At 48.0% G+C, this 115,343-nt stretch carries 126 protein-coding genes, 7 pseudogenes, 1 riboswitch and 1 other annotated feature (1 of these 135 cut by a window edge); of the genes and pseudogenes, 17 read left to right on the forward strand and 116 right to left on the reverse strand.

Features of this window, described 5'->3' with window-relative positions:
- The 14 genes from ACWGOO_RS09250 to ACWGOO_RS09315 all read right to left on the reverse strand — a co-directional run.
- Positions 1-477: the 5' portion of a redox-sensing transcriptional repressor Rex gene (locus ACWGOO_RS09250; protein WP_452482705.1), read on the reverse strand. The gene continues 177 nt to the left of window position 1, outside the view; 477 of the gene's 654 nt are visible here — the first part of the coding sequence; the start codon lies at positions 475-477; its stop codon lies beyond the left edge, outside the window.
- Positions 478-522: 45 nt separating this feature from the next.
- Positions 523-3,390 carry an ATP-dependent DNA helicase DinG gene (gene dinG, locus ACWGOO_RS09255; RefSeq protein ID WP_452482707.1) on the reverse strand — a complete coding sequence of 956 codons (2,868 nt, stop codon included), beginning with the start codon at positions 3,388-3,390 and terminating at the stop codon, positions 523-525.
- Between the two features lie 156 nt (positions 3,391-3,546).
- The gene (locus tag ACWGOO_RS09260; RefSeq protein ID WP_452482709.1) at positions 3,547-4,194 is read right to left on the reverse strand and encodes a tetratricopeptide repeat protein; all 648 of its coding nucleotides are present in this window, start codon (positions 4,192-4,194) and stop codon (positions 3,547-3,549) included.
- A gap of 82 nt (positions 4,195-4,276) precedes the next feature.
- On the reverse strand, positions 4,277-4,660 hold the full coding sequence (gene panD / locus ACWGOO_RS09265; RefSeq protein ID WP_007430795.1) for an aspartate 1-decarboxylase: 384 nt from the start codon (positions 4,658-4,660) through the stop codon (positions 4,277-4,279).
- Positions 4,653-5,591 (reverse strand): pantoate--beta-alanine ligase, encoded by a 939-nt coding sequence (gene panC, locus ACWGOO_RS09270; RefSeq protein WP_452482711.1) that lies wholly within the window; start codon positions 5,589-5,591, stop codon positions 4,653-4,655. Before panC ends, panD begins: the two co-directional genes overlap by 8 nt.
- 35 nt (positions 5,592-5,626) lie before the next feature.
- On the reverse strand, positions 5,627-6,508 hold the full coding sequence (gene panB, locus ACWGOO_RS09275) for a 3-methyl-2-oxobutanoate hydroxymethyltransferase (RefSeq protein ID WP_452482713.1): 882 nt from the start codon (positions 6,506-6,508) through the stop codon (positions 5,627-5,629).
- Between the two features lie 342 nt (positions 6,509-6,850).
- Positions 6,851-7,825: a biotin--[acetyl-CoA-carboxylase] ligase gene (locus ACWGOO_RS09280; RefSeq protein WP_452482715.1), complete on the reverse strand. Its 975-nt coding sequence runs from the start codon at positions 7,823-7,825 to the stop codon at positions 6,851-6,853.
- A complete protein-coding gene (locus ACWGOO_RS09285; RefSeq protein ID WP_452482717.1) occupies positions 7,818-9,140 on the reverse strand; it encodes a CCA tRNA nucleotidyltransferase in 1,323 nt (440 codons plus the stop codon). Before ACWGOO_RS09285 ends, ACWGOO_RS09280 begins: the two co-directional genes overlap by 8 nt.
- Before the next feature lie 86 nt (positions 9,141-9,226).
- Positions 9,227-10,390, reverse strand: a complete 1,164-nt coding sequence (gene bshA, locus ACWGOO_RS09290) for an N-acetyl-alpha-D-glucosaminyl L-malate synthase BshA (protein WP_452482719.1) — start codon at positions 10,388-10,390, stop codon at positions 9,227-9,229.
- A gap of 132 nt (positions 10,391-10,522) precedes the next feature.
- Positions 10,523-11,215 carry a bacillithiol biosynthesis deacetylase BshB1 gene (gene bshB1, locus ACWGOO_RS09295; protein ID WP_452482721.1) on the reverse strand — a complete coding sequence of 231 codons (693 nt, stop codon included), beginning with the start codon at positions 11,213-11,215 and terminating at the stop codon, positions 10,523-10,525.
- Positions 11,212-11,661 carry a methylglyoxal synthase gene (gene mgsA, locus ACWGOO_RS09300; protein ID WP_452482723.1) on the reverse strand — a complete coding sequence of 150 codons (450 nt, stop codon included), beginning with the start codon at positions 11,659-11,661 and terminating at the stop codon, positions 11,212-11,214. The genes bshB1 and mgsA overlap by 4 nt, the downstream gene beginning before the upstream one ends.
- A 57-nt stretch (positions 11,662-11,718) precedes the next feature.
- A complete protein-coding gene (gene dapB / locus ACWGOO_RS09305; protein WP_452482725.1) occupies positions 11,719-12,522 on the reverse strand; it encodes a 4-hydroxy-tetrahydrodipicolinate reductase in 804 nt (267 codons plus the stop codon).
- Positions 12,523-12,552: 30 nt separating this feature from the next.
- Positions 12,553-13,071 carry a tetratricopeptide repeat protein gene (locus ACWGOO_RS09310; protein ID WP_452482727.1) on the reverse strand — a complete coding sequence of 173 codons (519 nt, stop codon included), beginning with the start codon at positions 13,069-13,071 and terminating at the stop codon, positions 12,553-12,555.
- A gap of 50 nt (positions 13,072-13,121) precedes the next feature.
- The gene (locus ACWGOO_RS09315) at positions 13,122-13,451 is read right to left on the reverse strand and encodes a nucleotide pyrophosphohydrolase (protein WP_354452799.1); all 330 of its coding nucleotides are present in this window, start codon (positions 13,449-13,451) and stop codon (positions 13,122-13,124) included.
- A gap of 212 nt (positions 13,452-13,663) precedes the next feature.
- On the opposite strand from ACWGOO_RS09315, the gene ACWGOO_RS09320 reads away from it, so the two are divergent.
- Positions 13,664-14,533, forward strand: a complete 870-nt coding sequence (locus tag ACWGOO_RS09320) for a YitT family protein (RefSeq protein WP_452482729.1) — start codon at positions 13,664-13,666, stop codon at positions 14,531-14,533.
- Positions 14,534-14,609: 76 nt separating this feature from the next.
- Here the strand turns inward: ACWGOO_RS09320 and ACWGOO_RS09325 are convergent, their stop codons facing one another.
- The 31 genes and pseudogenes from ACWGOO_RS09325 to mtrB all read right to left on the reverse strand — a co-directional run bounded on the left by ACWGOO_RS09325 (position 14,610) and on the right by mtrB (position 41,223).
- Complete coding sequence (locus ACWGOO_RS09325; protein WP_452482731.1) at positions 14,610-15,455, reverse strand: sporulation protein YpjB; 846 nt, start codon at positions 15,453-15,455, stop codon at positions 14,610-14,612.
- Between the two features lie 56 nt (positions 15,456-15,511).
- Positions 15,512-16,171 carry a DUF1405 domain-containing protein gene (locus ACWGOO_RS09330; RefSeq protein WP_452482732.1) on the reverse strand — a complete coding sequence of 220 codons (660 nt, stop codon included), beginning with the start codon at positions 16,169-16,171 and terminating at the stop codon, positions 15,512-15,514.
- A gap of 171 nt (positions 16,172-16,342) precedes the next feature.
- On the reverse strand, positions 16,343-16,522 hold the full coding sequence (locus ACWGOO_RS09335) for an IDEAL domain-containing protein (protein WP_014282074.1): 180 nt from the start codon (positions 16,520-16,522) through the stop codon (positions 16,343-16,345).
- A gap of 22 nt (positions 16,523-16,544) precedes the next feature.
- Positions 16,545-17,051 (reverse strand): gamma carbonic anhydrase family protein, encoded by a 507-nt coding sequence (locus ACWGOO_RS09340; protein WP_452482734.1) that lies wholly within the window; start codon positions 17,049-17,051, stop codon positions 16,545-16,547.
- Between the two features lie 52 nt (positions 17,052-17,103).
- Complete coding sequence (locus ACWGOO_RS09345) at positions 17,104-18,213, reverse strand: hypothetical protein (RefSeq protein ID WP_452482736.1); 1,110 nt, start codon at positions 18,211-18,213, stop codon at positions 17,104-17,106.
- 177 nt (positions 18,214-18,390) lie between these two features.
- Entirely contained in the window at positions 18,391-18,978 is a 588-nt protein-coding gene (locus ACWGOO_RS09350; RefSeq protein ID WP_452482738.1) for a histidine phosphatase family protein, read from the reverse strand.
- 70 nt (positions 18,979-19,048) lie between these two features.
- Entirely contained in the window at positions 19,049-19,675 is a 627-nt protein-coding gene (locus ACWGOO_RS09355; RefSeq protein WP_452482740.1) for an anti-sigma factor, read from the reverse strand.
- Positions 19,672-20,268 (reverse strand): RNA polymerase sigma factor, encoded by a 597-nt coding sequence (locus tag ACWGOO_RS09360; protein ID WP_452482742.1) that lies wholly within the window; start codon positions 20,266-20,268, stop codon positions 19,672-19,674. The genes ACWGOO_RS09355 and ACWGOO_RS09360 overlap by 4 nt, the downstream gene beginning before the upstream one ends.
- Positions 20,269-21,151: 883 nt before the next feature.
- Complete coding sequence (locus ACWGOO_RS09365; protein WP_044785201.1) at positions 21,152-21,577, reverse strand: hypothetical protein; 426 nt, start codon at positions 21,575-21,577, stop codon at positions 21,152-21,154.
- Positions 21,578-21,720: 143 nt separating this feature from the next.
- Positions 21,721-21,873 (reverse strand): annotated as a pseudogene (locus ACWGOO_RS09370) (spore germination protein); the annotation flags it as partial.
- Positions 21,874-22,294: 421 nt separating this feature from the next.
- Positions 22,295-23,383, reverse strand: coding sequence for a prephenate dehydrogenase (locus ACWGOO_RS09375; protein WP_452482744.1), 1,089 nt, complete (start codon positions 23,381-23,383; stop codon positions 22,295-22,297).
- Positions 23,384-23,409: 26 nt separating this feature from the next.
- On the reverse strand, positions 23,410-24,513 hold the full coding sequence (hisC, locus tag ACWGOO_RS09380; RefSeq protein ID WP_452482746.1) for a histidinol-phosphate transaminase: 1,104 nt from the start codon (positions 24,511-24,513) through the stop codon (positions 23,410-23,412).
- A 59-nt stretch (positions 24,514-24,572) separates the two neighbouring features.
- A complete protein-coding gene (gene trpA, locus ACWGOO_RS09385; RefSeq protein ID WP_452482748.1) occupies positions 24,573-25,379 on the reverse strand; it encodes a tryptophan synthase subunit alpha in 807 nt (268 codons plus the stop codon).
- Positions 25,376-26,572 (reverse strand): tryptophan synthase subunit beta, encoded by a 1,197-nt coding sequence (trpB, locus tag ACWGOO_RS09390; RefSeq protein WP_452482749.1) that lies wholly within the window; start codon positions 26,570-26,572, stop codon positions 25,376-25,378. The genes trpA and trpB overlap by 4 nt, the downstream gene beginning before the upstream one ends.
- Positions 26,569-27,255, reverse strand: coding sequence for a phosphoribosylanthranilate isomerase (locus ACWGOO_RS09395; protein WP_452482751.1), 687 nt, complete (start codon positions 27,253-27,255; stop codon positions 26,569-26,571). Before ACWGOO_RS09395 ends, trpB begins: the two co-directional genes overlap by 4 nt.
- Entirely contained in the window at positions 27,252-28,046 is a 795-nt protein-coding gene (gene trpC, locus ACWGOO_RS09400; protein WP_452482753.1) for an indole-3-glycerol phosphate synthase TrpC, read from the reverse strand. Before trpC ends, ACWGOO_RS09395 begins: the two co-directional genes overlap by 4 nt.
- Positions 28,036-29,082 carry an anthranilate phosphoribosyltransferase gene (gene trpD / locus ACWGOO_RS09405; protein WP_452482755.1) on the reverse strand — a complete coding sequence of 349 codons (1,047 nt, stop codon included), beginning with the start codon at positions 29,080-29,082 and terminating at the stop codon, positions 28,036-28,038. The genes trpC and trpD overlap by 11 nt, the downstream gene beginning before the upstream one ends.
- 34 nt (positions 29,083-29,116) lie before the next feature.
- A complete protein-coding gene (trpE, locus tag ACWGOO_RS09410; protein WP_452482757.1) occupies positions 29,117-30,667 on the reverse strand; it encodes an anthranilate synthase component I in 1,551 nt (516 codons plus the stop codon).
- Between the two features lie 379 nt (positions 30,668-31,046).
- A complete protein-coding gene (gene aroH, locus ACWGOO_RS09415; protein WP_452482759.1) occupies positions 31,047-31,421 on the reverse strand; it encodes a chorismate mutase in 375 nt (124 codons plus the stop codon).
- Between the two features lie 2 nt (positions 31,422-31,423).
- On the reverse strand, positions 31,424-32,518 hold the full coding sequence (gene aroB / locus ACWGOO_RS09420; RefSeq protein WP_452482761.1) for a 3-dehydroquinate synthase: 1,095 nt from the start codon (positions 32,516-32,518) through the stop codon (positions 31,424-31,426).
- 1 nt (position 32,519) lies between these two features.
- A complete protein-coding gene (aroC, locus tag ACWGOO_RS09425; RefSeq protein WP_452482763.1) occupies positions 32,520-33,689 on the reverse strand; it encodes a chorismate synthase in 1,170 nt (389 codons plus the stop codon).
- Positions 33,690-33,915: 226 nt separating this feature from the next.
- Positions 33,916-34,716, reverse strand: a complete 801-nt coding sequence (locus tag ACWGOO_RS09430; RefSeq protein ID WP_452482765.1) for a CheR family methyltransferase — start codon at positions 34,714-34,716, stop codon at positions 33,916-33,918.
- A 29-nt stretch (positions 34,717-34,745) separates the two neighbouring features.
- The gene (gene ndk / locus ACWGOO_RS09435) at positions 34,746-35,189 is read right to left on the reverse strand and encodes a nucleoside-diphosphate kinase (RefSeq protein ID WP_452482767.1); all 444 of its coding nucleotides are present in this window, start codon (positions 35,187-35,189) and stop codon (positions 34,746-34,748) included.
- A gap of 109 nt (positions 35,190-35,298) precedes the next feature.
- The gene (locus ACWGOO_RS09440) at positions 35,299-36,273 is read right to left on the reverse strand and encodes a polyprenyl synthetase family protein (RefSeq protein ID WP_452482769.1); all 975 of its coding nucleotides are present in this window, start codon (positions 36,271-36,273) and stop codon (positions 35,299-35,301) included.
- On the reverse strand, positions 36,270-37,136 hold the full coding sequence (locus ACWGOO_RS09445) for a menaquinone biosynthetic enzyme MqnA/MqnD family protein (RefSeq protein WP_452482771.1): 867 nt from the start codon (positions 37,134-37,136) through the stop codon (positions 36,270-36,272). Before ACWGOO_RS09445 ends, ACWGOO_RS09440 begins: the two co-directional genes overlap by 4 nt.
- Positions 37,093-37,755 carry a UbiX family flavin prenyltransferase gene (locus ACWGOO_RS09450; protein WP_452482773.1) on the reverse strand — a complete coding sequence of 221 codons (663 nt, stop codon included), beginning with the start codon at positions 37,753-37,755 and terminating at the stop codon, positions 37,093-37,095. The genes ACWGOO_RS09445 and ACWGOO_RS09450 overlap by 44 nt, the downstream gene beginning before the upstream one ends.
- A complete protein-coding gene (locus ACWGOO_RS09455; RefSeq protein ID WP_452482775.1) occupies positions 37,752-38,627 on the reverse strand; it encodes a UbiA-like polyprenyltransferase in 876 nt (291 codons plus the stop codon). The genes ACWGOO_RS09450 and ACWGOO_RS09455 overlap by 4 nt, the downstream gene beginning before the upstream one ends.
- On the reverse strand, positions 38,620-39,348 hold the full coding sequence (locus ACWGOO_RS09460; RefSeq protein ID WP_452482777.1) for a demethylmenaquinone methyltransferase: 729 nt from the start codon (positions 39,346-39,348) through the stop codon (positions 38,620-38,622). The genes ACWGOO_RS09455 and ACWGOO_RS09460 overlap by 8 nt, the downstream gene beginning before the upstream one ends.
- 9 nt (positions 39,349-39,357) lie before the next feature.
- Positions 39,358-40,227, reverse strand: coding sequence for a heptaprenyl diphosphate synthase component 1 (locus ACWGOO_RS09465; protein WP_452482779.1), 870 nt, complete (start codon positions 40,225-40,227; stop codon positions 39,358-39,360).
- Between the two features lie 116 nt (positions 40,228-40,343).
- Entirely contained in the window at positions 40,344-40,895 is a 552-nt protein-coding gene (locus ACWGOO_RS09470) for a hypothetical protein (RefSeq protein ID WP_452482781.1), read from the reverse strand.
- A gap of 97 nt (positions 40,896-40,992) precedes the next feature.
- Positions 40,993-41,223, reverse strand: a complete 231-nt coding sequence (gene mtrB, locus ACWGOO_RS09475) for a trp RNA-binding attenuation protein MtrB (protein WP_354452766.1) — start codon at positions 41,221-41,223, stop codon at positions 40,993-40,995.
- 154 nt (positions 41,224-41,377) lie between these two features.
- Here mtrB and ACWGOO_RS09480 point away from each other — a divergent pair, with 154 nt between their 5' ends.
- Positions 41,378-41,551 carry a hypothetical protein gene (locus ACWGOO_RS09480; protein WP_452482784.1) on the forward strand — a complete coding sequence of 58 codons (174 nt, stop codon included), beginning with the start codon at positions 41,378-41,380 and terminating at the stop codon, positions 41,549-41,551.
- Between the two features lie 71 nt (positions 41,552-41,622).
- Here the strand turns inward: ACWGOO_RS09480 and ACWGOO_RS09485 are convergent, their stop codons facing one another.
- From ACWGOO_RS09485 to ACWGOO_RS09580, 20 genes and pseudogenes are all read right to left on the reverse strand, one after another.
- On the reverse strand, positions 41,623-41,895 hold the full coding sequence (locus ACWGOO_RS09485) for an HU family DNA-binding protein (protein ID WP_137063469.1): 273 nt from the start codon (positions 41,893-41,895) through the stop codon (positions 41,623-41,625).
- Positions 41,896-42,150: 255 nt separating this feature from the next.
- A pseudogene (locus ACWGOO_RS09490) lies at positions 42,151-42,357 on the reverse strand (ABC transporter permease); the annotation flags it as partial.
- Between the two features lie 41 nt (positions 42,358-42,398).
- A pseudogene (locus ACWGOO_RS09495) lies at positions 42,399-42,994 on the reverse strand (ATP-binding cassette domain-containing protein); the annotation flags it as partial.
- Between the two features lie 57 nt (positions 42,995-43,051).
- Positions 43,052-43,687: pseudogene (locus ACWGOO_RS09500) on the reverse strand (hypothetical protein).
- A gap of 208 nt (positions 43,688-43,895) precedes the next feature.
- Entirely contained in the window at positions 43,896-45,374 is a 1,479-nt protein-coding gene (gene spoIVA, locus ACWGOO_RS09505) for a stage IV sporulation protein A (protein ID WP_137063472.1), read from the reverse strand.
- A 13-nt stretch (positions 45,375-45,387) separates the two neighbouring features.
- Positions 45,388-45,549: a hypothetical protein gene (locus ACWGOO_RS09510; RefSeq protein ID WP_452482786.1), complete on the reverse strand. Its 162-nt coding sequence runs from the start codon at positions 45,547-45,549 to the stop codon at positions 45,388-45,390.
- A 310-nt stretch (positions 45,550-45,859) separates the two neighbouring features.
- Entirely contained in the window at positions 45,860-46,210 is a 351-nt protein-coding gene (locus ACWGOO_RS09515; protein ID WP_452482788.1) for a 2Fe-2S iron-sulfur cluster-binding protein, read from the reverse strand.
- Between the two features lie 52 nt (positions 46,211-46,262).
- Entirely contained in the window at positions 46,263-46,889 is a 627-nt protein-coding gene (locus ACWGOO_RS09520; protein ID WP_452483001.1) for a hypothetical protein, read from the reverse strand.
- A gap of 186 nt (positions 46,890-47,075) precedes the next feature.
- Positions 47,076-47,351, reverse strand: a complete 276-nt coding sequence (locus ACWGOO_RS09525; RefSeq protein WP_452482790.1) for a stage VI sporulation protein F — start codon at positions 47,349-47,351, stop codon at positions 47,076-47,078.
- A 169-nt stretch (positions 47,352-47,520) separates the two neighbouring features.
- Positions 47,521-48,561, reverse strand: a complete 1,041-nt coding sequence (locus ACWGOO_RS09530; RefSeq protein WP_452482792.1) for an NAD(P)H-dependent glycerol-3-phosphate dehydrogenase — start codon at positions 48,559-48,561, stop codon at positions 47,521-47,523.
- Complete coding sequence (plsY, locus tag ACWGOO_RS09535; RefSeq protein ID WP_452482794.1) at positions 48,554-49,162, reverse strand: glycerol-3-phosphate 1-O-acyltransferase PlsY; 609 nt, start codon at positions 49,160-49,162, stop codon at positions 48,554-48,556. Before plsY ends, ACWGOO_RS09530 begins: the two co-directional genes overlap by 8 nt.
- A gap of 11 nt (positions 49,163-49,173) precedes the next feature.
- On the reverse strand, positions 49,174-50,496 hold the full coding sequence (gene der, locus ACWGOO_RS09540) for a ribosome biogenesis GTPase Der (protein ID WP_025682256.1): 1,323 nt from the start codon (positions 50,494-50,496) through the stop codon (positions 49,174-49,176).
- Positions 50,497-50,640: 144 nt separating this feature from the next.
- Positions 50,641-51,867 (reverse strand): 30S ribosomal protein S1, encoded by a 1,227-nt coding sequence (rpsA, locus tag ACWGOO_RS09545; RefSeq protein WP_452482797.1) that lies wholly within the window; start codon positions 51,865-51,867, stop codon positions 50,641-50,643.
- A gap of 119 nt (positions 51,868-51,986) precedes the next feature.
- Positions 51,987-52,580, reverse strand: a complete 594-nt coding sequence (locus ACWGOO_RS09550) for a lysophospholipid acyltransferase family protein (RefSeq protein ID WP_452482799.1) — start codon at positions 52,578-52,580, stop codon at positions 51,987-51,989.
- Entirely contained in the window at positions 52,577-53,284 is a 708-nt protein-coding gene (cmk, locus tag ACWGOO_RS09555) for a (d)CMP kinase (RefSeq protein WP_452482800.1), read from the reverse strand. Before cmk ends, ACWGOO_RS09550 begins: the two co-directional genes overlap by 4 nt.
- Positions 53,285-53,416: 132 nt before the next feature.
- Positions 53,417-54,073 carry a flagellar brake protein gene (locus ACWGOO_RS09560; protein WP_452482801.1) on the reverse strand — a complete coding sequence of 219 codons (657 nt, stop codon included), beginning with the start codon at positions 54,071-54,073 and terminating at the stop codon, positions 53,417-53,419.
- 176 nt (positions 54,074-54,249) lie between these two features.
- On the reverse strand, positions 54,250-55,632 hold the full coding sequence (ypeB, locus tag ACWGOO_RS09565) for a germination protein YpeB (protein ID WP_452482803.1): 1,383 nt from the start codon (positions 55,630-55,632) through the stop codon (positions 54,250-54,252).
- Positions 55,633-55,897: 265 nt separating this feature from the next.
- The gene (gene prsW, locus ACWGOO_RS09570; RefSeq protein WP_452482805.1) at positions 55,898-56,593 is read right to left on the reverse strand and encodes a glutamic-type intramembrane protease PrsW; all 696 of its coding nucleotides are present in this window, start codon (positions 56,591-56,593) and stop codon (positions 55,898-55,900) included.
- Between the two features lie 87 nt (positions 56,594-56,680).
- Complete coding sequence (locus ACWGOO_RS09575) at positions 56,681-57,295, reverse strand: genetic competence negative regulator (protein ID WP_452482806.1); 615 nt, start codon at positions 57,293-57,295, stop codon at positions 56,681-56,683.
- A gap of 196 nt (positions 57,296-57,491) precedes the next feature.
- The gene (locus ACWGOO_RS09580) at positions 57,492-57,869 is read right to left on the reverse strand and encodes a hypothetical protein (protein ID WP_452482808.1); all 378 of its coding nucleotides are present in this window, start codon (positions 57,867-57,869) and stop codon (positions 57,492-57,494) included.
- Positions 57,870-57,997: 128 nt separating this feature from the next.
- Here ACWGOO_RS09580 and ACWGOO_RS09585 point away from each other — a divergent pair, with 128 nt between their 5' ends.
- Positions 57,998-58,219 carry a hypothetical protein gene (locus ACWGOO_RS09585; RefSeq protein WP_452482810.1) on the forward strand — a complete coding sequence of 74 codons (222 nt, stop codon included), beginning with the start codon at positions 57,998-58,000 and terminating at the stop codon, positions 58,217-58,219.
- A 9-nt stretch (positions 58,220-58,228) separates the two neighbouring features.
- Positions 58,229-58,618, forward strand: a pseudogene (locus tag ACWGOO_RS09590) (polysaccharide deacetylase family protein); the annotation flags it as partial.
- A 153-nt stretch (positions 58,619-58,771) separates the two neighbouring features.
- Here ACWGOO_RS09590 and ACWGOO_RS09595 read toward each other — a convergent pair.
- Positions 58,772-59,107 carry a hypothetical protein gene (locus ACWGOO_RS09595; RefSeq protein ID WP_452482812.1) on the reverse strand — a complete coding sequence of 112 codons (336 nt, stop codon included), beginning with the start codon at positions 59,105-59,107 and terminating at the stop codon, positions 58,772-58,774.
- Positions 59,104-59,691: a CPBP family glutamic-type intramembrane protease gene (locus ACWGOO_RS09600; protein WP_452482814.1), complete on the reverse strand. Its 588-nt coding sequence runs from the start codon at positions 59,689-59,691 to the stop codon at positions 59,104-59,106. Before ACWGOO_RS09600 ends, ACWGOO_RS09595 begins: the two co-directional genes overlap by 4 nt.
- 185 nt (positions 59,692-59,876) lie before the next feature.
- Positions 59,877-60,127: a binding site (T-box leader), on the forward strand.
- 258 nt (positions 60,128-60,385) lie between these two features.
- Here ACWGOO_RS09600 and serA point away from each other — a divergent pair.
- Positions 60,386-61,978, forward strand: coding sequence for a phosphoglycerate dehydrogenase (gene serA, locus ACWGOO_RS09605; protein WP_452482816.1), 1,593 nt, complete (start codon positions 60,386-60,388; stop codon positions 61,976-61,978).
- Positions 61,979-62,203: 225 nt separating this feature from the next.
- Here the strand turns inward: serA and ACWGOO_RS09610 are convergent, their stop codons facing one another.
- The 6 genes from ACWGOO_RS09610 to ACWGOO_RS09635 all read right to left on the reverse strand — a co-directional run bounded on the left by ACWGOO_RS09610 (position 62,204) and on the right by ACWGOO_RS09635 (position 67,905).
- Positions 62,204-63,646, reverse strand: a complete 1,443-nt coding sequence (locus tag ACWGOO_RS09610; RefSeq protein WP_452482818.1) for an ATP-binding protein — start codon at positions 63,644-63,646, stop codon at positions 62,204-62,206.
- A 1-nt stretch (position 63,647) separates the two neighbouring features.
- On the reverse strand, positions 63,648-64,364 hold the full coding sequence (locus ACWGOO_RS09615) for a response regulator transcription factor (RefSeq protein WP_452482820.1): 717 nt from the start codon (positions 64,362-64,364) through the stop codon (positions 63,648-63,650).
- A gap of 110 nt (positions 64,365-64,474) precedes the next feature.
- Positions 64,475-65,233 (reverse strand): pseudouridine synthase, encoded by a 759-nt coding sequence (locus tag ACWGOO_RS09620; RefSeq protein WP_025685819.1) that lies wholly within the window; start codon positions 65,231-65,233, stop codon positions 64,475-64,477.
- 78 nt (positions 65,234-65,311) lie between these two features.
- Positions 65,312-65,842: a spore maturation protein gene (locus ACWGOO_RS09625; protein WP_452482823.1), complete on the reverse strand. Its 531-nt coding sequence runs from the start codon at positions 65,840-65,842 to the stop codon at positions 65,312-65,314.
- Between the two features lie 7 nt (positions 65,843-65,849).
- Positions 65,850-66,602 (reverse strand): nucleoside recognition domain-containing protein, encoded by a 753-nt coding sequence (locus ACWGOO_RS09630; protein WP_452482824.1) that lies wholly within the window; start codon positions 66,600-66,602, stop codon positions 65,850-65,852.
- A gap of 40 nt (positions 66,603-66,642) precedes the next feature.
- Positions 66,643-67,905, reverse strand: coding sequence for a D-alanyl-D-alanine carboxypeptidase family protein (locus ACWGOO_RS09635; protein WP_452482826.1), 1,263 nt, complete (start codon positions 67,903-67,905; stop codon positions 66,643-66,645).
- Between the two features lie 184 nt (positions 67,906-68,089).
- Between ACWGOO_RS09635 and ACWGOO_RS09640 the strand changes: the two genes are divergently transcribed.
- Entirely contained in the window at positions 68,090-68,830 is a 741-nt protein-coding gene (locus ACWGOO_RS09640; RefSeq protein WP_452482828.1) for a protein-glutamine gamma-glutamyltransferase, read from the forward strand.
- Between the two features lie 99 nt (positions 68,831-68,929).
- Here ACWGOO_RS09640 and ytfJ read toward each other — a convergent pair whose 3' ends face one another.
- The 20 genes from ytfJ to ACWGOO_RS09740 all read right to left on the reverse strand — a co-directional run bounded on the left by ytfJ (position 68,930) and on the right by ACWGOO_RS09740 (position 88,386).
- On the reverse strand, positions 68,930-69,421 hold the full coding sequence (ytfJ, locus tag ACWGOO_RS09645) for a GerW family sporulation protein (protein ID WP_452482830.1): 492 nt from the start codon (positions 69,419-69,421) through the stop codon (positions 68,930-68,932).
- An 87-nt stretch (positions 69,422-69,508) separates the two neighbouring features.
- Positions 69,509-70,210, reverse strand: coding sequence for a DUF2953 domain-containing protein (locus ACWGOO_RS09650; protein ID WP_452482832.1), 702 nt, complete (start codon positions 70,208-70,210; stop codon positions 69,509-69,511).
- 184 nt (positions 70,211-70,394) lie between these two features.
- A complete protein-coding gene (scpB, locus tag ACWGOO_RS09655; RefSeq protein WP_452482834.1) occupies positions 70,395-70,997 on the reverse strand; it encodes an SMC-Scp complex subunit ScpB in 603 nt (200 codons plus the stop codon).
- The gene (locus ACWGOO_RS09660; RefSeq protein WP_452482836.1) at positions 70,966-71,757 is read right to left on the reverse strand and encodes a segregation and condensation protein A; all 792 of its coding nucleotides are present in this window, start codon (positions 71,755-71,757) and stop codon (positions 70,966-70,968) included. The genes scpB and ACWGOO_RS09660 overlap by 32 nt, the downstream gene beginning before the upstream one ends.
- 173 nt (positions 71,758-71,930) lie before the next feature.
- A complete protein-coding gene (ribH, locus tag ACWGOO_RS09665; protein WP_023989205.1) occupies positions 71,931-72,395 on the reverse strand; it encodes a 6,7-dimethyl-8-ribityllumazine synthase in 465 nt (154 codons plus the stop codon).
- A gap of 47 nt (positions 72,396-72,442) precedes the next feature.
- Positions 72,443-73,135, reverse strand: a complete 693-nt coding sequence (gene ribB / locus ACWGOO_RS09670; RefSeq protein WP_452482838.1) for a 3,4-dihydroxy-2-butanone-4-phosphate synthase — start codon at positions 73,133-73,135, stop codon at positions 72,443-72,445.
- Between the two features lie 28 nt (positions 73,136-73,163).
- On the reverse strand, positions 73,164-73,829 hold the full coding sequence (gene ribE / locus ACWGOO_RS09675) for a riboflavin synthase (protein ID WP_452483003.1): 666 nt from the start codon (positions 73,827-73,829) through the stop codon (positions 73,164-73,166).
- Positions 73,830-74,162: 333 nt separating this feature from the next.
- Positions 74,163-74,336: riboswitch (FMN riboswitch) on the reverse strand.
- A 66-nt stretch (positions 74,337-74,402) separates the two neighbouring features.
- Positions 74,403-74,870, reverse strand: coding sequence for an IDEAL domain-containing protein (locus ACWGOO_RS09680; RefSeq protein WP_452482840.1), 468 nt, complete (start codon positions 74,868-74,870; stop codon positions 74,403-74,405).
- Between the two features lie 221 nt (positions 74,871-75,091).
- A complete protein-coding gene (locus ACWGOO_RS09685; RefSeq protein ID WP_452482842.1) occupies positions 75,092-77,380 on the reverse strand; it encodes a thiamine pyrophosphate-dependent enzyme in 2,289 nt (762 codons plus the stop codon).
- A complete protein-coding gene (locus ACWGOO_RS09690) occupies positions 77,380-78,393 on the reverse strand; it encodes a 2-oxoacid:acceptor oxidoreductase family protein (RefSeq protein ID WP_452482844.1) in 1,014 nt (337 codons plus the stop codon). Before ACWGOO_RS09690 ends, ACWGOO_RS09685 begins: the two co-directional genes overlap by 1 nt.
- A gap of 250 nt (positions 78,394-78,643) precedes the next feature.
- Complete coding sequence (locus tag ACWGOO_RS09695) at positions 78,644-79,078, reverse strand: peptidylprolyl isomerase (protein WP_452482846.1); 435 nt, start codon at positions 79,076-79,078, stop codon at positions 78,644-78,646.
- Positions 79,079-79,240: 162 nt separating this feature from the next.
- Positions 79,241-80,608 (reverse strand): diaminopimelate decarboxylase, encoded by a 1,368-nt coding sequence (gene lysA, locus ACWGOO_RS09700; protein WP_452482847.1) that lies wholly within the window; start codon positions 80,606-80,608, stop codon positions 79,241-79,243.
- Between the two features lie 109 nt (positions 80,609-80,717).
- Entirely contained in the window at positions 80,718-82,403 is a 1,686-nt protein-coding gene (locus tag ACWGOO_RS09705; protein WP_452482849.1) for a spore germination protein, read from the reverse strand.
- A 26-nt stretch (positions 82,404-82,429) separates the two neighbouring features.
- On the reverse strand, positions 82,430-82,852 hold the full coding sequence (locus ACWGOO_RS09710; RefSeq protein ID WP_452483005.1) for a stage V sporulation protein AB: 423 nt from the start codon (positions 82,850-82,852) through the stop codon (positions 82,430-82,432).
- Positions 82,852-83,505, reverse strand: coding sequence for a stage V sporulation protein AA (locus ACWGOO_RS09715; RefSeq protein WP_452482851.1), 654 nt, complete (start codon positions 83,503-83,505; stop codon positions 82,852-82,854). The genes ACWGOO_RS09710 and ACWGOO_RS09715 overlap by 1 nt, the downstream gene beginning before the upstream one ends.
- 147 nt (positions 83,506-83,652) lie before the next feature.
- On the reverse strand, positions 83,653-84,408 hold the full coding sequence (gene sigF, locus ACWGOO_RS09720) for an RNA polymerase sporulation sigma factor SigF (protein ID WP_452482853.1): 756 nt from the start codon (positions 84,406-84,408) through the stop codon (positions 83,653-83,655).
- A gap of 11 nt (positions 84,409-84,419) precedes the next feature.
- Positions 84,420-84,875, reverse strand: coding sequence for an anti-sigma F factor (spoIIAB, locus tag ACWGOO_RS09725; protein ID WP_452482855.1), 456 nt, complete (start codon positions 84,873-84,875; stop codon positions 84,420-84,422).
- Entirely contained in the window at positions 84,872-85,225 is a 354-nt protein-coding gene (gene spoIIAA, locus ACWGOO_RS09730) for an anti-sigma F factor antagonist (RefSeq protein WP_452482857.1), read from the reverse strand. The genes spoIIAB and spoIIAA overlap by 4 nt, the downstream gene beginning before the upstream one ends.
- 96 nt (positions 85,226-85,321) lie before the next feature.
- Positions 85,322-86,515 (reverse strand): D-alanyl-D-alanine carboxypeptidase family protein, encoded by a 1,194-nt coding sequence (locus ACWGOO_RS09735; protein WP_452482859.1) that lies wholly within the window; start codon positions 86,513-86,515, stop codon positions 85,322-85,324.
- A gap of 212 nt (positions 86,516-86,727) precedes the next feature.
- Entirely contained in the window at positions 86,728-88,386 is a 1,659-nt protein-coding gene (locus tag ACWGOO_RS09740; protein ID WP_452482861.1) for a glycosyl hydrolase family 28-related protein, read from the reverse strand.
- Between the two features lie 204 nt (positions 88,387-88,590).
- Between ACWGOO_RS09740 and ACWGOO_RS09745 the strand changes: the two genes are divergently transcribed.
- Genes ACWGOO_RS09745 through ACWGOO_RS09755 form a run of 3 tightly spaced genes read left to right on the forward strand, consistent with a single transcriptional unit; the run spans position 88,591 to position 89,800 of the window.
- On the forward strand, positions 88,591-88,929 hold the full coding sequence (locus tag ACWGOO_RS09745) for a hypothetical protein (RefSeq protein WP_452482863.1): 339 nt from the start codon (positions 88,591-88,593) through the stop codon (positions 88,927-88,929).
- Between the two features lie 5 nt (positions 88,930-88,934).
- On the forward strand, positions 88,935-89,486 hold the full coding sequence (locus ACWGOO_RS09750; RefSeq protein WP_452482865.1) for a hypothetical protein: 552 nt from the start codon (positions 88,935-88,937) through the stop codon (positions 89,484-89,486).
- 56 nt (positions 89,487-89,542) lie between these two features.
- Positions 89,543-89,800: a hypothetical protein gene (locus ACWGOO_RS09755; RefSeq protein WP_452482867.1), complete on the forward strand. Its 258-nt coding sequence runs from the start codon at positions 89,543-89,545 to the stop codon at positions 89,798-89,800.
- Between the two features lie 91 nt (positions 89,801-89,891).
- On the opposite strand, the gene ACWGOO_RS09760 is transcribed toward ACWGOO_RS09755, so the two are convergent.
- From ACWGOO_RS09760 to ACWGOO_RS09790, 7 genes are all read right to left on the reverse strand, one after another.
- Complete coding sequence (locus ACWGOO_RS09760) at positions 89,892-90,716, reverse strand: purine-nucleoside phosphorylase (RefSeq protein WP_452482869.1); 825 nt, start codon at positions 90,714-90,716, stop codon at positions 89,892-89,894.
- Positions 90,717-90,826: 110 nt separating this feature from the next.
- Positions 90,827-91,771, reverse strand: coding sequence for a site-specific tyrosine recombinase XerD (gene xerD, locus ACWGOO_RS09765; RefSeq protein ID WP_452482871.1), 945 nt, complete (start codon positions 91,769-91,771; stop codon positions 90,827-90,829).
- A 67-nt stretch (positions 91,772-91,838) separates the two neighbouring features.
- Positions 91,839-92,081, reverse strand: coding sequence for a YqzK family protein (locus tag ACWGOO_RS09770; protein WP_452482873.1), 243 nt, complete (start codon positions 92,079-92,081; stop codon positions 91,839-91,841).
- 183 nt (positions 92,082-92,264) lie between these two features.
- Complete coding sequence (gene fur, locus ACWGOO_RS09775; protein WP_452482875.1) at positions 92,265-92,762, reverse strand: ferric iron uptake transcriptional regulator; 498 nt, start codon at positions 92,760-92,762, stop codon at positions 92,265-92,267.
- A gap of 102 nt (positions 92,763-92,864) precedes the next feature.
- The gene (spoIIM, locus tag ACWGOO_RS09780; protein ID WP_452482877.1) at positions 92,865-93,518 is read right to left on the reverse strand and encodes a stage II sporulation protein M; all 654 of its coding nucleotides are present in this window, start codon (positions 93,516-93,518) and stop codon (positions 92,865-92,867) included.
- A 191-nt stretch (positions 93,519-93,709) separates the two neighbouring features.
- The gene (locus tag ACWGOO_RS09785) at positions 93,710-94,906 is read right to left on the reverse strand and encodes an endonuclease Q family protein (protein WP_452482879.1); all 1,197 of its coding nucleotides are present in this window, start codon (positions 94,904-94,906) and stop codon (positions 93,710-93,712) included.
- Positions 94,907-94,911: 5 nt separating this feature from the next.
- Complete coding sequence (locus ACWGOO_RS09790; protein WP_452482880.1) at positions 94,912-95,511, reverse strand: NUDIX domain-containing protein; 600 nt, start codon at positions 95,509-95,511, stop codon at positions 94,912-94,914.
- A 122-nt stretch (positions 95,512-95,633) separates the two neighbouring features.
- On the opposite strand from ACWGOO_RS09790, the gene mciZ reads away from it, so the two are divergent.
- The gene (mciZ, locus tag ACWGOO_RS09795) at positions 95,634-95,777 is read left to right on the forward strand and encodes a Z-ring formation inhibitor MciZ (protein ID WP_452482882.1); all 144 of its coding nucleotides are present in this window, start codon (positions 95,634-95,636) and stop codon (positions 95,775-95,777) included.
- Between the two features lie 57 nt (positions 95,778-95,834).
- On the opposite strand, the gene ACWGOO_RS09800 is transcribed toward mciZ, so the two are convergent.
- On the reverse strand, positions 95,835-96,968 hold the full coding sequence (locus tag ACWGOO_RS09800; RefSeq protein ID WP_452482884.1) for a tripeptidase T: 1,134 nt from the start codon (positions 96,966-96,968) through the stop codon (positions 95,835-95,837).
- Positions 96,969-97,053: 85 nt separating this feature from the next.
- On the opposite strand from ACWGOO_RS09800, the gene prli42 reads away from it, so the two are divergent.
- Positions 97,054-97,158, forward strand: coding sequence for a stressosome-associated protein Prli42 (gene prli42 / locus ACWGOO_RS09805; protein WP_014282171.1), 105 nt, complete (start codon positions 97,054-97,056; stop codon positions 97,156-97,158).
- Positions 97,159-97,279: 121 nt separating this feature from the next.
- Here the strand turns inward: prli42 and lipB are convergent, their stop codons facing one another.
- The 6 genes from lipB to ACWGOO_RS09835 form a co-directional block, all read right to left on the reverse strand.
- Positions 97,280-97,978, reverse strand: a complete 699-nt coding sequence (gene lipB, locus ACWGOO_RS09810; protein WP_452482886.1) for a lipoyl(octanoyl) transferase LipB — start codon at positions 97,976-97,978, stop codon at positions 97,280-97,282.
- Between the two features lie 45 nt (positions 97,979-98,023).
- Positions 98,024-99,415 (reverse strand): dihydrolipoamide acetyltransferase family protein, encoded by a 1,392-nt coding sequence (locus tag ACWGOO_RS09815; protein ID WP_452482888.1) that lies wholly within the window; start codon positions 99,413-99,415, stop codon positions 98,024-98,026.
- An 88-nt stretch (positions 99,416-99,503) separates the two neighbouring features.
- Positions 99,504-100,490, reverse strand: coding sequence for an alpha-ketoacid dehydrogenase subunit beta (locus ACWGOO_RS09820; RefSeq protein WP_452482890.1), 987 nt, complete (start codon positions 100,488-100,490; stop codon positions 99,504-99,506).
- Positions 100,491-100,492: 2 nt separating this feature from the next.
- The gene (locus tag ACWGOO_RS09825; protein WP_452482892.1) at positions 100,493-101,521 is read right to left on the reverse strand and encodes a thiamine pyrophosphate-dependent dehydrogenase E1 component subunit alpha; all 1,029 of its coding nucleotides are present in this window, start codon (positions 101,519-101,521) and stop codon (positions 100,493-100,495) included.
- A 140-nt stretch (positions 101,522-101,661) separates the two neighbouring features.
- Positions 101,662-103,083 carry a dihydrolipoyl dehydrogenase gene (gene lpdA, locus ACWGOO_RS09830; protein ID WP_452482894.1) on the reverse strand — a complete coding sequence of 474 codons (1,422 nt, stop codon included), beginning with the start codon at positions 103,081-103,083 and terminating at the stop codon, positions 101,662-101,664.
- Between the two features lie 125 nt (positions 103,084-103,208).
- On the reverse strand, positions 103,209-103,421 hold the full coding sequence (locus ACWGOO_RS09835) for a hypothetical protein (RefSeq protein ID WP_452482896.1): 213 nt from the start codon (positions 103,419-103,421) through the stop codon (positions 103,209-103,211).
- 229 nt (positions 103,422-103,650) lie between these two features.
- Here ACWGOO_RS09835 and ACWGOO_RS09840 point away from each other — a divergent pair, with 229 nt between their 5' ends.
- Together ACWGOO_RS09840 and ACWGOO_RS09845 are read left to right on the forward strand one after the other, a co-directional pair.
- The gene (locus ACWGOO_RS09840; RefSeq protein WP_452482897.1) at positions 103,651-104,247 is read left to right on the forward strand and encodes a thymidine kinase; all 597 of its coding nucleotides are present in this window, start codon (positions 103,651-103,653) and stop codon (positions 104,245-104,247) included.
- Between the two features lie 111 nt (positions 104,248-104,358).
- Positions 104,359-104,779, forward strand: a pseudogene (locus tag ACWGOO_RS09845) (sporulation protein).
- A gap of 100 nt (positions 104,780-104,879) precedes the next feature.
- Here the strand turns inward: ACWGOO_RS09845 and ACWGOO_RS09850 are convergent.
- Together ACWGOO_RS09850 and ACWGOO_RS09855 are read right to left on the reverse strand one after the other, a co-directional pair.
- On the reverse strand, positions 104,880-105,284 hold the full coding sequence (locus ACWGOO_RS09850; protein WP_452482899.1) for a hypothetical protein: 405 nt from the start codon (positions 105,282-105,284) through the stop codon (positions 104,880-104,882).
- On the reverse strand, positions 105,269-105,445 hold the full coding sequence (locus tag ACWGOO_RS09855; protein WP_452483007.1) for a S26 family signal peptidase: 177 nt from the start codon (positions 105,443-105,445) through the stop codon (positions 105,269-105,271). The genes ACWGOO_RS09850 and ACWGOO_RS09855 overlap by 16 nt, the downstream gene beginning before the upstream one ends.
- A gap of 403 nt (positions 105,446-105,848) precedes the next feature.
- On the opposite strand from ACWGOO_RS09855, the gene ACWGOO_RS09860 reads away from it, so the two are divergent.
- Positions 105,849-106,445 (forward strand): ISL3 family transposase, encoded by a 597-nt coding sequence (locus ACWGOO_RS09860; RefSeq protein WP_452482901.1) that lies wholly within the window; start codon positions 105,849-105,851, stop codon positions 106,443-106,445.
- A 933-nt stretch (positions 106,446-107,378) separates the two neighbouring features.
- Here the strand turns inward: ACWGOO_RS09860 and ACWGOO_RS09865 are convergent.
- Positions 107,379-107,504: a hypothetical protein gene (locus ACWGOO_RS09865; protein WP_452482903.1), complete on the reverse strand. Its 126-nt coding sequence runs from the start codon at positions 107,502-107,504 to the stop codon at positions 107,379-107,381.
- Positions 107,505-107,787: 283 nt separating this feature from the next.
- A complete protein-coding gene (locus ACWGOO_RS09870; RefSeq protein ID WP_452482905.1) occupies positions 107,788-109,488 on the reverse strand; it encodes a methyl-accepting chemotaxis protein in 1,701 nt (566 codons plus the stop codon).
- A 497-nt stretch (positions 109,489-109,985) separates the two neighbouring features.
- Between ACWGOO_RS09870 and ACWGOO_RS09875 the strand changes: the two are divergent.
- From ACWGOO_RS09875 to ACWGOO_RS09885, 3 genes and pseudogenes are all read left to right on the forward strand, one after another.
- Positions 109,986-110,576 (forward strand): annotated as a pseudogene (locus ACWGOO_RS09875) (SDR family oxidoreductase); the annotation flags it as partial.
- Between the two features lie 330 nt (positions 110,577-110,906).
- On the forward strand, positions 110,907-111,818 hold the full coding sequence (locus ACWGOO_RS09880; RefSeq protein WP_452482907.1) for a tyrosine-type recombinase/integrase: 912 nt from the start codon (positions 110,907-110,909) through the stop codon (positions 111,816-111,818).
- A gap of 237 nt (positions 111,819-112,055) precedes the next feature.
- A complete protein-coding gene (locus ACWGOO_RS09885; RefSeq protein ID WP_452482909.1) occupies positions 112,056-112,454 on the forward strand; it encodes a hypothetical protein in 399 nt (132 codons plus the stop codon).
- Between the two features lie 55 nt (positions 112,455-112,509).
- Here ACWGOO_RS09885 and ACWGOO_RS09890 read toward each other — a convergent pair whose 3' ends face one another.
- The 5 genes from ACWGOO_RS09890 to ACWGOO_RS09910 form a co-directional block, all read right to left on the reverse strand.
- Positions 112,510-112,704, reverse strand: coding sequence for a hypothetical protein (locus ACWGOO_RS09890; RefSeq protein WP_452482911.1), 195 nt, complete (start codon positions 112,702-112,704; stop codon positions 112,510-112,512).
- Positions 112,705-112,794: 90 nt separating this feature from the next.
- Positions 112,795-113,400, reverse strand: coding sequence for a hypothetical protein (locus tag ACWGOO_RS09895; RefSeq protein WP_452482913.1), 606 nt, complete (start codon positions 113,398-113,400; stop codon positions 112,795-112,797).
- A gap of 157 nt (positions 113,401-113,557) precedes the next feature.
- Complete coding sequence (locus ACWGOO_RS09900; RefSeq protein WP_452482915.1) at positions 113,558-113,746, reverse strand: hypothetical protein; 189 nt, start codon at positions 113,744-113,746, stop codon at positions 113,558-113,560.
- 1 nt (position 113,747) lies between these two features.
- Complete coding sequence (locus ACWGOO_RS09905; RefSeq protein WP_452482917.1) at positions 113,748-113,894, reverse strand: hypothetical protein; 147 nt, start codon at positions 113,892-113,894, stop codon at positions 113,748-113,750.
- 443 nt (positions 113,895-114,337) lie between these two features.
- Positions 114,338-115,192 carry a tyrosine-type recombinase/integrase gene (locus tag ACWGOO_RS09910; protein ID WP_452483009.1) on the reverse strand — a complete coding sequence of 285 codons (855 nt, stop codon included), beginning with the start codon at positions 115,190-115,192 and terminating at the stop codon, positions 114,338-114,340.
- Between the last annotated feature and the right edge of the window lie 151 nt (positions 115,193-115,343).

Below are 115,343 nucleotides of genomic sequence, written 5' to 3' on the forward strand. Positions count from 1 at the left end.
CTGTGCTTCAAAATCCGGTACGGTAATAATCCCGATCCGAATGTTTTGTTCCTTCACAGTCGCTTCCAGTTCATCCATCGGCTGTACGACCAGCGTATTGATCCTGGTTCCGACTTTATCTGGAACCGCATCAAATACCGCTACAATTTTCATATTGTCTTTTAAATAAGCATTATAATTCGAAAGGGCTTGCCCCAGATTACCTGCTCCGACCAATACCACGTTAATTTGCTGGTCGATTTTCAGGATATGGCGTATTTTCTCGATAAGATAAGTAACGTCATAGCCGATACCCTTACGGCCAAAATCTCCAAAATACGCGAGATCTTTACGGATTTGAGCCGGATTCAGATCCAGTCTCTGTCCCAGCTCCTGGGAAGAGACCGTAGCCACTTCCCGTTTGTACAGTGTATTCAGATAACGTAAATATACGGGTAACCTCCGTACGACAGCCTCTGAAATTTTATCTGATTTCATACTTGCTCCCCCTAATTGTAACAGACATGTTTAGATGTCCGTCCGTTATGCATCTGTCCCCGGGGCGGATTGAAGCCATTCGGCGATGCGGGGCACCATTTGCTCCGTCGGCATATGCTCCATTTTTGGTCCCGGTAACGAGTACAAAAAGTGCTTTCCGTAATAAGATTCGATCACACGCGTATCGTAAACGATAACGACTCCGTGGTCGCTCGCCGTACGTACCAAACGTCCAAATCCCTGTTTGAAGCGAATGACAGCCTGTGGAACAGACAGCTTCATAAAAGGATTTTTCTTCTGCTGCTGGAGCAGCTCACTTTTAGCCTCCAGCAGCGGGTGATTTGGCGGTTGGAACGGCAAGCGGACGATGGCCAGACACGTCAACGCCTTGCCCGGAATATCGACGCCTTCCCAGAAGCTGCTGGTTCCCAGCAACACAGAAGCTTTGGCTTCCTGAAAACGTCGGGTCAGCTTGCTGCGGCTCCCACTGTCCACGCCCTGCCCCAGCACGGTGATGTCACTGGAAGACAGCGCTTCCTTGAGCGGCTCATACACCTGCCGAAGCATACGGTAGGAGGTAAAGAGAACGAGCATCCTCCCCCGCGTCGCTTGAGCAGTCGCGCCTAGCGAGCTGACGAGCATATTTACAAAATGCTCGTCTCCCACACTGCCCTTCACGCTCGGAAAATCCCTTGGGATGACTAACAGCACCTGATCCCTGTAGTTGAAGGGTGACGGAAGCTGCGTAGTCATCAGCCGCCCTTGATCTACGGCCTCCTGCAAGCCGAGTTGATCGGTCATGTACTGAAACGACTTATCCACCGACAAGGTAGCAGACGTCAGAATAATGCTTCTTTTTTTATCAAAAAACATTTCTTTCAGCTGGCGGCTCACATCGACGGGCACCGCATAAAATTGCAGCGACTTGCTGCGGAATTGCCCGCTCGCTTCGAGCCAGTATACGGTCGTTTCATCATCCAGCCGCATGAAAAAGTGCAAGCTTTCCCTAATACCTGCCAAATCCTTGAGCAGTCCCGTAATATCCGTAATGAGGCTGTCAGCCGCATAATCGTCATGCTCTTCCTTCACGTCGAGCATCAGCTTGTCGCCCTTGCGCAAAATTTCGCTCATCGTTACATAAAGCTGATTTTCCAGCGCAGCCGCCTGATCCCACTTGGCAGGCTTGGCCGACGGCTTGAGACGGGAAGAAAACTGCCCTGTTTCGCCCGGTGTCGCATCACTTCGCTCCGGCAGCATGCCAAACAGCTTGTCGCTCAGCAAATCCCAAGTCTCCTTGACTTCCAGCACGAGCGGATACAGCTGATCGATGGTAGAGGCCCATTCCGTCGATTTCTCATGCCCCGACTTTGCCAACTGCTGACGCAGCGAAGGCAATTGGCCGTTCTTACTGTCCTTGAACAACCGGGTCAGCGTATGCACGAGTGTAAAATATTTCATATGCATTCCTAGGTGCTTACCAGCGACTTCCTCCAAATGATGCGCTTCATCAATCACCAGATGCTCATAGCTCGGCAACAGCTGATGACTTGCTTTTACGTCCGTGAACAGTTTGGAATGATTCGTAACGACTACATCGGCTATTCCCGCCTCATGGCGCGCACGATGATAAAAGCATTTGCGGAACCATGGACATGAACGACCAAGACAGGACTCGGAATCACTGGCCACCGTTTCCCAGAAATCTCCACCACGATTGCTCAGATTCAGTTCTTCATCATCGCCGGTTTCCGTCAACGTCAGCCAGACGATCATCTGGGCCGCTGTTATTAAATCTTCCTTCGGCGTTGCGAAGTCTCTTCTGTTTATTTTATGTTCAAACTTACGCAGACACAAATAATGTCCTCGGCCCTTAAAAATCGCAGCCCGGAACGGGAACGGGATCACCTTGGTCAGCATCGGAATATCACGCTCGCGTAATTGCTCCTGCAGGTTAATCGTATGCGTACTTACCATGACTCGCTGTCCATTTTTCACACTGTGATACAGCGATGGGAGCAAATAACCGAGGGACTTGCCTGTCCCCGTACCCGCCTCGATCAACAGGTGCTTATCTTCACTCAGCGCCTGATTCACACCCTCAATCATTTGCGTCTGCGCTTCGCGCTCCTCATATTGGCTCAAGGATGAACGCAAATTGTCTTGCACATCATTCATGTATTCCTCAAATGAAAAATCTTCCAGCGGATTGGGGTCATCCTCTCTGCGAGGGGCATTTAGCTCCGTCCAATCCTCTACCTTCAGTGCAAGCTGACGAAAAAACTGATGACCCTCCAAATCCTGAATCGGAGCATGCTCTTTGTCTTCACGTACCCCGTCCAAAAACCACCCGAGGTCACTGTCTTCCTCTGCGAACAAATCACTGAGCCGCTGTATCGTAATCAAAGGCAGCGCGTGAAGCTCATTGAGGCATTTTAAAAACACCTCAGCCGTAGCCAACGCGTCACTGTCCGCTTGATGGGGTCGGTCATGCGCCAGCCCAAACTCAGAAGAAACAAAACCCAGCTGATAGGAAGATAGCGATGGAAACATGATTTTCAGAAAATCCATTGTATCCAAAATTCTACCGGCAAACGGCAAGTATCCACACTGATCCAAAGCGTTTTGCAAAAAATTAAAATCAAACGCCACATTATGACCGACCAGCACGACATCGTCCAGCATAGGCACAAGCTCCATCATCATCTCTTCAAGTGCAGGAGCATCCTTGACGTCATCGTCTGTAATCCCAGTCAACCCGGTAATAAAAGGCGGAATGGATCTGCCAGGGTTCACATAAGAACCGTAAACACGGGAAATGCTGTTATCATGATCTATAATTGCAAGTCCGACTTGAATGATGTCATCCGCGGACTGGGTGCCTGTCGTTTCAAAATCCAATACCGCAAATTTCATTTCGGGCTTAATCCTTTCTTTTGACACATACAAAAATAATAACTCTGTAACAGCATATCAGAAGATCGCCTGTTTGGAAATTAAGAAAGCCAAAAAAGACGATGCACGCGCCGCCTGGGTAGGTGGGCAAGCATCGTCTCGCTCGGTGTCTGACAACTACAGCCAAGTCATCATGGAGTTGTCGTACCGAAGCATTCCGGCACCGGACAAACAGGCTTCCATATTGTGCAGCGGCTCGGGCAACGCAGGATCGAACTGATGCGCGAGAGTAAAACATTTTTGCGCCTCCTCTACATCAGCCTGCTTAGCCATAAGACAGCCCAGCGCATTATAGATGACCGCTTTCAGCCCGGGCTGGTCTGTCAGGTGCAGCACCTTCTGAAAATGGCTCACAGCCTCCGCTGTATTCTCCAATTGAAAATACGCCATCCCCATATACATACGGCTCTGCCAGCTGTCCGGGAAATGCTGTAGCACCTGTTCAAACTGACGGATGGCCTCAGGATACATAAGCAGTCGGTAATACCCTTGACCCCGAGTAAAGGCTGGCAGTTCCTTTTCAGGCAGTTCCTTTTCAGATAGCCCCGGGTCAGACATACCGGACTCTGCGGAAAAACCAGCAGCCCGCAGGCGAACCATTTTTTCCTCAAAGGCCAGCCATTCATCCATAATTCCATCACTCATTCTCCGCAGCAAACTCCAGTGCTGTAGCAACTCCTGCCTGCGGGAGCCCTGGGCTGATGGGTAATGCTTCACGATATCATCTAACATGCTGTTCATTTCTGCGAATACATGCTGGAACATGTGCATCCCGCCCTTACGAAAGATGGATTAATACATTCACATTTTTCACTTAAAGGACGGGTTTCATCCGGACTCCCATTCATTACATGATCGTGGCGTGTACTTCCTTGTTCGCCGTCTGGGCCGGTTTATTATGTTCATCGACGAATACCACGGTCGGTTTGTATGTTTTGGCCTCTTCATTCGACATGGAAGCGTAGGAAATAATAATGACCGTATCACCAGGCTGAACCAGACGTGCTGCTGCGCCGTTAAGACAAATCACGCCGCTACCGCGCGGTCCGGGGATAACGTAAGTTTCCAGACGGGCTCCATTGTTATTGTTCACAATTTGAACCTTTTCATTCTCCAGCAGATCAGAAGTCTCCATCAGATCCTCATCAATGGTAATACTGCCCACATAGTTGAGGTTGGCTTCGGTAACCGTCGCCCGGTGAATTTTGGATTTCATCATCGTTCTAAACATGGGAAAGCACCTCCGCCTTCTGTATTCTCATATTATCAATCAGTCGAGTATTCCCAAACTTTACAGCCAGCGCTACAATGATGTCTTCTTCAACATCACTTAGTCGCTGCTCGGGAAGAAGGGGCTTCAGACTTGGAAAGGTTAAGATTTCAATGTAGTCAATATCTGCCAAAGGTGAAGAAGTAATGGTGGACTCCACCATTTGGTATAACTGACGGATCGTAAACGTGTTCTGCACAACATCTTCGCTCACTTCACGCACCTTGCGCAGTGACTGTGAAAGTACCAACGCCTGCTCCCTCTGTTCCGCACTCAAATACACATTACGCGAGCTGAGGGCCAAACCGTCGGCCTCTCTCACGATAGGACAAGGGACGATGGTGACATTCATATTGAGATCGGTCACCATCTGCTGGAGCACCGCTACCTGCTGCGCGTCCTTCATACCGAATAAGGCCAGATCAGGCCCTACCATATTAAAAAGCTTGGCAACTACGGTAGTCACACCATCAAAATGTCCTGGACGGGAAGCACCACATAACCGATCCGTCAAAGCGGATACGCGTATTTTCGTACGGGTTGGCTGTGGATACATTTCTGCTACAGTTGGCAAAAATACGATATCCACGCCTTCGCGCCGCGCCACCTCCAAATCACGCGCTTCATCGCGAGGGTAGCTGTCGAGATCTTCGTTAGGCCCGAATTGAATCGGGTTTACAAAAATGCTGAGTACCACCGTATCTGCCATTTCACGCGCCTTGTGCATCAAGCTGGCATGGCCTTCATGCAAAAACCCCATCGTTGGCACAAAGCCGACTGTATGTTGTCGTATAGCAGCGGAACCGTGTTCCGCTTTTGCTCCATCTGCGCCGAGCTGCCGGCGTTCAGCAATGGCCTGCCGCAGCTGAGCCACTTCTCTTACGATAATCATGACCGGAATTCCACCTTTTCCTTAGCTTGTTTCTCTTATTTCTCTTGTTCCTGCACTTGCTGCCCTTTCTTGTGGCCGTAGAGAGCCTCTACAACACTGTCGTCGGCGCTAAACACATGCTCTTCAGCCGGGAAGGCTCGTCCCTTCACATCGCTCACATACTGCTCAATGCTGCTACGGATCAAGCCGCCGACATCGGCATAGGTTTTGACAAAACGTTTGCTGGAATAAGGCGATGCATATTGAATCAGATCGTGATAAACAAGCACCTGACCGTCACATCCGCGCCCTGCGCCAATTCCGATAGTCGGAATGGATAGTTCTTTGGAAATAGCCGCTGCCACTTCCTCAGTCACCAACTCCAGCACGATGCCAAAGGCACCCGCCTGCTCCAGCGCCTTGGCGTCTGCCATTAGCCGCCGTGCATCCGCTTCATCCTTGCCTTGAATGCGGTAGCCGCCAAGCTGATTGACCGACTGCGGTGTAAGGCCGATGTGACCCAACACGGGTACACCTGCCTGAACAGTCGCTTTTATGACGTCGGCAATTTCTGCGCCGCCCTCCAATTTGACAGCATGCGCATGTCCTTCCTGCATCAGACGACGGATGCCCTGAAGGCTTTCCGATACACTGCCGTGATATGTCATAAATGGCATGTCCGCTACAATAAACGTATGCTCCGCGCCTCTGGCTACCGCTCGGGAATGATACACGATATCATCCAGTGTTACGGGAATGGTCGAATCATAGCCGAGAACGACGTTGCCCAGCGAGTCGCCCACGAGAATCATGTCAATTCCCGCTTCCTCGGCTATTTTAGCCGATGGATAATCGTAGGCGGTCAGCATACTGAGCGGAACGCCCTCCTGCTTCATTTTTTTCATTTTCACAATGTTCAGTGCGCGCTTTCCTGCCATGGTAAATGGCTCCCTTCCATCTTTTTTTGGCACAAAAAATAACCTTTTATGAACGCCTGTACATCTGCGTCATCAAAAGGTCCGAACAGCCAAAAAAGACACTCATTTTGAGATCGTCCCTTCTGTCTCGGTCCTGTTCGGCTCAGAGCAGAATCCAACGTAACCTTCAAATGAAGTTATGATGGTCTAACTTGCTTGCAATGGTGAGCATGTGCCCAGAGTGCAGCTCGGACCGTCCGATGCCGCCTCCTGCACAGTATAACAAAAAACATCAGCTTTTTCACGTGAAGTTTTACATAGAAAAAGAACAATTTCGATTGCTATGCACGGCTAGGGTCACACCTACAATTGTACATCACCGGAAACGACCTGTATTCGCTCTCCCTGCTCCGTTTCAACCACTAACGCACCGGAAGGGTCCAAACCGATGGCTGTACCTTCTACCACTTTCCCTTGTCCCGTATGTACCTGCACGAAGCGGTTCATCGTCACAGATAGCGCCTCCCACAGCATAGCTACAGGCTGAAAGCCCTGATCCTCATACAGCGCACATAGTTGCTCCATCTCTTCCAGCACAGCGGCAATCAGTGCAATACGGTCAATTTCGCGACCAGCCTCTATTTTCAGGGATGTCCCCAACCATGACAGCTCTTCCGGGTAATCCTCTGTATTTAAATTAACATCAATGCCGATACCTGCAATACAGTAGCGGACCCGCTGATCCTCTGTTGCAGATTCCAGCAGAATACCGCACACTTTGCGACCATGAACAAGTAGATCATTCGGCCACTTGATGCCAGCTTCCACACCCGTCAACCGACGAATGGCTCTGCATATCGCTACGCCTGTAAGCAGCGTCAACTGCGGAGTAAAGGCTAAGGGCTGTTTCGGACGCAACACAATGCTCATCCAGATGCCTTTGCCCCGAGGTGAAAACCACTTTCGGCCCAAGCGTCCCCGGCCTGCCGTCTGTTCCTCCGCCAGCACTACTGTCCCCTGCGACGCACCCTCTTCTGCTAGACGCATAGCATCCTGCTGGGTAGAGGCCGTCGAGTCCAACACAACTATACGTTGCCCAAACGATTGAGTATTTAGTATATATGCCAGTTTGGAGACTTCCAGCCGGTCAGGTCGGGACACAATCCGATACCCCCTACGCGAGGAAGCTTCAATATTGTAGCCCAACTCACGCAGCTTGTTGATCTGCTTCCATACGGCTGTGCGGCTGACCAAGAGGCGACGGCTGATTTCCTCCCCGGATACGTAATCGGATGAATCTTCCTCCAATATGCCTAACAGTCTTTCATGATTATTCACTACTCATCACCCGTTTCGCTTCTTGAAGCAATGCTTCTGTTTCATTTGGAATATCTCCGCAGGCGGCAACCAGCAAAAGTCGTTCCATTGTCTGGCCCAGCCAAGGACCACCCGGTCGATTCATCGCCTGAACCAGTTCATTTCCAGTAATATTTAAATCTTTGATACGGACGACTGCAGCTTGCTTCGTCCACGCTTCTGCCAGTTCAGCCATTCTCGCTACATGCTTTTCTGCCCGTGTCGGTAATTCGCGGAACGAAGCAGGCAGTGTCTTGTAAAGCACAAGCCAGTCTAACGAGGTATCCCGTCCCCATTTAATTAACAGTCGAATCCAGCTACGGCGTAACGCCTCATCGTTGATTCCTTCACCTTCCCCCGAAGTGGAACTGTCTGCTATCGCAACAGCACTGTCCGTTAACTCGCGCTCCCATTCCAACAAATGCACCAAACGTAAGCGTGCAGCGTTGGAGAAAGTCCATGCTCTTAACAGCTCGTCCGCTGCCTTTGAGGTAAGTCTGCAAGACAGCAACAGCAAACCCCACCGCAGTTCTTCCGGAAGTTGTACCATTCCACTGAGTGCTTGTGCTTCGCATTGTTCCCAGGGAAACGGAACCTTCGTACACGAGAGCAAGCCGCTTCGACCCAGCATTTCCAGTCCACGCAAAGGGTCCGGTCCGGCCAGCATCTTTTCCAGCTCAACCCGCACACGTTCCATCGCAATGTAACGAAGTCCCTCTTTACGACGGATCATGCCTCTCCATGTGTTGTAGGCTATACGGAACCGGAATACGGAGGCAAAACGAATGCAACGTAGCATTCGCAGCCCATCCTCCTCAAATCGTTCCTCCGCCCTTCCTACACAACGAACAATAGCGATACGCAAATCGGCTTCCCCTCCGAACGGGTCCACCATTTTCCCATGCTCATCCATGGCAATCGCGTTCATGGTGAAATCCCGCCGCATCAGGTCTTCGCGGATGTCCTTCACGAAAGCGACTTCTGTCGGACGGCGATGGTCAGCATAACCGCTTTCTGTCCGAAAAGTAGTCACCTCGAACGGATGCCCACCGTGCATCACTGTAACCGTCCCATGCTGAATCCCAGTCGGAATTACATGGGGGAACAGTGTTATGACCTGTTCAGGTTCAGCCGATGTGGTCATATCCATATCATGAATAGCGCGGCCTAATAGTTCATCCCGCACACAACCGCCGACCCAGTAAGCCTCGTAGCCGGCTGTGGTTAGTGTATGTATGACTTCCTTGCCATGAAGAGCCATATCCGGGTCAGCATATTGCCAAGTGTTTATTTTCACAGGGTTTCCCCCTTTGCTTATAAAGTTTTCAAAAGACTTATTATACAAATGACTTATCATAAAAAAACGGACGCGAGTCCGCCTCCTTAAACGCTGATTGGTTTAAGATCCGGAACCTCGCGTCCCAACACACGGTAATATATTTCTTCATATTGACGGGTAATCAGCGTATCACAGAATACAGTACGAGCCCGCACCAGACAGGCTTCGCGGAAACGCTCTGCCATCGCTTCATCCGATAATAGCTGCACCGCATATTCCGCCATCCTCTTGGTATTGCCGATTTCAGCAAGATAACCTGTGCTTCCGTGAATAACCAGTTCAGGCACGCCTCCTGCCTCGGAACCAATCGTTGGTACTCCACAAGCCATCGCTTCCAGTGCAACCAGTCCAAAGCTTTCTTTTTCCGATGGAAGCAGCAGCACATCCGCCATGGAAATCACTTCAGCGATCTGATCCTGCTTGCCCAAAAAGAACACCTTATCCTGCAAGCCCAAGCTTTCGATTTTGCAGCGGATTTTCGGAAGGTCCGGTCCTTCCCCAACCAACAGCAGCTTTGCAGGTACTTTGCGTTGCACTCTTTCAAATATATCCAGCACGTCTCCCACTCTTTTGACCGGACGGAAGTTTGAAATGTGCATCATAATTTTTTCATTGGGCTGGGCAAAATCTCTCCGCAGCGTAGCTGCATCCCGCGGATAATACACTCGTTTATCCACAAAATTGTAAGTCAAATCAATAGGACGTGTAATATCCAGCGCATCTATCGTCTCCCGAATCAAATCCTTGGAAACCGCTGTTACCGCGTCACTTTTATTGATTGCCAGCCGGATTAGATCTTTCAACGATTCATCCTGCGCCAACACCGTAATGTCCGTGCCGTGAAGCGTGGTTACCACTTTGAGATGGTCGCCCACCATTTCCTTGGCCAAATAAGCGCATACCGCATGTGGTACGGCATAATGAACATGAAGTACATCCAAATTCTTCATTTGTGCGACCTGGGCCATTTTTGTCGCCAGCGACAAATCATAAGGCGGATATCTGAACACGTAATAATCGTTAACTTCAACCTCATGATAAAAAATATTTTTTTGGAATGCCCCGCCTAATCTGAACGGAATGCTATTGGCAATAAAATGGACCTCATGCCCCTTCTCGGCAAGCAGCTTGCCCAGTTCTGTAGCCACTACGCCGGAACCGCCCAACGACGGATAGCAGGTAATTCCGATTTTCAATTTGTCATTCAAGTTAAGCTACCCCCTTCCATCCACCGATGATGACTTTTCAATGTTAGAGACACACCAAATACAGTGCCCATTTATAACCGCTACACGAACGAATTCTGTTTATCGTTTATGTGTCAGGATTTTTATAATTCCTTATGTGAATAGCTTAACCAGATGAGGCGTTTTGGAAGCAAAGCCCTCTGCATACGAAATCAGCTTACGCTGACCCAACAACGAATCCCGGGCTTTTACACGCTCAACATACCCCTGGTTTAATGGCGTGGATACCGTGTCTTTACCCGGTGCAGCTTGAAATTGGGAAGCATAGCTTAGTAATGCCTGCTCCTTGGCTTCAACATGCTCCGTAATGTCCACAATCAGATCCGTTCTACCGACATCATTAATGAAATAAAAATATAACTGCTCGACCAGTACCGCAGGCTGTTCCGACATAAATCGACGTAATTTGGCGTTAAACACCGCTTCTTCCACCAGCTTGCTGCACATGACATGATCCGGGTGCCGATCCTCCCAGTAGGGAGCAAATACGACTTTCGGCGCATGGCGCCGAATTTCCGCGGTCACTGCGGCTACATTCTCAGGTGTCACATACAACCCGCGATCAGGCAGCCCCAGATTCGTCCGCAAGGCAAGGCCCAACACTTTTGAAGCGTCCTCGGCCTCGGCCATACGGGTATCTACATCGCCATTGGATGACATTTCTGCACGCGTCAAATCACATACGCCCACCTTTAAACCAGTGGCTGTATGCTTGGCAATCGTGCCTCCCATACCAATTTCAGCATCATCAGCATGTGCTCCAAAAATCAATATGTCCAGCGTCATTTTACATCATCCTGCTGATCAAATGAAGAATTAATGCCCGGTTTATATTTATGTACCAGCTTACGCCAAGCAAAATCGCCCCGGTCCAGCGCCTTGACCAATATTTCAGCAGTCGCAACATTGGTCGCCAAAGGAATACCCTGCACGTCACACAGACGCAACAGCGCACTAATATCCGGCTCATGCGGCTGTGCCATTAGCGGATCACGCAGAAATATGATCAGATCCATATCATTTTGCGCGACCATGGCCCCGATTTGCTGGTCACCTCCAAGCGGTCCCGACATGTAACGGTGAATTTGAAGCTTCGTTTGCTCCATAATGCGCAGACCTGTCGTGCCTGTTGAATACAATTGATACCCTGTAAAAACATGTTCATACGCGGTTATAAAGTTAACCATTTCCTCTTTTTTGCGGTCATGTGCTATAAATGCAATCTTAAACATTCGAAATTCCCCCTGCCTCATTCTATAATTCCGTTTGTCCATTCTTTCGCGTTATTCTTAATCAATGAAATGCTCAAACCCATATACAAGTCCAGGTTGCTCCATTACCTTTTGAATGCCGATTTTGACGCCGGGCATGTAGCCTGCCCGTTCGTAGGAGTCCTGACGAATTTTGAGGGATTGTCCAAATCCTCCAAAAATAACTTCCTGCTGTGCGAATACACCAGGAAGACGGACACTGTGAATACGGAACCCTTGGTAGTAGCCGCCGCGTGAGCCTTCGAGTGTTTCTTCCTCCTCCGGATTCCCTTGACGCAATTCCTGACGCTGCTCAGCGATCAGTTCTGCGGTCTTAATTGCCGTTCCCGATGGCGCGTCCAATTTCTGGTCGCCATGATATTCGATAATCTCCAGATGAGGGAAGTATTTAGCAGCCTGAGCCGCAAACCGCATCATCAAAATAACTCCTATCGAAAAATTAGGCGCAACCAGACCCCCAATTTGCTGTTCCCGGCACAGCTTGTCCAGTTCGTCAATCTGTTCCGGTGTAAATCCTGTTGTCCCGATAACAGGGCGAACGCCATGCTTGATAGCAAGCGCTGTATGTGCGTACGCAAAACGAGGACCTGTAAAATCGACCATAACATCCGGGCGACTATCCAGCAAAGCCTGCTCCACATCCTCCACAATAGCAACGCCCGCTTCTGGAAGTCCGACGAGAAGGCCGGCATCACTGCCGGCGTGCGTTCTGTTAACTGCGGCTATCAGCCGAAGTTCTTCATCCTGGAGAACCAATTTGACAACCTCACGGCCCATACGACCGGCTGCTCCAACGACAGCCACTTTAATTTGCTCTGGCATATCTTACAACTCCTTATGCATCAATTCGTGCTAGATCTGCTCATTCATTTGCTGGCATAACTTCTTCATGAGATTGGCAAGCTGTTCATTGTGAGGAAACAAAGCGGCCGCCTCATGAGCAGCCTGCACAGCCAGCTTATATTCATTCATTTCAGCATAAACCAATGCAAGCAGCATAAAAGCATCACCGCATAGCGGATCAAGGGCAATCGCCTGCTCTAGCAGCAGGATCGCATCTGTGCGCACCTGTGGCGTAGCTCTGTCGACATCCAGCATCTTTCTGGCTTTCTCCGTCTGCTGTCTGGCCTCCATCGTGTGCAAATGCAGCACATATTCATCCTGCTGCGGGGCCAGACGAACCGCAGCGCCCGCATAAGCAAGCGCCTGCTCTATCCGCCCACTGCGAGCATAGGTGACCGAACAGCGGAAATAATGCTCCGCGTGATCAGGCTGGGCGGAAATCGCTTTTTCGAACCATTCCACGGCCTGCTCAAAATCGTTCTGTAAAATACACTGATAAGCTTTCTGAACGTATTCCTCCGCCTTCATGACACTGCACCTCCGGGTAACCGGTTTGGTACAGCATATGTACAAAACGCCTAATCGGTGTCCTTTTTGGTCCAGCGATTCGCGTCACGTGTGTTAAATTTATGCATGACCTTATCATGAGCATCAGTCAAATTAATACCCAGCGAGTTTGCAAAGCAGACCGTGATGAACAAAATGTCTCCCAGCTCCAGCTCAATCGAATTGTCGGCCTCATCCGTTTTTTTCGGTTTCTCACCAAAGGAATGATTGACTTCTCTAGCCAGCTCCCCGACTTCCTCGGACATCCGGGCCAGCATCGCCAGCGGGCTGAAATATCCTTCTTTGAATTGGGAAATATACTGGTCTACCTCACGTTGAATTTCATCAAGCGATTTTTCCATGAAACACAATCCCCCCTAATGTGCAGGTTTATTCATATGTTATCGTAAAGCACATTTGAAAACAAATATTTTTTAATGTGAATTTACTCACATCTTGCAATGGTCAATCTTATAAAGCTACCGTAAAAAGGTATACTAAACATAAGGATCTACGATCTACACCAAAATCAATATCAAGTCGTTCATCCCAATTTGCTACTGCGAGGGATTATATGAAAACATCCAAGTCTATTGAACAGCTTAAAATCATTTTACCCATTGTGCTCGGTACTGCTATTTATGCATTCGGACTGCTTTATTTCATTATACCCAGCAAGCTGATGGAAGGCGGCGTCACAGGTATCACCCTGCTGCTGAACTATGCTTTCTCGATTTCCCCATCCCTCTCCACATTGCTCCTGAACATTCCTCTATTTTTAATCGGATGGAAAATGCTTGGCGGCAAGCAAATTATTTATACTGGAGTCGGCATCGGAGCACTCACTTTTTTTCTGTGGTTGTTTGAAAAAATGATTCACCTCCGGTGGATGGGCACGTTTCAGACCGAGCACGATTTTATTCTTTCTTCATTATATGCCGGGGTTACGCTCGGGGCAGGATTGGGCATCGTATTCCGGTTTGGCGGTACCACTGGCGGGTCGGATATTATTGCCCGTATTTTGAATCGGAAGTTTGGCTGGAGTATGGGAAGAATTTTGCTGGTGATTGATATCGTCATCATCGGCGCGTCGCTGCTGTACATACCCAAGGAAAAAATCCTGTATACGCTGGTCGCTGTGTTTATCGCGTCTAAGATTATTGATTTTATACAAGAAGGGGCCTATTCAGCCAGAGCCTTTATGATTATCAGTGACCATACGATGGATATTGCGGATAACATTACACGGGATATGGATCGCGGTGTTACTATTATTCCAGCTATAGGCGCATTTTCCAAACAGACCAAGCATGTTGCTTACTGTGTCGTGTCCCGTCAGGAAATACGGCGTTTGCATCAAATTGTGAAGTCGGTTGATCCACGAGCGTTCATCATCATTCAGGATGTGCATGATGTACACGGGGAGGGCTTCAAAGAGGAATAGCCCGGAAATCCGGGCAAGTGGTCAGGCGTATATTTATTTTATCCATGACTGCGAAGTTCGTTGCAGCCTTACAAGCTTAACCGGAGAAACCGGATCGATACTTACGGTAACCCACATAAGCCAGGGTCAGCAGGATCGTCAAGCCGATTGCCAGTTCTGCCCGGCGCTCGCTTTCATGCGGGATGAATGGAGCCAGCGCGGTAGCGTCTTTTTCACGTCCAAACAAGGCATTGAATGTCGGGTTCCCCTGCTCTAGTGCCCCTCTAATCGCTGAAGCATCCGCATTTTGCTGATCTCCCAATCCCTTAACGTAAGAAATCCATGAATCCGTTTGAACAACCTCGGTTGTTTTGCCGCTGATCAACGCCGCCGTTCGGATCGTCTCATAATGATCCTCCAGCACTGCTGCTCCGGCGGCGAAACCCTTCATATTTCCTTTAGCAAACTGGCTATTTAAGCCGCTGACATCTTCTTTTAAAATTTTATAATACTGCTGCCATAATGGCTGGCGGGGATGCGCTATCGCATCTGCCGCAAGTCGCAAATTGGCAGCGGTCTTCACCCATTCGTCGGGCGATGCTTGCACAGATTGTGTAGCTTGCTGTACCTCAAGGATACTGCCGGACAAAGCATGAATAGCCTCCACAGATAGTGCAGCCTGTACCTGACCCGTGCTGAACCATCGGCTTACTTCCGCTACATCGGCGCGCGCTTTTTCAATATTTCCATCCATTACATCCCGGTACAATATCGCAGCCGCACGATCCAGTTCCTCTATTTCTTTTGCATTACTGGTGGACTTGGGCTGATCCCGCGCTTTCGCAATGCCAGGAGGGAAACAAACGGAAAGCGACAAGACCATAGATAACACAACTCCCGAAACGACACGCAGCACACCACGCAACGTCTGACTCCAAACCATGGGACATCCCTCCTCACCTTACTGTATGGCAAGGTTACAGGGACTAGAACTTGGCTTTAGCGCTCAGCCGTATCTTGGGCAATAGGAAAGGCTATTCGATTGCGCACATACATGGCAAGCCATGAAGCTGCGATACTGAAAAGGGTCAGCATATAGGTAAAACTACGTACTTGTGGTACATCATCTGTTAGCGTCCTCGGAAGATACGGATATATGCCGAATGTATAATCGACCGTATCATTTAACAGTGTCCACAAAGCTGCTACGCACAGAGCCGCCCATTTGCAGGTAAAAAAACGAACGAACAGCAAAACTTCGACTGCCATTGCCGTATGAGATGCTACCAGCATCCAATCTTGCCATATCATATGCCCGCCCTGCGCGACACCCCAAAAAATAATAGCTGAGGCCCAGGTGCCGTATTTTACACTCGTAACCACAGCTAACGCCTCCAACAACTGGCGAATGACCTTTAAGCCCTTCAGGCACGGAGGATACAGCAGGAATAATACAGAAATCGCAAAAAACAGGCTGGCCGTCGGACTATCAGGTACAAATACAATCTGCCATATCGGGTGGTAGTTTAGCGTGTATTCCAATTGCCCTCCATACCATATGTACCCATACACGGTTCCAACCAGGTTACACCAGAACAGCAGCCACAAAAAAGGCCGGCTTGTCAAGAACGATCGGCTCCACAAATAAGACAACGACACGTCCTCATCCTCCGTTCATACGATAGATGCCCCGTACAGGCTCCATCTACAAAGACTATATCATATAAAAGCGTATCAAAAAAACCTGGCCGCTGCTACGGTCAGGCTTGATGATTATGATCTTATATTGCCAATTAGTCTGTTACCCAAGGTCATATCTCCTGAAACGGCTCAATTGATCGCTTTCAGTTCATCCGTAAGATGACGAAAAGCTACTTCATCTCCGGAGGCCAGCGCCTCATCAATATCCTTGTAGAGCTTTTCACTCCGGCGTTTACGTAATGCCTCGTCCAAAACCATTTCAGCAGACAGGCCCAACATTACTTCATAAGTAACCTTCATTTTATCCATAGGATGCACCTCCAACATGAGTTTAAGAGATCCTATATTCTTTTCCTTTTGTTACATAGCTGAGTGACGTACGTGACATCCTCTGCAAATCTGCGTCTGTCAATTCGCGCACCACTTTGGCAGGTGTACCGAGAGAAAGAGTATAGGGTGGTATTTTGGTATTTTCTGTAACGACTGACCCTGCTCCTATTAAAGCATATTCACCAAGCTCAGCTCCGTTGAGTACAATGGCCCCCATACCGATTAAAGTGCCTTTGCCTACCGTGCAGCCATGGATAACCGCAGCATGTCCCACCGAAATATCATCCGCCAGCACCAAGGGCTGGTCCGTGTTCACATGTCCCACGACACCGTCCTGGATGTTGCAGCGTTCACCGATGATGACAGGCGCCATATCCCCGCGTAGTACGGCATTGAACCAAACTGAGGAATCTTGGCCGATTGTTACCTTTCCGACAATTTTTGCTCCTTCTGCCACATAGACAGATAAATGGAGCTGTGGCATGTTCCCGTTATAATGAATCAGCATTCAACTTCACCCTCTCATTTTGGGTGAAGTCTATCAACATGTATGCTGCTTGTCAATGGAGCCGCATACCCGGGTCGTTCCGCCCAATGCGGCACTCCCCAGCCAGTTTCAGCCCCCAGGTGGTCATCTGTACAGATGGCCCCGTCGAATGCTCACCTAGACGAAGCATACCCAAATGGAGCATCATTCGTATAATTCTCTGATCAAAGACCGAACGGGGCGTATCATAGTAAAACGGTCTGATCAGCGGACCGATATGTACAAAAAGTGACTCCGAGGACGTCCAGGACCTGGCACATTCTCCTATCCAATAGACCAGAGAAAGTAGATTGGGAACGGCTCCTTTATACAACCTTAACCAAAACCTGAATAGCTGTATCATCTCATCCTCGATCGCGTACTCCCTGCGTGCTTCTCCCTTTGCCGTCAGTACGACTCGATCCCCCTTCTCCTCAATAAACCTGGAGTGACGGGCATAATCATACAGCAATGCCATTCGGTCGGGATAAAACTTAAAGGAGGAGCCATATCCGAAACGCCAGCCCCCTTTGCCTAAAAGCGGCTCCGCAATGTGCAAGTGCTCCATCAGTTGCTGCTGATTGCGACGATACCATGTCCCCTCGGGGTTAAGCGGAACTTCATGCTGCTCCATGTACTGAAGGAAAAGTCGTAAATCCTCTGCCAAAAGATGTCCCTCATCCCGGTATGAGGTTGGCTCACTTACCCGGATCATTGCTTTTTGCAAGTCTTGCACCATGACACGGCGGAAACGCTCCTTCATGTCCAACGGAATTTGATACAAATACCTCGTGTTGTGCGTAGAACCGTTGAACAGCCAGCCACTGTTGCGTAAACGGGCCACGATGTCTCGCGATCGCTCACCGGAATCCTCATCCTCCTCGGCAGATTGTTTGGCAACCGCAATCAATTCCTCCATACTGAAATAAGGTCGGTCATCGAATAGCAGTGCGTTCAAAAACCTTACCTCTGACAGCTTTAGCTCCCTGACTTGCATCTCAAAAAAACTGCTGCTGCCGAGCTTTGTCAAAATGCCCTGGATCAGTTCATGTTTGGAATTGGGCTTACAGTCACATTCGTAATACACCGCGATTCTGTTCAAATGCACAATATCCGCAAATGTCAGCATATCCGCCAGATTCATCGTTCCATCGCCTCGTCACTGGACTGTCATCCGGAATTGATTCTTACCTGTTGTACCCACAGCTTTGACGGAATATCCAGACTCTAAACCTTTTTTTACAAAGCTATAATTAAAAAATAAAAAGACCACGGCTTCTACGCTGAGTAGAAGTTCGTGGTCTTTCGTCAACCTTTTAAGTTACAATCGCTTTTTTTGTAAATGTCTGGTACAATTATACAAAAGCGGCGCCCAATCCGTATCCTCACGCTGGAGAACACTCAGTGACAGATTACCAATTCGTTCGGTAAACTTTTCCTGATACAAAGCCTTATACAAATTAGCCAAAAAACCGCCATGAGAAACGACTAGCAGGTTCTTGTCTCGGTTTTCCAGCCAAATGGCTTCCATAAAAGCCAACCCTCGAAGTTGAAGGGCTTCATCGCTCTCCTGCCCCAAGTCCAGCAGATGCCAGTCGCTACCCCACTTCTCCTCACGCCCAGCCTGTGTCATGCCCTCGACCTGACCATAAGCACGTTCTCTCAGCCGTTCGTCCGGCTCCAGTAAAGGAAGATAAAGAGCAGAAGCAATAATCTCCCCCGTCTCCTTCGCTCTGGAAAGGCTGCTTGTAATAAGACCGTCCCAATGATAGGGCTCATCCTTTAATCGTTCTGCCAGCAAGCGTGCCTGCCAGCGCCCTTCCTCATTCAGCGGAATGTCACTGTGCCCCTGGATTTTGCCAACCGCATTCCAATCCGTTAATCCATGTCTGATCAAGCCAATAAGCATCGCGTTGTTTCCTCCGCTATTTAGTTATTCAGGCATTGTTATGAATCCGTATTGGAGCCCAGCTGTGCTGCTAATTTCTCCCCCGTCTCGCACGATGAACCCAGCCCAGAGAAAATAAGGCAAGCGCAAGTGCCAACACAGACAACAACATCCAATATTGCGGGTAAGTAGGAACAATGCTTGCAACCAGCGGGTCCATAATGCCACTATTCAAATCTTTAATGTGGTATTGATATTGTGGAGATATACTTGTAGTTTCCAGCAAGCCTGTCGGTAAAATACCCGTATCCATAAACGGTGCCGCTTGAGGAGGATTTTCTTGAGCGGAGCTTCCATTCCAATTCAAAAACAAAAAGCTACACAAAAATACCGCCAAAAAGCCAGCAATCCATACGGACATATACTTACGGGCTGCCGGGTTCAGACGCGCACGCCGATGCTCGCCGGGAACAAGCCACGGTGACTCTTCATAAATCCGATCCATGACCCTGCAATTCATAGCCTCAGCCTGCTCATCTGTTATCTCAAAGGAAATATCACGAATAGCGGATTGATTTTCTTTTGACAAATTCCACTCATTTTCTTCCGAACCATGCTCCCATCCGGCAGACGAGCTTCTGGCCTGTCTGCGCTCCGAGACTTGTTTCGATACATTTTTGCCTGTAGCGAACAAATCCTCAGCGTCCCTGGATTTCATTGGCTACTCATCCCTTCGTTTTCCTCATAGAGAGGCTCAAAAAAATAAGGCTCCAACTGCGTCTTCACACTGGTTCTGGCCCGGAAAAGCAACGACTTCACCGCACTGACCGTCTGCCCCAAAATCGTAGCAATCTCCTGATAGTCCAATTGCTCGTATTCGCGCAAAATCAGCGCAGACCGCTGCTTCTCTGGCAATCTGTTGATCGCTTCACGAACCATCTCTACCTTCTCGCCGCGAAGGACGGCCTGCTCTGGAATTACATCCAATGGAGCAACCGGCACATAACCGCCCTCCTCCAATGGAACATGACCGCTACGATGCTTGCGAAGCTCGCTCAGCACCGTATTACGTGCAATCGTATATAACCATGTGGAGAACGATGCATCTACCTCGCGAAAAGAGTGAAGGCTCCGGTACGCTTTATAAAACGTCTCTGAGCATAAGTCCTCAGCAATCATTTCCAGGTTCGAACTTTTCAGCATATGATAAACAAAAGCTAAAATTTTACGTTGGTGCCGCCTCATTAATTCTGAATAAACCTCAACATTACCTTGTTTGATTTCATGAATCATCTGGGAATCTGTCATCATCCGAGTGAGACCCTCCTCGCCCATACATGTGCTGTTCTCCCGTCCGATTCTGTCTATATATACCGAACAGGCCAAGAAAAGTTGCGCACTCTGCGCAAATGGATGAAACAGCATCATGGAACATTTGTTTTTTTCTTACCCTATGTAGTGCCAACAATAACGGTACTATCCCCAACATTTCTCAACACCCACATGGACTTACCTATTGTACCACAAAATAGTCGTCAGTAAAAAAGTCCAAAATCCCCATGATTTCCATCATGAGCTACATAACGCTAGATACCGTTTACGAAATACGGCATTTCCAACCTATTTTAAGTTTCTTCAAGATAAAGTGACATAACCTTGAAACCGTCCCTTTTGAATAGGATGGTAAGAATACTTGCCCAAAAGAAAACGCTTTAAAAAAATCATTGACAAAATGAAAACGTATACATATAATAAAAGTACAGTATGGTTTCTCTCCACATCCTATCCTACTCAGTTACTCCATGAGAGCAGCTACCAGCCGGGACTTTACCCGGGTGGTTTTTTTTACGCCTGCTCAATTAACAAACACGGTTTTTGAGACGGCTTAAATAAAGGTTAGGGTCTTTGCGGAAACAAAGGCGGTTAGTACCTTCGAGAAGTCGAGCTTCCCAAGCCTTACGTTCGTGGAGATAAGCATGAAAGCCGTTTGCTCTGGAGAACTGCACACACTTGGCTGTAGCCAACGTCTTGTTATAATTTCACTGCATCTATTTTCGCGTATTTTGTTCTAGGGGTAGCGTTTGATTGGAAAAAGAGTTGATCATATATGAAAAAAGCGCTAGTTCCGAGACTTGATCAGTCCTGAAACCTGCGCTTTTTGTTTGACAGGGGCCTATTGGAGCAAACTCATTAATTATCCAACAATGGTTTTAGTAGCAACCCATCCAAACTTAGATTTTTGTGCACTGCTTCCCCCACCCACGGTTATAAATGAGCCTGAAAGGGTGTAGGAGGTATCAGTACCAACTCTTCTCCAGATATAGCCTTCATAAACCTGATTATTAATCCCTGTGATGGTGCCGCCACTAATAAATCTGACAAATGTCAGTTTTCCAGCATTAAAATCATACCATCCACGAATAGGATTTCCAAATACCGTACCAGTTACAAAGCCTCCACTCACCGATGTAATATTCAATTCTCCTGTAAATCCATTGGCTTCAATATTCCATCTTCCCGTCGGTAAAGCGAATTGGGTTATGCGGCGACGTTTTTTCTTTAAAACAGGCTTATTATTTACTTTAGTTACATGTGCTTTGACCGCTGTTCCTTTTTTCACAAAAACACTCCTTTTAATTAGCACTTTATACATTATTATTAAAGACCTAATTAAGCGGATTGGACTTTTGTCTTTTTTTCTTGTTAACAAAAAAAGAAACATGCTGTTTATTAAACGAATGTCTCCATATATTAGAAGTCTTTATCCTTGATATACGCGATCAGATCCTTCTTAATTCTGGTTCCAACCTTGAATTTTTTCATTCCCAGATTCTTATTTAAGCCTTGGCGTCGTAGCATGGAAGTGTTTTCACTTAATACCTCCGTAAAACCAATTCGGGGACCCCAAAGTAAGCTTCAGAGGTAGGTTAACCAGCCCGATCATACGGTGATTGTAGCCGAGGAGGAGTAGAAGCACACATACAAAAAAGTGCTGCTTGGTGGCAGCCGGATTGTTGGAAATGTATTGTTTGGTGATGTAACCGAATCTGTCAGCCTTCATTTTTTTTATTTTTGAATAACAAAAAACGAGCGAAGAAACTCATCGCCCGCTTTAAATCTTTTCTTACTACTTCACTCCAGAAAGTATGATGCTTTTAAGGCGGTCCGTAGCGGAGCGATTCATTTGAATCTGGAGAAGCGTAGCGCTCGCCTTTGCCGGGGGATTCTTTCCTCTAAAGATTTCAAATCGTCCAAAGAATCCCCCTGCAACAGCGATCGTAAGATCAAATGAATCGCGGAGCGGTCTACCTCCTTATTGAACACTCATACTTTCCTTCTATACCACCACTTTATAGCTCATCGAATCCAGCAATGCCTTGGCGCGCTCCCAGTCCCGTTCTTGGCGGAAGGAAAGCCGCATAATACCAGGAACATCCTCCCGGCTTTCGATAATTTGCATATTGCTCAGGTTAATGTTACGATCCCCCAGCTCTGTTGCAATTCGGCCAATAATTCCCGGGGTATCTGGTACATCAATATACAGGTCAAACGTTGAGACGATAACACCTTTGCGGCGCTCCGGCAGTTCACTGCGGAAATGCCCCGCCGCCAAAAACTCGTCAGCGATTCCCTCTCCGTCTTGTATTCTTAGTAAATGGGTAAAACGCTCAATCTGCCCGTTCCACTCTTCCAGCAGGCCTAGCAAAACATCACGATTGCTCAACAAAATGTCCCGCCACACAATCGGATCACTAGAGGCTATCCGCGTAATATCACGGAACCCACCGGCAGCCAATGTGCGGTACAGCGGATTTTCGTCATTGTGCTTACGCACCTGATTCACCAACGCAGCTGCAATAATATGCGGAAGATGGCTGATCGCCCCGACAATGTCATCGTGCATGTCAGGCTGGACACGCACAACTTGGGCTCCTGTATATTTTAACAGACGCTCCAACGAGCTGTAGGCTTCCTCAGGCACACCCCCTTCCGGGGAAAGTACATAGTAGGCATTCTCAAACAGCAACGCAGAAGCAGCCTTCACACCGGAACGCTCTGAGCCGGCCATCGGATGGCCACCGATAAAATAAGCATTACGTAAAGAGATTTCCGACGCTTTTTTGGCAATCGACGATTTTGTGCTGCCTACATCGGTAATAATGCAACCCTCTTTAAGCGGCAGCCTGCTTAACAACTCCAGATAATGCTCCAGTAAGCCGACAGGTACGCATAAAAAAATAAAATCGGCATCCTCTGCCGCCTCTTCAACCGAAAGAGTCGCGGTATCCACGACACCACAGCTCAACATCGGCTCCATCAGTTCAGGGAGATGAGCGTGACCGACAACGGTAATGCCCGGCTTCCCTTTAAAGCAAAGTGCGAGGGACCCACCGATCAGTCCCACGCCGAAAACGGCAATCTTCATCAATTATCAAATCCCATCTGCGGAAATTATAGACGCGCTTTCGCCGCTTCCGCCCCCAGGACCTGTTCCAGCGCACGGATAAACCACTCATTTTGTGGCTGTGATCCAACCGACACCCTAATGTATGTCGGATATTTGTGATGACCAGCGCGAATAATCACGCCTTTACGAAGCAACTCCTGAAATACCTCACCCGACGGGCGATGTACATCCAGCATAATAAAATTACCATGTGCCGGAAAAAATTCTAGTCCAAGGCGATTTAACTCATTTTGCAAATAGGCTCTGCCCTCTGCGTTACGGTCACGGCATTCCCGCACAAAATCCTGATCTTCCAACGCCGCAATCGCCGCAGCCTGTGCTACACGTGAAGTATTGAACGGCTCACGAACCTGATTAATCAGGCGGATCGTTGCCGCAGCTCCCATACCGTATCCGATGCGAAGTGATGCCAGACCGTATATTTTAGAGAAGGTGCGCAATACAACCAGATTTTCATAGGCTGGCAACAAACGAATACCGTCTGGATACGCGCTGTCCGTCACAAACTCGGCATACGCCTCATCCAGCACGACCATAACATGCTTCGGCACCCGATCCAAAAATGCGATCAGCTCTGCTTCGGGTACAATCGTGCCAGTCGGGTTGTTCGGATTACAGACCCAGATTATTTTCGTACGATCGTTGATCTGAGACAACATGGCTTCCAGATCATGTACCCCGTCACGCAAAGGTACCTCAACAGCAACCGCTCCCTCAATCTCCACATTGCTCTTGTACACGGAGAAGGTCTGATCAGCCATGATGCTTTCTTCCCCGGGAAGAAGAAAAGCACGCGTAATCAACGCAATAATCTCGTCAGAGCCACAGCCATAAATAAACTGATCCTCTTTCAAGCCCGTATGTTTAGCCAGCGCCTGTGTTAAAGCTACCGCGCTGCCGTCAGGATATACACTAATGTTCGCAAATTCCTCCTGAATGGCCTGCAATACTTTGGGAGAGCTGCCGTACGGATTTTCATTCGAGGCGAGCTTGATCACTTCATCAAGTCCCAGTTCGTGCTTCACATCTTCAATCGGTTTACCGGGCTGATATATCGGCAAATGTACAATATGCGGTTTAGGTTGCATGCCCCTACCTCCTCTAATCCATTCAGAACTAAATTTGTTGCTTTCTATATTGACGCCAATTACTGCTTTAATTGTGCCACAAAATTGCGAATTTTCAAAAGTCCTTCTGCTCTTCGCGCAGAATCGTCCAGCAGCGGGATCGCTTCCTCCACCTGACGCACAATGGCACTTCCGACGACAACTCCATCGCAAATGTCCGAAAAACGGGTTACCTGCTCCCTAGTAGAGATACCGAACCCAACCGCTACCGGAATATCCGTATACCGTTTGACCTGCGCGATGAAGCCCTCTATACCCTCAAAAAAGGAAGCTCTTTCCCCGGTCACCCCAAGGGAGGTTACACAGTATACAAATCCGCGTGCTTGACGGACAATTCGTTCAATCCGTTGTTCAGAAGTTGGAGCAACCAACGGAATCAGATATACACCAACCTCTGCCGCCCTTCCTCCCAGTTCTTCTGCTTCCTCAAGCGGAAGATCGGGAATAATCAGGCCGCTGATGCCATGCTTCTGCAAACCTGCAAAGAAAGCATCCATGCCCATCTGCAACACAGGATTATAATACGTGAACAAAATAAAAGGCAGGCTTGATCCCGCCGCCCGGGCCAAAGAAGCCGTCTCCATACACGTGCGGATTGAGATTTGCCGTTTCAACGCACGCTCAGATGCACGCTGAATGACAGGTCCGTCAGCCAGCGGGTCCGAATATGGCACGCCCAGCTCCAATATATCCGCTCCGGCCAACTCCAGTTGTCGAATGATTTCTACCGTCGTGTCCACATCCGGATCGCCTACCGTCAGAAAAGGAATTAATGCCGTTTTGCCTTCATCTTTGAGACGTCCAAACACCTGATCAATTAAATTCATGACGGATTTCCTCCCAAATGCTTAATAATGGAGTCCACATCTTTGTCACCGCGACCCGACAAACAGATAACAATAATATCATCCGCCGTCAAGGTAGGTGCCAGTTTAACGACCTGCGCAACTGCATGTGCCGATTCCAATGCCGGAAGAATACCTTCCGTGCGGCATAACAATTGGAGAGCATCCAGCGCTTCCTGATCGGTAATCGGAACATATTTGGCCCGCTCAATATCTTTCAAATACGAATGCTCCGGCCCAACCCCCGGATAGTCCAATCCCGCCGAGATGGAATGTGCAGGCTGTACCTGTCCATATTCATCCTGAAGCAGATAGCTCATGGAGCCTTGGAAGACACCTTGCGTTCCCTTGCTCATCGTTGCTGCATGAAATTCCGTTTCCACGCCTTTTCCAGCCGCCTCGACGCCAAGCAAAGCAACCTCGTGATCCTCGATAAAAGGATAGAACATACCGATGGCATTACTTCCGCCACCGATCGCCGCTACCACGACATCTGGAAGCCTGCCTTCTTTTTCGAGAATTTGATGGCGGGTTTCGTCGCCAATGACACGCTGGAAGTTGCGCACCATCATTGGATACGGATGTGGTCCGACCGCCGAGCCCAAAATATAGAACGTATCATGGACATGGCTCACCCAATACCGCAAAGCTTCATTCCCGGCATCCTTGAGTGTACGTGTGCCTGATGTAACCGGAATGACCTCTGCACCCAATAGTTGCATACGGAATACATTTAGCTGCTGGCGTACGGTATCCTCTTCTCCCATAAACACCTTGCACTCCAGTCCGAGCAATGCCGCGACGGTCGCCGTCGCAACACCATGCTGACCTGCGCCTGTTTCGGCAATGACCTTCTGTTTGCCCATACGCTTCGCCAGCAGTCCCTGCGCCAACGCATTATTAATTTTGTGGGCTCCGGTATGGTTCAGATCTTCGCGTTTCAAGTAAATTTTAGCCTTGCCCAAATGCTGGCTCAGACGCTCCGCATAATAGAGCGGCGTTTCCCGGCCCGAATAATCCTTTAGCAGTCCGTTCAGCTCTGCGTTAAAATCAGGATCATCCGCATACTTCCGGTAGGATTCCTCCAATTCAATCAGTGCGTTCATCAACGTTTCCGGTACAAATCGTCCGCCAAATGTTCCAAAACGTCCGTTGTTATCAGGTAATTGTGTCATGCCTGCTTCACCCTTTCTACGAATGATGTGATTTTTGCAATGTCCTTGACTCCATCCGTCTCTACACCGCTGGACACATCCAGCCCTTCGGGATGATACTCGGTAACCAGCTTTTCTGCATTATCGGCAGTCAGCCCGCCGGCTACAAACAAAGGAATTCCATGTTGTTGGGTCCAAGCCTGATAGGCAGGAATCCGATCCCACGCAAACGTTTTGCCGGAGCCGCCACCATACAGGGGATCATATGTATCCAGCAGTAAAGCGTCTATCGTTCCGACATAAGCATCCAATTCGTCCGTCGGGCGTTCTGTCTGGCCCTTCACCGTCTGCCCTTTACTATCCACAGACCATGCCTTGAATACCTGTACGCCAAAATGCTCCCTGATCTCCCGGCAGCGTTGCGAACTCTCCTGACCATGCAGCTGAATGACGTCCAATGGTGCTTTCTCCATGACATCATTTAACAGTGCGTCATCAGGGTTCATAAATACGCCCACGCTGCGTGGTCTGCTACCTAGAGTCCATTCATCCAATACGCAAAGCAACTTTCCAGCCTGTGCGCCGTCAATCCGGCGCTTGCTGTCGGCAAACACAAAACCTATATAATCGACCGGTAAGTTTACCATAGATTTTAGCACTTCAACGCTTTGAAGTCCACAAATTTTCACGCCCGTTTTATTCATGCTTTAACCCCGTCCATCAAATCGACTACAGCCTGTCCTACATCATCCTTGCGCATCAGATGCTCTCCTACCAGGATGCCGTGTGCGCCTACCGAATGCAAATACTTTGCATCTTCGGGCCCGGCAATGCCGCTCTCACTGATGAACGTAACTCCTTTAGGAATAAGTGCGATCAACTCCTCTGTCGTCTGGAGGCGGGTCTCAAATGTCCGCAGATTTCGGTTGTTCACGCCAATCAAGGTAGCTGTCCCCAGATCCAGCACAGCTTTAAGCTCCTCACTATCATGCACCTCTACCAATGCGTCCAGTCCCAGGCTCTTGGCGATCTGTAAAAAAGACCCCAAAACACGTGGCTCCAGTATAGCCGCAATCAACAGCACCGCATCCGCTCCCAGCAGACGAGCTTCATAAATTTGCCGTTCATCAATGATAAAATCCTTGCGCAGCAGCGGAATCTTTACCTGTTCACGAATTTGGTGCAAATATTCAAGACTCCCCTGAAAGTACGTCATATCCGTCAGAACAGAAATGCAATCGGCTCCAGCTCCCTCATATGCCCGTGCAATGTCCACCGGATGAAAATCCGGTCGGATCAACCCTTTGGAGGGGGAAGCCTTCTTCACTTCGGCAATCAGTCCAAGTGGACGGTTGCGCCGCACAGCTATAGCATCCTCGAAACCTCTCGTCGCGGGTAAATCGGCAACCAATCGCTCGGCTTCACTGATTTGAAAATGCTCCTTAAGCTGCTCCACTTCTTGTCGCTTCGTCACTACAATTCGATCAAGATACATATTGGTATTCCCCCGTTGCCTGTATTAATTGATCCAGCTTGGACAGCGCCAGCCCTGAGTCAATAGCTTCCGCTGCCTGTACTACTCCATCCGTCAAGGTAGCTGCTGCGCCCGATACATAGATGCACGCGCCGGCATTCGCTAACACGACATCCCGATAAGCTCCGCGCTCCCCGTTCAAAATTCGACCGATAATGTCGGCGTTAACCTGCGAGTCTCCACCCAGCACTTCATCGAGACGGTGCGTCTGCAAACCCAGATCCGACGGGTTAAGTTCAAACGTATGAACCTGACCATCCTTCAGCTCAGATACCCGTGTCGGTGCTGAAATGCTGATTTCATCCAATCCGTCCAGACTGCTGACGACCATGGCCCGCTTGGAGCCGAGTCGATTCAGCACCTCAGCGATCACTTCCGTTTTTCCCGCGTCATAAATGCCCAACAACTGCCGATCCGCACCTGCCGGATTCGTCAAGGGACCGAGCATATTAAACACCGTTCGTACTCCAAGCTCCCGGCGTGGAGCAGCGGCATGCTTCATAGACGGATGGTACAGCTGCGCGAATAAAAAGCAGATGCCAATGCGATCCAGACACGACCGCGCCTGATCACTCGTCAAATGGATATTGACCCCGAGGGCCTCCAGCACATCGGCGCTCCCGGCACGTCCGCTTGCAGAACGATTGCCATGTTTCGCCACCCGCACAGACACCGAAGCCGCAATAATGGCGGAAATCGTGGAAATATTAAACTTGTGAATACCCGAGCCTCCGGTTCCGCATGTGTCCAGCAGATGGGTATCACCTTCTCCGGTTTGCACCGGACTGGCATAGCTGCGCATAGCTTCAGCAAATCCGGTGATTTCATCCACCGTCTCCCCCTTGATGCGCAGAGCCGTCAGCAGCCCACCAATTTGCGCCTGCGTGGCACTCCCATTCATAATCTGTTCCATCACGCTGCGGGCCTCCGTACGTGAAAGATGCTGTCCCTCAATGACCCGGCTTAACCCCACTTGCATAATATCATGTCGTTCCATCATCGTCTCCTCCTCAAAATCAGATTTTTGTATGTTATGGAGTGTACAAATAATCCTGGTTGATGACGCTGTTGTAGGGCTGTACCGTCGCAGGGAACATCGCTTCAGCCGTGCGGATCGCTTTCAGCAGCGCCTTGGCCTTGTTCACCGTCTCCTGGTACTCGCTTTCTGGAACCGAGTCCCACACAATCCCTGCACCCGCCTGAACATAGGCCCGGTTCTTTTTAAACACAATCGTACGAATCGTGATGCAAGCATCCATATTGCCCGAAAAGCCCAAATATCCGATGGCTCCTGCATACGGACCACGCGCTTCCCGCTCCAGCTCAGCAATAATCTCCATCGCCCGCAGCTTCGGAGCCCCCGATACCGTGCCCGCTGGCAGGCAGGACAGGAAAGCATCGAAGAAATCTTTATCCTCGCGCAGCTTACCCGATACATTGGATACAATGTGCATTACGTGAGAATAGCGTTCAATTTCCATAAACGTATCGCATTTGACCGTACCGAACTGAGATACACGTCCCAGATCATTTCTTCCCAAATCGACCAGCATCAGATGCTCGGCACGTTCTTTTTCATCCTTCAGCAGCTCTTCAGCGAGCGCTATATCTTCTGTCTCCGTCGCGCCACGCGGCCTCGTTCCAGCAATAGGACGGGTCTCCACCCGACCGTTTTCCACCTTGACGAGCGCCTCCGGCGAAGTGCCCACGATGATCTCGTCATCCATTTTCAAATAATACATATATGGAGACGGGTTCATCGTGCGCAGCACGCGGTATACCTGTAAAGGAGAGGCATCTGTATCAATGTGAAAGCGCTGGGACAGCACGACCTGAAAAATATCACCGGAGCGAATATATTCCTTCGCCTGCTCCACATTTGAAATAAACTGTTCCTTCGTTACATTCGATTGAATCTCACCCAGCTCCACATCGTCAGGAATGGAGGCTGCTGCCAATGTCTCTGGCGGTGTCTGCTTACGCAGGTACTGCGCCGTTGCCTCCAGCTTACGCTCCACCTCAGCATAAGCAGCGCGGATGTCCTCATCACGGAAGCCTTCGCCTACATGAACATTGCCAACCAGCAAAATTTGCTGTTTCATATGATCAAAGACAATAACTTGATCGCAGAACATAAAACGAATATCATCCATATTCAAATCATCTACTGGATGCTCTGGCAGTTTTTCATAGTATTGCAGCAGATCATATCCAAAAAATCCGATGGCCCCGCCTGTAAATGGGGGCATTTCTTTCAGTTTCGGGCTACGGTACTTGCGAAGCAACGCCTTGAGCGCTTCAAGCGGCTTGTCGTTTAATGTTTGTCGCTTACCATGCTGTTCCAGAATCAAACGGCCTTTTTTGCCGGAAACCATTAGGAACGGGTCCGTCCCGATGAATGAATGTCGCGCCCACTGCTCGCCTCCTACTACACTCTCCAGCAGAAAGGCCCGGTCCCGCTCAGCGTACCGACGGAAAATCCGAATCGGCGTCTCCATATCGGCAAGCACTTTTTTGTACACAGGAATCAGGTTAAATTCATTTGCCATCGTTATCACTTGCTCCACATGCGGCATTAACATGAGATCACTTCCTTTCCAAATTAGCGCAGAACCCAAAGGAGAGAATATAAAAAAGCCTCCACCCGGAAGGTAGAGGCTGTCAGTTATTGAAATTATAAGAATGCTGCCATATGCAAAATGACTACAGCAAATATACAAAGTATACACTCATCCCTTTGCATAACCTGGGTTACTTCAAATAAGCCTCTCCGTCTAGGAAGGTTCTCCGTGGACAAAAGCTTACCCGCTACCGCTGATCTCTGTAATCCTCATATGGAATTGGCTCAACTACACTCTTCTCATCTCAACTCTGGCTCTGGCTAACTCTACTCAACTCTGCTACACACACTATATCTCATACGATGTTACTTTGGCAACCATCCACTTTAAAAACGGGCGATTATTTTCCTTGGGAAGCCAAATCCGGTCTTAGCGCCTGCGCTCCGTTCAAATATACATGTTTAATTTCCCGCTGTGTTTTAATGGTATTCACCTGTACCATCAAACGGATGCATTTCGGCAAGCCGTCCTCTACAGGAATTTCTAACGAACACATAAGCGGAACCATATCCCAGCCGTCAAGCTTGCGGATCGCCTTCGCCGGGAAGGTAGCATTCAGATCGTGGGTCACCGTAATCCATACGTTGCTAATATCCTCCGGCTGCACTTCATTGCAGGAAACAATTTCCTCTAATAGTAGGCATGTGGCTTCCAAAATTTCGTTTTCTTCATTGTTCGCTACGGTCGTCGCCCCACGAATTCCACGATTGTACATCGTTACGCCTCCTCTTTTAGCTGTTCAATTACTTGTCGGATGTAAGAGACGGAAATATCTTTCACTACTTCCACGCGCCCGATGCTGCGTGGGACAACAAAAGTAATACTACCTTCCTTAAACTTTTTGTCATGCATCATCGCATCCAGCAGACGATCTGTTTCGAGATGAGCGGGAAGAGAAGTCGGTAGACGAAGGGAAGCTAGCATATCCCTCGTTTCTGTTACCAAAGAAGGATCTGCCCCCAGCTTCACACCCAGAAGTGCAGAGCCGACCATACCAATAGAAATCGCTTCCCCGTGTAAAAACTCACCATACCCCGCAATCGCCTCTATCGCATGACCAATGGTGTGACCGAGGTTTAGAATAGCGCGTAAATCGTTTTCACGTTCATCGCGCGACACCACTTCGGCTTTCACAGAACAGCCCTTCTCCAGACCGTACTCCAGGGCTGTCGCGTCCAAAGCCAGCAAATCAGCCGCATGATCGCGGCACCAGTGGGCAAATTCAGCATCCCAGATCAAACCATGCTTGATCATTTCAGACAGCCCGGCAGATACCTCGCGCGGAGGCAATGTAGACAACGTATCCACGTCATACAGCACAAGTTCCGGCTGATGGAAGGCTCCAATCATATTTTTTGCCAAAGGGTGATTGATGCCAACCTTGCCACCTACGCTGCTGTCATGCGCAAGGATTGTAGTTGGAATCTGTACGAACTTGACGCCTCTCATAAAAGAAGCCGCCACAAATCCCGCCAGATCGCCCACTACACCACCACCAAGCGCGATGACAGCTGAATGGCGGTCCAAACCGCCCTCGATAGCTGCTGTAATCACCTGCTCATACACAGCAAGCGATTTGGACTTTTCACCCGGCTTGACGACAAAGGATAAAGTCTTGTAGCCCGACTCCTGAAGCTTGCTCTCCAATGTCGTCAAGTAAAATTCCGCTACATTTTCATCAGAGACAATCAACAATGGACTTTTTTTCGTGATTCCTCGTTCCTTCAAAAACTCTCCGGCCCGATGCAGCAGCCCTCGCCCGATATGAATGGGATAGGAACGTTCTCCAAGTTGTACCGTCAGCGTACTCATCTTAGTACTGTTCCAGTTGTGCTTCGTAGGATGCAATGTTCGCACGGATCTCTTCAATGGAATCGCCGCCGAATTTTTCAAGCAAAGCCTTGGCAATCTCCCAGGCTACAACATGCTCCATAACCACACTTGCCGCGGGTACGGCACATGCATCCGAACGCTCAACCTGAGCGGTGAACGCTTCCTTCGTATCAATATCCACGCTTTGCAGCGGCTTGTACAGCGTCGGGATCGGCTTCATCACGCCACGAACCACGACAGGCATTCCGTTTGTCATACCACCCTCGAAACCGCCCAAACGATTGGTACGGCGATGATATCCACGTTCGTCATCATGTAAAATTTCATCATGCACCTGCGAACCACGCAGTTCTCCAGCTTCAAAGCCGATACCGATTTCCACGCCTTTGAACGCATTAATGGACATGACTCCCTGGGCAATGCGTGCATCCAGCTTCCGATCATACTGTACATGACTGCCCAGACCGATCGGAACACCTTCCACAATACATTCCACTACGCCACCAACCGAATCGCCTTCTTGCTTGATCAGGTCAATGTAGGCTTCCATTTTCTTTTCCGTTTCCGGATCGGTCACTCTCACCGAAGATGCTTCTGTCACGGCGATCAGCTCGTCAATCGGCAACTCGCGGTAAGGTGCATCGATTTCCCCAATGCGGATAACCTGACCTGCCACCTTAATTCCGAACTCCGCCAGCAATTGACGGGCCAAACCGCCGCATGCGACACGAATTGCCGTTTCACGGGCACTAGAACGTTCCAACACGTTGCGCAGATCCTTTAGGTTGTATTTCAGTCCGCCATTCAGATCTGCATGACCCGGACGCGGACGGTGAACCCGGCGCTTTTCCTCGTCACTGCCTTCGATGGGCTCAATATTCATAATATTCTGCCAATGCTTCCAATCGTTGTTTTCCACAATCAGGGCAATCGGCGCACCTGTGGTATACCCGTGACGAACGCCTCCGGCAATGTTGGCTGTATCCTTTTCAATCTGCATACGCCGACCCCGTCCATACCCTTTCTGACGACGATGTAGCTGAAAATTCAATTCTTCAAAATCCAATTTTAAATTGCTCGGCATGCCCTCTACAATCGCAGTAAGCTGGGGGCCATGCGTTTCCCCCGCGGTTAAGTAACGTAAACTCATGACGCGTTCCCCCTTTAAACTGTTAAACTGTGCATCGCTAAAATCTTTAACTTTGCTTCATTATAGTATACGCACTTTTCTTTGACAAGAAAAGCCACGGGTGTCCAGTTAAACAAAACACGCCCTTCGGACAAAGCCAAAGGACGTGCGCTCCTGAAAAGCCAATAGCCAACGTAATCATTGTTAGAACACAACTAGCTACGAACAATGGGCTATCTGTTCAGGCTTATGCTTTTTTACGATAAAAAAAGGTTTCCGTCGATTCCAGACCATATTGGTTTGGAGAAAAAATTTGCTCTGTACTGCCGACAAACAGTACGCCGCCGGGGCGAAGACTGGCTGCAAACTTCTGGTACAGCTTATGCTTGGCCTCTTCCGTAAAATAAATCATGACATTACGGCAGATAATGAGGTCGTAGCCATCCTCAAACCGATCCAGCAGCAAATTTTGCTTTTGAAATTTCACAGCCTGCTTCAAACGGTCATCAATTCGATACATCGCACCATCCGGCTTGAAATACTTACTGGCTACCTGTTCAGGCACATCCTTGAGCGAACGCTCCAAATATCTGCCTTCCTTGGCCTTAGCCAGTGCGCCGTCATCAATGTCAGAAGCCGTAATGGAGCAATTCCCCAAAATTCCCTTGCCGTCCAGCACCATAGCCAAGCTGTACGGCTCCTCGCCAGTCGAGCAGGCCGCACTCCACAGCTTGAGCTTCTGCTTACCCGAAAGCAGCTGTGGCAAAATCGTATCCCGCAGCACTTCCCACCGGTTGGGATTACGCCAAAACTCTGAAACATTGATCGTCATCCGATCCAGAAATTCATAGAACAAGGGCTTTTCTTTCATCATGGCATCATAAAAAGAAACAAAACTGGGAAACCCGTTTTTGTTACGAAGCGTCGTTAACCGCCTTTTCATCTGTGCTTCCTTGTATTGTGCAAGATCAATACCTGTGCTGTCCTTGATTTTGCGGATAAACGCTGTGTAATCGGGGTCCGTCCGACCCAGTTCCATATCCGTCATGCTACCATCCTTCTCACAAAAAATTAATCTTACACCCAGGTCGCCACACTTTTTTCATACCGAACGGATTCCTCCGGCGTGAAAAAATTCGCAATCTCGCGCTCCGCACTCTCCGGTGAATCTGAACCGTGAATGAGGTTAAACGGTGTATGTGCAGCAAAGTCTCCCCGGATCGTGCCCGGAAGAGCCTCTGTCACTTGTGTTTTACCAATCAGCAGGCGGGACAGGGTAACGATGTTATCTCCTTCCCAAACCATGCCGAATACAGGGCCAGAAGTGATAAAGTCAACAAGTTCTTCAAAAAAGGGCTTGCCCACATGCTCCGCATAATGCAGTTCCGCCTGTTCTCTAGATACCTGCACAAGTTTGCCAGCCGTCATTTTGAAGCCTTTGTCTTCCAGGCGACTAATAATACGTCCAATTAGTCCGCGTTGTACTCCATCCGGTTTAACCATCAAAAACGTACGATCCATCGGCTCACTCCCAATCCAATCTAATGTATTTATACAGTACTAAGCTGTATTGTAACAAAAGCTTGGAAACGATTAAAGTATTTTGTCACAGCAAGCCCAAAACACAACTTTAGTAGGAGCGGCGGGTCACAAAATGAGCAATATCGCGCAGCGTCTTTTTCGTTTTGACATCTGGCAGTAAGTCCAGCGCGTGTAGCGCTTTTTTAATATATCGGTCGGCGAGAATTTCCGCTTTAGCGATTCCTTCACTTTTTTTAATCATATCCACCGCTTTGCGTGCATCTCCCTGCCCGTCCCCAGCCTGAATACGGCCGATTTCAGCCAATAGATCGTCGCGCAGCTCAGACTGTCCAAGCGCATAAATAACCGGAAGCGTAATATTACCCTGCCTCATATCACTGCCCGGTGGCTTGCCAATCTTTTTTTCCGTGCCACACAGATCAAGCAAATCATCCTGAATTTGAAAAGCCATACCCACATTGTAGCCATAGGTATACAAGAGGGAATTTACTCTTTCCCGCGCACCCGCAGCCATAGCTCCCAGTTGGCAGCTGACCGCAATCAACAATGCCGTTTTGCGACGTATGCGAAGCAAATAATTACGTACACTCTGATCCACATTAAAAAAATCGCGGATTTGTTCCATTTCACCGATGGACATTTGCACCAGCGCCTTGGACAGCACCCGATGAATGTCCGGATTCGGCAGTTCTGCGGCTATTGAAAGCGCACGTGCATATATGTAGTCTCCGGTGTACATGGCCACCCGATTGTCCCATTTGGACTTCACGGTTGGCTGGCCGCGTCTCATCTCTGCATCGTCAATCACATCATCATGAACGAGGGAAGCAGAATGAATCAGTTCCAGCGGTACCGCTATGCGTTTGAGCTTGTCCAGATTGTATTCCCCAAACTTGCCCCCCAGAAGCACAAATACCGGCCGCAAACGCTTGCCTCCCGCCTTGAGCAGATGAAGCGACGTATCATTAATCAACGCCTCCGTGCTGTCGATGCTGCGGTACAGCTCTTCTTCTATGAAGTTCATATCCTTCTTTAATAAACCGAACAAATCCAATCGTTTCATTCTTTCACCCGTGTCAGCGTATTGTCACTCCAGAGAAGCGGCTTCACTCGTCGGTCAAGCAGCCCCAGTTCATGCGCATACTGAAAATAAAGCTCTAAACCCTTTTGTTCCTTGTCTCCAAAATCATAACACAGATTAGTAAAGTAGCGCTCCCAATAATCCTGCAGGCCTCCAATTTCCTTGCAGGCTTCGGAAATAACAGACGTCAGATCAGACAAGCTGCGCTGCTTGCTTACACGAAACGCATTCGCTACTTCAGCCACCGCATCAGGATTCTGTTTGGCAAAAACACGGCGTACTGCCCATACGGCAAAGGTCATACTGTACCCTGTCCAGCGTTTCCACTCTTCTCCGAGATCCGTAACGTACAGACCATCACGCCGCCAGGATGCCTTGATCGCGTGATCTCCAATCAACAGCCCCGCATCCGCCTGCTCCAGCATCAAATCCAGATCCGGCTCACAGTCGAAATAGGAAGGTTGGCCTTCCCACGCCTTCTGCATCAAAATTTTCAACAAATTCACGGATGTAGCGGACGTATTCGTCAACGCAATCGTTCCGTTTTTAATTTCATCCAGCGGCTTGCGTGAGAACAGCAGAATGGATTGCACAGGACCGTCCGCACTGACAGACAGATCCGGCAACAGCAGCATATCCTCGGCACCGGATGCATAAGCAAAGGAGGACATCGCGCTGATATCCAGATCTCCTTGTAGCATACTACGGTTCAGTTCCGCCGGGACTTTAGAAACCAGTTCCGCCGGATAGAGAAGCTGTGAAGGATTAAAATAATGAAAAATGGGCCAAGCATTTGTATATTTAATTTTTCCGATTGTGATTGTCTTGGTGTCCGGTGTCGGCATCGGAATCCCCCCATCTCGTAAACAGTTGATGTTCGATCCGCAAGCTGTCCAATACTTTGCCTACGAGGAACAGTACGATATCATCCAGCGTCTTCGGATGAAAGTAAAAAGCCGGCATAGCAGGAATCATTTTGACCCCGAGCCTTGCAAGCTTAAGCATATTTTCCAAATGAATGGCATGCAGCGGCGTCTCACGAGGCACTAGAATTAGCGGACGGCCTTCCTTCATCATCACATCTGCTGCTCGCGCCATGAGATTATCGGACGATCCGTGCGCCACTGCGGACAACGTGCCCATCGAGCAGGGCATGATGACCATCGCGTCCACCAGGTAAGAGCCACTCGCAATCGAAGCGCCAATATCCGTGAACGGATGGTATACAAGAGAACCGGGACGGCCCCCGAATTTGTCATTCAGAGCCCCCTCCCGGTCAGTTACGTTCCAGCCTAATTCCTCTTTCAGTACCCGCCAGCCGGCGTTGGAAACAATCAGGTGAACTGTGTACTGCAAATCCAGCAGTGCTTCTACCAGCCGTACTCCATAAATGCTTCCGCTCGCGCCTGTAATGCCAATAACGATTCGTTTGCCTTGATGGTTGCTCACCTGATTATGATTCATAAGTATTGACGCACCACCAAATCAACCAGTGTAAAAGTAAATACGACCATGCTCAGTACACCGTTCATCGTAAAGAACGCCGTCTGCAAACGACTCAGGTCCTTCGGAGATACGATATAGTGCTCATAGAATAAGATAATGTACGAAATAATCATGCCCGCCAGATACCACCAGCTTAAATCTGTAATAAAGAACAGCACACTAAATCCGATCGCCGTAATGACATGGAATGCCCGGGCGATGTTGAGCGCACCTGCTACACCAAAGCGGGCAGGAATGGAATAAACACCCTCATTCTGGTCAAAATCAATATCCTGACAAGCATATATAATGTCAAATCCAGCCGTCCAAAATGCAATCGTGAGATATAATACGATAGCGGTTAAATCGATTTGCCCCGTCACTGCAACCCACGCGCCCAGCGGCGCCAATCCAATTGTCAGACCGAGTACGATGTGGCAAAGCCAGGTAAAACGCTTGGTGTAAGAGTAAAAAACCAGCATAAAAAAGGCCAGTGGGAACAGCTTGAACGCCAGCGGACTTAGCTTGAACGATGCCCAGAACAACAGCACCAAACTGACAATAATGAAAATCACCACTTCGCTCGACTTGAGCAGCCCCGCCGGGATGGCACGTCCTGCCGTACGCGGATTTTTCCCGTCAATCACACGGTCGATCATGCGGTTGAATCCGAAAGCAGCGCTGCGTGCGCCGACCATAGCCAGCAAGATCCATCCGATCTGCGACCATGAAGGAAACGTGCCTGTCACGACAACTGACCCTAATACAGCCCCCATAAATGCAAATGGGAGCGCAAATAACGTATGTTCAATTTTAATCATTTCCAAAAAAATAGCAATTTTCTTAAACATGCTGACTCTCCTTGATTCCAATATGCAGTGCCGCAATGCCTCCAGTAAGAGAATGAGCCTGTACATCCTTTAATCCGACTTCACGGAAGATGCCAGCCAGCTCATCCCTTCCCGGAAAAAGCGCCAACGAATCAGGGAGCCATTTGTATTGCTCATAACGTTTGGCGAACAATTTGCCGAGCATGGGCAAGATGTGTTTAAAGTATACGTAGTAAATTCCCTTGAACGGCTGCCATGTAGGCTTGGACAGTTCCAGACATACGACCTGCCCGCCTGGTTTGACGACACGCTGCATTTCCTGTAACACGCGGCGCAGATCAGGCACATTACGTAGACCGAAGCCAATCGTTGCGTAGTCAAAAGAATTGTCTTCAAAAGGCAGCTCCATCGCGTTGCCCTGAACAAGCTTAATTTGCTTTTCACGGACTTCCGATGCAATCTTGCGCTCGCCTACATTCAGCATGTTCTGGCTAAAATCCAGCCCTACGATGTGACCACTTTCACTTGCACGCGCCATCGCGAGCGTCCAGTCACACGTACCACAGCAAAGGTCGATTGCCGTATCCCCGTGGTGCATGTTCATTTCTTTCATCGTAAATTTACGCCAAGCCTTATGTCTGCGAAAGCTCAGTATATCGTTCATCAAGTCGTATTTACCTGCGATGCTTTCAAACACGCCATGAACGAACTGCTCTTTCGGCTTGGTGTCGTTTGATCCCATGACGTTCACCTAACCTTCCCTTACAACCGGGTGTGGACTATTCAGCAGCTTCTGGAAAGGTTCCAGCATGCGTTCGAATTCCTCGATCCCCGTATTTTGATCATCTGACAGGATCTGCCGGATGTGTGTAATAGCCGTGCGGAGCTTATCCAGTAACGCTTCCTCGGCTTTGTACTTCAGAACAAGCTTGCGCCATGCATCGATGTCTGGACCACTCTCTGACAGCAGCTCCCGTTCGTTATAGTCACCATTACCGTAAACATGCCAAAACATATATCCGAAACGGGACTTATCCGGTTCTCCACGTTTGTCCCATTCCTCTGCCAGCGTATCACAGAGGGCAAATTCGTTGAGAAGCTGTTCCCAAACTTCCCTATCTTGTTCTGCCACAAGTGAAGTAAAGGATAGAAAAAGCTCCTTTTTAAAACGAACCATTTGAGTTAAATACTGTGCCGCATTTAGGCGGAGATGCTTCATTTCCCAATACAGGCTCATTTTACCGGCATTTACTTCACACACGGCATCACTCAGCTTCGAAATGGCTGTGATGCGACCTGCCAATGCAAGTAGCTGATAAAAGCGGCTACTAAAATAGTCCCCGGCTAACACTTTCAGCTGTCTGGAACGCATTTCCTCCGGACTCCGTATTCCGGATAAAGTATCAATCATATCATGCGTATCCAGCCCCATCTGCACGAGTGAGGTAACCAGTGCGTACAGTTCATCCTCACTTGCATGTAGCTCCTTCGCATTCCGGTTCAAAAACATAAACAACAGACGGGTACGACTGTAAGGAAAAGCCGGCATTTCCGTATGTTGTTGAATCATGTCGTATTCCACATATTTCCTTGCTAATTGGGGTACGCGATACGGTTTCATCCTAAGCCTCCGAGCCATGACTTTCTGGTGTACTCAAATAATTGCAATGCCTTATATTCTATCACAATTTAAATTGATTCGCGACTAAAGTACTGTAGGTCCGACGACAGAAACACCTAATCTGTATATACACCCTTAAACCTGCTTTGCCACATTGGAGTTACTGTAATACGGAAACGGGCTTTCAGTTCCTCCAGCAAGTCCGCACCTTCCCGGCTTCTCAGCTGATCCAGCGCTTCAATCGTCCATTCGTTCCGGCGTATATCGGATGCCAGCAGCAGATGCCGTTCTCCTGACCATTCGTCCTGAGTCACTACTCGAAGCAGTAATTGCCGTACGTTCGTCGTTCCATAAAAACTAAAGGCGGCAATCTCCGCCATATTTTGATAGATTTCAAGCGGGGCGGTTTCTTCCTTGGACAGCTTTACATCCAGAGTAAGGACTGAGTGTTCCCAGCTTACGCTGGCAATCGGTGTCGTCAAAGGAAGCTCCTTCAGCGTATCCACCAAATTGTCATCGGTCAGCAGCACCCGCTGTTGCGACGATATCGCCGCCTGTGTCTCACGAACAGCTGTAGTTCCCGAATCCAGCGCCTGTAGGGATGGCAGCAGTACAGCAGCGGCGGTGGTTATGAGAATCGAGCCACCTAGTACAATCCAAGGTTTCATCAGAGCCTCCCCTGACCCCTACCCGTTATGGGTTTTTGCTACGGTAAAGGTCCTCACTCTCATTGTACAACAAAAAAAAGCAGGCTATGCCTGCATTTTAATCCTCCGTATCCACGACTCCGTGTTTGGTCATCACAACGGCCTTGCCGCGAATTTTAATAGCAGAGGTATGATCGGTAAATTGAACAATCAGCACCTCACCCTTGTCCAATTTTTCTGAATGATGCAGGCGTGTATCCTGACCTCTTGTCAGACCAAAAACCTGGCATCCGTTGCTTTTTGCTTTAATCACAACGTACTCACTGCTACCCTTCACGTTATCTTCCATATCCATATCCCTCCTGAGAGCCGAAGCCATACTTTTTATGATGGAGAATCAAACTTGTTTTGTCAACCACATGCTTTTGGCGCTAACTGCAACAATTACCGCGTCCCGAGCCATACTATCCGTGCAGCCCCCGCTAACAAAAGGAGCAAATTGGATGAAGAACTATCGTCCCGTTAATCTGAGCCCTGCCCAAGTAGAGCGGCTTCAGCAACTGGAGCATGATTTTGCTGAGCTAACGGGTGAACCGCCGGTGCTGATCGCCTATGCCTCACGGAACGACAGAACCGCTTCCCCTCCTTCATCCCGCATTGCATCTGCTACGGAATAACAGGACAAAAAAGAAAAGGCCGTGAATCAAATTCACGGTCTTTCCAGCGCAATGGGAATATGTAAGAAATCTTATTTAATTCCGTCCTTGAGCGCTTTACCCGGTTTAAATGCCGGAATTTTGCTCGCAGGGATTTCGATTTCTTCTCCTGTTTGCGGGTTACGTCCTTTACGTGCAGAACGTTCACGAACCTCAAAGTTCCCAAAACCCACCAGTTGCACCTTGTCTCCGCTTTGCAGCGCTCCGGAGATCGCTTCGAATACAGCGTCAACGGCTTTAGTTACGTCCTTTTTGGACAATTCAGTGCTTTCGGAAACCTGATTGATCAAATCCGTTTTATTCATAATATTCACCTCCCAATTCAAATGTAGTCCAGCATTAAGGTTATCGGTGTTGTTGAACCGATATGAAGTCGCCTGTATAAAATAACCCGGGCGGTATGCCTTCCATAATGTTATCATCTGTTTCCGTTTCGCCGTTAAATATACATAGAATATACCTAACCTCCGCAATATAGAGACAATATCGCCGAAACTGGCGTTTTATGGCACCCTTCTTGCGTGGAACAAGGTTTATAGTAATACAGTCCACAGACAATTTCAAGTACGGCGACAGTTTAACACATAAAAAGTGACGGCCAGCGCGAGCACCAGCACAACTCCTTTAACGATTTTATGGGTAAAATACGGCACATTCATCCTAGTCAGGAAGTTCACCAATACCCCGATCAGAACCGCCCCGATCAACGTACCCATGGCACTCAGTTTACCCGCTCCAAAGACCGAAAAGCCGACAAAAACCTCCGCTAACAGAAGCAAAATAACCGAAATCGGGATACCCAGCCATTAAGGGAAGCAACGACTTCGTTACCGTTCGTACGTTCTTTGCGACGACTGATAAAACCCAGTACACTCAACTTGCCCAATAACGAAGGCTAAGGTTTCGTTCCACCGTCTCTTCGATGAATACACCTTACTTGCGCCGTTCCTCAGGTATGGATACAATCCCTTGAACTATCGCGTCCGCAGGCTCCCTCAGACGAATGGAGCGGCCTTTGAAGACCAGTTCCCCCTTATCGAGTTTATCGACGCCTGTAAGAAGCCGGGACAGCTCCGTTTTGCCGCACCGACCAAACCTACGATAGACAAAATTTCCCCGCGTCTGACCTGCAAATCGACACCGTGAACCCGTAATCCCTTGTGAAGCCCTTTGGCTTCCAACACCGTTTCACCGATAGGAACATCCGTTTTCGGAAATTCCTCCTCAAATGTTTTACCAAGCATATGCGTAACGCATCAACGTACTTTTACCGGCTCCATTTGCGCCCAGCAGAGCGTGAATCTGACCTCCATGCACCGTAAAATCCACGGACCGCAGCGCATCCACACCAGCAAACTGTTTGCTGATTTTCTTCATTTCCAGTGTATACACTTTTGAACTCATGGTACCTCCCTCACACCTGCTTACGATAAAAGCGCACCTTGTGCTTTATCCTAAAGTTTATTTGGCCGTCTCATATTCTTTCATCCAATCCTTGTAACCTTGCTCGCTTTGGCCCCATCCCTTTACATATTGAGACAGCTCGGAGGTAGAAATTTGCTTATCCGGCAATACTTCACGCTTTATATAGACCGCCTTCACAATACCACTTGCTCCTCCGGGTTGTCCCCGTGCAGCTTCTGGTATGTATAGCGCACTTGTACGCGCTGTCGGATCTACAGCCGCCGAAGCTACCCAAGGATTTTTCTGGTCCTGAATCATTTGCAGATCCTTGTCACTCATAGCAATACCGTAGACTTTAATTTCCCTGCGCCCAGCTTGCTGGATGGCGCGTGCTGCACCTTTGGCAAATTCATCCCACACTGCTGTAATTTCACCCTCAGGGTAAACTTCCTCTTCCACGCCCTGAACATACTGCCGCGAGAACATGCCAGTGTTAAACTCCATAATTAATGCAACTCGTTTGCCTTTTAATTTTAAATGGTCTGCTTTTGCATCTGTTGTGTTCGATCCTGTACTACTTATCCTTTGAGCACCGCTCTCTGTTTTCGGCGCGCCACATGCAGTGACCAGCAAAACCAGTACCAGTAGTATCATAGTCCCTAGTCCTAGCTTCTTATTTTTTTGAAAATTCATGTTTCGTTTCCCCTCGATCTTTCAACAAAATGATTCAAATTTGATACTAAAGATGTCGCGTTAAACCAAATATGTAAATGGGTTTTATGAATATAAAAATATTTTCCGATCACATACTACAAAATACGACAATTGAACATAAAAATAACGCAAAGAGCGGATAGCTCTCTGCGTTATTTTTTATTACATGATTTTCATTTAATTACACTTAAAGGATAATTGCAATCAAACCGCCTGAGCCTTCGTTAATAATGCGGCCCAACGTTTCCTGAAGCTTGTAGCGTGCATTGTCCGGCATCATTGCGATCTTGCCCTGAATGCCTTCACGGACAATAGAATGCAGCGACCGGCCGAAAATGTCCGACTCCCAAATTTTAATCGGGTCATTTTCAAAATCCTGCATCAGATAGCGCACAAGTTCCTCACTTTGCTTCTCTGTCCCGATAATCGGAGCAAATTCCGATTCCACATCGACTCGAATCATGTGAATGGAAGGCGCTGTGGCCTTGAGCCGCACACCAAACCTCGTGCCCTGACGAATTAGCTGCGGTTCATCCAGTGCCATCTCAGCCAGCGACGGAGCAGCAATGCCGTATCCGGTCGTCTTGACCATTTCCAATGCCTCGGCGAAGCGGTCATATTCCCGTTTGGCATGGGCAAAATCCTGCATCATTTGTAGCAGATGATCCTTGCCGCGAATCTCTACCCCGACCACCTCGACCAAAATCTGATCGTACAGCTCATCCGGTGCGAACAGATCAATTTCCGCCACACCCTGACCCATATTCATCCCGCTCAGACCGGCCCTGTCGATGAATTCATACTCCATAAACTGGCCGACCACCCGGTCTACATCACGCAGGCGTCGAATGTCTTTTACCGTATCGCGGACGGAGTTCTCATAATTGCTGCGCAGCCAGTGATCTTCATTCAACACCATAACCCAGCTCGGCAGGTTCACATTCACCTCATGCACTGGGAATTCATATAATACTTCACGAAGCACGCCTGTAACATCATCTTCTGTCATCGTAGCCGCACTGAGCGTCATGACAGGAATATCATACTTGGCCGCCAACTCACTGCGAAGTTGCAGTGTTTCATCGCTGCGTGGATGCGTGGAATTGATGACCAGCACAAACGGCTTGCCTACTTCTTTCAACTCCTCAATGACTCGCTCTTCCGACTCTACATAAGAGCTACGCGGGATTTCCGCAATCGTGCCGTCTGTCGTGACGACAACACCGAGCGTCGAATGCTCCTGAATGACCTTGCGCGTGCCAATCTCCGCCGCTTCCTGAAACGGAATCGGTTCTTCAAACCATGGCGTGGAGATCATCCGCGGACCATTTTCATCCTCGTACCCCTTCGCACCCTCTACTGCGTATCCTACACAGTCGACCAGACGGACATTCACATCCAGTCCTTCCGTTACTTTGATCTGGACAGCATTATTCGGTACGAATTTAGGCTCCGTCGTCATGATCGTTTTCCCTGCCGCACTTTGTGGCAGCTCATCTACGGCGCGGGCACGGTCCGCCTCACTTGTAATGTTCGGCAGAACAATTGTCTCCATGAACCGCTTGATAAAAGTTGATTTACCTGTTCGGACTGCGCCGACGACCCCAAGATAAATATCTCCTCCGGTGCGTTCGGCAATGTCTTTAAAAATGTCCACTTTCTCCAATGAAATCCCCTCCTCAAAAGTCTCCGAAGGAAAAATGCTTAATGAGCATCCGCTTCGTGTTCAACCAACTGCTTGATCCCAGATGCGGCAGAACAGCCTTTAAAATGCCCGGAAGTCGTCCGCCGCCGAGGTCAGGAGACTGATGGAATCGGCGAAACGGCGTAAACTCGTACATGCATTTGGACTGATACCATCATATGTATCCCCTCCGTAAAATATGTTCAGGTTTTTGAAAAAATAGAGTTCATCACAGCGATCACTGCAAAAAAAATATTTTACGTTTGGGTCCACTCACCTAATATATGCGTAGCGGGGTTTCCCCATGACTTCGACGCTAGATTTATGATAAAAAAAGGATGTCTCTCTGACTCTCTACGCCAACTCGTACCCATATTAAGAACACTTTTTCGCATGTTCACTTAGGGGTATAAATTTCATAGTCGTCGGATAACATCCTTTATTTCTTATTCTTTTGAATTTAAGCTTTACCACAGTTCGTCTTCCTGTGCCTGACGCTCAAGCTGTCGCCGAACAGCCGCCTTGAGCTTATCCTCCGGTATCGTCACCTCAACATCACTCTCGGCGCGGGCCTGACAGGACAAGCGGATGCCTTCTTCCAGCAATGGTCCTAGCTTGCGGCGCTCTGCATTACTTGGCTGGCCTGCGTGTACAGCCCATTTCTGTGAAATATGCACCTTGCACATGAGACAGGCCGCTTTTCCATCACAACGGGTTGGAATATACACGTTCGCTTTACGTGCGGCCTGAAGCAATGTCGTGCTTTGATCGACCTGTACGCGCCTGCCCGACGGCTTAAACGTAATATGCACATCCATGAACAGTCCTCCATTCTTTTAGCAACCACAAACCTGCCAATTACGGCCTCATTCAGCTTCTGGAATGCAACTCGGGCCAAGGCAAAAGCTCTTGCAGCTTACCCAGTTGGTCATCTGTCCAAATGTTGCTGATCAGCAGTTGATTCAGTACCGCTATATGTCGCTGCGGATCACGCTTCATGGCATCTGCTATCGCCTCATATCGGTCGGATCGATTTCGTAATAGATTAAATAGCAACTCATGACTGAGTGGCATCAGATGCAGTGAAGAGCGCCCCAGATCAAGCCAGATTCCAGCCGACCATAGCAACCGTTCGACCTCCAATCGATACAAAGCTCCATCACACAGCACCTCGAAACCACCCACAAGCTCAACTGGAAATCCCTCCAGTTCATAATGGCTCAGCAATGAAACGTACGAGCCACTACGATCTACCTGCTGTCGGTCGATCATTATACCCGGTGATTTCGCATGGAGCTGCTTCGCTGCGTGAATATCTGCGTAAATATCAATATCTCGAGGCAGTCGATCCAGCTCAACCTCCTGTACAAGCAGCGAACAGCTTCCTCCCAGCATCCACGGAACAGCAACGGATGCCCAGCCGTCAGCCAAGCTGCTCAGCGCAGCCGTCAGCTCGTGAGACAGCTTGTTCAATCGCACCGAAGGTATAGCCTCCATCACATTATTTCCTCCCTTTCAGTCCATCATCCCGTTTCCTGTCGGGCACCATTATATCATGTTATGTATGGCAGTTCGACATTTTATGCATAAGAGAGCAAACGAGAATCTGCTGCAATATATGAAAAAAACCGTGAACCTGTCCGGTTCACGGAGATTAGAACCAGCCGGTAAACGGCCGGATTTTTATTTTTTCATCATCATTTTCATCAACGCTTCCATATTGGAGGTATTCATTCCGCTCTTTTTGACGGCACCAACAATATCCCTTATGGTATCTTCCGACACCGGAACGTTGGCCATCGCAGATACTTGTTTTATCAGTTGACGCAGCTGTGCTTCACTTTGAAGCGTGTCCGCCTTCACGGTGTCTGCCAACTTTTTCACCGCGTTTTCAGATATGTTTTTGCCACCTTTTTTGTTAATGGCCTTCAACGCATCTTTCGGAAAGTTTTTATTCACATTCTCCCCTCCTCCGCCATTGCTCAACTCAGTGTATGAATGGTGGAGGCCAAAGGTGATTAAGCTTACAAAAGACATGCCAAACGCCTAACTGAAAAAAGCTGTCTCAACCGTAGATAAAATCTACTTGCGAGACAGCCTTTTGTATGTTTTTATGGAAGCTAAGCCTTTATGAATTCCATTGTTCCCATGTTTGCAGAGGCATGACTTCCATTTCGGTTTTCGGGTCGCGCCCCATGAGTGCCTCGACGGCCTTGCGGACGTCACGCCCTTCAAATAGTACCCCGTATAGCACTTCCGTAATAGGCATCTGAACGCCCAACTTTTGCGAGATCGCATAGGCCGCCTTTGTTGTCCGAATGCCTTCTACCACCATACCCATAGATTCTAGCACATCATCCAACTTTTTCCCCTGTCCAAGCAGCGAGCCTGCACGCCAATTACGGCTGTGACGGCTCGTTGCGGTGACGACCAGATCGCCTATACCCGCAAGCCCGGCAAAGGTCAACGGATTGGCTCCCATTTCTACTCCGGCACGGGTAATCTCTGCCAACCCACGGGTCAGTAAAGCCGCTTTTGCATTATCACCGAAGCCTAATCCGTCCGACATCCCCGCTCCCAGAGCGATAATGTTCTTCAACGCTCCGGATAGCTCCACACCCAACAAATCCCGGTTCGTATATACACGGAAATAGGAGTTCATGAACAGCTCCTGTGCTGCCTGTGCTGCCTTCTCATTAGACGAGGCTACGACAACCGTCGTAGGGCATTTCCGGACCACTTCTTCCGCATGGCTCGGGCCGGACAGCACGGCAATATCACCCTCCGCGACCTCCAGCTCTTCTGAAATCACCGTGGACATACGTTTGAGTGTTTCCGTTTCAAAGCCTTTAATGGCATGCACAATGAGCATATCTTTGGTAAAGAATGCTTTCAGACTACGCGCCACCTGACGTGCAGCAGCGGAAGGAGCTACGATTATGACTGCTTTAGCACCGGACACCGCAACTTCCATATTGGTTGTAGCCATAATCCGTTCAGACAGGATGGAGCCAGGTAAATAACGGTCATTCGTATGATTCTCATTGATTTCAGCAGCTTGCTGTTCATTTCTCGTCCAGACAGAGACATCGTTGTTATTAGCCGCAAGGACGGAAGCTAGAGCTGTTCCCCAACTGCCCGCGACCAGCACAGCTATTTTCTCAGACAAGACGATCTCCTCCTTTGGAGCCAAGCTTGTTTTCTTTCCCCCGTACCAGCTTGGCAATGTTGGTACGATGTCTCCACACAGCAAACACACAAATAACCAGAGCCGTCCAGAAGAACGGCCAGTCATAACCAAGTACCAGCAAGATCCAAGGGGTCAAAATGACAAAAATCAGCGAGCCAAGGGATACATAGCGCGTAATTACGATTGCAAGAATCGAAATAATTCCGGCACACAATGCGGGAATTATTGCAATCGAGGCCAATACACCAATGGCGGTAGCAATACCCTTTCCTCCGCGAAAGTGGAAATATACCGGCCAGTTATGGCCTGCAATCGCCGCAATGCCACACAAACCTGGTAACCAAGTTGAATTTCCGCCAAGCCAATGCCCAATCAGCACCGCAACAATCCCTTTAAGTACGTCCAGCAGCAATACCAGTATGGCAGGGCCTTTTCCAAGCACACGCAGCGTATTCGTCGCGCCGGCATTGCCACTTCCATGCTGGCGAATGTCGATTCCTTTTAATTTTCCATATAGCAGACTGAAGCTGACAGAGCCAAGCAAGTAACTGAGTACGATGGCAATGATCTGTAAAATCAACCTATTCGCTCCTAACTTTCGTCAGACTTGCGCCGTGTAAAGATACGAATTGGAGTTCCCTCAAAGTTGAAGGCGGCGCGAATTTTGTTCTCCAGATAACGCTCGTAAGAGAAGTGCATCATTTCCGGATCATTGACGAATACAACCATCGTAGGCGGCTTAACAGCAACCTGAGTCACATAGTTAATACGCAGACGGCGTCCTTTGTCAGTTGGCGGAGGATTAATTGCAACCGCATCGGAAATAACATCGTTCAGCAAATGCGTCTGAATACGCAAGACATGCTGCTGCGCCACATGCTGGACAACAGGGAGCAGCTTTTGCAAGCGCTGCTTTGTTTTCGCAGACAAGAACACAATCGGAGCATAGGTCATGAACAGAAAGTGGTCGCGAATTTTAGTTTCAAATTGGCGCATCGTTTTATCGTCCTTGTCCACGACATCCCATTTGTTCACAACAAACAGCGAGGCTTTGCCCGCTTCATAAGCGTAACCTGCAATGTGCTTATCCTGCTCAATAATGCCTTCCTCACCGTTAATAACGACCAGCACGACATCTGCACGCTCAATAGCACGCATTGCACGCATCACACTATATTTTTCTGTCGTTTCATAGACTTTACCACGTTTACGCATACCCGCCGTATCGATCAGTACATACTTCTGACCGTCTTTTTCAAAAGGCGTATCAATTGCATCACGCGTTGTACCTGCAATGTCACTAACAATAACCCGTTCCTCTCCCAGGATGGCGTTAACGAGCGAGGATTTACCTACGTTCGGGCGGCCAATCAAGGCAACACGGATCACATCTTCATCATAAATGTCCTCTTCCAGCTCAGGCAAATTGGATGTGATCGCGTCCAACAGGTCACCAATACCTATACCGTGGCTACCGGAAATGGCAATGGGGTCGCCGAATCCATAGGAATAAAACTCATAAATCAGATCCGCACGTTCCAGATTGTCCACCTTGTTTACAGCCACAATAACAGGCTTGCCCGAACGATACAGCATTTGGGCTACCTCTTCATCAGATTGCGTAATCCCTGCCTTCGCATCACTCATAAATACAATCACATCTGCTTCTTCTATAGCTAGTTCGGCTTGCATCCGGATGGACTTCAAGATTTCATCTTCTCCATCAATCTCAATGCCGCCAGTATCAATAATACTGAAGGATTTACCGTTCCACTCCGATATTCCGTAAATACGGTCACGGGTGATTCCAGGCTTATCTTCCACTATGGATAAACGATCCCCGATAATCCGATTAAAAATGGTGGATTTACCCACATTCGGACGACCGACAATAGCCACAACGGGTCTTGCCATAAATTCACTCCTCCTGTCCATTCTTCCGCTATCATCATAGCAAAAAACATGCCTGTTAGCGATATTGTCACGTAACAACAATCGGCGAACCCTCTGGGTCCGCCGATGGTGTACGTTATGCTTATAAAGTGTATGGATTCAAACTCATTTAAATTTGTTCAGTTTATCGCCAAAACGTTCGCCAAGCGTAATGCTCAGACCGGAATTGTTCAAAGAAACGTTCGGATTGTTCAGTTCCTCACGAGGCGCGCGGGATGCACGTGGCGCTCTTTCTGCTCTTGGAGCAGCTTCTGGCGCTTCCTCAGTTTCTTTAATGCTCAGGCTAACACGTTTTTCAGTAGGACTCATTTCAAGAATTTTAACCTTTACTTCTTGTCCTTCTTCCAGAACTTCTTGTGGAGTTCCGATGTGTTTGTGGGAAATTTGGGAGATATGAACCAAACCTTCCACGCCAGGAGCGATTTCAACGAATGCACCGAAGTTAACCAGACGTTTAACAACGCCTGTTACAACGTCACCGTTGTTAAATTGTCCAGCAGCAGATTCCCAAGGACCAGGCTGTGCAGCTTTCATGCTCAGGCTGATTTTTCCTTTTTCAGGGTCCACTTTCAGGACTTTCACTTTTACTTGATCGCCTTCAGAAACCGCATCGGAAGGCTTGTCAACATGAGTCCAGGCAATTTCAGATACGTGAACCAAACCATCCACGCCACCTACGTCAACGAAAGCACCGAATTGAGTGAGACGTTGAACCGTACCCACGATTTCTTGTCCTTCTTTCAGCTCAGCCATTACTTTGAGCTTGTTGGCTTCGAATTCTGTTTCCAAAACGTCTTTTTGAGAAAGGATTACTTTGTTGTTCTCACGATCCAGCTCTTTCACGACAACACGCAATGTGCGGCCTTTGTAATCGCTGAAATCTTCAACGAAATGGCGTTCTACCATGGATGCAGGGATAAATCCGCGCAGACCCACGTCTACAACGATGCCGCCCTTAACGACATCATTAACAACCACTTCAAATACTTCTTTGCTTTCAAACAGCTGCTCCAGCTTTTCCCAAACATTTTCACTGTCGATTGCACGTTTGGACAGGACAAGTTTTTCTTTGCCGTCGTCGATGCTAATAATTCTAGCTTCAACCTCTTGGCCTACTTGTACTGCTTCTTCTGCGTTGTCCAAACCAGAAGATAACTCGCGAATTGGAATAATTCCATCGTATTTATATCCAATGCTTACTACCGCTTGGTTATCTTCCAATTTCACGATTGTACCTTTAACGGTGTCACCTTTTTTCAGGGAGACGATTTGATCGAGCTCGTCTTGGTTTGCCGCTTCAGCAGCTTCTTGATTTTTAATTTCTTCCGACATGTCAATACCCTCCTCAATTCAAAAAACCCATTTATTTAAACCTGCGCATGGCAGAGTTCAAAACATTGTTAAACTTCTGTTCTAGTTTCCCGAGATTAGACACAATTCATGCAAACCTTTCAGTTATTCGTAGGCTCGCCGGTTTCTCGCATTGTACGAATACGAGACATAATCTCTTCTGTTGCCAGCTCAAGCGGATCTCCTTCGATAACGGCGCCTTTTTGGTAAGCATCCAAATTAACAGGTTTGCCGTATATCACTTTCGTTTTACGGAAAAGCTTGTAATCACCAACAATGGCGACCGGAACGGCAGCCGCTCCACTACGCAGCGCAAAGCTGGCAGCACCCTTTTTACCGATTCCCCCGGCTCCTCTGGAGCCTTCGGGAAAAATCCCCATAACCTTGCCGTCACGCAAAATGGTCAAGGCCAGCTTAATGGATTCCTTGCTCACACCACCGCGTTTGACCGGAAAAGCTCCCAGCTTGTCGATCAACGGACCGAATACAGGAATATTAAATAGCTCGGCTTTCGCCATAAAGTGAACCTTTCGATCCAGCAAAATGCCAACTGTTGGAGGGTCCAGATTACTAATATGATTAGAACACAACAGTACTCCGCCCTCAGCAGGAACATTTTCCCTGCCTACCGCCTCAAGTCTGAACAGAAAGCGGTATATGAGACGCAAAATACGGACGCATACAGCATATATCATTGGCTGATCTCTCCATCCTTCGCCGTGGTGCAGTAAGATACAATGGTATCGACGACATCCTGAATGCCCATATGGGTCGTATCCAGCACGATAGCGTCGTCACTGCAACGAAGCGGGGATACCTCCCTCTCCTCATCAAGCTTGTCACGCGCCGCAATATCACGTTCGAGCTGCTCCAGAGTGATATCATCAGTTCCGCTCAGTTCTTTAAACCGGCGAGAGGCACGTTCTTGAACACTTGCGGTCATAAACACCTTGACTTCCGCATCAGGAAGCACAGTGGTTCCAATATCGCGACCATCCATAACGACACCTTTACGCGCGGCCATTTCACGCTGGTTTTCAGTCAAACGCGAACGTAACCCCGCAATACTCGAATACTGTGACACCTTGCCTGTCACTTCCATCGAACGAATCACTGTCGTTACATCTTCCCCGTTACAATAAACCTTTTGGCCTGTAGGGTCCGGTACTAATTCAATCACCAGCTCAGGCACATATTGAAGCACTTTTTGTATATTTTCCGCTGGAATTTCCTTGTGCATCATGTACCACGTTGCTGCCCGATACATCGCTCCGGTATCTACATAAACATAAGAAAGTGCTTTCGCTACCAAGCGGGCCACCGTACTTTTCCCTGCACCAGCAGGTCCATCTATGGCTACATTTATTTTATTACTTGAAAATACATGCTGCCTTACCAACAGGTAATTCCTCCTAACCTAACCTCAAGAAAAAAGCAGGCATTGCCTGCGACGTGAAAATTATACCACACATTCAGAGTTGATGCAAAATGAACGGCAGGTTAGCAAAAAAAGAAAACCTTCGGATGTTTGCTATCTCCCCCGGAATTCCAATTGACGCTCAAAGCAATATTTGATAAGCTTTTGACGCTCCTGATCAGCAATTTTCTCATATTTCAGCATGATCAACTTGCGACCGTTTTCCATTTGTTGAATACGTATAATTTCGGATTGGAACTGGACATGCTCCTGAGTTCCATTTTTATACGGGATCAGAATCCAGCAGGACAATGATTCACCTTCTTCCAGGTGATGTGATCCTTGAGTCTGGAAAGAAACACCTCCACCTCCCACATCATGCGTCTCTGCTACAAACCTTGATTCATTTGATCCATACTTTACCGCTATTTCCAGGTTGGCCTGAACTCGGAGAAAATTTCGACGTTGATTTTTGCTGATGCTGTCTGGGGCAGGCTTGTGAATACGGACCATCCGGAGCACGTCCTCTTTAAAGCCGGTAACGTGGGTATTGAAGTAGTTTTTTATCCCACCTTCGCTCATAAAAAATATCGACAGTTCTTCTCCCAAAAACAGTTTTTTCAGATGCCCACTCGTTTGAGACATGGGTACTTCCATTAGAAAGTTCCGAGACTCCTCTTCCGCAATACGCGACTTAAATTCAAAATGTTCATCCGTATGATCGGTACCAGCCACTTGTATGTATAGCACATCATTAATTGTAGGAAACAAACCGTCCACCATCCTTGTCCACTTAAAAGCTGCAATAAGGTGTATAATACCACGACTTTGTGCCTGTTTTAAGCATTATATTTGTTATAACCATGTCAAAAGCACAAAAAACCTCCTTAATAAAGGAGGTTTAGCGTGACTAATGGTTCATTTTTACGTATTTACTCAATTTACAGTTAAACATGATTTGCAGGAGTTGGTTCGTCCGAATCTTTAACTTGCTCAATCGTTTCTTCCATCCCCGTATCAGCGTTAATGTAGATTCGGTAAATGGAACCGTTGATTTTTCCGCCAAATTCGTAGCACAGAACCTCTTTGGACAGTTCATTTTCAATCAGTGCTTTCCGGTGATACGTTTCACGAAACTCAGGGTTCAACTTCGCACGTGCTGCCTTCACATCCAGCTTAGCCTTCGGTATACGGCGGAGATGGTTGTGCTCGTACACGTAGTCACTCGACTGAAAACCGATCACTTGTCCGTTATCGAGGCCGGATCTAACTGTGATTTTTTCTGGATAGATGATCACATCCCCTTTTTGGGTGGCGAATGTGATGTTGGCTAAATTTCCACTTTCATCATAAGAAACAGGCTTCATCCCCGGATATCCCTTATGTTGGAGATATTCACTGGCATGGCGGACCGCCTCATTGCGAGTTGATTTTTTCGGCCCAACTGTTCTCATATCGTGGTAAGAAATAAGCTTGCCGCCTTTTTTGGTGTAATCCATGGTGGCTACAGGCTTCTGTTTGTTATACAGGATAGCTGTATAAGACGCCCATTCCGTTCCTTTACCATTTTCATGGACACGGATTTGACTTTCCGGTTTCCCTGTAAATTCAGCTGCATTTCGCTTAATTTGCTCCGCGTTCACAGCAGGAAGACTCAGCTTCTTCACAGAACGCTTATCATAGATGCTAGCCACGGATGGTCCCCAATCCAGTTCCTTGTAGTTCTCCACCTTTTTGTCGACGGTTTGGAAGCCGTCAATAATGGTATTGTCCTTAGGCCCGGTCTGGGAGCCTGGCGCTGTATCGACATCCATCCAACGCAAATTTTTACTGAGGACTTTCTGCCGGACTTCGTGCATATTTTTCGAAATTTCTCTGGAATTAGTGTATAAGGTTTTCAAATTTGATAATTCTTTCTCATTCAAAGGCTCGTGATCCAAATCACGGACAGATGTCTGATACGCAAATGCAGATAGATGTGACAACAGATCCTTGGCATGATTAAAAGGCATCACATTGAGCGGCAACTGGTTGACCTCATTTTGGGCCTCGCTCGTAATTCTCCACACATTCATCAGACATTTGCGATGCATAGCGTGTGACGTGTTGTGAACTGCAATAGCGTTCCCAAGTTGTGAATGCAACTGATCCATATGAAACGACAAATCATGAAACGCACGCTGATATTGATTTTCCGCTTTAATCGACATACTGTTTGCCTGAAGAGACATCTCTTTTCTCATCTGGCTTTCCCGATAACCCCACACAAATGCTCCTATCATAACCAGGGTAACAATCGGAAACATTACGGCACTAAGTCGTCTATACATATTGGGAGTCTCCTTTCTTAAAGTACACTACCGATAGTGTGACAAGAAGAATGCTCTCTTATGCATGGTTTTCCATAACTTCGATAATAAACTCACAGTTATCGCAGATACAGCGCTTAAATCCGGTCTGAACACGCCCTTGCTCCATTCGTCCTCTCAGCACGAAACGTTCACCACACCTTTTGCAATGTATCCTCACTTTAATACGCAAAAAAAAGACACCTCTTTCTCTAACAGGTTTGTCAGATCAGTGTGCCCCAATTTGTTACATATTAACCTTTTCCTCCTGTTTGAACAGTCGAAATGGAGATCGATTGTTGGCCCTGCTGATTTTCGCCATCCCTCCATACCAGAGAAATGCCATCAGAGGGATGATGAACCAGATCCAGTCATGCGAAATTGTCGTCAGAATCAGGTCATATATTCCATGCCAGAACCATGGAAGCACCAATGATAGAAGCAACATATATTTGCTTTTCCAGTCTTGTGAAAACTTGGCCTTCCCCATATAATAGCCCATCATGACTCCAAACATTGCATGACCGGATACCGGAAGTAATGATCTCATCAGCATCATACTAACAGAAGCATGGCCCGCCCATGCGTATAGCAGATTTTCAACGGTTGCAAATCCAAGAGAGATTGCGGCGGCATACAAAATTCCGTCATAAGGTTCATCGAACTCGGTGTGATTATATATAATGTGGTACAGCAAAAACCATTTGAAAAACTCTTCTACTCCAGCTGAAATGCCAAATACCTGGATCAACGTGTACTCCCCCAGCCAAAGCAGCAAACCGCGTTGAAAAATCATGACAGGCAGTACCACCAAAAAGCCGAGCAAAAACACTTTGATGACCATGTGCAGCGGCTCGGATTCATATCTGTCCTTCAAGTAAAAATACATTAATAAGGCGAGACCCGGCGCAGTTGCTGCCGCTAAAACAGAAAACAGAAGCACCGATCATCCCTCCATAAAAATGAGTCGGCCCTGCATTCACCGCAGAGCCGACAAAGTCACTTCGAAATTTACTTTTCTTTAAGCCCATTAAGAGCGGCTGTCAAAATGAGTACAGATGACGTCAATCGCCTGTTCAGAAATGACCAGCTTGCCATACTCCTCCAGCATTGCCGGTGTTACGGATGAGCCTTCCCCAAATTCAGCAAGAACCGCGATCAAAGCAGCAAGCTTGGGCTCTTCCACTTCTTCCGGCTCCAAATGCAGAATCCATTGTCCTCTATAATGATACAGCTTACCTGCATCCGTGGTGCTGCTACGGAGCATGTGAGCCGCTTCTATGAGTACTTCGAAATCGCTAAACGCGTAGACGATGGAATCACTGTGCTCCAGCGTAACTTCCATTTCGTAGACTTCCTCCGGAAGCTCATCATCGGGAACCGAACCATATTGCTGGTGGTCGTATTTCCCTCGAGTGACGATAACTACCATGCCCTGAGCAGGTAGAGCAAATACTTCGACAGCTAACGGTCCCGTGGCGTCGAAGCCCAGCTCACTATATGCCTGATCCATCATTTCGGTGAACAGCTCATGGACTCTTGGAATCTCTTGCCACATGTCGTCTTTTTGAATACCACGTTCGCTCAAATCGTCAAAGGTAAGGAAAATCCGTATCTTGTCCTGGCTTAATCTTTCTATCTTCATACTGGACTCTCCTCCTGGCAGCCGAGTGTTATTAACAGATTATGATGCATTTATGGTGCCTGTGATGAAAATGGTTCTATGTAATCATGTTATCATTTTATAATCGTAAATGCACGCAATAAAATGATAAAAAAAAGAATCATTTGAACGGCTTTTACAAAAAAGCCGCAAAATGATTCGAGATAGAGGTTTCGGGTTACAAACCCGGTACGACTGTATGAGTTTCTCTCAGGATTTGCTCGACCTCACGCTTAACATCGGGACTGGTGCTGATAAAATCTTTAATCAGCTTCATATTTACTTCTTTATTTTGGGCTGTATGGGCGCTATGAGGCTTTTTATCTGTTGTGGAACGGTGATCGTGATCCTTACGGGTTTCTTGCTTGTTAAGCGTAATATCACCCATTCCGGGGAACGCCGCGTCCATCATTTTGGTACGGGCTTTTTGAACCAGATTACCGCCTTTTTTTCCATCCATGCCCATAGATAAACCTAACATGCTGCAGTTACGGGAGATCATAGTGCTCGCCACTGCGCCCAAAACGATTCCCAGGAAAAATGAAGATGTTTTCACAATTAGAACCTCCCTTTGTGGTAGTATCAAGCCTAGTGTTCGTCAGCAGAGACAAACTCATACGCTATAAATATAGGAAGGTGAGATGAATTAATGGGTACAAAAACAGCAGCCATTTTGTTGATCTCATGTCTGCTGCTAAGTGCTTGCACTGCGGTCAAGCCGGAATCGGAGCCACAAGCAAGAACCAGATCCCGGCAACGTCTGAAACCAGTGAGAACACAGACAAAGGGCAGGACACAGCTTCTTCCCCAACCAACAGCAGTGAGCACGCAGGCAGTAATCATGGTAACAACTCAACGGCTCAAACATCACCGCAAACTGGCAGGACCGTCGCCGACAGCAAATAGGCTCCAAATTCAACGGCTACCGTTAACAAAACGTATCATTTGAACAAGGCTTACAACGTGGTCCCTACCAGCAAGGGGCGGAAAAAAAGGTTGTTTTGCTGACCTTTGACGACGGTCCCAAGGAAGCGGTCATGATCAACAAAATCATTGATACACTGGACAAGCACAAAGCCAAAGCCATTTTCTTCGTAAACGGTTACCGCGTGAAGAAGCACCCTTAGCTGCTCGAGAATGAAAAAGAGTCACCCCAATAAAACCGATGCACTTTTCAAGAATGTGACGGAACAATTGCATCTGGGCAGCAATATTTTGATGCATGAGCTGCCATGGACCGCAGAGGCGTTGGATAGCCCGTTAACCCGTCTGGAGCAAAAAGGTTACCACTTTGTCGAGCCATAAAGTATTGAGGTTCCTGCTAACTAGCAGGCTCTCGAGCTTGTGCTTCTATTACCAATCCTAAACGATTGCAAAAAGAGCCTCCATTTCCCGCAAGTCATAAGCGGATAAGGAGGCTCTTTTTGCGTAAGCACATGAGATCACTCAGGCTTATCATTACCAGAGCATTTCACTAATGGGCGGTGCCCCTTTGATACCCCACCACAGCAATGCTGCTGTAATGAGCACAAAAAGTGTGCTCAAAAAATTCAAAAACCACTTGCTCACCCGGATACGGCGGGACGGAAACATTTCCGCCCGTGTCTGGTACTTGCTGACAGGAGCATCTTCCTCCATCGTTACAGCAACTTCCGGTGCAGCAGCAACATGAGCCAATTCCGGTGCGGGCCGTGAAGCACGGGAGCGAACCAGTTTTGGACTGTTCTCTTCCTTGCCTTTGCGTCCATTTCGGCGGCTGCCGTAAGTCTGCACTCTGCTAAGTTCCTGATTCATGCTTCATACCTCCGAAAACGTAGCGCCAAACCGGATATGAGGTCAATTAAAAAATGACAAATGATCGGCGCCCACAGGCTACCGGTCTGCACGTATATGTAGCCCAAACCGTAACTGCTCAGAAAAACCCAGCCTGTCGGAATCCAATGCCGCAAATAACGGATATGGATGACCGCAAACAAGATACTTGTCCAGTAAGGCCCAAAGCTGTACTGAATCGCCCCTCTGAACAATAGTTCCTCACAGATCGAAACGATGGCTGCTATACATACAATGTGCCAGATGGGTCGGTTTTGAAACAGCATCTGGTTAATGCCCCCGTCATCCATAGCATCCTCGGGCATAACCCGCGACAGGAGCAGGTCCACCAGCAGCATAGCCGCAGCCAGTCCCAACCCCCACCATAAAACTTGCAAACTGTTCGGCCACGCAAACAGCTTCAGCACATTTCTTTTCTGAAAAATAATCCAAATTACGCCGACCACCAGGGTCAGTCCCTGAGTTAGATACAAATTGTAAAGCAGCAAGCGGTCATTCAATTCATGAATTTGCGCTCTTTTCCATTTTACTTTAAGCTTTTTCATAGTTAGTTAGTCCTCTGCATAGTCTTCTTAAGCATCATAGCCAAAAAGTCGAACGGATTCAAGAAGGCTTCAAACTTAGTATTCTGCATTCTGTAGCTATTTATCTAGCCCGGTGTCCACACATGTCACATGTCCTATTGACATGTCCATGTAAGCCATGATACATTATGGAAAAATTATTAGCGACAACAACAATGATGGAGAAAAGGTATTGATTTCGTCCTCAGAGAGCCGGTGCTTGGGTGGAAGCCGGTGGCGAAGTAACTACTTTCAGCGCTCTTGAGTTATTGCATCGAAGCCTTGGATGATATCCCGGCATTAGATGCAATCGGCAGAAAACCGTTATCCTTTCGGTCATATTTATGATCGCTGAAGGCAGTCCGTTGCGAAATGGCTGCGAATTAGGGTGGTACCACGATAAACTCTCGTCCCTTACTATGGAGATAGTATGTGATTCGGGAGTTTTTTTGATGTCCAGAAACCGCAAAGCGGTCCTGCTTATGGCCTTTAGCCGTCAGTTTGGTGCCTAATTCTATTTTATCCCTTTTCTGCGTCAATGCGTTATCACGTTAGTGCTGTCCGCAATCTTTTGTTCTTTCAGAAGCATTCAAATTTTTCGCGTTCTTTATGGAATGTATTTCAGTTTGAAGTACATCCTGTCCATAAAAGAAGTTAACTTTGAGGAGGAAATCAAATGTTTAAAGTGTTAGTATCCGATCCGATTAGTGACCTGGGCATCCAGCAACTGATGGATGCAGACGATGTCACGGTGGACAAGAATACAGGTCTTAGCGAGGACGAATTGGTTCAAATTATTGGCGACTATGATGCACTACTCGTTCGTAGCCAAACCCGGGTAACCGAGCGCATCATGACGGCAGGCAAGAACCTCAAGGTTGTCGGACGCGCCGGGGTCGGAGTGGACAATATCGATCTGGAAGCAGCAACACGACGCGGAATTATCGTCATTAACGCCCCTGACGGCAACACAATTACGACATGTGAGCATACTTTTGCCATGATGATGGCTCTGGCGCGTCATATTCCACAGGCGTATGCCAAAACCATTAGCGGTACATGGGATCGCAAAACGTTCCTCGGTGTTGAGCTGCGTAACAAAACGCTTGGCGTACTCGGTATGGGACGCATCGGTAGCGAAGTGGCCAAACGTGCCAAAGCCTTCGGCATGAGAATACTCGGCTATGATCCGTTTCTGACGGAAGAACGCGCTGAGAAGCTGGGCATCAAGCTGGCAAGTGTGGACGAAATTATCCGCAACGCGGATTTCATGACGGTACACACACCGTTAACACCGGAAACAAAGCATATGATTGCCCGTCCGCAGTTTGAAGTGATGAAAAAAGGGATGCGTATCGTCAACTGTGCCCGCGGCGGCGTTGTCGATGAAATGGCTCTCGTTGAAGCTATTGATGAAGGCATCGTTGCCGGTGCAGCCTTTGACGTATTCGAATCGGAGCCGCCAGCCCAGGAGCACCCTTTCTTGGGCCACCCCAAAATTATAGTTACACCGCATCTGGGTGCATCCACAGTGGAAGCTCAGGAGAATGTAGCGATCGACGTATCCGAGCAGGTGCTGCACATTTTGCGTGATGAGCCGTTCAAAAATGCGGTCAACATGCCTCCGGTGCCATCCAACGTGATGACGCAATTGCAGCCTTATTTCTCGCTTGGCGAGAAGCTGGGCAGCTTTGCCGCTCAAGCGACGAATCAGGCTGTACGTGAAATTCAGGTGGATTACGCGGGCGATCTGTCTTCTGTGGATACACAGCCGCTGACACGTTATATCTTGAAAGGTGTGCTTAGTCGCCATCTAGGCAGTGATGTTAACATTGTAAATTCTGTCCACCTTGCCAAAACACGTGACATCCATCTTATCGTGTCTCAGGCTCCGGCTACTAAAGGCTTTACCAACCTGATCACCGTCACGCTCAAAGCGCAAGGCGGCGAGGAGCAATGTATATCGGGTACCCTGCTCGCAGGCTATGGCGAACGTATCGTCCGGTTGAACCAGTTCCCGGTGGACGTGGCACCAGAAGCGCATTTCCTGCTCATCTCCCACAATGACAAACCCGGCATTATCGGTCGTGTCGGCACTCTGCTTGGGGAGAACGGTGTGAATATCGCCTCCATGCAGGTAGGACGTAAAATTGTCGGTGGTGAAGCCATTATGATTCTGACCGTTGATAAAGCCGTTCCTAAAGACGTGCTGATCCAACTGGTTGGCTTGCCGGAACTGAATACCGCTCAAGAAGTGATACTCGATTAGTGATCAGCAGTGTTGAAGCATGTTAACATGCTTTTACTTTAATAAAAGAGACGCCCGGTTCTCCGGGTGCCTCTTTTATATATCCATAACATCATTAGACGCATCTGTTCTGGAAGCAGAATGTTCCACGTTGAACAAGATAAATGTTGATTTTTCAACAAAAAGCACCCTCTTCCGAGGATGCCTGCGAACCGGTGTATATTCTGCGATTGGCTTACAAGCCTGTTACAGAGCCCGACTTTGTTTTTTGGAGAACGGCAGCAAAATAGTGAACTCCGTCCCTTCCCCCAATACGCTGGCAGCGGAGACAGAGCCTCCGTGAGCCTCCACAATATTTTTGACAATAGCAAGCCCCAGACCAGTTCCTTTGTCCACGCCCCGCACTCTGGCCTTGTCTGCCTTGTAGAAGCGGTCAAAAATATAAGGTAGATCCTCGCTGGCAATGCCCACACCTTCATCCTTAATCCGAATGCGGATCAGCTCATGCCGTTCCCCCAAAATCCGATCGGCACTAATGGTAACACTTTTTCCACCGGGCGTATGCCTGAACGCATTATCCAGCAAATTGGTCAACACCTGCTCCAATCGGTCTTCATCTGCTTCAGGCAGCAGTAAATGTCGACCTTGTTCATGATAATCGAGCGTCAGCCCCTGTTCCTTCGAGCGCACCGTAAATTTACGGTGAACACGCTCGATCAGCTCATTCACATCCACTTCCTGGCGGTGCATGTCTGTATGACCTGCCTCCATTCGGGCCAGATCAAGCAGATCCTTGACTAGCCTTCCCATGCGCAACGATTCATCATGGATGACCTGCACCAATTCCTCTGATTCTTCCGGTGAACCAGCCATTCCATCGAGCAAGGCCTCGCTGTAGCCTTGCATCATGGAAAGCGGTGTACGGATTTCATGGGACACATTAGCGACAAAGTCACTCCGCATCTTCTCCAGCCTGACTTCCTCCGTGATGTCTCTGAGCACAGCGACAGCGCCACGAATTACATTATCCGTATACAACGGCGCCATCTGTACCGACCAGGAGCCCTGTTTTACATGAATATAGTCCCCGCCGTCCTCTCCCCTGTCCATAACGGTATGGAACAACGTCAGCAACGGCCCAGGTACAGACACTCCGAATTCCTCCTGATCATACTCTTGCCACTTCAGCTTTTGCCAGCTATCCAGCAGACTTTGCGCAGGCGGATTCGTCAAAATGATTTGACCGCTTCTGTCGAAGGTCATTACAGCGTCAGACATGCTTCGCAGCACGCTGGACAGATGATTCTTCTCCTCATTCAGACTGCGGATCGTCGCTTCCAGCTCCGTAGACATATGATTGAAAGTTTTCGCCAGTTCGCCAATCTCGTCACTCGTTACCAGCGAAAGCCGCGTATCATACCTTCCCTCACGGATCGCATTCGCCGCCTGAATCAACAGCTGCATAGGCTGCGTGATTTTAGTAAAAAGAAATAGAGCAAAAAAAGTCGTCAATAGAAATCCGACAATGCATGTATAGGTGAACAAATGTTTGATTTCCGTCGATTCATAAGCGGCGAAATTCCTGTTGATGTACGGCAACAAAAAAAGTGCCAGAAAAATAAGCACAGAGCCTACAAGACAAATGATGGTGATCCACAGCTTGCCTACCAGCGATCTCCAGAAGCTCACGTTATTTTGGAACCTCCAGCTTGTAGCCGACACCCCAAACCGTCGTAATCATAGCCGCTGCCTCTGGTAGTACTTTGTTTAACTTTTCACGAAGTCGTTTAACATGTGTATCCACCGTGCGTAGATCACCAAAAAATTCATAATTCCATACATCTTTCAGCAGCTCTTCGCGCGAAAATACCTTGTCCGGCGATACAGCCAAATAATGCAGCAGCTCGTACTCTTTAGGAGTGAGACTGATTTCAATCCCCCCTGCGCTTACGCGGTGAGCATCATGCTCAATAATAAGATTCGGAAAAACAATGCTGTTGCTCGGCACCGTCTCCTTGGTCAAAAAAGCAGTTTCTGACGAACGGCGCAAAATCGCCTTCACCCGATAAATAACCTCACGCGGGCTAAAAGGCTTGACCACATAATCATCGGCTCCGACTTCAAAGCCCTGTACGCGGTTTACTTCCTCGCCTTTGGCGGTCAGCATGATTACAGGTGTAGCTTTGGTCTGACGCAGACGTGTGCAAACTTCGATTCCATCCATGCCCGGTAACATCACATCAAGCAGAATAATGCTGTAATCGCTTGCATTCGCTTTTTGGAGTGCAATCTCGCCATCCTCAGCTTCATCAATTACATATCCTTCTTTTTCCAGGTACATCCGCAGAAGGCGGCGAATGCGTTCTTCATCATCTACAATTAATATGCGGTTGCTATGTTCTGACATATTCCCAGCCCCTTCGCTAAAAAAAGCATTCTCTCTATTTTACTATTTTCCCGTGTCCGGTCAAACCTTACTCTGTTCATTCAGCTCTCTTTACACCAAAAAGGCCGGGGTTATGACCCCCGTCCTGTCCGTTTCTTTTTCGTGTTGTCTGACTGCGCAAGTTGAATGAGACGGTTGATTTCGTCCTTGGTGAGGGGTCTCGTCAGACCGCGCTTCAAATTTTGCAGCAAAAGATCACCGAAGGCAATCCGTTTGAGCTTGATGACCGGATGGGAAATGGCCTCAAACATCCGTCTGACCTGACGGTTTCTGCCTTCATAAATGGTAATCTGAATCACAGACTCCTTGCCATTCGGGTCCACATCCTTGTATTCTACCTCAGCGGGTGCGGTAATGCCATCCTCCAGCACGATCCCTTTTTTCAGCTTGTCCAGCTCGGTTCCGTGTGGAACGCCTTTGACTGTCGCCACATACGTCTTGGGGACATGGTGCTTCGGATGGGTGAGCAGATTGGCGAACTCGCCGTCATTGGTGAGCAACAGCAGCCCTTCAGTATCGTAATCAAGACGACCTACCGGATATACGCGTTCCTTAACGCCTTTCAGGTAGTCGGACACGATTTTACGGCCTTCCGGATCGGATGCGCTCGTAATCACGCCTTTAGGCTTGTTCATCATTAAGTAGATTTTTTTCTCAGTTTTGATCGGTCTACCCTTTACCGTAATTATATCCTGATCAGGGTCTGCCTTCGTTCCCAGCTCTGTTACGGTAACCCCGTTCACTTCTACACTGCCCGCCTGAATAAGCTCCTCACATTTACGTCGGGAAGCTACGCCAGCCTGGGCCAATATTTTCTGTAATCTTTCCATGTTCGCTAATTCACCTCATGCTAATGATACCCATCAATGAGCAAAATCACAAGCCCCGTTCACAAATCAATGCAGGAATCAAAATACAAGCAGGCAAATCGCGATCGCTGCCACAAAGCCGACTACATCTGAAAACAGTCCCACCTTCAAAGCATAGCGTCCATTTCGGATACCTACCGCGCCAAAATATACAGTCAGCACATAGAGTGTCGTGTCTGTGCTGCCCTGAATCGTGGAGGCAATACGACCGATCATGGAATCCGGTCCATACGTGCGGATCAGATCCGTTGTAAACGCAAGCGAGCCGGTACCCGTCAACGGGCGCAACAGTCCTAATGGCAGTACCTCACCGGGTACGCCCCAGCTTTTGATCCATGGCGTTACCCAGGATATCAGGTAATCCAGAGCGCCGGACGCTCGAAAAATGCTGATAGCCACCATCATGCCTACGAGATGAGGAATGATGCTGATGGCCGTGGAGAAGCCGTCTTTGGCTCCATCCACAAAGGAATCGTAGACCGGTACCTTTTTGACATATGCATATAAAGGAATAAAGGCAAGAATAACCGGAATGGCCCAAGTCGATACGAGGTTAATGAAATAAAGCATGCCTCCCTCATCCTTTCCAAGTGGTGTTTCTGCCCTTGGCAGCCGTCATTCCTGATCGCGGAACGGCAGGTGAAGAAACGGGCGGCGTAGCCGGAGAAGACGCAGATACTGGCGTAGCCTGTGGTGCCTGTGTTTTCTGTGACGGCAATGATGATGTAGACGGTGGACTGGCTGGAGGGCGACGCAACTCCCGGCTACGGTACCAGCGATCCGCCGCAATCGCGGCAAAGGTGGCTATCGCGGTCGCCACCAGCGTCGTACCGACGATTTCTGTCGGATTGGTGGAATGGTAATTGAGCCGGATCGCGATCAGGGTGGTCGGAATAAGCGTAATGCTGGCCGTGTTCAACGCAAGCAGCGTACACATAGCGGGCGTAGCGGTCTGCTTGTCGGGATTGAGCGATTGCAGTTCTTGCATCGCCTTGATGCCCATCGGGGTCGCCGCATTTCCCAGCCCGAGCAGGTTAGCGCTCATATTGGACAAGATATACCCCATAGCCGGATGATTACGCGGGACATCAGGAAACAGAAAGGCAACTAACGGGGCGAGCAGTTTGGATATTTTCTGCAAAAGCCCACCATCTTCCGCCAGCTTCATCATGCCCATCCAGAACACAAGCACACTAATCAGTCCAAAGCATACCGTAACGCCCGTAGCCGCCCCGTCAAATGCCGCCTTGGTCACCACTTCAATATTTCCCTGCGCGGCGGCAAACACAAATCCAATACAAATCAGGGCCACCCATATGAGATGAATCAAGGCCGATCCCTCCCTTTCACCGATGAATATAATGCAACCCTTATGCTCCGAACAGATTTCTTATAACCTCGCTCCATCCGCTCGTCCAGGTACGCTCTTGGATGCCGCCGCTTGCAGGAGCTTGTGCAGTCGGAATTTCCTGTTGTGGCTGTACTGTGCTTCGGGCGGGCAGCAGGCTGCCTTTTTCATACACAGGAACGGAGCCAATAAGCTTACCTTCCAGCAGGAACTCGACACGTCCCCGCAGACCGAAGGATGCGTCAGCTCTGTTGGACTTGGACTTTTTATATAGGACCAGTCTTTTGTGCAGCTGAGCCTTCTCCCTATCATGCAAAGGATAGGCAAAGCTCGCGCCTGTCAGCAGCGGGTAACCCTCAATCGGCTGCTGCTTGTCCGTAATCGGAATAAGCGGATAATATCGGAAACCGTAGTCGAGCATACGGGCATGATCGTTCCAATCGTCTCCGTCATTCAAGGTAACGGCAGCAAGCTGGCGACCGTCCCGTGTGGCTGAGCTAACCAGACAGCGAAACGCTTTTTTCGTAAAACCCGTTTTCACACCATCAGCTCCCTCATAGAGCCTCAGCATCTTGTTCTTGTTATGCCATGAATAATCCCATGATTCATTGGGATTGGGTGCTTTTTTCAACTCTGTTTTCACAATGCGAGCAAAGGTTGGATTATGCAGCGCATAAGCAGTAAGCTGGGCCATATCATTCGCAGAGGAATAGTGTCCCTCGGCATCCAGTCCATGCGGATTAGCAAAGTGAGAATGGCTGAGTCCTAGCTGAACCGCCTTCTCATTCATCAAATGAACAAATCCTCCTTCCGTCCCTCCCACATGCTCCGCAATGGCGGAAGCCGCATCGTTACCAGAACGAAGCATCAAGCCGTACAGCATATTTTCCAGTGTCATTTGTTCACCCTTTTGGAGAAAAAGCGAGGAACCCTCTTTGGCATAAGCCGTTGGACTTACCTTTACCCGGTCCTGCAAGTGTCCATGTTCAATGGCTACGATCGCGGTCATGATTTTGGTCAGACTAGCAATGCGAAGCTCCCGGTCACCCTCGGCGGAATATATGATTCTTCCTGATGTAACATCAATTAGAGAAGAAGCCTGTGCATGTGTAGTAAGAGCAGGTGGGACTTCCTCCTTCTTCACTTCTCCCCAAGCAGCCTGCGGACTCAGCAGTGTGAGTGGCAATGTCAGGACGAGCAGCAGTGCCAGCGGCAAAACAAATGCATGTGTCTTGAGCAAAAGCTGGCTGGTTCCCGCGTAGATTTTTGGCTTTCTTTTAAACATTTGGATTCCTCCGGTTTTGAGCAAGTCTTGTACCATTCTATGTCCAAGCTGTTCAAAGTATGTCCAGCTTTATAGCAGAAAATCCCTCTAGGGACATGGTGTATCGCCCCTCTTTCCCGATTTCTTTTCTACGCAAACTAGGCAACTTGCACTCCTGATTACATATATATAATAGTTACTAAACATGACGAATGAATGGAGGTACAACATGCAGCGGCAAGAGTTTGAAACGATCTTAAGAGCCCGGATTGTTGAGGCAGCTGAAGCCTTGAGTCGAAGCGGTGTATCCTTCGCCACCTTTGATACAGCACGCAGCAACGAGCAATTTTGGGACTTGACGGAGAAAGGCGGATTTCAGATTAAAGCAGGTGTCACTCCGGCGCAGGGGATCAGGGATATATTTGTGAATGGGCATAAATATGCCTTTGAGTGCGCGACAGCTATGGTCATTGTGCTCTACAAAGGAGTGCTGGATTCCATTCTGGAAAGTGAATTTAATCGGATTTTTGCCGATATGCTGCTGTATGATTGGCACTATGACAGTGATCTCAGACTAATACAGGAGCAAGGGAGTCACAATGCTGTTCCTGGCGATATTCTGTATTTCAACAATCCTGATGTATCACCCGAAACGCCGGAGTGGAAAGGAGAAAATGTTGTCAAGCTAAGGAAAGATTCGTTTTATGGTCATGGGATTGGCATCCACACAGCGCAAGGCATCATCGACTCCCTCAATCGTCATCGACGACCGGGGGCCACCACTTCTGCTTATTTGGAAAATGAAGTGATCTACCCGGATTTTACCTATCTGTCGCAGTTTGCCCCTGAAAAAAACCGAGAAGAGGAACTTGCACTGAGTCCTTCACAAGAGCACTCTCCCCGTATACATGCGAGCATTGGTCGAAGACAATACATTCGTGCATAAAAGTATTATGGCTAGGTGGATGTAAAAAAGAGGGTATTCCTTAGCCTATAGCTGGCTTTGGGAATACCCTCCTGTGCAAATTATTCTATTCAATAACTTTTACAAGTAAGCCGGACCAGAGTGACTGTGATCAGTAGTGACATTTACAGGTGCCTGTGAGGGTGGAGTATGCAAGTCGCCGCCTGTATTCCGGAAAATAGACTGAACCTTATCAATCAGGTATGGTGTGGAGTCAATGAGTTTCTCAATCAGGTGCGTTTGATTGTCCAATGGAACGATTTGTGCCCCCTGTTTGCCGACAACCAGAAAAGCAATCGGGTGAATAGATACACCACCACCGCTACCGCCACCAAAAGGATGTCCTCCCTTCCCGCTATGATTACCCGATGACGAAGAAGTATGAAGCTCCTCTTCATCTACGTTAAAATCACTTCCCCCGGCTGCGAAACCAAATCCTACCTTACTAATTGGCAAAATAACGGAACCATCGGGTGTTTCCACCGCGTCTCCCACAATCGTATTCACATCCACCATGGCTTTGATGTTCTCCATCGCGGTTTGCATGAGTCCTTGAATCGGGTGATCTGACATGATTATTCCTCCTCTGCTTTATTCAAGCGTAGAATGCCTTTTCTTTCGCTAGTGTGCGCAGGGGTTTAAGGAAATATGTATGGCTCATTATTCCTCATGCTTTACTGGTTTCTTGGAAAAAACCCGTTTCCATGCCTCCGATCCACCCGGTACGCGCCAAATGCGGTAAGCCAACGTGAGCATCGAGAAAATTAAATAACCGAGCGACATATTTGCTTCACAGGTCAAGGTGGTGGTAAAACGTAGGCGATCCACCCAATAGGGCACAACAAACAGCTTAGGTGTACAGTCCACGCGCACAAAGCTGGAAGCAAAACCGATCAAAGTTGTTTTCAATCCCCACAGTATACCGGTAGAGGTAGCCGTATAAGCAGCGTCAGCAAGGCTGATATTGGTGGACCATTCCATTTTTGACATCGTCACATGGGCTAACGTATGACGTAACCATCGGTGAAAGGAACGTGTTCCTTTCACCAGAATCCGAACATCGTGTATAAATTGCTTGATTTTCTCTTTATCGATGGTGCCGCTATCAATAGAGGCATCGGTTTTATGTATATTTTTGTTGCGGTCGAGTCGATAGAGAAGCCCTTTTTGCAAACTTGCCAGCAGAATAGCCGGAATATCATAATTTATTTTAATCCACCCGTACAAAAATCTGATCTCCAGATGCGCCCGGTCATCATTATCATGCTTGGCAATATCTAGCTTCAATCGGATACGGGAGAGCAGGACAGCCAGCACAAGTAACAAGATGACGATGATGGCGATACTGATCCATTTCCACACTGGCGAGCCCTCCCTGCCTATTTTCTTCATGGATATACCATGGTAAAAATAGTATGACCCTTCACCCGGAAAACATGCATCCTAAAACGCTAAACAGCCAGCCCCCATTACGCGAGGACTGGCTGTTTCTAAATTTCGACCTGTAACCATGAAGAGGAACCCGTAAAAAGGCTTCTGTCAGGTATCAAGACTCCGTATCATTCATATCTGGCTGACTGCTCTCCAAACGTTCGAACAACAATTGTGTCTCTTCCTCCAAATGTTCCGAGTCCTCAAACAGCTCAGGCTGTGGCAAATCCGCCAAAGAGCCCAGACCGAAATAATCCAGAAATGACTTCGTCGTTCCATACAAAATCGGCCGTCCGATAGCCTCAGCCCGACCTTTTTCCTCAATAAGCTCCTTGTGGACCAGAGTATGTATGGCCCGCTCAGATTTGACACCGCGAATATCTTCGATTTCAACTCTTGTAATGGGCTGGCGGTAGGCCACAATGGCAAGTGTCTCCAAAGCCGCTTGAGACAGCGAGGTACGTGCCGGAGAGTAGGCGAGCTTTTCAAAATAAGGTGCATGTTCGGATAAGGTTGCAAGCTGATAGTGCCCGGCGATACGGACAATTTGCAGACCTCTTCCTCCCTGCTCCATGTCCTGCTTCATATCCTCCAGACCCTTTTCAACCAGCTCTTGCTGCTGCTCTACAATGTCGGCGATCTGCTTGGCGGACAACCCGTCCTCTCCCGCGAGAAACAGCAGTCCCTCAATAATTGATTTCAGCTTCAGATAATCCATTAACCCGTAAATCCCCTCTCCACTCCATTACAATTTCATCAAAAAGCTTCTCCTGATAGCAGAAAATCTGCTTCAGCTTCATCAGTTCGAGGATAGCCAAAAAGGTGACTACTACTTCATGCCGATACATATCCTCATGCATCAGCTTGGAGAACAGAAGCCGTCCTCCCGTCCCTACCATTTCCAACGCCCCGATGACCTGCCGGATACGGTCCTTGACCGAAATCTCATCGCGGTGAATACGGGTTACCGTCGTACGTCGCTCTGCTTTACGCAGCGCACGCTGAAAGGCCGCGAACAAATCGCTTGCATGTAGTCCATACACCGGATTGGCGGGTTCGGTGGGCAGAAATGCGCTCAAGTCTTCCGGCTCCTTGCCATAGATCAAACTTCGTTCCCATTCACATTCACTCAGATGGCGGGCAATCCCTTTATATTTACGATACTCCACCAGCTTGCGAACCAGTTCATCCCGCGGATCATAATCTTCTTCATAAAAATCCAAATCATCATATTCCATTACAGGTGGCTTGGGAAGCAGCAATTTACTCTTAATGGATAAGAGCGTCGCCGCCATCACCAGAAACTCGCTCGTAATGTCCAGTTCCAGCTCCTGCATACTGTGTAAAAAAGCCATATATTGATCGGTAATATCACTAATCGGGATATCCTGAATATCAATCTCGGCCTTATCAATCAGATGCAACAGCAGGTCCAGCGGACCCTCGAATGTTTCCAGCTTGTAATTTACGACTGTCAATGTGCTTCCCCCTGGCTTACTCCAATCATCATTCAACAATACCTTTCCCCGTTAGCACTTATGCTCGACTTTATCAATCCCTCTTTCTGTAGTATATACGTCATCGCCTTGCTTAACAATCCAATCCCTTTTCTCGGCTATAGTTATGTCGTTCTATTCAGGTATTCGTAAAATTAAAACTGCTTGCCCAGATTCGCCATCTCAATCGCAGCCAGTGCGGAATCCCAGCCTTTATTACCAGCCTTCGTACCTGCACGCTCAATAGCCTGCTCAATGTTTTCCGTCGTCACTACACCGAAAATAACAGGCACACCTGTTTTCAGACTGCTTGCCGCCACACCCTTGGCCACTTCATTACAGACGATATCATAGTGCGAGGTAGAACCACGGATCACCGTACCCAGCGTAATAACAGCATCGTATTTACCGCTCGCAGCCATTTTTTGAGCAATCAGTGAAATTTCAAAAGCGCCTGGCACCCAGGCTACATCAATCTCATCTTCCTGCGCTCCATGCCGCTGAAGTGCGTCGATTGCACCGCTTAACAGCTTACTTGTAATAAACTCATTAAACCGGCCCACCACAATACCATACTTTAAACCATTCGATACGAGATTACCTTCCAGAAAACGTGCCATATGAATCAACCTCTCTTTTTTTAAAATAATGAGTTACACAACTGTACTTACAATGACAAACGACGACGATAATCAATCAAATCCTGAATACTGATCAGCTTCAAATGATGGTTCTTGGCGATCACTGCCAAATCAGGCACCCGAGCCATGGACCCATCTTCCTTTATAATTTCGCAAATGACCCCGGCAGGTTTGGAGCCGCAAAGCCGGGCCAGATCAACAGCCGCTTCAGTATGACCCGCACGCTGCAAAACACCCCCATCGCGGGCGATTAGCGGAAACATGTGACCAGGCTTGCGGAAATCGCTCCCCACGGCTGCTTCGTCGGTCAGCGCACGCACGGTCAATGAGCGCTCGACTGCTGAAATCCCCGTTGTCGTCTCTCTATGATCCACCGACACGGTAAAGGCTGTGCCGTGGAAATCTGTATTCTGCTCCACCATCGGCTGCAAACCCAGTGCCTCGGCTCTTTGCTCTGTAATCGGCATGCAGACCAACCCGCGGCCTTCGGTAATCATGAAATTAATGACCTCTGGGGACGCTTTTTCAGCCAGAGCGATAAAATCGCCTTCGTTTTCCCGTTGCTCATCATCCACCACGATCACGACTTTACCGTTTTTTAGATCCTCCAGCGCTTCTTCAATGGAATCCAGACGAATTTCCACTTCCTGCTTTAACACACCATACTCCACTACGTCAGCCGCTATATTTGAATGGCTCTCTCTGCTCCCCGTTTCCATTATGCTTTCCTCCTTATTTCTTGTGGCATCAGGCAAAGCCGTGTTTCGCCAAATAATCCAGGCTCATAGGAGCTTTCTCCGTTCCCTCCGTCGCCGCTGATCTTCCGTAATTCAAAAGCTGCTCTACATATTTACCTAAAATGTCGCATTCAATATTGACAGTGTCTCCCTCACGTTTGGCTTGTAAGGCCGTTTCGGATAAGGTGTGGGGGATGATGGATACAGCAAAGGTATCTCCCGTACGCTGTGCAACTGTGAGGCTGATACCGTCGAGTGTAATCGAGCCTTTAAGAAGAATATATTTGAATATTGCCTGATCTGTAGGCGCAACTTCGTACACAACCGCATTCTGATCTGATGTCACCCGACCAATCGTGCCCGTTCCATCCACATGTCCTTGCACGATATGCCCTCCAAACCTGCCGTTCGCAGCCATGGCCCGTTCCAAATTGACTCGGCTACCGGATTTCAATTCTTTCAGATTGCTGCTGCGAAAGGTTTCAGGCATCACATCAACCTTAAAATCCTTAGTGCCCACCTGTGTTGCGGTCAGACAAACACCATTCACGGAAACACTGTCTCCTATTTTCAAATCGCCCAATACCACAGAACCCGCAATGCTCAGTACCATCGCTTCTCCGCTTCTGGAAATCTGCTGAATGCGTCCCACTTCCTCGACCAATCCGGTAAACATGCCTTCACTCCTTTCCATCTAAAGTTCAGTTCATCCTTAATTCATCAGCCGTAAGCGCAAAAAAAAACCCAGTCCGGATAACATCCGTCATGGGGGTGATGAGAGTCAAATTTGCAGTATACAAACGCTGTCCAAATACAAATTGAGACCGCATGAATGATAATTTTGCCAATAGAAAGCATGACTGACCATACAACCAAATACGCTCAGAGCGCCTGCAAAAAAAAGCTTGAAGAACAAGCAATCTTCCGTATGCTGCCTGCAACGAAATAAGCCGTACGTACAATTAAATATGCTAAAAATCGGCACATGTCACGTCATGCACATGCGCTTCGTATCCTTCTCTCATCCAGACTATACTGTCGGTCCCGGAATTGCACCAGGTCCACCTTCTGCTGATCGTTCAGCATCCGGGTCACGGACTAAGTCGCCCTGTTTATCGCAGAAGCGATTTACAGACACGTCATCACCGCCGGTGGGGAATTGCGCCCCGCCCCGAAGGATCTTGCTCTTATTCAATTGAATTAGCATAACTTGTTACGTATATTAGCACCGACTTCTAAAAAAAGCAAGTTAACTGATAGACGCTTCTGCTTTTGTTTTGACATATTGGCTGGAAAGCTCTTCAAACCAGGCTCTATCATTCATGTGAAGCGCCAGATCAATCAGATCGGCCAGTTCTTCGATTCCGAGCTGCGTAGCATGATCGAACGTAACGACCGCTGAAGCGGTTGGTTCAAGGCCACCCTCCGCGCATATGTCGTAATCCAACCGTACATCAACATACCCATCGATAAACTCGCATTTCAGAAAATAAATAATCTCGCACATTAAAATGGGACGCACCTGCATTTCCAGCACACAATCCATCACCTTGGCGGAATAATGCTGGTTCGTCAGCGTAAATTTGTGTTCCGTCGCTGCTAGCGATGTCCGTCCAAAGTCATCCGTAAATTTAAGTTCCACTGGCGTGATATTCATGACCTTAGGAATTTGCTTCTTTATAATTTCTATTATTTCAACTGCATTCAGCTTAATCATACCTGCACCTCATTGCATCTTAAAATTCAGGGAAAGCTCTAATTCAACATGTTTCACATAGGCCTTTACTCCTATATCGGAAATCATTACCTGATTTTTTATGCTTCATTCCATAAACGACAAAAAAGATTCTTCGCGCAACAAGCGCAAAGAATCTTGATCGAATCGGTACCGCAGCATCCTATAATTATGTTCAACGTTTATTATGCAAAAAAACTGGATTATAGCTCCGAAATTTCATGTTTCTTTTTCAGAATATTCCAGCGGCGTTCAATCTCCTGCTCAAAAGTAGCCAGCGTGGCTTCCTCCTTGAGAAGATGTTTTGTTTTGCCCATTAATTTGAGCCATTCTGCGGCTGGAATCCGTTTTCCCTTGTCCTCCGGATTGTACGTAATCGTCGTACTTCCTTGCTCAATCTCGTACAGCGGGAAGAAGCAAGACTCCACAGCAGCCCCCACAATGCTGGTACCCAGTCTATCCTCGGATTTCCAGTTCAGCGGGCAGGCGCATAGGATTTTACCATAGGCCGTCCCCACGTTATTCGCATACCATTGTGCCTTGGCCGCTTTACGCAGCATATCCTGCGGATGGCTTTCGGCTGCCGTGAAGGCATATGGAATGTTGCAAGCAGCCATGATTTGCACGGTATCCTTATGGTGCCCTTGCTTCCCTTTTTGCATTTTTCCTACACCCGACGTACTGGTCATGTGACCGACCGGAGTGGAGTACGATTGCTGTGAGCCTGTATTCATATACCCTTCGTTATCATATTCCAGCATAATCAGCTTATGATTACGCAGAGCCGCACCAATCGCAGAACCCATACCAATATCCATCCCGCCGTCACCACTGATCATAATGAAGGTCGGATCATCCGCCATTTCAATTTCATTGCGGCGCTTCATCTCCATGTAAGCCTCCAGCGCTCCTGAGAGCGTAGCAGCCCCATTTTGAAAAAGATTATGAATCATAGGCTGCTTGTGTGACGTATACGGATAACCTGTCGTCACCACGTAAACGCAGCCTGTCTGGAACAGCACGACGATATCTCCCTCGATACCTTTGAAAAACAGCTCCAGTGCAGACAGCGCTCCACAACCCGGGCATGCCCCATGACCCTGTGTGAGACGGCGTGGTTTGGTCGTCAGTGAACGCAGCGGCGGGACCTTGACCTTGAGCTTGCCGGTCGCCTCATCCGGCGTGACCTGAATCAGACCCGTACGGTACGCATCGCCCCGTGGCGGCTGCATAACCTGCGGCATGACCTTGTCCGGGGACCCCGGATTAAGCCCGTAGTAATCAAAAAGCTTCTCGTTCCGTCCGGCTTCCGCCGCTTCAATAGCAAGCTGGAAGAACGCCTCAGCATCTTCTGCATAAAAATCCTTGCCGCCCAAGCCAAAGATGCGGCACAATACAAGCGTCCGGTTCAGCGGGTCCTCCTGCAAGGCCGCCTTGATTTCGTGCGTCAAATTACCGCCATCGGCGCCGTACGAGTCCGCACGTTCACCCACCAGCAGCGCCTTGACATGGCGCAATGCCTCTCGCAACTGCGCGGCGGGAAACGGCCGAATGATATTCGGACGAATCACACCAGCCTTAATGCCGCGCGCGCGCAACTGATCGACCACATCCTTGGCCGATTCAGCCGCCGAATTCAGCAGGAATACCGCAACCTCGGCATCCTCCATATGATAGAGATCCAAAATCGGATATTCCCGACCGGATAATGCGGCATATTCTGCGGCAACCTGCTCATATACTCCTTCTGACAGCTTTAACGCCTTGGATAACTGAGCATGATTATTCGTCAGGTCATCGCCGTTCATATGCGCCCCGACAGTAACCGGATGGTCAAAATCTGAAATATTCGGGTAATTCAGATTCGGGTTCGGACCCACAAAACCGCGCACGGTTTCAGCATCGGCAAAATATTGCACTTTACGCTTCTGATGGGACGTGTAAAAACCGTCATAAGCGACCATCACAGGCAGTCGAACATCGCTGTGCTCTGCGATTTTCAGCGCCATGATGTTCATATCATACACAGCCTGCGGCGTGCTTGCCGTCAGAATCACCCAGCCCGTGTTTAGTCCATAGTACAAGTCCGAATGATCCCCACGGATATCCAGCGGGCCACTGATAGCTCGGGTCACCAGATTCATAACCATAGGAAAACGAGTGCCAGACTGCACAGGCAACTGCTCCAGCATATACAGGAAGCCTTGCGAACTTGTTGCGTTCACAACCCTCGCTCCCGCTGCCGCAGCACCATAGCATATCCCTGCCGATCCATGTTCACCATCTGCCGCAACCAGCTTAATGTCATGCTGACCTCTCGTTCTCATTTGGTCCAGATACTGCGCCACCTCGGTCGAGGGTGTGATCGGGAAATATCCCATTATATGATAATTGATCTGCGCAGCAGCCGTAGCCGCCATTTCATTGCCGGATTCAAACGTCGTCACCTGTGCGGCGCCTGTCTGCTTGAGTTCCTTCTCCAGTTTCGCCATTACACGCCACCACCCTCATATACCGGAAATTGATGGGCAACCCGATGCTGCTCCGCCCATCCCCATTGCTCACGGCGTGAGCTTAATGCCCCCGATGGGCAAATATCTACACATTTCAGACATCCTTTGCAATACTGGTAATCAATCCCTTGTAAAAATGGCAACATTCTTCCGCGTTTGTCTGCTTGTTCTTCCCATACGAAACAGTAATCCGGGCAAATCGAATCACACTTGGCACAATGGGTACAGTTGTCAGCTTCATATTCAGGCACATAACCCTGACGTGAACCACTAACATCTCTCATCATGCTGTTCCCCTGCGTCGCAATGACGCCCCCCGATGGCTGCGTTTCGTACCCCAGCAAAGGCTGCGGACGTTCAAAAACCCGATCCTGCGCGTCATCAGTAACCGGATATACGTGCAGTTCCACTTCTTCAAAGCCACGGTTAAACGTACGCAAATTAGACTCCACCAACTGTGGATTTTTCTTTTCAAAGGTACTGCGAATAACCGATCTCATCGCCTCCGGATCTAAAAAATCACAGACGCGGAACAGCGCACCCAGCATGGACGTATTCAGCTTGGTCCGCTCCTCCAGTGCGATGCCCATCGCATCCACCAACGCCAGCGTACCGGATACCAGTCCCAAATCAGCCCGTATTTCCTCTGCCGGACGCGTGGAATTGACTACAACGATCCCATCCGCCGGAAGTCCGCTGATGACATTTACCGTTTTGTACAATGTTTCATGAAAAATGCCTACCACATGCGGTTGCTCGATTGGACTGTGATCGCGGATATCCACCCCAGAATCACAGAAGCGTACAAAACTTTTGATCGGGGTTCCCTTCTTTTCCGAACCATAGGACGAAAAATTTGAGGCATTTAGCCCCAGACCAAGCACGCCCGTTTCAGCCAGCATTTTACCAGCCAGATTAGCGCCGAGTCCACCAATGGATTCCAGCCGGATTTCAAAGAATCCGAGTCGATTTGTGCGCGTTAAAATAGACAATGTGATAAGCTCCCTTCTTTTGCAACCTGAGCTGAGCTTGAATAACTCATATAAAAAATGAAAAATGCATTCTAATGAAAAGGCTATCACAACACTTACTTTTCGAATGTGATTTTGTTCACTTTAATGCCTATGTGAATGGGAAAATCAGCAAAACGTCAAACAAAAGACAACAAAAAGCCGCCCTGTCCAAAGACAGAACGGCTTAAGTGTAACGTTATACAAAAAAGATTATGCATTTAACGGTATATTACGCGTCAAATACTTTAACCTCTTTCATTTTGTCGCCTTGTTTTACAGCATCAATGAATTCCATACCTTTGGTCACTTGACCAAATACAGTATGTACTCCATCCAAATGCGGCTGTGGAGCGTAGCAGATGAAGAATTGGCTTCCGCCTGTGTTACGGCCTGCGTGCGCCATGGACAGAACGCCTTTGCCATGCTTCGTTGTGTTCGTAGCTGTTTCGCAGTCGATCATATAGCCAGGACCGCCTGTGCCTGTTCCATTAGGACAACCACCCTGGGCAACAAAGCCTGGAATTACACGGTGAAAGCTCAAGCCGTTGTAATAGCCGCTGTTTGCCAGCTTTTCAAAGTTAGCAACCGTGTTTGGCGCTTCTTTTGGAAAAAAATCAATTTCGACGATACCGCCGTTTTCAAGATCTATTCTACCTTTTTTCATTGTTTGTAGCTCCTTTTCAACCTGTTTTGAAAGCTAAATAGCATCAAGTTCCAGTTTACTATGAATTGCCGCGCTTAGCAAAGCCTTGTCCAAAAAAAGAGACCATACTCCCCGGTATATCACTTCCGGCTAAATGGTCTACTTCGTCACGCATATCAAAAATCAGGAAGAAACCGTAATCTTGGCGTTGGGATGAACCGATGAACCGGCTTGGTTACGTACCAAGCGCTGTGGCACGACATCATTCCGAACGATATCCTCATGGCTTTCCCTGCGCACCACCAGCTCGGCCTCACCATTGTTTACAAATACAACCGCTGGTCGACGTATCCGGTTATAATTACTCGCCATGGAATAATTGTAGGCTCCGGTTGAAGCAACAGCGAGCAAATCCCCGCTGGTCGGACGCGGCAGCTCCACATTCCAAATAAGCATATCGCCGCTTTCACAGCATTTTCCTGCAATGGATACCGTCTCCTCGTTTAAATCGTGCGCCCGGTTAGCCAGCATGGCTTCATACTTCGCCTGATATAGCGCTGGACGCGGATTATCCGTCATTCCGCCGTCCACCGAGACATACTTGCGCACCTGTGGGATATCCTTGACGCTGCCCACGGTATACAAGGTCGTGCCGGCGTCGCCTACAATGCTCCGCCCCGGTTCAATCCAGATTTCAGGAAGCTCGTCATTCAGCCCAGCAAAATGGGTCTTGACCGCGTCACTAATGGCCTGTACATAGGAAGATACCTTCAGCGGAGTATCCTCTTCAGTATAACGAATCCCGAAACCGCCGCCCAAATTAATGACCTTAAAAGAGATTCGGAGTTGCTCCTTGATCTCTCTGGCAAAAGCGGCGACCCGCTCGGCAGCGATCTGAAAGCCGTCCACCTCAAAAATCTGCGAGCCAATATGGGAATGCACACCCAGCAGATTGAGCCGATCCAATTGTGCGGCTTGCTCCACCGCTTGATGAGCTGAACCGTTGGCAATGTCAAAACCGAATTTCGAGTCCGTTTGGCCTGTCGAAATATATTCATGCGTGTGCGCCTCTACGCCTGGCGTAACCCGGAGCAAAATATTCACCTGTTCTCCCCGCTCGGCCGCCAGTGCCTGCAACAAATGCAGTTCCATCGTACTATCGACTACAAAGCAGCCGATCCGTGCATCCAACGCCATTTCGATTTCTTCCGGCGTCTTGTTGTTACCGTGAAAATGGATACGCTCGGCCGGGAATCCCGCTTGTAGCGCGGTAAAAAGTTCCCCGTCGGAAACGACATCCAGCGACATGCCTTCCTCTGCCGCCAGTGCACACATGGCCATGACACAAAAGGCTTTGCTCGCATAGGCTACTTGAAAATTCAAACCGGTTGTACGAAATGCCTCTATAAACTCCCGGCAACGGCGGCGAACTAGCTGTTCATCTACAATATATAGCGGTGTTCCGAAACGCTCCTTTAGAAGGGTCGTGTCGCATCCGCCAATCTCCAAATGTCCAGTGCTATTAATTTTACTGTTTCCATGCAAATACATGTCCTGGCGCCTCTCTTTCTGGAACATTTAAGTCATATTCCATGAATATTAACACCAGTATAGCAAAAAAAGAATCAAGAAGAATGGATTTTTATGCAGATCATTTATATTAATGCTTTCGCTCATTGCCAGAGTTCGAATCCGTGCTTGCATCCATGTCCGGCATGCGCGTATTGTCCCGCGTTTTGTTAAAAGACGGACGGTTAGGCGCATTCAGTACAGGCATACGTAACAAGATGGAAGCCATCGCTTGGGCATTAAAAGGAATGAACGGCCACAGGTAGGAAGAATTGTATGACCGGTGCAGCGTCAGCATCAAAATGATCAGTGTCGTGCCTACGATAAAACCCGGAACTTGGAAAATAGCCACAGCGATCAGCAAAACCAGCCGGATTAGCCGATTCGCTAATCCCAATTCATAACTCGGCGTTGCGAACATCCCGATAGCAGCCAAAGCCATGTACAGCACAACTTCGTTGACGAAAAGTCCCGTTTTGACCGCAATATCCCCGACCAAAATGGCGGCGATCAAGCCCATCGCCGAAGCCAGCGGTGTCGGTGTATGGACAGCCGCCATGCGCATGAGATCGACCCCCAGCTCCACAATAATAAACTGGGCGATCAGCGGCAGATGGGCTTCCTTTTGAGGGCCGATAAAATCGAGAAACGCCGGTTTTAGCTCGGGATTGGTGACCATAAGCAGCCACATCGGAAGCAGGAACATTGAGGCGAAAATACCCAGAAATCGTACCCAACGCAGGTAGCTCCCCATAAAAGGCGTTTGCCGATTCTCTTCCGCATGTTGACACAGGTCAAAAAAGGTGGTGGGCAAGATCATCACGCTGGGTGAGGTATCGACGAAAATAACGAGTCGCCCTTCCATAATATGCGAAGCCACAACATCTGGTCGCTCCGAATATCGCACTAATGGATATGGATTCCAGCCTTTATTAATAATCGTCTCCTCTAATTGCTTATCCGCCAGCGGGATGCCGTCCAGATTAACGTTTTTAATTTTATCGCGTACCGTGTCCACCATCACTTTATCCACGATATCATCAATATAGCCCAAGCATATGTCGGTTCGGGTGCGGCGACCAACCTGCATCACCTCAAATTTAAGCCCGGGGTCCCGCAAGCGGCGGCGAACCAGACCCACATTTGTCATCATCGTCTCTGTAAAGCCGTCACGGGCACCACGTACAACGCGCTCCAGGGACGGTTCCTCGGGATTACGTACCGGATAATTACGGGTGTCCAAAATGACCGAAAAGCGCTCACCTTCCATAAAGAAGGCGCTATAGCCTGTCAGCACCTTGTTGATGACAACCGACATTTTTTCTGTCTTTTCCACCTGAATATGCGGAATATAATTTTCAAAATACGATTGCAGTCCGTCTGTAGACAAATCATCCGGTGTCAGGTAGGTGAGCCGCTTCAGCACTTCAACCATGATCAGGTCCTTGGCAAAGGTATTCAGAAACAGATAGCCAATATGATGCCCGGCTAGTGTCATCTCCCTGAATACGACATCAAAGGTCTCTCCCAGTCCGATTACTGTTTTGAGCGTTTCCCGATTATCCTTCATTCTTGGTGATATATCATCCTCGCCCTGCCAGTAGAGGACGGATTCCTCTACGTTATCAGAACGCTCACTCTCTTTTTTGTGCTTAAAACGTTCTGACTCCTGTGCCTGCCTTTTTTTCCACGGACTCATTTCTTCCTTGCCAGCAGTATGACCTTCATTCCCGATGGCTCCATCCTCCTGATGTTCTTGATCCGGTCTATGCTCCATATCTCTTGCCCCCTTCACTTTCCTTGTTATCGGTTGTATACGAACCAGTCAAAAAACGAACCCGTCATCTTACCCAGCACCATCGCTATCAGCAGGCTAAACATATACACGGTCATATGGAGCCGCTTGGCGAGTATAGGCAAGAGATTCAGTACCTCCGTCAGTGCTGCGGCGAGTAAACCGATAAACACTCCGCAAAACAACCCCGGTATCCAAGTAAGTACGTTCGGCAACGGCAAGCATATATTCCAAAAATCGGATACCGTTCCCACCACTGAACCTAAAACCATAGATTTTTCGTATGCTCGTGATTTGTTATAGGTACGGGTAAGCTGTGCAAGCCGTGGAATCATATCCAGCACAATAAAAAGTGCGATCACGCCACCACCCACCGCAACGCCTCCGGCGATGCCTAAAATGATCTGAAGTGCACCCTGTACATATATCATCATCGGTGCTGATCCTTCGTATGCATGCGGGCCATCTTTTCATATTCTTCCGCCACAACGTACTGATCCACATTTTCCTGATACAGATACATTTCCACTTCCAGCGGCGTCGGCTCCTCGTTCCATTTTTTTTTGAATAAATGATTAAAGAACACAATCATGCCAAAGCCGATACCGATCGAATACGCAATCTGGAACAGATATGGATGCTCATCTTTGTGTCCGGTAATCATCTCAACAATTCGCACCTGCACCTCCATCATGCTGACGTCAGCGTGGAAATTCATAATCGTGAGCGCAGAGCCAAAGAACAGAAGCACCCATACCAGAACAAACAATATTCTGGATGGCTTACGCGGTTTCTCCACGATTTCCACAAGCACATGTGGCTTGCCGAGAGATTCCACGACAACACCCGGAATACGTTCTCTTATTTTCGAAATGATTTGCAGCATGTCCACCAGTATCAGATTGCCGTCCTGCTGCTGAGGCCGCTTGAGAACAAGTCCCAGCAGCTCGTTTTCCCATTCGGGATCTGCCAGCAGATGGGCTACATCCCCCAAATGCAAGTCATGCCCCTGTAACATGCGTACACGACTGCGGAGACGTAAATACACTATGGGAGCCACTGTAGGAGCCGGATTATGAGTCATCCGATCCCCTCCTTATCCTCGTAATTACCGATTAGTATGAGGAGAAGTCAGGAAACATATTCTGCACTCATTCTTTTTTCTCTACGCAAAAAGGGTATCCCTGACCATGAACATGGCTTGGGAATACCCTTTGAATCCTCACCGATATTATTGAGCAATCTGATCGCGAATCAACTGCAAAATCTTTTTTTCCAGCCGCGATACCTGCACCTGGGAAATACCAAGCCGGCTTGCGACCTCTGATTGGGTCTGATCGCGATAATAACGCAGATATACAATGAGCCGTTCCCGCTCAGTCAGCCCGCCGATAGCCTCATTCAACGCCAGCTTGTCAAACCAACGCTCCTGCGATTCATCAGCTATCTGATCCATGAGCGTAATCGGGTCGCCGTCATTTTCGAACACCGTTTCGTGAATCGAGGTTGGCGGCTTGTTAGCCTCCTGGGCAAAAACAACATCCTCTGGTGTAACCCCCAGTTCATCTGCGACTTCTTTGATCGTAGGTAAACGGTTCAACCGATTGGACAGCGCGTCCTTCATTTTGCGGACCTTATTGGCCGTCTCCTTGAGGGAGCGGCTAACCTTGAGCGTGCCGTCATCGCGCAGAAAACGTTGAATTTCCCCAATAATCATCGGGACCGCATACGTTGAAAATTTGACTTCATAGCTTAGATCGAATTTGTCCACCGATTTTAACAAACCGATGCAGCCGATCTGAAAAAGATCGTCAGGTTCATATCCCCGGTTCATAAAGCGCTGCACGACAGACCAGACGAGCCGGATATTACTATTGACCAGCGTCTCACGGGCATCATTATCACCGGATTGACTCAGCGCAATGAGCCGCTTGACTTCCGCATCCTCCAAATAGCTGTTCGAAGTTTTTTTTCCTCCTGCTTCCATAGGATCAACCCCTAATTATATAAAGCTTTCTTGGACTCAATCCTTTTCTTCATCCGGACCGACGTGCCTCCGCCCGGCTCACTGACTGCTTCAAACTCATCCATAAAATTTTCCATAATGGTAAAACCCATTCCAGACCGTTCCAATTCAGGCTTCGACGTATACAGTGGCTGCTTCGCCAGCTCCAGATCCTCAATTCCTCTTCCTGCATCTTCAATCACCAATGTAACCACGTCCGTTTCAATTCCGACCTTGATCGTCACAACTCCGGACGGATCGCTGTTATAGCCGTGAATAATGCTGTTCGTCACCGCCTCGGACACCACGGTTTTCAAATCGCTCAGCTCGTCCATCGTCGGATCAAGCCGGGAAATAAAGGCAGCGACAGCGACGCGGGCAAAAGCTTCATTCTCGGATCTGGCGGCAAACTGCAAGCTCATGAAGTTGTTTCCCGTACTTTCTCTCATGACACCACCTCCAGTTCCGTGAGCGCATTTCCCTCGTTTTCATATACAGGCATGATTTTAAACAGGCCTGACATATCCAACAGTCGGTGTACTGGCGGATTGACATCACAGACAGCCATCTTTCCGCCCTTTTGTTTAATCAGCTTGTAACGTCCTAAGATAACGCCAAGGCCGGAGCTGTCCATAAACTGAAGATTTTTTAGGCTGAGCACGATATGCTCGCATTGACGGCGCTGAATCGCCTCATCCATTTGCATACGGACCATGTCCGACGTATGGTGATCAAGCTCACCGGACAGTCTTACAATCAACACCCTCCGGTGATGCTCCATTTCAATTTGCAGGTTCATGCTTACTCACTCTCCTCCCGGTCTTGGACAAGGTTTTCTACGCAGCCGCAGACGATTCCTGCCCTCCGACAAAACTAGAAGAAAACCCCTTAAAATCTACAAAGAAAACAGATTCGACAAGGTACGTTTAAACAATTTCCACCATCCAGCCTTCTCCACCGCTACGGGTGAGATTATGTTAAACTCCTTGAGCCGTTTACCATCCTGATAGACAACCAGCTTGCCGACCGGATCACCTGCACGGACAGGAGCTTTCAGACTTGGAGCGAGTTGCAGCTCATGACGCAGCGTTTCCTTAGTTCCGCCCTTTTTCACCAGCACACTGTAGGAACGATCTGCCTGAATTTTCAGTTCCGGCAGTACACCCTTCTCGACCTTCACGCTTCCCAGAAGGTCACCTGGCTTGTACACTGATTTCATTGTGTACTGGGAAAAAGCATAATTAAACATGGAGGATACTTCATTGTTACGTGTTTTAGTATTCGGTTCTCCAAGTACGACAGCGACTACACGCATACCATCACGCTTGGCAGTAGCGGAAAGACAAAATTTCGCTTCCCCTGTAAAGCCTGTTTTCAACCCGTCCGCTCCAGTATAGAAGCGAACCAGCTTATTCGTATTCACCAGCCAAAACGGCTTGGCCGAGGATTTGCGTAAATAGTCCTGATACGCTCCTGTATATTTCGTAATTTGGGGATATTTCAACAGTTCACGGCTCATGACCGCAATATCATGCGCAGAAGAATAGTGATTTTTTACCGGCAAACCATTGCAATTGGCAAAATGGGTATCCTTTAAACCAAGATGCTGCGCCTTGGCATTCATCAATTCGACAAAAGCCTGCTCGGAACCGGCAATTTTCTCAGCCATCGCCACGGAAGCATCGTTGCCGGAAGCCATCGCGACTCCTTTAAGCATCTCATCGACCGTCATTTCTTCTCCCGGCTCTAGAAAAATTTGCGATCCTCCCATCGAAGCCGCATATTCGCTGGCCCGTACTTTATCGGTCAGCTTGAGTTTGCCATCATGAATAGCCTCCATCGTCAGCAGCATGGTCATAATTTTCGTAATGCTCGCCGGAGGAAGCTTTTCACGGCTATTTTTTTCATAGATGACTGTACCCGTATCCGCATCCATCAGGATCGCCGAGAGAGCCTCGGGAGCCAGCTCGGCCGCAGAACCCTCCTGGAGCTTGCTTTCAGGTTTGCTTTCCTCGGCCCAACCACCGATGGGGACAGCAGTCAAGGCTACCAGACAAGCCAGGATGAACGCTACCACTTTTTTCTTCACAATCGGTTCCCTCCTCAACATATTGGCGTAAAACACCGGAGCCCGTAAGCTTACTCCTCCGGCCTATTCGCGTGCTGCTAACCATTGTCGTCAGATTGGAAGAAAAATATTCCATACGTTTAAAAACGTCAAATAGCACCAAGCTGAGTCAGCCTGGTGCAGATTTTCCAAAATTGAAATGAAAGAACGTCTATCGTCTGCGTGACAGCGACTTACATTCGACTGATCGTGAGGTACGTAAGACCTCCACCCGGTAAAAGATCCATTTTATTTTGGCTGAATACCCGTATATCAATAAAAGAATCGGCTTCAAGCTTCAGTTCAATCGTTCCACTCAAAGCACTGTAATGCAGCCCGCCAATCACCCGATCATCGAGATAAGCATACGCAGACCCTCCAATAACCTGTTCATCATTCACATGGAGCGCCAGTCGTGTACGGTTGCCATCTACTTGAAAATCGGTCGAAATATAGGCTTGTATTCTGTACTTCCCTGCTTGTTTGGCCCGCCAACGATTGCCCGTCGCCTCAAACTCGGTCAGTTCATCATAGCTGTTCTGGTTAAAGTTTATCCTATGCCATCTGCCTGCAGAAATATTTTGTCTTGCTCCCAGATAGACCTTGACAAAGGTTTCATCCAAGTGCTCGATTCCGTTATTTGAATATTTCTCCACTAGCAGCAAAGCCTGCCCTGTCCCGTTGTTTTTATAATAACGGTTATCCATGTAATTGAAATCCAAATGCGAACGAAGCGTCACCTGCTGCGTGGATGAGCTGCCCGAGAAGGAAACCAAATGCCTCAAATTGCGTGGGTATCCACCCACCTCATCCACTAAAATTTTTTTACCAATGACCACATCTACAAAATAGTCACATACTGACCCATAGATGTCGTCGTTTTTGTCCCTGAATTTGTCCGCGATGGCTAAAGTGGAGTCGCGAAGAGCAACATTCTTCGTCTCCTTCGTGGCCCCAATTTGAATAAAAGACGGAACCGTCACTCTATGTTCTGAGCTTAGTCCCTCAAACCAGCAGCCTATAAATTCGGCATTCATAAAATCATCAATTCGAATGGGTATATCAATTGAGCTTCCGTCCTTAATGTGCTGGCTGGCCAAAAATCTGGCCCCATTGGAGCTATTCAGATCGAGCGCCGTATCATTCCCCAGTGTAAAAAGCGCAAGGCTGGTAAACTGTGAACTTCTGTTCTGCAAGTGAATACCCGTTTTATTGTAATTAATCTCCGTACAATTAAATACATCCACATCGCTTTCGTAGCCCCAAAAAGCCGTCTCAAAATGCTCAATCAACACATTATCCAGCGTAACTCCGCCGCCCTTCCAATCTTGAATGCCTAAAGTACCTTTTCCATAATATCCGCGCTTGACTTCCTGAGAGAAAGGATTATTTAATAATGCTCGATCCGTCCCTTCGTACCGGATCGCCAGGTCATGAAACTGCACATTTTGAAAGCCGCTAAACGATGGAAGACTCTCGTCTCCAATTTGAAAACAAGGGCCCGTACCATAGTATTCAATCGACGTAACCCCCTTACCCTGCCGGTATCTGCCCTTATGAATGCCAAAAATACGTAAGCCCTGTTTGCGAATCTGTAGGGTGGAGGTTATTTTATATCGTCCACTCGGAATATGAAGCATGGAATAGTCGGGAGTCTTATTAATCAGTTCCTGCAAAGCTGCCGTATCGTCCCGGACACCGTCACCTGCTGCTCCAAACCAACTGGCATTTGCACTCCATTGATTGAATTCCTTTTCAATACTTTTAAAATTTTCATTTAATTGCTGCGGCGTCAGCTCTTTGCCCGTACCACTCAAATTCAACTTTAAACGGTCTGTGAAACGATCCGTCACTCGAACACCCCCATTTAATAAAAACACAGAAAATATATCTTTCAGACAGACTGAAGGATTTTGCATTTTCTTAACATGGACTGAGTATATGCACGGGACAGCTTGCTCTACACTTGAGAAAAATGAAAATTTAAAATTTTATTATTGTACAGAATGATACGTTTTGTATAAAATATATACATATCGTATCTGGGTGGTGAATGTGTGAAGACTGTCCTTACAGTGACCGGTTTACTGGCTTTTTCGATTCCTTATGCCTGTCAGGGCTTGTCTCCCAGAGTGATCTCAATTTCCCTGCTTATCCTGTTGTTTAGCTATCTGATGCTGCTGCCCTCGCTAAAGCCACTGATCGCAACCTTGGCTGATAATCCGTTGCTGACCTTGCTCATGATGTACATAGCTGCCTCCTGTTTATGGGCTGATCAGGAACAGACCTCCTCCATGCTGATGGTGCTAAATTTGTTGCTTTTTCCACCTTCGGACTTTATCTGGTTACCCATTATACGACGCAGGACTGCATCCGCCTGCTGGTCATTACGTTAAGTATTTTGAGCGTACTCAATCTACTGGCGGTAGTTCTCGTTCCCTCCTTTGCCATCCATGGGGGCGTCGAACATACAGGACTGTGGAAAGGCATTTCCGGTCATAAAAACACACTAGGAACGCTCTCTCTGCTATGTTTTGTTTCACATGTCATTTATTTTTTCAAGGGAACACGCAAAACTTTGCATGTTGGCTTTGTTTTGCTGAATGCCTTACTGCTCATCAAATGCCAATCCACCACCTCGTTGCTGCTAACTTCTTCCCTGTTTATGTTCATCCTGTTTATATTGCTATTCAAAAGAACCCGAAGCGTTGCGCTGCGTGGTTTCTTCATTAGCAACTCCTGCCTGCTTGTGCTTTTGTGTCTCGTGCTCGTCTTTAGTTACGGGGATGCGATTGCATCGGAATTCGGCAAGACAACAACCTTGACCGGAAGAACGGAAATCTGGCAGGGGATTGCAGGCGCCATTGACAGCACTACTGGTTTGGTCATGGCTACGGCTCCTTCTGGGCAAATCGGCCCAGCATCTATGCCAATGGAATCCGATTTGATCTGACGAGCAGCCATAGCGGATTTCGGGTTCTGTGGATCGATGTCGGTCTCACAGGACTGTTGGCAACCATTACACTCGTCATAACCACTTCATTTAAATTCAGAATCGGTAAAACCGATATGTATACATGGCTGACAGCAGTCGTATTTTTCTTATTCATCGTGTTAAACAATATTACGGACAGCCGCTTCCTGAATTCTCTAGCCATCTACTGGATCATATTCATGGTTATTGTGATTAAGGTACAAGAACGGCATAGACTATTAATAGCAGAAAAGGCGAACACGACAGTATACAGCACACCCCCGCCACATTAGGGGCTACCAAACGATTAGTGCGCAAAAAAGAACCCCGTTTTCCTACGGCCTTAGATGGCGTTCGGAAACGGGGTTCTTGGGATGTGACAATCTACATTTGTGGAATGATCGCCAAAACGAGATTTAAAAATTTCTCACGTACCTTCTCTGCTGTATCCATTACTTCATCGTGGGACAGGGGCTGATCCAAAATGCCTGCCGCCATGTTCGTGATACAAGAGAAGCCCAGCACCTCAATGCCTGCATGACGGGCTACGATAACCTCGGACACCGTGGACATACCCACCGCGTCTGCACCCAGTGTGCGCAGCATAACGATTTCAGCAGGCGTTTCATAGTTTGGACCCAGCAATCCGGCATATACGCCTTCCTGCAAGCTAAAGCCCTGCTGAGCAGCGGTTTGCTTGGCAATCTCGCGCAAACGACGGCTGTATGCCTCCGACATGTCAGGGAAGCGAACACCCAGAGCTGCATCGTTCGGTCCGATCAGCGGATTTTGTCCGGTCAGATTGAGATGATCCGAGATAACCATCAGATCGCCCGCCTCGTAAGACGTATTGACACCGCCTGCCGCATTTGTCACCAGCAAACTTTGAATACCCAATTGCTTCATGACCCGAACCGGGAAAGCCGTAAGCTGCGGGCCATAGCCCTCATACATATGGAAGCGGCCCTTCATCATAACTACAGCGCGACCTTTAATGGTACCTAGCAGCAATTCTCCTTCATGACCTTCTACCGTCGATACGGGAAAATGGGGAATATCCTGATAAGGAATACTAATTCCATCCTGAATCAAATCGGCCAGAATACCGAGACCCGAGCCCAAAATAAGGCCGATTTCCGGATGGATTCCGCTCTTGGTGCGGATATAATCTGCTGCTTCCTGAATCGTAGCTTGGTTGGCTGTTGACATCAACATCTCTCCTGTCTGGTACAATCGTTAGTTATAGCTGCTGTTATCGTTATTACTGTGATCGTTACTATAATGATGACTATAATCATCACCATTAGCAAATCGTCTCGTCATATACGATCCTTGCTGTCGCTGGACGGACGATTGCCGCCGTGCGGGTGATGCCTTTCGTAGACTTCCTTCATACTTCGCTTGGCTGTCTGCGCATAAACCTGCGTCGTGGACAGATCGGCATGGCCCAGCATCTCCTGTACGGAGCGCAAATCCGCTCCGCCCTCCAGCATATGTACCGCAAAAGAATGCCTCAGGGTATGCGGTGTAAAATCTCCGCTTATGCCTGCTTCCTGACCGTACTTCTTAATCATTTTCCAGAAACCCTGTCTGCTGAGACGCTGACCGGACACATTGAGGAACAAGGCTTCCTGTTCTACCTGAGCTTCCTCACCCTGCCCGGATCGCAACAACAACGCACGCTGCTCGTCCATGTACGCTTGTACCCACTGCGATGCCTCACGGCTGATCGGCACGACACGCTCCTTGCCCGCCTCACCACCACAATGAACGAAACGCAGATCGGTGCGTACATCACGCACGTTCAGGGCGATCAGCTCGGATACGCGAATTCCTGTCGCATACAGCAGTTCCAGCATCGCCTTGTCCCGTCCCCCTTGCGGGGTGGAAACATTCGGTGCTGCCAGCAGACGCTCTATCTCATCCTGCGTGAGCACCGAAGGCTTCTTTTTGTTGGCCTTCGGTAACTCCAGCAAGACGGACGGGTCATAACCCGTAATCCCCTCCCGAATGAGAAAATGGAAAAAGGAGCGGATAGAGGCTACGCTGCGTGAAATCGTCGCCGCGGCTTTTCCCTCTTCCTTCAAGCGTCTCAAATACAGCACCAGATGGGAGCGTTGAACATGGTCCGGCTGCTCGATGTCGCAGCTTTCAGCGAACTCGATAAACTGCTGTACGTCACGATGATACGCTTCCAACGTGCTGGGCGACAAGCCCTTTTCCTCTTCCATATATCGAACAAAAGGTTGAATATACATTTTCATGAGTTCCAGAAGTCTCCTTGTCCTGCATACAACGGTTCAGTCTGATCAGTCTCAGCGTCTGCATGGACTATTCTCCATACCAGTAAAAGAAACGTAGACGCTCCGACACTGGCGTCTTATGCTCGGGTACGTCGGATAATTCCTGCCCGCCGAATACCTTGACTGCATGTCCTTCCGGTATCCGGTAATGATCCACAGGTGTAATCCAATCCCTAAACAACCCGAGGCTATAGTAGAACATACATACCAAAACTCCGAACAGTATGACCAAACGCAGCCATTTCAGTCCTCTCCGCAATGATAGTATCATGTGAATCAGCCGCCTTTTTCCAGATTATAGGCCTTGTCAAGGCTCTCTATGGAAGGGTATGACAAGCTGTTCCTTTTTATACCGCTTAATGTCGTATAGCAGATCCCGAACCAAAAAAGTCCTCAACTAAAAAAGCTCCCCCCGAACGCGTCTTCGCCGGTGAGAGCTTGGGTTGTCAGCTTATTAATCCTGAGATTTGTTTTTCTTGGTTTTACCCAAAAATTTCTGGGCGGTCGTATCGTTCTTCGTCTTGCAACGATAACAAATGCCGTGAAAGTCCAAACGGTGGTCCACTACGGTAAAGTTATATTCCCGTTCCAGACGCTCTTCCAGCGGTCCAAGCCAATCCTCTAGTATTTCATCCACACTGCCGCACTGCACACATATCAAATGGTGGTGGTGATGCTTGGTCGTATCGCCGCGCAGGTCATAACGCGCAACGCCATCACCAAAATTGATTTTCTCCACGACGTGCAGTTCACTTAGCAGTTCTAGGGTACGGTATACGGTTGCCAGACCGATTTCGGGAGCTATCTCTTTAACGAGCATAAATACATCTTCCGCACTCAGATGATCATCTTCGTTCTCAAGTAAAATTCGGACGGTGGCTTCCCGCTGAGGCGTTAGTTTGTAGCCCTGGGATTGCAACTGCTGCTTAATTTTTTCGATCCGTGCTTCCATGTGTCTCCCTCCCCCTACAAAAGCTACTGCCCACTGCACTTTTTTTCACTCCTATTATTATAGGGGGTCTATACAAATAAAGTCAAACATTTTGAAACGGAGTCAAGGAGACACGGAGGCAGTCAGCATGGGAGTAACCCACTGCATCATAACCGGGGTGACCCAAGTTTCAAAGGACGCGCTACCAACAAGGAGTAACATCATTGCAGCGGTCAGCCCTGCGTAGGACAGCAACGGACGCAACATGCCGTCAGATGGCCGTGTAGCGAGTATTTTAGTTTTAATCATATGCATGGAAAAGGTCATCGCAGCCACACTGCACACGAGCAGCACCGGAATGACGATTAAATTGTGGGGAGCCACGGAGACGAGGGAAAATAACAGCCCTTTCCACGAATATTGCCCTACCATATAGCCTACCGAAAATCCGATCAACACACCCTTGAGGAAATTCAGTACGAGAATGCCAGGAAGACCGATGACCGAAAGACCACATACCCAGATTAAACCGACCCATTTTAGATGTAGAGACACACTATCCCAAAAGGTTGAGGTCGCTTGCGAACCAGTAAAGCCCTGCTCATTTTGATTGACCGTCACAAAAAAATCCTTCAGGTAACGCGATAAATCCTGTAACTGCTCCAGCGAGAGCGCGTTCACCATCAGTGCACCAAAGACGACTCCCACCAGAAACAGTACCGCCAAAAAAACATAATAAGGCGTCTGGTCCTTTAACGTATGACGAAACCATTGCATCGGCGTCCTGCCCCTTTCATCTGCTTGTTTGTCCAAAAAACAACCGTAATTCGACGGCTGATGGCTAGGGTTCGGGGCAGCTTGCGCTGCAAAAAGAAGATTCACGATTGATGTGCCAAGCCAACGGCATAGATATTTAATGGTTATGAACAAGCAGACCCCGATATGACTCTAACTAGCACAAGACTTTATTAGGACTTGGCTATTTTGCCGTATGTTCCGCCACCACCGGAGACGAGAGAAAGTCGCCCCTCCCGGGAAAGAAGAATTTGCTCTGCCAATACTTCTCCAACAACTGTCACCAGCTCCTCCTGTGTGACCTCATGTAAAATATTCATTTCTGTTCCGAACGCATTCAACAAATGGTTCAGCTTGGCTTTGCCCAGACCGGGGATAAATTCCAGCGGAATCTGGTAAATGTACGGCGGACGATGAGATGGAATCACGGGCTGCTCACGGTCGGCAATACTCCATATCCGATCCAGTACGCCCCGCACCAGCTTGGTATGACCACAGGCAGGACAGCGTTCATCCGCCATCTGCTGTTCGTCCATAATCGTACCGCAGCTTTGACAGTAAGAACGATGATACTTGCCCAGCTTCGGATTTAATCCGTAGTTGGCAGACACCCGTCGTCCTTCCTGACGCTCCAAAGCCATTCTGAATTCATCAAAGCACGGCGTTGCCATGGATAATTTGTTGTACTCTCGTCCAATTTTGCCGAGCGAATGGGCATCGGAATTGGTCAAAAAGCTGAAACGGTCCAGCTCCGAGATCAATCCGGCCATAGACGAATCCGCACTTAATCCCAGCTCCACTCCGCTAATGAGCTGCATATCCAGCAGTTCGTCCATACGGGCCGCAGAACTGCCGTATATGCCCTTATGAGGGGTGAACACATGCGCGGGGACCATAATGCCTCCACGGCCGTAAATTTGCTGCTGTAGCTCGCGTGGCGGGGCATAGATACGCTGCGAGCTGAGATTGACATTTTTCATGTGCCGAGCCATCCATTGCGTAAAATCCTCCATTGCCGCCAAATTGGGAAAATAGGCCAGGATGTGCGCCTCGGGACGGCCTTCCGCCCGAATCTCCAGCTCCGTTCCCAGCAGCACAACCGTATCCCGGTACGCAATTCCACCACCGCTGATTTCCGTCATTTCACCCGTATGCAAATAAGCGTGGATATCCTCCTGCACGTTCGGCGCGTGGCAGTCAATGATCCCGATCAGTCCGATACCCTTTCGACCAGATGCTTCCTTGGCAATGTTGGCAAAGGTCAGGTCGCGACTGCCACTAATTTTGACCGGAGCTCCCTTTTCCGTTCTGCCGATATGAATATGGAGATCAGCATAGTAATCAGTAAGTTCAACTGTATTTCTTTTCATACCGCTTAGAAGCTCCCTGTGTGTTGGTAAAGCTGCCACGCATAGACAGCCAGAATCGTTTTGGCGTCACTAATCCGACCTTCGCGAATAAGCGCCTGTGCTTCCTCCAGCGTCACCTCGAACAGCTCCAGAAATTCATCCTCATCCGGTTCCATTTCTCCCAATTCCAGCTCTTCGGCCACATACATATGAATGATTTCATCCGCAAATCCGGGGGAAGTATAAAAGGAGTGCAGCAGCTTCAGTGACTTGGCAGTATAGCCTGTCTCTTCTCTCAGCTCGCGTCCCGCCGCTTTCATAGGGTCCTCGCCCCGCTCCAGCTTGCCTGCCGGAATTTCCACCTCACAGCGGCCCATCGCCTGTCTGTACTGATCCACGACCAGCATTTTCCCCTCATGCAGCGCCAGCACGGCCACCGCGCCCGGATGCTTCACGATTTCACGTTTACCCGTGGAGCCGTCGGGAAGCTCTACCGTATCCACCTGCAACGTAATCACTTTTCCTTCAAAAATGGGCTGCGTGGTTACCGTTTTTTCCTCCAGTGCAGGATTGGAATAAGGCTTGCGGTCTGGGTTGTTCACTTGATCGTTCTTTTGATTGTCCATCAGCATGTTTCCTCCTTCGTCATCTATCTTTTTATTAACTATTGCCAACTTTAGTCTAACTTGTCCGCTGCGGACATATGGTGGTATTATAACAAATTCCCCTGTTCAAAGGAGATTCGCCAATGAAAAGCTACCATACCGAAACCACTCTTCATATTGTCGGCAAAGCCTGGCAGATTCAAGCTCTCCTGCGGCAATGGCAAAAAGAACACGGCTCCGCTGCCACGATCGCCTCGTTCATGGTTCCAAAAAAGGTTCAGGTCTAAACACAAGGGAACGCTGTCCCTGTCTTTAGACTGAACCTTATGTGTATCGTGCGAGTCTTACTTCGTCGCCTCTTGGATAAGAGCTACGACCACCTCGGCAACCTTCACCAGATCATCTGCCTTTATTTTTTCCTGTGTCGTATGAATGTTCTGGTAGCCAACAGCCAAATTCACCGTTGGAATTCCCAGTCCGTTGAATACATTGGCATCCGAGCCACCACCGGAATGGAAGGTCGGCGTTGCCAGTCCCAGCCCTTGTATAGCGCGCTGCGCAACCTGCACAATTTCATCATGCTCCGTAAAGCTAAATGCCGGATAAATGACTTCGCTGCAGAACTCGCCTTGTGCACCAAACTCACGCGCGGTCGTTTCCAGTGCTTCACGCATATGCTGGATTTGACGATTCACCTTCTCCTGCACAATACTACGTGCCTCTGCCCGGATCAGCACAAAATCGCATACCACATTCGTTGCTCCGCCGCCCTCGAAGCTGCCGATGTTAGCGGTCGTTTCCTTATCAATCCGTCCTAGCTTCATCTTAGAAATGGCCTTGGAGGCTACTTGAATGGAACTGATGCCATCTTCAGGATTTACACCCGCATGAGCGGACTTCCCAGTAATTTTCATTTCAATACGAGCCTGCGTTGGTGCAGCCACACAAATGGAGCCTACTTCACCATTGGAGTCCAATGCATACCCAAAGTCCGCATTCAGCAATTCTGGCTTCATTGCTCGCGCACCGAATAGACCGGATTCCTCACCTGCCGTAATCACAAACTGAATTTGTCCATGGGGGATTTTCTGCTCACGCACGACACGAATTGCCTCGAACAAAGCGGCAATTCCCGCCTTATCGTCTGCCCCTAAAATGGTTGAACCGTCACTGCGAATCCAGCCATCCTCACCCAACTGCGGCTTAATGCCTTTGCCTGGTGTAACGGTGTCCATGTGGCAGGTAAAAAACAATTTAGGTGCATGCTCCGCGCCTTCCGCTTTCCAGGTTACGATCAGATTACCCGAACCATGTCCGGTTCTTTCGCGGGAATCATCTTCTGTTACCTCCAGCCCGAGTGCATTGAATTTTTCTTTCAGAACACTAGATATTTCCTGCTCTTGCTTGGTTTCGCTATCCACCTGTACGAGTTCCATAAATTCTTGTACGATTCGTTCTTTCACTACTTTTGCCGTCATTGAACTTCCCTCTCTTTCCCGTTTACGCTACAATACGGATAGATAGTCTTGTATCTGAGCTAAACCTATTCTAAAGGAGTTACACATGCCAAACAAAAAATGGGTTCGTTTTTTCGTCTACATTATGCTCGCCGCGATGATTGGCTCTACGCTGTTCATGGTGATTGAGCCGTTGATTATGCCACTATAGTGAATTGCACTGCCAAGATATTCTGCCGTCCCCATGTTCCATGGAGGCTGTAGGCGGACAAGCTGCGGCGCAATAAAACAGGCGGGCTTCCGTGTACATCACAGAATAGCCCGCCTTTGCTTTATTGGAGGGAATGATTTTGCCATTCCGCCGCAAATGAAAATTGCTCCTCAAAGTAAGGTACAATTTCCTTTGCAATCTGCTCCACTGAAAAAGTCTGCTGCGTGCAGTCCTCCAACGAAGTCACTCCGTATTCCTGAATTCCGCATGGAACGATACCTTGAAAGCCCTCATGTTGTATCCCTGATTTGATATTGAAGGCAAATCCATGACTGGTCACAAAGCCCCGACTATGCTTACATTTGTTGAATTTGACTCCTATGGCCGCGATTTTAAGATTCCCGACCCATACCCCTGTGTATTCAGGCTTGCGACTTCCTTCAATACCATGGGACGCCAGCAACCGAATGATTACCTCTTCCAGACTGCGGAGGTATCCGTGCAGGTCAAGCGCCTCCCGGTTGCCCAGCATAAGCAGGGGATATCCGACCAGCTGTCCCGGCCCATGATATGTAATGTCTCCCCCACGGTCAATCTGAAAGACGCTGATTCCCTGAGCTTTCAATTGCTCCGGCGTGAGAAGCAGATGCTCCGGATTCCGCTGAGAGCCAATCGTGTAGGTCGGCGGGTGCTGGAGAAGCATCAGCGTTTCCCTCGCCTCCCCCGCATCCAGCTTCCCTACAATATCCTTCTGGACATCCCATGCATGGGCGTACTCCATCCTATTCGTATAGGTTACATCAAGCGGTCGTCTGTTCACGGCCTATCACTTCCTCCCCGTCCATTTACCTAATTGTTTGGATGATTAGTACAGCTTCGTATCCAAGGTGTAGCCTTCCAGGTTTTCTTTGATCCGTTGCAGGAATCGTCCGCAAATCACACCATCCAAAATGCGATGATCCAGCGATAGACACAGGTTAGCCATCGAGCGAACCGCGATCATATCATCGATGACCACTGGTCTTTTGACGATGGATTCAAAGGTAAGAATCGCAGCCTGCGGATAGTTAATCACCGGATAAGACAGAATTGAACCAAAAGAGCCTGTGTTGTTCACGGTAAACGTTCCGCCCTGCATATCGTCCAGCTTGAGCGTACCTTCCCGTGTTTTACGTGCCAAATCGTCAATTTCACGCGCCAGTCCGGCAATGTTTTTCTGATCCGCTTTTTTAATAACAGGCGTAAGAACTGTATCCTCTGTACCCACGGCCAGCGAAATGTTGATATCTCTTTTGACGATAATTTTGTCCACAGCCCACACCGAATTCATGATCGGATATTCCTTGATGGCATTCACGACCGCTTTCATGAGGAAAGCCAGATACGTAATATTGATGCCTTCTTTTTGCTTGAACTCGTTTTTAATCTTGTTGCGGAGCATCACCAGGTTGGTTACATCCACCTCAATCGTCGTCCAGGCATGTGGAATTTCTGAGACACTTTGCCGCATATTGCGGGCGATCGCACTGCGAATCGGTGTAACATCAATAAAATACTCGGATCTGTTATTATTGCCACTCTCAACTTCGATCACAGGAGTTTTTGGAGCCTCCGTCAAATGAATGCCACTGTTACGAACCGGAATAGCAGGGTCCATATTTTGAATCGGTATGCTTTGCTGCGCGGCAGACAGCTGTCTTCCGGCAAAAGGAGAGCCTTGTCCTGATATCGTCGCAGTCGGCTGTTCAGACGCTCCAGCCTGAGTAGAACCCCCTTGTTGTACATAATTCAGCACATCCTTGCGAGTAATTCGTCCGCCCATGCCTGTGCCTGTCACCTGATTCAAGTCTATGCTGTGCTGAGCAGCCAGTGTTTGCACCGCCGGGGAAAACCGTCCCCGCATGGATTGATCTGAAGCAGCACCCTGTTGGGATTGTGCTTGTGCGTTGCCCTGAGGTATCGATGCAGCGATTGTCGCTCCAGTTGATGCCTCAGGTGCAGTCGACTTCGTTTGGATACGGCAAATCAATTCTCCAACGGCTACCGTCTGGCCTTCCTCTGCTAACAGATCACCCATAATTCCGTCCAATGTCGAGGGAATTTCCGCGTTCACTTTATCTGTAATGACCTCGCAAATCGGTTCGAATTGCTCCACCGTTTCGCCAGGTTGTTTCAGCCATTTTGCAATTGTCGCCGATACGAGCGATTCTGCCAGTTGGGGCATGATCACGTCGGTCCATTGTGTTTGGTCTGACATTTTTTCAACTCCTTAACATCATAGGAGGGCGCGTTTTACCGCTGCCCCCGCTACACTTTTGGAATACTTTCGTCCAATCCGCTCCATATTAATACATTGCAAGACGGCGCATGGCTTCCTTAACCTTATCCTTGTTCAACATATAAAACTTCTCCATCGGCGGGCTGATTGGCATTGCAGGCACGTCTGGAGCGCACAGGCGCTCAATCGGCGCATCCAGCTCGAACAAACATTCCTCATTAATAATTGCGGATACCTCGGCACCGATGCCACCCGTTTTGTTGTCTTCATGTATGATGAGTACCTTACCTGTATGTCTTGCAGCTTCAATAATGGCCTGACGATCCAGCGGCTGGAGTGTGCGCAAATCTACAACATGTGCGGTAATACCCTCTTCCTTCTCCAGTTCCTCAGCAGCCTGCATAACAAAATGTAGCGGCTGGCTGTACCCGATGACCGTAATATCGTCACCCTCACGCAGCAAATTGGCTTTGCCAATCGGAACGATGTAATCATCATCAGGTACTTCACCCTTGATGAGCTTATAGGATTTTTTGTTTTCAAAAAACAGCACCGGATCAGGGTCACGAATAGCTGCCTTCAACAATCCTTTGGCGTCATAAGGTGTAAAAGGTGCTACAATTTTCAGACCCGGTGTACCAAAAAAGATAGATTCAGGGCACTGTGAGTGATACAAGCCGCCAAAGATCCCCCCACCGATGGGCGCACGAATTACAATAGGACAGTTCCAATCGTTGTTAGAGCGATAGCGAATTTTAGCTGCTTCACTAATAATCTGATTGGTTGCCGGAAGCATGAAGTCCGAGTATTGCATTTCGGCAATCGGCTTCATTCCGTACATGGCCGCACCAATCGCAACTCCGGCAATAGCCGACTCTGCCAACGGCGTATCCATGACACGCTGCTCACCGAATTGATCCATAAGACCCTTGGTGGTCGTAAAGACACCGCCCTTAACACCAACATCCTCACCTAACACAAAAACCGTTTCATCCTGCTCCATCTCTTCCTTCATGGCAAGACGAATCGCATCAATATATTCCATAACCGCCATAATTACCGGCCCTCCCTATCGCTGTCAGCATAGACATGCAGTAGCGTATCTTCGGGCTTCGGAAAAGGCGCATTATCCGCATATTCAATCGCTTCCTTGACCTCGAGCAGCAGCTCAGCCGATAAATCCGCGTCCTTGGCCTCATCCCAAATGCCGCATTCCAGCAAATAATTTTTCATACGGGCTACGCCGTCCTTGGTCCAGTTCTCATCCACTTCCTCTTTGGTCCGGTAAGCCAGATCATTATCCGAGGTGGAGTGAGGAGACAGTCGGTACATCATCGCTTCAATAAGCGTTGGCCCCTCGCCACGAATAGCACGTTCACGCGCTTCCTTGACGACTGCATACACTGCCAGCGCATCGTTACCATCGACCCGAATTCCAGGGAATCCGTAGCCCAAAGCACGGTCGCTCACCTTGCCCGCCATTTGCTTATGAATCGGAACCGATATCGCATATTGATTGTTTTCACACATAATGATGACTGGCAGCTTCTGTACGCCTGCAAAGTTACAGCCTTCGTGAAAATCTCCCTGGTTGCTGGAGCCTTCCCCAAACGTAACAAACGATACAAAATCCTTTTTCTGCATCTTCGCAGCCAGCGCTACCCCCACTGCGTGTGGAACCTGCGTCGTCACCGGACTGGAGCCTGTTACAATACGTAGCCGTTTACTGCCAAAATGACCCGGCATCTGCCGACCACCGCTGTTGGGATCATCCGCCTTGGCGAATGCTGATAGCATCAGTTCGCGTGGCGTCATACCAACCGCAAGCACGAATCCGTAATCCCGGTAATAAGGAAGAAAATAGTCCTTCTCCCGATCCAGTCCGAAAGCCGCACCTACTTGTGCCGCCTCCTGCCCAATGCCAGAAACGTGAAAATTAATTTTCCCTGCCCGTTGCAGGAGCATGTTGCGCTCGTCAAATCTTCTTGCGAGCAGCATATATCTGTACATGTCAATAACTTGTCCATTAGTAAGTCCCAGCTGTTCATGTCTGAAGCCAGCGTCTACAGCGCCTTTTGAACTCATTGAGGCACCCCCTTAAGTATCAAACATCCTACTACCAGCACCTAGTACCATCTTGTCTTAAAACCTGGTACTAAACACTGGCTAACCCCATTATAATCCTTTTCTCCCCAAAAAGAAAAGCACCGATTTATTAAGATAAATTATATCCCTATCGCCTGTCCATCAACCGCCAGCATCGCTTCTCCCAAAATCTCCGACAATGTCGGATGTGGATGAATAAGCTGTCCGACTTCCCACGGCGTAGCATCCAATAGCTGCGCAAGAGCCGCCTCGCTAATGAGGTCCGTTACATGCGTACCGATCATATGTACACCGAGAATATCATTCGTTTCCTCGTCGGCAACCACTTTGGCGAAGCCATCCCGACTGCCATACACCAGCGATTTTCCGATAGCCTGAAAAGGGAACTTCCCTGTCTTCACCTGATATCCACGCTCACGGGCTTCTTCCTCTGTCAGACCAACACTGGCTGCCTCAGGACGTGTATAAATACAACGCGGAATCAGATGATTCGGTACGCTGTGAACCACTTCGCCCGCCAGATGATGAACCGCCTGCAAACCTTCATGACTCGCCGCGTGAGCCAGCTGTAAGCCTCCGATGCAGTCCCCGATCGCATAAATATGCGGCTCATTCGTCTGCAAATGCTCATTAACCGAGATAAAGCCACGCTCTACGCGAATATCTGTATTTTCCAGTCCGATATTTTCCACATTCGCCTGACGACCTACCGAAATGAGCAGCTTGGAAGCGCTGAGTGTTTCGGTGTCGCCCCCATTTTGCACGTCAATCTGTACGCCTTCCTCATCCTTGACGTACGTTTCAGCCAGCACTTGCGAGCCCGTTAGCACCTTGACACCACGCTTGGTTAAGAGGCGCTGCATTTCACGCGAAACGTCCTCGTCCTCGGTTGGAATAAGCCGATTCGCCGCCTCGACCACCGTAACCTCCACGCCAAAATCGTTCAGCATTGAAGCCCATTCCACGCCAATAACGCCACCACCTACGATTATCAGGGAAGCCGGCAGTTCCTCCATTGTCAACGCTTCGTCACTGCTCAGAATAAATTCGCCATCCGGCTCCAGTCCAGCCAGCACACGCGGGCGTGATCCCGTTGCAATAATGAGATGGGCGGAGACAATCGTCTCCATCTCGCCATCTTCCAGCTCCACGGCAACTGCGCCGCTTTTTGGAGAAAAAATCGACGGTCCAATCACGCGCCCTTTGCCGCTCAGCACCGTGATTTTATTTTTACGCATCAAAAATTGCACGCCCTGATGTAGCTGCTCCACAACGGCTTCCTTGCGCTCTTGTACCTTAGGGAAAACAAGCTGCGCTCCCGAGGTCTCAATGCCGTATTGCGCACTTTCCTTGATCGTCGCATACACTTCCGCACTGCGCAGCAAAGCCTTGCTTGGGATACATCCACGGTGCAGGCAGGTTCCACCTAGCTTGTCCTTTTCGATAATAACGACTTCCTTGCCGAGTTGGGCTGCGCGAATCGCTGCAACATACCCTCCGGTTCCTCCACCCAAAATAGCGACATCACAATGTATAGTCATGCTTCTCCTCCATTTAACATTGATTATATAGCTTATTGTACTTTCTTTATTTCTCTGTACAAAATCTAGTGTTTATGCATAAACTACTGGCCGTCTAACAACCCGCTCCCGGCATCTGCTGTATATTACTCATACAAGGCGTCCCGTAACTTCGTAGACATCCTTGGGGTTTGGGCTGATTTGGCCCGCAGCGCTTTGCGAAACGATTCATTTTGCTTGCGCAGAAGATCTAACTCTGTCTCCAGCTCCGTGATCAACTCCTGTGCCTGTGGGCTTACCAGCCCTTGCTCCAGCAATGCTTCTTTTTTGGCACTATAAGTCTTATCTTTTTGGTCCATGCCTGTCCCCTCTTCCTTCATTCCACTACACTTCACCTTATCATGCTCACGACAACAGAGCAATGACATCCACCTTTACGTTCAAAGAATTGATATACAATAACATGTCGAAAAACAATATAATTTCTCTAGTTTGTTTGCTGCACATTATGGTAATCTATAATGGCCTTTTCTTTCGGAAATGATAATTCACAGCGTTATGCGCATGTTACAGAGAGGGGAATTCGCGTTGCCTACAGGACGAATTACGATCATTACAGGCCCCATGTTTAGCGAAAAATCCGGCGAACTGATTCGCCGCTGTCAAAAATTAATCCAATACGGGCACCGCAAGGTGGTCGCTTACAAACCGGCTGAAGATAACCGCTACGCCAAGGACGAAATTGTAAGCCGCATTGGATATCGGCTGCCTGCCATATCCATTCCGAAAAAGCTCACAGATGAGCTCGTTCAGCGGATTTTGGAAGAAACGAAGGATGCCGATGTGGTCGCCTTTGACGAAGTACAGTTTTTTAGCCGTCATATTATGATGTTGGTGGAAGAGTTAGCCTACCGTGGCAAGCACGTGATTGCAGATGGACTCAACCTGGACTATCGGGGGAAGGAATTCGGATATGTTGGCGGTTTACTCGCCATGGCAGATGACATCGAAAAGCTAGCTTCCTTTTGCGCCGTATGTGGAAGTTCGCAAGCTGTATATACCCAGCGTATGGTGAACGGAAAGCCTTCCACTGTAGGACCCATTGTAATGATCGGCGACTCTGAGGCCTATGAGCCTCGTTGCCGTAATTGCTTCATCCCCCCCCATAAAGTGAACTGCGATTAGCACGGAAAATGGGCTGGCAGGCTGTGATACAGGCACGACAACCAGCGGATTTTTTTCTTGCATTTTCTTGGAACGATTCGAGCAATTGCCCGTATATCCGTTTAAGCTAAAATCGATACTTTGGTGGACCAGGCCGTGTATGAACCTGGCGAGGAGCTTAGTGGCATTATGCGCATCAAAGGTGGTAAAATGGATCAGGAAATCGGCAAAATTGACATCGAACTCAAAACAGAATTTATCGAAGAGCACGATGACAAGAAAACCACTTCCACCTGTTGCATCGCTTGGGTCAAGGTATCCGACGGCTTTCATTTAAAGCAAGGACAGGAGCTTGAAATTCCTTTTTCTTTTCGGTTGCCACGTGCTTGTCGAAGTAGATCGCAGAGGCAGAGGGTTATCCGGCTGGCTGGAGACTGCCTTTGATATGGACGAGCGTCATGCCTGGTTGAGCTTTAGCAGGCATGAGCTGTCTTATGGACCAGATCATATCGCAGATGCGCTGGAGGAACTGATCGACAGACAGTTTCGATAAATAGATAGATATAACAATAAAATCCCCGCCGTTTAACTCACAGTCGGGGATTTTTAATGATCTTCAAAATACTCGACCGATTCCGTATCGTCTGCATAGTCTAAAGAGGCAGCATATCCTGCCGTTCTGCCTTGTGTTTGCAATCCTTGCATACCCCGTACAGGGAACCACTGTCATCTGCGTAAAAGGTTAATTTGTCTTCTTTTTTACAAAAAGAGCATTTTTGCTTGCCCGTGCCCTGGATAGAGTCAGACTGTCCAAACCCAGATTGGACTTGAATACCTGTTGCGTCTGTATTCGCGAGCAAATCGGAAGATACCTTAGACTTGGACACGTTCCCGATGCGGGACTGTCGAACAGGCTTACGAGGACGAAATTTAACGACATTACTGCCCCGCTGTTCATTCACTTGTTTGTTACTGCTGCGACCACGCCATGCCATAACAATCCAACCCAACGCCACCAACAACACGCCGACGATCATCCAAGCTAGACTATTCCACATGCCTTCATCCCCACCTTTGCTTTAAAATCGTTTGGTTTGACCTTTTCCCGAAGAAGTCCAATAACCCTTTTTACAAATTGTACATCATCCTTCTGAAAAACGATAATATCCCCTCTATGGAAGAAATCGTTTTCCTTATAATAATGGTACTGCCATATGATTCCCTGCCATCATAGTGGGCTGCATCGAAGGCCCTCCACTAAGTATGACTTTACATCATCACTTACATTGATATTACCTAGTGCTAATACAGCAGCCAACATCCAATTCATCATTCTGTCTCCTAATCCTTGTTAAATTTTGCAAAATACAAACAAAAACAGTCCCCCCCCAAGAGGATGGCATATCCATAAAATATTCATCATTTACCATAATCATCAATAACATTAACACATCTGCTGTTATTGAGCTATCTTTTTCAATCCTCTCAAGTTTCCTTGGAGTTTCCACTACAGGAGGTTTTTTAGTGACTTTCAGATAGCATTCGGCACAAATCACAATTCCTCTATTAAGAATGACCGACTCTTTACTGTTACAGAATATGCCTATCATGTGGACCAGGCTATGGCTGAATTGGATCTAACCCAGGTTACACGGATTGCTGTCGATGAAACCTCGTCACGCCGCGGACACCGATACATTACGTTGTTTGTAGATGTCGATACCAAGAGGATCCTGTTTGCTACCGAGGGAAAAGGGAAGGATACACGGGCTCGTTTCAAACAACATTTACTCCAAAAAGGGGTAGAAGCCACACAAACCTTGAAAGACAGTCACCTGAAGACGGGAAAAGCCTACCGTCTTAAATTGGCGATGCAAGAGGTCTGGATCACCCCCCACATCTTTGCAGATGTCTATCTGCGAGAATGGATGAGCTGGGCGACACGCTCACAGCTCCAGCCAATGGTGGATCTGGCGAAGACCGTAAAGCGACATGAAGAAGGGATTCTTCGCTGGTTCCACAGCCGCATGACCAATGGTCTGCTGGAAGGGATTAACGGTCTGGTACAGGCCTCCAAACGACGAACCCGCGGCTACCGTAATGTGGACAATCTCATTGCGATGGTCTATATGGTAGCGAACAAAATGCGTATGCCATCTCTTGTGGCACGGAGGAGCGAGAACTGTGTTTCCCCCCTCCCTTTTTATACAAGATTGTAATAGAATCTTTTAGAGTGAAGCTAATCTATGAAACGATTCGTCTGTGGTCTACCCATCCAATAGAGCGAAGAGCCATACTAATGCCATTGTGTACTAGTAAGCTTGCATTCTCTGCAAATTCTTCAAGCCATATCTCCCATGAAAGAATCTTCCGACTAAACAGATCCAAGATGAGATACAAATAGAAATAGATGCCTTTTGCCGGTCCGGGCAACCATGTAATATCCCACTTCCGCCACTTGATTGGGACCCGTTGCACAATGTGTAGAGATCGGTTTTGAACTGGATTTCTTACTTCTTCCGCGAGGGTGCTGCATGTCTGCGTCATTCAAGACGCGATAGATCGTAGATTCTGATGCGATATAAACACCTTCGTCAGCAAGTCGTGGAACGATTTGACTAGGTGGAAGACTCGTGAATGCTGGTTGATTGACCGTCTGGATGATCGGTTTTCTTTCTTCTTTGCTCAGCTTGTTTTTGGGCGTTGGTCACTCTACCAAAGGGTGCTGATCTTCATTTGGTGTAAGGTCACTTCTCCAACGTTGTAACGTTCTTTGACTAACGCCAAACTCCTTACAAGCGAGTGCTTCTCTTGCTCCATTAATGACTGCTTCTTTGATCAGTATAGTAGCTGTATTGCGATCTGAGGTACTGATCAGTCGTCCTCGTTATCCCTCCAAATTGCACTGGCTTTTTTTCTGAGTACGAGTAGAGCAGCAGTTTCAGCAAGAGCTGCTTCCTTGCGTCGAAGCTCTTGACTCAGCTTTTTGATTTGGCGGTCTTTCTCGCGATTAATCTTCTGTAGCTAATTGGCTTGCATACAGGCATCACGCCAGGCTTGTATTTGTTCCACATACAGTCTTTACTACGGCAATATTCTGCCAGTTCTATTTCACTAAGCGTAGCGGGCTCAACTACAATGGAAAACTTGTCCTACGTACTCCAACGTTCTGATGCTCCCTCTCCATCAGGAACAGCCATCCCTTTAGATTTAGCATTCTTCGGTGGCATCATTCTTTTTACTATTGAGTATTTAAACTCTTCACTAAATTTCGTCATAGTTGTACGCCTCTTCTAGAACTTCTATACTAACTCTACTAATTCTAGAGGTCTATGACAACTAGCCTAACACAGGGGGGCGTCAATGGATTAAACTTATCAAAACATTTTCGATGCGGTAGTTTCCGTGGACACATGGTAATCCCTGTTTTCCGTAAATTTCTTGGTCAGAGCAATCAAACTCACTGTGAAAACAAACCCCTGTACCACCCCTTACAAAATAAAAAGAGACAGCGGGCTATTACATCCACATTGTCTCTACTGAGTTCCAACTTGATACGTATTATACTTTGAATTTGCCGATTTGCCCTTGCAGGTCCTCTGCCATGGTAGACAGGTTTCTTGCAGATGAAGCAATTTCCTCCATGGATGCCAGTTGCTCTTGTGTTGCAGCAGACACATGCTGTGTTCCAGCTGCGGCTTCCTCAGCAATCGTTGAAATTTGTCTGACAAAGCCAACAACTTCATCCGTACTTGCAGACATTTGCTCCGATCCAGCGGATACCTCTTCAATCTCACTCGCTACTTTATTAACGGTTTCCTGAATCAGTTCAAAAGAAGCACCTGCATTCTGCACGACTTCCCGACCTGTCATGACATCTTTTCCATTAGACGCTACAGCCTCGATAGCATGGGCAGTGTCCTTTTGAATCAAACCAACAAGTTCCGTAATTTGTTGAGCAGAATGAGCCGATTGTTCTGCCAACTTGCGCACTTCACCCGCAACTACAGCAAATCCGCGACCGTGTTCTCCCGCTCGAGCCGCTTCAATTGCAGCATTCAGGGCAAGAAGGTTTGTCTGACTTGAAATATTGGTGATCACATCAATAATCTTGCCAATTTCGTCGGAACGCTCTCCCAATCCAGCCATTAGATCAGCCAGTCTATTCATCGAATGATTTACGGCGTTCATCTGTGTAACAGCCTGTTGAATCAATTGGTTACCTTCAGCTGATTTGTGGGCCGCATCTTGAGCAGATACAAATACATTTTGCGCACGAATGGCAATTTGTTCAACACCGATAGACATTTCCTCAATAGCTTGGGACGACTTCGTAACCATATCCACCTGTTGAGCCGTTCCTGTAGCTACTTCTTGCACCGTCTCGGTTATTTGTGCGGAAGCTTGGCTATTTTGTTCTGCGCTGGCTGTCAATTCCTCTGAGGAAGTAGTCACCAACTCTGACGTTTTACTAACCGATTGAATCAGTTGGCGCAGGTTCTGGACCATTGCATTAAAAGAATGCGACAAAGCATGGATCTCGTCCTTGCTCTTCACTGTTATTTCCTCGCCCGTCAGGTCACCTGCTGCTATTCTCTCAGCAGCGCGACTGATTCGCAAGATTGGCCTGGATATGGATCGCGCTATAAGGTAAGTAATCGCCATCGCCAACACGACTGCTGCAACGCTTAAAAAGATGACCATTTGTCTACCTGAAATATAGTTGCCAACTGCTTCTTTCGTAGTCAGTTTTGATCCATCTGCATTCAATTTAATGAGCTTATTGATCGTATCGTTTGCGTTATACCATAGTGCATAAGACTCTTTATGAAGAATACTCGATTGAGCATAATCGTTAGCTTTACCCGCTGCAATCACTTCTGGCAGCTTATTTAGATACTCTGCATATTTTTTGGAGAAATCATCATACATTTCAAGCTCTTGAGGACTAGCTTTTAATTTCTCGTATATTTTACGGTCGTTCTCGACCTTTTTCAAAACCTGATTGTATTCAGCTTCAACCTTTTTCACTTCCTCAGGGTCACGTTCTACAATTATATTCAATGAGAGCCGCTCTACATCGGAAAAATCACCGTTTAGAGCTCCTAAAATAGCCACACTCGGCATCCACCGGCTATCAATTTGCATCGATGCGTCACCTAAGTTTTTCATTTTTGAAATGGATACTGTACTAATGAGAATCAATAAAAAAATAACCGTAAGAAAACCTAATAACAATTTTGTTCGGATGTTGAATTTCATATAAGCGCCTCTCAATCCTCTGTATAGTAGATATTATATCGACAAAAATCGGTAATTTCTTTATATCAAATTAAAGACTTTTTCAGAACTTCTAAGAGGAAAATTTTAAATATTTATGATTAGTGAAGATGACTCTGGTTTGTTTTATAAACAGTATGGAGATTAGTATGTCTCATAATTTCCAGTAATTGTTTTGCCCTATAGCGCGGGGAATATTTAAAATCTTCATTTACCCACTCTAAATCATTCCCGAAATTGCGTGAGCATGGTAACTGGCTTACACTGCATGGTTATTTTTTTATTTTGTTGCGTGTCTACAAGATCCTCAAAAAGCAACAAATTCCTGCTTATTTACTGATTGTGATTCATTAACAACTATGATTATATGATAAATTAGGATATAACTATGCCTTATTAAACAAGTGTTTGACAAAAAAATCCACTTAATTGAACATGCGGGATCATCATGAAACTTCAAGGTAAGGTGGCGAGTCGCTATTGCTATTGCAGCAAACGTTTCCAAAGAAGCAAATATTCAAAATTTAATTGATACTACAGTTAGTACGTATGGAACATTAGATATTTTAGTTAACAATGCGGGGATTATGGATAATTTTGTTTCCGCTGCTGTATTAACGGATGAGCTTTGGGAACGCATTTTTGCGATTAACACCACTGGCCCTATGCGTGCAATCCGGAAAGCCCTTCCTATTTTTACTGACAAAGGTGCCGGGGTCATTATTAATGTGGCTTCACTGGGTGGGTTGCAAGGCTCTAGAGCGGGCGCAGCCTACACAGCGGAAAACATGCGGTGGTCGGCCTGACTAAAATGTAGGCTTCCAATATGCTAATAAAGGCGTACGTTGTACCGCTATTGTTCCTGGTGCTGTAATCACCAATATTGGAACGTCTATTAACCAACCCAATGATTTCGGTATGGAAAGAACTATGGTTGGTTTCGACTTGAACTCAAGAGCTGGAGATACGAAAGAGAGATCGCCAAGGTTGCTCTCTTCCTTGCTTCAGATGATTCCAGCTTTGTGAATGGTACTGTTATTACAGCAGATGCAGGCTGGTCTGCTTATTAAAAGATGTAGAGATAGTACAAAAAAGCCAGTCCAGACACGAAAGTGTCGACTGGTTTTTTGTTGTACTACGTAAAATGTTTAGCTCAGCGAACCTTTATTAGCTTAATGCCCCTAACTAACCCTTTCAGGACACCTTATTCTCAATCCGCAGCTTATCTGCAACCATCGCGATGAACTCAGGGTTGGTCCCGCGTCACCGCACTCTAAACGTAGGTTTAACGCATAACGGTGCGGTAAATTAGCGTGAACCTTCGTCGCTATTGCGATAAACTTCGCACCTATTTATCGGAACTTTTTGCGATACTTTATCGCTAAAGGAGACGGTATAAAATGACCGCCAAAACACCGAAATTTGCATTTGTATCTAAACGCATTCCCTCCGTTAGTATTCCGCTAGAGAAACATATAGCGGAGTATCTCGAAATTAAGCGTATTGCGAAACGCTCACCCAAGACAATACTCACCTACGCACAAAGCCTCGACCAATTCAGGAAGTGGTACGATGAGCAAGGAAAGCCCGCTATAACGACGGACTTATTACGCGAGTATATAGCGTATCTGTCTTTCGAAAAGGTACGTTGGGACGACCATCCGACTAGCCCGAACGGTGAAGTAGGCTTGTCGTCCCGCACCGTCAATAATGTAATACGAAACATGCGTGTATTTTTTAATTACCTAGTGCGTGAGCGTATTATTACAGACTCCCCGATGGACGCTGTTGATTATCAAACGGAAGAAAAGGAAACGTTTGAGACGTTCGTCGACACGGACGTCATTAAGCTTTTGGGCGCACCCAATCGGCGTGTATACACAGGTCTTCGTGATTACTGCTTGATGCTTGTTCTCTGCGATTGTGGTTTTCGGATAAGTGAACTGACAAGCTTAAAAGTTTCGGACGTCGATTTTAAATTACGCCAGATAACCGTTCGTGCAGAAATTTCAAAGACAAAAACGACGCGGGTTGCGCCCATTTCACAAAAGACAACCAAGGAACTTGAAAATTTAATTTCCTTTATAAACGTAGAACCGGATGATCATCTGTGGCTAACGCAATTTGGTGAACGGTATTTCGGAGGCTCCTTCGCGAAGATGCTGAAGCTATACGCCAAGCGAGCCGGAGTTGACGGTCCCCGTGTGTCACCGCACACATTTCGTCATTACTTCGCTATTAAGTTCCTGCGTGAAGGAGGCGACCTGGTCGCTCTGTCTCGGATACTCGGCCACTCGGCCACAAGTCGTTGAACGTGACACAAATATATCTGAAGTATGCCGGTAATGATTTACGTGTTCAGCACGATAAAGCGAGCCCTGTCGCAAGCTTGCTCGACGCAGGAAACGAAAAGAAACGCGGTAAACTGAAGTTCCGTTAACACTTGCGCCTACTGACGATAATATCGCTGGTAGGCTTTTCCTCTGGACCAAAACGGTAACTATGCGGATATAATAAGAACACACGTTCCTAACACGGAGGCTCGCAACATGACTACGCAGATAACCGCAGAGGACCACGCACTCGTCCGTACATACTTATTATTACCGATGGTACTTACCGCATTTGAACGCGACAAACGAATACTTTCGGAGTCAGCCGGATTACGCACGCCCGGCCCCTACGTAGAGGTCGTCGAGCGCGCGATGAACGCAGTAAGCGCAGAACTAAAAGACATACGCGCATCCATGCGAAAACGCGGCGTTAAAGTGTACGAAGAGACGCGGGATTCTATGCAGGTAGTTGCGTTGTACCAATGTCGAGGCTACCATGGACGCTTTATGATGCTGAACTCGTTCGTAGCTGCGGAAGCCGGAATACTAATGCGGAAATATCCCGGATTGGATACACGCAAAGTAAACGCCGCTCGGAGTACACTGCGGCCTTGAACGTACATAGAGTGTATAACGAAGAAAAAGCGCCTGCCTCCGAAGAGACAAGCGCTCAGTTTATCGTTACGTTGAACACGATGCCATAACGTAATAGTCCGTACAAAAACCACAACACGACGCCGCCGATTATGAAACCGGAAATTAGCCTTGCGTATAACTTATCGAACGGGAACATGTCCCAAAAACTTGGGTCGTCCTCGTCTTCTTCGGCTGCTCTCGCTGCCACCGCGGATTCTTGATCTTTCAAACCGAACCCCCTATCTTGCGTTTACCCAAATAATACCATCAGACTAGACCGCTGTCACTAAAAAAGGAACGCACTGTAGTGTTAAATTTACTACTTCTCCCCTACCAGCTTAAACTCACCGTCTGTGTAACTACCAATATCGTAGTTTTGAACGGATAGGCTAACGGCTGTAGAGTCCGTCCATTTCGGCATACCTGGCGCGTCGCCGTAATACTTTTTGGCCGCCGCGATAAGACTGTCAGCCTTTGCTCTCAACTCGCGATCTCCGACGGTGTACGCACCTTTTCCTTTATACGCCAACGCCATCGGTGGTTGATTAGTAACGTCCATAGTTACGCTACCAAGTTCGCCCCCACCCGTTTGGTTGAAGTATATCCGATCTACTACGAAATCGTCGGTTACTACGGAACCCTCGATAACGTGGGCCGCTTCCGTCATGTAAGCGACAGACTTATATGTAGCGATTTCCTGCGCGTTAGTATCCTGCGCTGCTTTAACGTCACCCACCGACTTCGCCAGCGTTGCATTTTCCGTTTTTAACGAAGCTACCTGCGCCTTTAAACTGTGATTCACAACGAACAGCACGATCACCGCAATAACCGCCACCCCTGCCAGAATCGTCGCGATTAACGCAAGCTTGTTTAGTGGCGCAGTCTGTTTTGTCTCTACAACTTCATAACTACTCAATTCCTCCATATAATACATCCTCTCGACTAATATAGACATATTTACTATGTATCCAGCCTATAATCTAGTATATTTTTCCTATGTATAAAAAGAAAAACGGACTCACTTGCGCGGTAGTGCGTAGGTGAGTCCGCATATAGAGGCGTGTTCACCTTGAACATGCGTATTACTTCGCTGTTTCTTCCGTTTTCTTAAACGACGAGTACACGCCAGTCCCGATCACCGCGTACGAAACGATGTCTACTCCGATTTGCCACGTTCCGAAGTCGGGCGCGACTCCGTATTTTTCGAGGACTTGATACGCGAGGCCGACGGCGGCTGTGATAAATAACGGATTAGTTAAGCGTTGTTTCATATTACGCTGCACCTCCTTTCGTTTTAAAGATGCCAGCACGGTCGAGTATCGCTACCAAACGATAGAAATCGTACGAGCCGTCATTCGTGGTGTCCAAAAGACCGGCTGCCTTCGCGTTAATACACGCCTGCTCCGCCCACGCCGGCACCTTCGCGAGTTTATTCGTAGTCTCCAGCGCCACTACACGCTCCTGCAACGCCTTAAAAGCCGCTTATCATTCTGCCAAGCGATTTGTTCTATACCTGATAATCTATAGTAGAAAATAGCGGTACTACTCAAGCCATACAAAGTTACCTGATTGAACATTGATACTCATTTTCCTTTGTAATTTATCTATAGATTTAGCTTAGAATTGACATGTGAAGCAGCTCAACAACTTTCCTTCAATCTGCTATTGTGTCGAGTCAAAAAATAACCTGAGTGTCGAAATGGATGTGCTACAGCATTATTTGTAAAAATAAGGTGGTATTTGGATTTAAAATACCCCCCCTATTTTATTGTAACTGCTAATATTGGTCAGAATAGACATGCCAAAGAAACCTAGACATAATCATCTAGGCTTGTTTGTGTACGTGTTGTACACACGAACATTTAGAGTCTGTTCATCTTCTCAATCATCTTTTGCTTTGTAGGATTAGCATATAAAAGCGTAGTGTGAATGTTGCTATGTCCAGCTTGATTCGCTACTTCGTGGACTGACATATCATTTTCTAAGGCATAAGAGCAGAAGAAATGCCTCAAATCATGAGGAGTTATTTCCTTTCCTACAATAGCTGAATATTTATTGAATAGCTTATTGATTACAGTTCTATCTAATTTACCTCCTCTGTTACTTAGAAACAGATAATCACTTGTAATGCCTTTGTCTGAGCATTCTTTAATCCAACTCTGTATAGCTGTCCTCGCCTTGTCTCCCATAAACACAGTTCTTGTCTTCTTTCCTTTACCTTCAGATACAATTAACTCTCTTGATGTCAAATTGAAATCAGTTATACGAATATTTAAAGCTTCACTGATCCGCAATCCACAGTAGGCCAGTAATGACACGATAGCATAGTTCCGTTTTGACTCATGTTCCAGCACCAATTGTCTGAACTTCTCAACGTCAGCAAGTCCAACAGTAGCCAGTGAAGCATATTGACGTTGAATCTTTAACATATCCTTTTTATTAATCGCAACTTCTGACTGCGCTCCTGATTCAATCAGGTAATCGTTAAACTTAATGAGTGCGCTGATCTTAGCATTGACGGAAACAGGTGCAAGCTTCTTCACTGTTTTGAGATAACTAATGTAATCCTTCACATTCTCTCTATGCAGCTTCTTGAACTCTGTTCCTTTGCTTTCATCAAACCATTTCATAAATCCACTTACATTAAGTATGTAACTTTTAATTGTATTCAGACTTTTTTCATCTTGCCGTAAGTATCCCTCAAAAGCTTGGATCATCTTCACCACTCCCATACAATTATGTTGCATTCAGTTTAAGTAAATTCTATATAAATTATGTTGCATTATATAGTCTGATTATACTGTTATTCCATTCACTTTGCAACATAATTAATATTATGTGGCATTACTAGAATTAATGAAAATTATT

This window comes from Paenibacillus sp. NPDC055715, from assembly GCF_053617595.1.

Bases quoted from the DNA above. Each gene is read 5' to 3' on its own strand.
- ACWGOO_RS09515 (WP_452482788.1), bottom strand. From the start codon at position 46,210: ATGGATGTGCATATTACGTTTAAGCCGTCGGGCAGGCGCGTACAGGTC.
- sigF (WP_452482853.1), bottom strand. From the start codon at position 84,408: ATGGAAGCAGGAGGAAAAAAAACTTCGAACAGCTATTTGGAGGATGCG.
- ACWGOO_RS09835 (WP_452482896.1), bottom strand. From the start codon at position 103,421: ATGGACCAAAAAGATAAGACTTATAGTGCCAAAAAAGAAGCATTGCTG.
- dinG (WP_452482707.1), bottom strand. From the start codon at position 3,390: ATGAAATTTGCGGTATTGGATTTTGAAACGACAGGCACCCAGTCCGCG.
- ACWGOO_RS09445 (WP_452482771.1), bottom strand. From the start codon at position 37,136: ATGCCGACACCGGACACCAAGACAATCACAATCGGAAAAATTAAATAT.
- ACWGOO_RS09395 (WP_452482751.1), bottom strand. From the start codon at position 27,255: ATGAATAAAACGGGCGTGAAAATTTGTGGACTTCAAAGCGTTGAAGTG.
- aroH (WP_452482759.1), bottom strand. From the start codon at position 31,421: ATGTACAATCGTGGAATTCGTGGGGCGACGACCGTAGCGAACAATGAA.
- ACWGOO_RS09355 (WP_452482740.1), bottom strand. From the start codon at position 19,675: ATGAAATCCAGGGACGCTGAGGATTTGTTCGCTACAGGCAAAAATGTA.
- ACWGOO_RS09910 (WP_452483009.1), bottom strand. From the start codon at position 115,192: ATGATCCAAGCTTTTGAGGGATACTTACGGCAAGATGAAAAAAGTCTG.
- ACWGOO_RS09695 (WP_452482846.1), bottom strand. From the start codon at position 79,078: ATGAAAAAAGGTAGAATAGATCTTGAAAACGGCGGTATCGTCGAAATT.
- ACWGOO_RS09315 (WP_354452799.1), bottom strand. From the start codon at position 13,451: ATGGAAAAATCGCTTGATGAAATTCAACGTGAGGTAGACCAGTATATT.
- trpA (WP_452482748.1), bottom strand. From the start codon at position 25,379: ATGAATTTAATTGATCAGGTGTTTGGACGTCTCAAAGATGAAGGCAAA.
- mciZ (WP_452482882.1), top strand. From the start codon at position 95,634: ATGAAAAGCTACCATACCGAAACCACTCTTCATATTGTCGGCAAAGCC.
- ACWGOO_RS09470 (WP_452482781.1), bottom strand. From the start codon at position 40,895: ATGAAACCTTGGATTGTACTAGGTGGCTCGATTCTCATAACCACCGCC.
- ACWGOO_RS09615 (WP_452482820.1), bottom strand. From the start codon at position 64,364: ATGTCAGAACATAGCAACCGCATATTAATTGTAGATGATGAAGAACGC.
- trpE (WP_452482757.1), bottom strand. From the start codon at position 30,667: ATGTTAATGCCGCATGTGGAGCAAGTGATAACGATGGCAAATGAATTT.
- ACWGOO_RS09335 (WP_014282074.1), bottom strand. From the start codon at position 16,522: ATGGATAAAATGAAGGTTACTTATGAAGTAATGTTGGGCCTGTCTGCT.
- ACWGOO_RS09460 (WP_452482777.1), bottom strand. From the start codon at position 39,348: ATGGGATCAAACGACACCAAGCCGAAAGAGCAGTTCGTTCATGGCGTG.
- ACWGOO_RS09880 (WP_452482907.1), top strand. From the start codon at position 110,907: ATGACCGCCAAAACACCGAAATTTGCATTTGTATCTAAACGCATTCCC.
- ACWGOO_RS09850 (WP_452482899.1), bottom strand. From the start codon at position 105,284: ATGTGGAATAGTCTAGCTTGGATGATCGTCGGCGTGTTGTTGGTGGCG.
- ACWGOO_RS09510 (WP_452482786.1), bottom strand. From the start codon at position 45,549: ATGTACGAGTTTACGCCGTTTCGCCGATTCCATCAGTCTCCTGACCTC.
- ACWGOO_RS09815 (WP_452482888.1), bottom strand. From the start codon at position 99,415: ATGTCAGACCAAACACAATGGACCGACGTGATCATGCCCCAACTGGCA.
- ACWGOO_RS09635 (WP_452482826.1), bottom strand. From the start codon at position 67,905: ATGTTTAAAAGAAAGCCAAAAATCTACGCGGGAACCAGCCAGCTTTTG.
- ribB (WP_452482838.1), bottom strand. From the start codon at position 73,135: ATGGAAACGGGGAGCAGAGAGAGCCATTCAAATATAGCGGCTGACGTA.
- ACWGOO_RS09715 (WP_452482851.1), bottom strand. From the start codon at position 83,505: ATGACTCATAATCCGGCTCCTACAGTGGCTCCCATAGTGTATTTACGT.
- spoIIAB (WP_452482855.1), bottom strand. From the start codon at position 84,875: ATGAGAGAAAGTACGGGAAACAACTTCATGAGCTTGCAGTTTGCCGCC.
- mgsA (WP_452482723.1), bottom strand. From the start codon at position 11,661: ATGTTTAAGATTGCATTTATAGCACATGACCGCAAAAAAGAGGAAATG.
- ACWGOO_RS09760 (WP_452482869.1), bottom strand. From the start codon at position 90,716: ATGTCAACAGCCAACCAAGCTACGATTCAGGAAGCAGCAGATTATATC.
- serA (WP_452482816.1), top strand. From the start codon at position 60,386: ATGTTTAAAGTGTTAGTATCCGATCCGATTAGTGACCTGGGCATCCAG.
- panC (WP_452482711.1), bottom strand. From the start codon at position 5,591: ATGATTATCGTAAGAGAAGTGGCTCAGCTGCGGCAGGCCATTGCTGAA.
- ACWGOO_RS09430 (WP_452482765.1), bottom strand. From the start codon at position 34,716: ATGACGGATATGGAACTGGGTCGGACGGACCCCGATTACACAGCGTTT.
- ndk (WP_452482767.1), bottom strand. From the start codon at position 35,189: ATGGATCGTACGTTTTTGATGGTTAAACCGGATGGAGTACAACGCGGA.
- ACWGOO_RS09825 (WP_452482892.1), bottom strand. From the start codon at position 101,521: ATGAGTTCAAAAGGCGCTGTAGACGCTGGCTTCAGACATGAACAGCTG.
- ACWGOO_RS09680 (WP_452482840.1), bottom strand. From the start codon at position 74,870: ATGATTAAGCTGAATGCAGTTGAAATAATAGAAATTATAAAGAAGCAA.
- ACWGOO_RS09870 (WP_452482905.1), bottom strand. From the start codon at position 109,488: ATGAAATTCAACATCCGAACAAAATTGTTATTAGGTTTTCTTACGGTT.
- ACWGOO_RS09770 (WP_452482873.1), bottom strand. From the start codon at position 92,081: ATGATACTATCATTGCGGAGAGGACTGAAATGGCTGCGTTTGGTCATA.
- dapB (WP_452482725.1), bottom strand. From the start codon at position 12,522: ATGCCAGAGCAAATTAAAGTGGCTGTCGTTGGAGCAGCCGGTCGTATG.
- der (WP_025682256.1), bottom strand. From the start codon at position 50,496: ATGGCAAGACCCGTTGTGGCTATTGTCGGTCGTCCGAATGTGGGTAAA.
- ACWGOO_RS09595 (WP_452482812.1), bottom strand. From the start codon at position 59,107: ATGAATCAGGAACTTAGCAGAGTGCAGACTTACGGCAGCCGCCGAAAT.
- bshB1 (WP_452482721.1), bottom strand. From the start codon at position 11,215: ATGACGCTGGACATATTGATTTTTGGAGCACATGCTGATGATGCTGAA.
- ACWGOO_RS09485 (WP_137063469.1), bottom strand. From the start codon at position 41,895: ATGAATAAAACGGATTTGATCAATCAGGTTTCCGAAAGCACTGAATTG.
- rpsA (WP_452482797.1), bottom strand. From the start codon at position 51,867: ATGTCGGAAGAAATTAAAAATCAAGAAGCTGCTGAAGCGGCAAACCAA.
- trpB (WP_452482749.1), bottom strand. From the start codon at position 26,572: ATGACACAATTACCTGATAACAACGGACGTTTTGGAACATTTGGCGGA.
- ACWGOO_RS09790 (WP_452482880.1), bottom strand. From the start codon at position 95,511: ATGGACAATCAAAAGAACGATCAAGTGAACAACCCAGACCGCAAGCCT.
- trpD (WP_452482755.1), bottom strand. From the start codon at position 29,082: ATGGAACGACATGATATTATGCAAGTGGGGTTAAGCCGGGTCATTGAG.
- trpC (WP_452482753.1), bottom strand. From the start codon at position 28,046: ATGTATCTTGATCGAATTGTAGTGACGAAGCGACAAGAAGTGGAGCAG.
- ACWGOO_RS09375 (WP_452482744.1), bottom strand. From the start codon at position 23,383: ATGAAGATTGCCGTTTTCGGCGTGGGACTGATCGGTGGGTCCCTCGCA.
- ACWGOO_RS09865 (WP_452482903.1), bottom strand. From the start codon at position 107,504: ATGACGAAATTTAGTGAAGAGTTTAAATACTCAATAGTAAAAAGAATG.
- ACWGOO_RS09310 (WP_452482727.1), bottom strand. From the start codon at position 13,071: ATGAAGGCGGAGGAATACGTTCAGAAAGCTTATCAGTGTATTTTACAG.
- ACWGOO_RS09685 (WP_452482842.1), bottom strand. From the start codon at position 77,380: ATGGCGAAACTGGAGAAGGAACTCAAGCAGACAGGCGCCGCACAGGTG.
- ytfJ (WP_452482830.1), bottom strand. From the start codon at position 69,421: ATGTCAGATCACCCGATTCAAGGACTCATGCAAACCGCGATGGAGAAC.
- xerD (WP_452482871.1), bottom strand. From the start codon at position 91,771: ATGAAAATGTATATTCAACCTTTTGTTCGATATATGGAAGAGGAAAAG.
- ACWGOO_RS09450 (WP_452482773.1), bottom strand. From the start codon at position 37,755: ATGAATCATAATCAGGTGAGCAACCATCAAGGCAAACGAATCGTTATT.
- fur (WP_452482875.1), bottom strand. From the start codon at position 92,762: ATGGAAGCACGGATCGAAAAAATTAAGCAGCAGTTGCAATCCCAGGGC.
- panD (WP_007430795.1), bottom strand. From the start codon at position 4,660: ATGTTTAGAACGATGATGAAATCCAAAATTCACCGGGCGACGGTTACC.
- ACWGOO_RS09325 (WP_452482731.1), bottom strand. From the start codon at position 15,455: ATGGTTTGGAGTCAGACGTTGCGTGGTGTGCTGCGTGTCGTTTCGGGA.
- spoIIM (WP_452482877.1), bottom strand. From the start codon at position 93,518: ATGCAATGGTTTCGTCATACGTTAAAGGACCAGACGCCTTATTATGTT.
- ACWGOO_RS09885 (WP_452482909.1), top strand. From the start codon at position 112,056: ATGACTACGCAGATAACCGCAGAGGACCACGCACTCGTCCGTACATAC.
- ACWGOO_RS09900 (WP_452482915.1), bottom strand. From the start codon at position 113,746: ATGAAACAACGCTTAACTAATCCGTTATTTATCACAGCCGCCGTCGGC.
- ACWGOO_RS09620 (WP_025685819.1), bottom strand. From the start codon at position 65,233: ATGGAAAGATTACAGAAAATATTGGCCCAGGCTGGCGTAGCTTCCCGA.
- ACWGOO_RS09340 (WP_452482734.1), bottom strand. From the start codon at position 17,051: ATGCTGATTCATTATAACGGGAACATGCCACAGCTCCATTTATCTGTC.
- spoIIAA (WP_452482857.1), bottom strand. From the start codon at position 85,225: ATGAACCTGCAAATTGAAATGGAGCATCACCGGAGGGTGTTGATTGTA.
- mtrB (WP_354452766.1), bottom strand. From the start codon at position 41,223: ATGGAAGATAACGTGAAGGGTAGCAGTGAGTACGTTGTGATTAAAGCA.
- aroB (WP_452482761.1), bottom strand. From the start codon at position 32,518: ATGAGTACGCTGACGGTACAACTTGGAGAACGTTCCTATCCCATTCAT.
- ACWGOO_RS09360 (WP_452482742.1), bottom strand. From the start codon at position 20,268: ATGATGACAGATTCCCAGATGATTCATGAAATCAAACAAGGTAATGTT.
- ribE (WP_452483003.1), bottom strand. From the start codon at position 73,829: ATGTTTACCGGATTGGTCGAGGAAGTGGGACGCATTCAGCAGATTTCC.
- aroC (WP_452482763.1), bottom strand. From the start codon at position 33,689: ATGAGTTTACGTTACTTAACCGCGGGGGAAACGCATGGCCCCCAGCTT.
- ribH (WP_023989205.1), bottom strand. From the start codon at position 72,395: ATGGCACGTTTTCTGGAAGGTAATCTCGTATCGAATGGTTTAAAGTAT.
- ACWGOO_RS09260 (WP_452482709.1), bottom strand. From the start codon at position 4,194: ATGTTCCAGCATGTATTCGCAGAAATGAACAGCATGTTAGATGATATC.
- ACWGOO_RS09785 (WP_452482879.1), bottom strand. From the start codon at position 94,906: ATGAAAAGAAATACAGTTGAACTTACTGATTACTATGCTGATCTCCAT.
- ACWGOO_RS09345 (WP_452482736.1), bottom strand. From the start codon at position 18,213: ATGAATCTGGCGGATATGCTGACATTTGCGGATATTGTGCATTTGAAC.
- lpdA (WP_452482894.1), bottom strand. From the start codon at position 103,083: ATGACTATACATTGTGATGTCGCTATTTTGGGTGGAGGAACCGGAGGG.
- ACWGOO_RS09600 (WP_452482814.1), bottom strand. From the start codon at position 59,691: ATGAAAAAGCTTAAAGTAAAATGGAAAAGAGCGCAAATTCATGAATTG.
- ACWGOO_RS09800 (WP_452482884.1), bottom strand. From the start codon at position 96,968: ATGACGGCAAAAGTAGTGAAAGAACGAATCGTACAAGAATTTATGGAA.
- ACWGOO_RS09625 (WP_452482823.1), bottom strand. From the start codon at position 65,842: ATGCTTTATTTCATTAACCTCGTATCGACTTGGGCCATTCCGGTTATT.
- ACWGOO_RS09705 (WP_452482849.1), bottom strand. From the start codon at position 82,403: ATGGAGCATAGACCGGATCAAGAACATCAGGAGGATGGAGCCATCGGG.
- ACWGOO_RS09895 (WP_452482913.1), bottom strand. From the start codon at position 113,400: ATGGAGGAATTGAGTAGTTATGAAGTTGTAGAGACAAAACAGACTGCG.
- ACWGOO_RS09350 (WP_452482738.1), bottom strand. From the start codon at position 18,978: ATGCTTATTGGCTTGATCAGACATGGATTAACGGATTGGAATGCGGTT.
- ACWGOO_RS09465 (WP_452482779.1), bottom strand. From the start codon at position 40,227: ATGAAACCGTATCGCGTACCCCAATTAGCAAGGAAATATGTGGAATAC.
- ACWGOO_RS09820 (WP_452482890.1), bottom strand. From the start codon at position 100,490: ATGGCGGTTATGGAATATATTGATGCGATTCGTCTTGCCATGAAGGAA.
- ACWGOO_RS09550 (WP_452482799.1), bottom strand. From the start codon at position 52,580: ATGATATATGCTGTATGCGTCCGTATTTTGCGTCTCATATACCGCTTT.
- ACWGOO_RS09520 (WP_452483001.1), bottom strand. From the start codon at position 46,889: ATGGAGGCTATACCTTCGGTGCGATTGAACAAGCTGTCTCACGAGCTG.
- ACWGOO_RS09440 (WP_452482769.1), bottom strand. From the start codon at position 36,273: ATGAAACGATTGGATTTGTTCGGTTTATTAAAGAAGGATATGAACTTC.
- ypeB (WP_452482803.1), bottom strand. From the start codon at position 55,632: ATGTATAGACGACTTAGTGCCGTAATGTTTCCGATTGTTACCCTGGTT.
- ACWGOO_RS09640 (WP_452482828.1), top strand. From the start codon at position 68,090: ATGACGAATGAATGGAGGTACAACATGCAGCGGCAAGAGTTTGAAACG.
- ACWGOO_RS09860 (WP_452482901.1), top strand. From the start codon at position 105,849: ATGGCTGAATTGGATCTAACCCAGGTTACACGGATTGCTGTCGATGAA.
- ACWGOO_RS09320 (WP_452482729.1), top strand. From the start codon at position 13,664: ATGAAAACATCCAAGTCTATTGAACAGCTTAAAATCATTTTACCCATT.
- ACWGOO_RS09480 (WP_452482784.1), top strand. From the start codon at position 41,378: ATGAAGAACTATCGTCCCGTTAATCTGAGCCCTGCCCAAGTAGAGCGG.
- ACWGOO_RS09575 (WP_452482806.1), bottom strand. From the start codon at position 57,295: ATGAAGATAGAAAGATTAAGCCAGGACAAGATACGGATTTTCCTTACC.
- lysA (WP_452482847.1), bottom strand. From the start codon at position 80,608: ATGTATTTGCATGGAAACAGTAAAATTAATAGCACTGGACATTTGGAG.
- hisC (WP_452482746.1), bottom strand. From the start codon at position 24,513: ATGCAACCTAAACCGCATATTGTACATTTGCCGATATATCAGCCCGGT.
- ACWGOO_RS09455 (WP_452482775.1), bottom strand. From the start codon at position 38,627: ATGTTTAAGAAAATTGCTATTTTTTTGGAAATGATTAAAATTGAACAT.
- ACWGOO_RS09710 (WP_452483005.1), bottom strand. From the start codon at position 82,852: ATGATATATGTACAGGGTGCACTTCAGATCATTTTAGGCATCGCCGGA.
- ACWGOO_RS09585 (WP_452482810.1), top strand. From the start codon at position 57,998: ATGTCTGCTGCTAAGTGCTTGCACTGCGGTCAAGCCGGAATCGGAGCC.
- prli42 (WP_014282171.1), top strand. From the start codon at position 97,054: ATGCCAAACAAAAAATGGGTTCGTTTTTTCGTCTACATTATGCTCGCC.
- panB (WP_452482713.1), bottom strand. From the start codon at position 6,508: ATGGCAGGAAAGCGCGCACTGAACATTGTGAAAATGAAAAAAATGAAG.
- scpB (WP_452482834.1), bottom strand. From the start codon at position 70,997: ATGGATTATCTGAAGCTGAAATCAATTATTGAGGGACTGCTGTTTCTC.